Here is a 115,343-nt window from a genome sequence, read left to right as displayed (position 1 = left end):
GGCAAATATATTGGTCCTCGTGTGTTTGAGTTAAACTCACGTTTTATCAATAAACAACATCTCGTAAAAACACAACAATTTTTTGAGCGTCACGGTGGAAAAACTATTATCTTCGCACGCTTTATTCCATTCGCACGTACATTCGCCCCATTTGTTGCTGGCGCAAGTAGCATGAATTATAAATACTTCATTAGTTACAATGTGGTTGGTGGTTTATGTTGGGTAAGTTCATTTATTATTTTAGGTTATTGGTTTGGCAATATGCCGATTGTTAAAGATAATTTCACCTATCTTATTTTCGGTATCATCATCTTCAGCATATTGCCGGCAGTTTTTGAATTCGTCCGCCATAAGTTTTTAAAAAATAAAAACACATCCTCTACACATTAATTTTTACTAAAAAAACCAAAAAACACAGGTAACATACCAAACATTAATAACAGCGCTGATCCTTTATAATAATGATTAGCGCTAATACCTCTAATTTTTCCTGACAATAAGTTCCGTCCAAAATACATCCAAAATAAGCTGCAAAAAATCCAACAAACACAAAATACAATTAAGACCCAGATGTAATTTTCAAAAGAGTCCCAAGTTTTAAATGGAAAAATTCCAATCGAAAATAAAATAGTTTTTGGATTCTTTAAAATTGTCAAAAATATATGTTTTGATTTTAATTCTAGGAACTTTAAATGATGCTCTTCTAATTGCGAAATTTTCCATAAATGACAAGCTAAGCAAATCACATACAAGCCACTACACACATGCAAAATATGCAGTAATACTGGCCAAACTGGCAATCCCAAATGAACAATCAAAGCCCAAAGACTAATACCGTAAAAGTAACTCAAAATTCCAATGGGTAAAAATTTTAAGGTTTTTAAAATACCATGTTGATGTGCAGAGTTCGCCAATATTGCATTGCTAGAATCAGGAACCAATAGCACCATGACTACAGCAAAAATAAAGAACCAACTCTCAATCACCCAGACTCCTCCGTTGTTTGAAAAGGTTGCACACCTTAAACATGAGCCTGACAATGAAACAAGAGTATTTCCTTGTCTGAACCACAACCAAGTGGCTCTTTAATGTAAATCAGATATGAAAATAGCTAGCTTTTTAGTAAGTTAAGAATATACATATTGCAACAAATTCAGAAATAAAAATGGAACAACAAACTTCGCCTATTGCCCCACTTAGTCACGAATTATGCTTTACGTTTCGGAACAAAAGCACAGTTTTTAAATTGTGCCGCTTGGGAAAGAGCATCTTGTTGACCATATAAACGTGAAAGTTCAGTATTCTTAGTATTTGAGGACTGCCCCATATTGACTGAAATTGTTGGTCCGATACCCCAACCACCACGTCCATAACCACCGCCAACACCTAAACCCACGCCCATACCTGTACGCTTGGCTGGTTGTACACCGTTATTGATATAAGTTTGGATGCGGTTAAACTCCTCACTCAACTGCGCACATGTTAAAGATTGGTATTGCGTAGGCGACACATAAGTTGGCTTAACTGTTGTTGCACAGGCACTCAATAGCACTACACCGCCGGCCACTAGGGCTAGATTAATTGCTTTCATACTTTACTCGACCATTACTTTTTTTCAATTTCATTGAACAATGATTTAAATGCCTGCGTCAACTTATGATCTTTAGCTAAATAAATTAAAGGCATATTTTTATGATGTGACTCTTTCATCAGTACTGAAGAGGGCAACATATTTTCAAATACGGGTAAGGATTCTTCTTTAAGCTGTTGTACCACTTCACGTGGCAATTTTGCTTGCGACTGATACTGATTGACAATAATGCCCTCTATTTCCAAATGCTCATTATGATCATCCTGAGTCTCGAGGACATTTTCAATTAAGCTATACAGTGCACGTTTTGAAAAGACATCACAATCAAAGGGTATAAGTACACCATCTGAGGCGATTAAAGCGGATAAGGTAAAAAAATTAAATGCTGGTGGTGTATCAATATAAATCCGATCGTATTGTCCTATTAATGACTGAATCGCATCTCGTAATTTATATATTTTATGTTTAGCCTCAAGTGCTGAAGCTAAACTGGTCAAATCTGGACTCGAAGGTAATACTGCTAAATTTTGGTAAGGTGACTGATGAATATAGTCGCTAAACTCTGGTTTTCGACCTTTTAATAATGAACCAATCGCTTGGCCTATTAAGCCTTTACTTTGTTGTTGACCCAGTACTTCATTAAAAAAATCTTGGATATTTGGCGACAGCGCAGGTTTATCCGCACTATAGGTTGCATCATCACCCAAAAGATATTGGCTTGAATTGGCTTGTGGATCTAAATCAATCAATAAAGTTTTAAAGCCTTGCTCAGCACTTATTGCAGCCAAATTGACTGCAATACTCGACTTCCCCACACCGCCTTTTTGATTAAACACAACACGTGTACGCATAAATACCCTCGTTATTTTTGATCATCCCTACAGCAAAGATAACTCATACAATCACTTTGAGTTTTGCATCTGGACTGAATTCACTTATATATACGACAAACATCGTTTTCAGCCCAGATTGTTGTATGACAATATTGCAAAATTTAAAATGTTGGTTTAATCATCACCAAAACTAAAATTGCCAGAAACACCAGTGCCCCAATCCCAACACCAGCGTGACGCTGTTGTAGCGTAATCGATTCATCACGTTTATAGGCTTTAATTTGAGTCGACAATAACACTAAAAATAAGATAATTTTGGCATAGAACCAAGGCTGTACTTGAAAATCTTTCATCACTAAAAGTACCACACCAGTAAGTACCAATACGGTATAACTCAAGTGTTGTAATGCAACAAAAGCAACACGCCCTTTAGGATTCGGCTGTTGATTTACAGTGCCCACAAAAAGAGTTGTTGCACGTAAAACAAAAATCAGCATTGCTAAAGCAACACTGCTCATATGAACAATTTTAATTAAAAGTTGCGTTTCCATAGTGCCTACCTAGTTAATCTTTCGGTGCATGTGCGCAAAGTGGACTTGCTGGAGCTTGACCCTGCCATTCACTTGGCTCATAGGCATGAATTGCTAAAGCATGAATTTGCCCTGGTGCGACTAATCCCGTAGCAGCGGCATAGACTTTCTGATGACGTTGTACCAAACGTAGTCCAGCAAAAATGCTGCTGACAATAATTACTTTAAAATGGGATTCTTTACCTGGGAAATAACCACCATGTCCTGCCGACTCATTAATGATTTCTAAATATTCTGGCTGCAAACCCTGTAACTGCTGCTGCAATTGCTGTTCGAGACTCATGTTAGACCGATCCTAAGCACCTAAATAAATGCTTTCGAGTATAACTGTTAACGCTTGATTTAGATAATACTTCACCAACAATGTAGAGGATTAAGCTACAACTGCTCTCTGTTTTAATGCCAGATCTTGTTTAAATAACCACTCAAACAGCCAAATATGGATGCAAAACATCCAATCGGAACAATATTTTAAAAAAATAACTTGACCCATATCATACATATTGTATTATACGCGGCATGCGGGAATAGCTCAGTTGGTAGAGCATAACCTTGCCAAGGTTGGGGTCGGGAGTTCGAGTCTCCTTTCCCGCTCCAGATTTAAGAAAAAACCTCAAGTTTTATACTTGAGGTTTTTTTCATTTTCAGCTTGACCTAAAGGTCGGTTATAAATCCCGTCTCACTCTCTCTCAATTCGCTCAACAACCCGTTAAAAACCATTTAACTGGGCATATTTTTACAACCTTATTTTAGAGTGTCCACTGAAGTTGTTATACATTTCAGCCCCCATTTATATATAAAAAATTAATATGTTTACAAAAAATATTGAAAAATAAGCTATTGAAATTCATGCAGTTTGTTAAAAAATGTATATAAATGTAGCAAAAATGATCGAAATGAGCCAAAAAACGCACTATAATACAAGAAAATGTGATGACTTCACATATTTTCAATAACTTGTCTTAATGAATCACATTTAATGCAAGTTTTCCCCCCAAAGATTTTTATGTACTAAGGCGCTTTTATGAAATTAGCTCTTACCGTTCTAGCGAGTGCAGCTGCGATTACACTGTCTACTCAAGCATCTGCTGCTGGACAAGTTAACTTTACTGGTCAAATTATTAATGCTGCATGTGAAATTACCGTTGACGGTAAACAAAATGGTCAAATTGACTTAGGTAAATGGCCAACTTCTACGTTTCAGGCTGTAGGTGACAAATCAAGTCCTAAACCTTTTGTCCTAAAAGTATCAGACTGCATCGAAGGCAGCTATAACCTTCATTTTGAAGGTGATGCTGATCTAACAAATCCAAAGTTATTAAAAGCATCTGAAGCAACTGGCGTAGGTATCGCGATTGCCAATATGAATTCAATGACAAACTTGGTCAACATCAATACTGGCGCAACGGGTAATCCAAATGCGGAAGTGATCGTCGCTGCTGGCCAAAAAGATGGAACACTTAATTTGCAATCTTTCTATCAATCTACGACCGCCACAGTTACAGCGGGTAAAGCAGATGCTACTGCTCGTATCACACTTGAACAGAAATAAGCACTAATTAAGGACTTATCATGTATTTGAGAACAATTGCTGCCAATGTATTCCTGATCACGACATGTTTTATGTCTCAAAGCAATGCCGCCATTCAAGCACAAGCGAGTCGCGTCATTTATGATGCTTCAGCAAAGGCTGCGACACTGTCACTCAAAAACAATGCAGATAAACCCTATATGGTGCAAAGTTGGTTAGAAGCCGGCAAAACGACAAATGGTGATACGAAAGTACCCTTTGTCGTTACTCCTCCTCTGGTCAAAATCGAACCACAAAAAGAATCGACATTACGATTTATTTATTCAGGTACTGGTTTAGCGACTGATCGTGAAAGCCAATTCTGGATCAATATTCAAGAGATTCCACCAAAGCCAGAAGAAGAAAATATCTTACAGCTGGCTGTGCGCACTAAAATAAAACTGTTTTATCGTCCAAAACAAGTCAATGTGCAACTCGAAGATGCCATCAAGAAAGTACGCTGGTCTGTTCAAGGTAATAGTTTAAAGCTTGAAAATAACAGTCCGCTATTTATCACAATCGGTGACTTAAGACTAGGAAGTCAAACTGGGCCTATTACCCAGATGCAAGTGGATATGGTTGCACCCTATGAGTCGATTACCGTACTGAGTAATTTACCAGCAAACACTAAAACCATTGCATACACCTACCTTAATGAATATGGAGGAAATATTGAAATGCCTCCTGTCCAATTGGATTAGTTGATCACTCAATATGTACTCTTCACGCTTATTATTAACAGCGGTACTGAAGTATTCAGTGCTCTCGATCTGTATCGCCAATACATTGTCAGTTTCTCATGCAGAGAACACTGCGTTTAATACTGACTTTTTAAAAGATAAGACTGATCTCGTCGCTGTTGATGCATTAAACTATGGTTATACAATTGAACCAGGTACATATGAGTTCGCTGTTTCTATTAATAATCAATATATTGGTAAACGTCCTATTCATTTTTCAAAAAATCAAGACAATCAAGTTGAGCCTTGTCTTGACCAAGCTTTTATAGATGAATACAAAATTTTATTTTCTTCAGCAGAACAGAAAAAAATCAATGCTCAAGGTTGTTATGATCTCAGTGTCATTCCTAATGCCCAAGTCAATCCACAGATTGGCGAACAAAAATTAAATATTACCCTGCCCCAAGTCAACGTATCACAAAATCCACGCGGTTTCGTTTCACCTGTTGAATTTGACCAAGGTATTCACGCAGTAATTTTAAACTACTCAGCCAACACCAGTTATTTTCAAAACCGTAATGAGAGTGATCGCTACAATAACTCATTGTTTTTAAATGGTGGTTTTAATATTGGTCCTTGGCGCTATCGTAATAACACCAATTTTACTCAATATTCAGGACAAAATAGTCACTGGCAAAGTGTATCGAATAAACTTGAGCGTGATTTCCAGACCAAACTTCCAACGCGTTTAGAAATTGGTGACAGTTTTAGCAACAGTGATGTATTTGATAGTTTTAACTTTAGAGGGATCCAGCTCAGTAGCGATAGCATGCAGCTCCCGAGCAGTTTACAAAACTATGCACCGACCATTCATGGTACTGCTCAAAGTAATGCTACTGTCGAAATTCGACAAAATGGTTATATCGTCTATAGCACCAATGTTGCAGCTGGTCATTTCACTATTCGTGATTTATATGCCGCAAATGATAGCGGTGACTTAGAAGTTAGTGTGATTGAAAGTGATGGTCGCGTTCGAAAGTTCATTCAACCGTACTCTTCTGTACCGAATATGGTTCGCCCACAGCAATCTAAGTTCCAATTTACTGCAGGACAATACCGTAGTGGTAACGACCAAAATTATCATCCATATTTTGGTCAGCTCACCTATGCATATGGTGTTAATAACTTTGTGACACCTTATACTGGAATCATCGCGGCAGAAGATTACTATTCAGGTGCAGCAGGACTCGCATTTTCACTGGGTAGTTTTGGTGCCTTATCTACTGATCTCACCTATGCAAATAATAAAACTGCTCAAGGAGACAGTAAAGATGGGGTCAGTGTTCGCTTTCTTTATGCGAAATCACTTAACTCAATCGGAACTAACTTTCGTTTAGTGGGTTATCGTTATTCGAGTAAAGACTATTATAGCTTTAGTGATGCAATGCAAGAACGTGCACAATACAAAGATGGTCTTTATCAATATGACTATCAAGCAGACAACCTCAATAATGAAGCGCAATTAAGTGAAGAACAACGTCGTCGTTATTTCTACTCACCAACCTATTACAACAAACGTAATCAATTTAGCGTTTCGATTAATCAGGAATTAGGTGACTACGGACAGTTATATTTAACTTTAGCCAAAACTGACTTTTGGCAAGCAGAGTTTAATCAAGAAAACTGGCAAGTAGGTTATAACAAGAGTTTTAGACGTTTTAGTTATGGTATGTATTATCAGCATAGCAAGTCGATGCTACACAATGACGAAAACATCTTCGGTGTAAATTTCACTTTTAATTTAGATCGTGTTGCAGCCTTGAAAAAGTATGATCTCATGAGCAATACCAATTATCAGCATTCTGATCGCTTTGGTGAGAACATGAATAGTGCTTTATCGGGTAGCTTCCTTGAAGATAAAAACCTAAGTGCGCAAATTCAAGTCAGTCACCAAGAACAAGGTAATAACAATCAAATTGCGTTGAATACTAACTATCGTGGTACAAAATTCAACTCATCTTTAGGTTATACCTATGCAGACCAATACCAACAAGCATCAGCGTCTATCGATGGGGGTATTTTGATCCATTCCGATGGCGTTGTTTTCGGTCAACAGATGTATGGTAATCCAATCTTGGTTGAAGCAAAGGGTGCGCAGGGTGTTCGTCTTGAAAACCAAACTGGTCTTAAAGTCGATCGTTCTGGCTACGCAGTCATCAGTAGCAGTAGTGCCTATAATCGTAATCGTGTCGCTTTACGAGCAGAAGATTTCGGTCAGAATATGAATATTGATAGCCCAGTCGCCAACGATGTTGTACCAACCAAAAATGCGGTTGTTAAAGTTAAATTTGATGTAAAAACAGGTCATAGTGTATTAGCAAACTTAAGCTATCAAGATAAATTTGTTGCTACCGCTGCTTCTATTTTGGACCCTGAAACGCAAAAAAGTGTCGGCCTCGTCGGTTTAGACGGACAGGCTTATTTAACAGGTGTGCAATCTGAACAAGTATTGATTGCAAAATGGGGCGATGAATCATTTGAGCAATGTCAATTTACATTACCCAAATTGAGTAATCGTGAAATGGGCTACGACGAAATCAATAGCAGCTGCCATGCTGTAGAGGAACATTAATATGTCCGCAGTAAAGTTTTTACTTCTACAATCTTGTTTACTCTTGGCTTTAAGTCTAGTTGGAATACAAAGTAGCTGGGCGCTACGTTGCCTTCAAGGTGGGCTCTCTAGCACAAATTTTGATATCGACAAAGCACAGAATACTTCAAATACCACCAATGTTGGTACCATTCGCGTCACCAACTCCAACCAAGCTGCGGGCACGATGTTATGGCAATCACCCACTTACAACACTACATTTACCTGTTACGACGACTATAAAACCAACGCAACTGAACAAGCCTATTTGTACCCTGATGATAATGCCAGCACATTAAGTAATGCCTTCAAAGGTACCAACCTTGTCGTGGGTATTTTATATAATGGCAGAGAAAATCCGATTGAAAATAACTCGACCAAAATCGCCACAGGCCAAACTGCTTTAGATAGTGCTGATCGATCTACAGCCATCGAAAACTGTCGAAAAATAAATAAGCAGAATTTACTGGCAACAAATCGCTGTGCGACGCCTAAAACCATTAATGTGAGTTATTCTCTTTATATTAAATCGCGTGGTACGGGCAGCAATTACACTAGCGCGAGCAAAAGCTTTACAGCCTTTCAGCTCGATGGTGCAGGCGGTCGAAACAGTAATGGTAACTTCCAAGAAAAATTATCCAATGTTCAAGTCAACTACGTAGATTGTGTTCCAACGTTCACTACTCAAAATGTTGATTTAGGCAAATACTATTCTTATCAAGAGATCAACAAAGTCTTAAGACGTACCCCATTTACCCTTGACGTCAAAATTGCAGGTAAGGATTGCGCTTCATCAGGTTTTGCAGGGCGATTTACCTCAAATCAAGCGATTGATAATACAACCTTGACTGCTTCTGAAAGTAATATGAAAAATAACGTTGGGATTCGTATCTATGAAGAGAATCAAACTACACCTATCGAGTTAGGTAAGACCATTGATTTTGGAATACAACGCAACAACATAGTGAGCAAACGCCTTGAAGCTGGCGTACTGTTCTTAAAAAAACCACAAGCGGGTGCTTTTAGTTCAACATTAAATTATGAGGTCTGGTTGAAGTAATACAGCTGAGTAAGCCAGTTATTTTTAATGCAGCACCTTATGTATATCGTTGGGTACTTGATATGACTATGGGCAAGATTTGGCTTTTAAAAACTAAATGAATTCGACTCACGATCCTTTTTCATTACAAAAAAGCCCTGATCTTTTGATCAAGGCTTTATCATTAAAACATGGCTCAGTTGTTACAGCAGCTATAACTTAAACATGTCCAGCTTCAGAAAGTGTTTTGTCTTTGGTTTCAGGCGCCCAAAGGATTGAAACGACTAAACCTATGACCAATATCGCCACCAAACATAATAAGGTGTTGGTTGTACCTATATTTAACAGTGCGACAGGCAATAAGAAAGTACTCATCGCTGATGCAATTCGACTAAATGCGATGGCTAAACCCACCCCCGTTGCGCGTATCTCAGTTGGAAAACTTTCAGCGGGAAAGACCCCTACTAAATTACTCACGGCTGATAGGGTCAATGTGAATATAGAAAATGCCAAGATTGAAATAGCCACCATCGAACTTGGAAACAACGCTAAAGCCAACAGACTGAGCGCCAATACTGCAAAAGAACTAATTAAAAATCCTCGACGTGTGGCTTTATGGGTTAAATAGATTCCCACCACAGCACCCACGATCAGAAAAACATTCAGCATCAGATCCGTTGTCGAATTTTGACTTAATCCCATGGCTTGGAGTATTTGCGGTAAGAATGTATAGATTGCAAAATACGGCATTACAATACAAGCAAAGAATACACAGTTGAAAATCGTTCTCTTAATATATTCTTTACCAAATAGTGTCAAAAACGATGCTTTTTTCTCTGTGCTCTGTACATCATCAATATAAACATTTTCTCCAAAATGTTTTTTCAAAATCTGATCTGCTTCAGCTTTACGTCCTTTAAGCATTAACCACCGTGCAGACTCTGGTGTACCGATACGAGCAATCATAATCATCGCTGCCGGTATAGCAGATGAAGCTAACATCCATTTCCAAGCAATATCTGCTGGCATAATCTTAGAAAGCCAATATCCTACAAATGTTGCTGCGACATATCCAACAGTCCAAACAACACTAAACGATGACAATAAAACACCACGATGTTTTTTAGGAGAATACTCTGATAAAAGAGCATGCCCCACGCTAAAATCACCTCCGAGCCCAATCCCAATAATAATACGTAAGATAAATAAGCTCAGTGCAGTTTCTACAAATAACTGTAAGGCACTTGCTACGGTAATTACGATAAAACTTATGGTAAAGACTAATTTTCTGCCAATAATATCGGCCAGCCAACCAAAAAACATACTTCCAAAGAACAAGCCCAATAATGCAGAGCTGCCAATCAGCCCTTGCCAAAATGGTGTTAAACCAAGTTGGGGTGCCAATAATGTGAGTGCAAATCCAATAATACCTATGGCATAACCATCGGTAAAATGTGCGCCTAAAGTGATTCCAGCAAACTTAATATGAAATTTATTTAAAGGCACATCATCTAAAACAATTCTTGGGGTATTACTCATCTACCTACTCCCTTCATACTGTATATTCTTATTATTTTTTCCATTAAAAAGGAGAGTTTAGGACTCTCCTCACTCATGCTATAGCAACTGATCTATCGTGATCGAGCTTCACGAGGAATTCGTTTCCCCGCTGTATAGTCATTAATCAAATCACAAGGCGTATAATTACGTTCCAGTTCAAAAATTTCATCGCTACTGAGCTGCATATTTAAAGCCTGCAATGCACTATCAAACTGTTCCTTAGTATCTGCACCGACCAACATTGAACTTACTTCGGGTTTGTTCAGCACCCAAGCTTGTGCAATTTGAGCTGAAGAACAATTTCTCAGCTGAGCAATACTCGATACCGAATGTGCGATCTCTAATGAAGTTTTGTCGCTGTACATTTCAGCTGTAAAAAAATCAGTCTTATTACGCGTAGATTGGAAATCATTGGCCAACAAGCCTCGTGCTAAAGGACTAAATACAGAGATCCCTAAGCCTTGATCCATACAAAATGGAATCATTTCTCGTTCTTCTTCACGATAAGCACAGTTGAGTTGAAGCTGCATGTTAATCGGTTTAACCAGATTATATCGCTCACAGACTTGCAATATTTTTGCAAGCTGCCAAGTGTACATGGTTGATACTCCGATATATCTTGCTTTTCCTGCTTTAACAATGTCATGCATCGCTAACATCGTTTCTTCAATTGGCGTATGAACATCATAAAAATGCAGCATATAAATATCGACATAATCCATATTCATACGGGTCAGCGAGGCATCGATTGATTTCATGATGTGCTTACGCGAATGACCGGTGTCATTAATATTGTCACTCATGGCATAGCCAACTTTAGTGGTAATCACTAAGTCATCACGCTTGCCAATACGATTAAGCACATTGCAGACCACACGCTCACCTTCACCTTGTGAATAGAAGTCTGCCAAATCAATAAAGTTCACCCCATGATCTAATGCATGCGCAATAATCGGCTCACTTTCTTTTTCATCAAAAATCCATGGTTTCCATTGCTTCGAACCCATATTCATCGTGCCGAGGCATAGACGAGAAACTTTAAGACCTGATTGGCCTAATTGAACATATTGCATGTATAAAATCCCTTTTAAATTTTAGTATTCGCCAAAGCTAACCCAAACGGATTTCACTTTTGTATAAGATGCCAACGAGTGGTTTGCCATTTCTTTGCCCCACCCACTTTGTTTAAATCCACCGAATGGACTGCTCAATCCATAACAACCGTAGCGGTTGATAAACAGCATGCCAGCATCAATTTTTTCTGCGACTTGATGGGCCAGTGATATATTTGAGGTATAAATTCCAGCAGCTAATCCATAGGCAGTGTCATTTGCGATATCAACTGCTTCTTCAACTGTAGAAAAGGCAATACAACAAAGAACAGGCCCAAAGATTTCTTCCTGAGCGATGCGAGCTTTAGGATCGACTTTAGAAAAAATTGTTGGTCGAATGAAAAAGCCTTGGGCATTATCCCCTTCAATATCACGATAACCACCAGCAACTAACTCAGCTTCTTGTTTACCAATTTCAATGTATTGCATGATTTTATTGAATTGAGCTTCGTTACACTGCGGACCTTGTTGAGCATTGAGATCGAAAGGTGAACCACACTGCACTGCATTGGCCTTTTCAACTAAACGCGCGACAACATAATCGTAAATAGAATCATGAATAATAAAACGAGTTGGTTCTGAACATTTCTCGCCCTTGCAAGAGAACATCACCTCAAAAGCTCGATCAATCGAGGCATCGAGGGCGGGTGTATCTTCAAAGAAGACACAGGGAGATTTCCCGCCCAACTCCAAAGTTGTCGTTTTTAAATTTGATTGCCCAGCATTGGCAATAATTTTACGACCTACATCTGTACTTCCAGTAAATGAAACTTTATGTACGTTTTCACTTAAAGTGAGTTGATTTGCATGTATACCATTGGTCAACAGTAGGTTAATTAAACCTTCAGGCAAATTTAAATGCTCATCAATTAACTCCATCAAAAATATCGCTGTTAAAGGCGTATATTCAGAAGGTTTTAAAATCACAGGATTTCCCATAGCCAATGCTGGAGCGATTTTGAGGCTAGCTTGATATAAAGGGAAGTTCCAAGGCGCAATTAATCCACAAACACCAATAGGTTCTCTAGTGGTAAAGTTTAAGAAACCATCTTCAACAGGACAGTTTTCGCCATAAAACTTATCAACCCATCCAGCATAATAATCAAAGATATCGGCACAAGTTGGGATATCACCATCATAGGATTCGCTATACAACTTGCCATTGGGTAATGATTCTAAAACTGCGAGTTTCTCTTGATTATCGCGAATTAACTGAGCAATCGCTTTGAGAATATTTGCTCTTTCAGTGCGGGAGGTTTTGGCCCAGAGCTTAGTTTCGTGAAGATGATTTGCATGGATTGCCATCTGTTCAATCTGAGCGGCACTTGCCATTTCAAACTGGCAAAGAACCTGATTATTTGCAGGGTTATTCACCTTCCAAGAATCACCGCTATCGCCTTGCACCCAACTTCCGTTCATATATTGCAGCTTTGGCATTGCCAACCAATCCGTTGCCCACTGCAAAGTTTTTTCTAAATTATGTGCCATGACGGCGACTCCCTAGACGCATTTTCCAATAAATATCTGAGTTCAGATTAATTCTTAGGATTATTTTTGCAAACGACAAAAACTCCATGTCACTAAACATTAATTCCCTTGTGAGCTTCGAATAAACGCTCTAATCTGATCTAAATTTCCATTATATTTTTTATAGATATTTGAGGCTTCGGCATAACCGAGCTGTTTAGAAAGTTGAACCATCGTGGGGATTATGGACTCAAGATTTTTAAGATTTTGTGCTGTATTTGGTTGCAAACCAATAATGCAATGTTCTGAGAATGTTTGTATTGCATCCATGATTAAATGCATAGCATCGAATAACTGAGTGGCAACGAATGTTTGCCAAGGTGAATAATCTAACTCATCGTGCATTTGGGTGATTTGAATACTGTGACAAAGTCCAATGACGTGAAAAGCTGTTTGAATGACGTATTCTGGTATATTGGGATTTATTTTACCTGGCATTGCCGATGATCCCTGCTGAACAGCAGGAAGTATTAATTCTTTAAAACCAGTTTCAGGACCTGATGACATGAGTCGTAAGTCTTTCGCGATTTTAATTAAGGTCGATGAAAACTGACTTAAACCACTTGCAAACCTAATCAAAACATCATTATTTTGTGATGCTTCAAATAAATTATCTACTCTAAATAATTGCGTATTTTGAGTAACACCCGATAACTGGTACAAAATATTTTCATAAAATTCAGCAGAACAATCCCCTGGTCTACCGATAATATTTCCACCTAGATTAATACCATGTAATTCATTTACATTATGCTGTAGCTCTTTTAAATGACGAGAAATAGAATATAAATAGCCTTCAAACATCTGACCAAAACTAATCTCAACAGCATCTTGCAAGCATGTTCTAGATATTTTCTTTTCAGTACCGTATTGCAAAATAAAACCATTAATCGATTGTTCTAAATGATGAATAGATTGCTTTAATTTTTCCCACATTTTAATCACAGTGATATGAATCGATGTTTTGATGACATCACTTGTAGAATTATTAAGATTGATATGATTATTTGGATGAATCGGAGAGTACGTTCCATAAGGGCGATCAAAATATAATTGATTGGCGAGGTTCGCAATTACCTCATTGAGATTCATATTGATTCCCACACCGCCACCACCATGGTAAGCATGAATACGGAAATAATGCTGTGCAGAAGTAGTAAGTTCATCGAGCAAGTTGTCGATCACTGCAGTGATTGCTTCTGCATTAGATGGACTTAATTCATTGTTTTTAAAGTTTGTTAAGGCACATGCTTTTTTTAACTGCAACAAGGACTGTAAAAATAAAGGGTAATCTCCTAATGTCTTAACATGTGCTGTCGGATAAGTATTTAAAGTTCGCTGTGTTTGACTTCCATATGCAGCTTCAGTTTCTATTTCAACATAACCCAGTAAATCCTGTTCTTTTCTCATTTTCCAACTCAATAACATAAACTTAAACTGATATATGCTATAGCGGTGGTATTTGAGCAAATGATTTTAATTCTGATGTCATGGACAAAGTTTCAGCATAGCCAACTCATGAACATCACATACTATTTGTATCTCTAACAGCATACTTGTGTGGTAATCTGCGCAAATAACATTACTCTTTGGGATATCTAAATAAAATTATTCTATAAGGTGGTTAAAATTTGGATGTGATTACCCTAAGGAGGGGATATGAGTTTTCCATCACTGAATTCGCTACGTGCATTCTATATTGTAGGAAAGCACCTAAGTTTTAATAAAGCAGCACAACATCTTAATGTGACCAGCAGTGCAATAAGCAAACAAGTAAAAAGATTAGAAGATATACTCGGTGCCCCTTTATTACTCAGAGACCAACAAAGTATTCAGTTAACTCCCAAGGGTGTTCTGCTTTATCATCAATTAGATGAGTCTTTTAAGATTATTGAAAATGCAGTTGAGAGTTTTAACCACTCTAATATCAACACCAAACTCAATATACTTTGTGCACCCACCTATGCGAATCGTTGGCTGATCCCTCAATTACTTTCTTTTCAGCAAAAAAACCCAAGGTTACATTTAACGATACATTCACATGCTGAACCTGAATTTATTTATGATGCTGAAATTAGGTTTGGAATCAAAGAAAAATCACGCTTTGAAAGCCAACTTCTGACCAAAGAAAGTTTTATTGCCGTGTGTGCGCCTGAATTGCTACAGCGAGCAAAAAATCTTGCAGATGAAACCAAAAATTTTCTTCATATTGCTTACCAAGGGGGCCGTTTATCCATTTGGGAAAAATGGTTAGAAGGTAGTCATATTCAAATCGATCTCAAACACATTAAGCAATCAGGCATTGAGCTTTATACATTAGATCAGGTAATTACTGCCGCAAAAGCAGGAATGGGATTTGCAGTAGTCGATCAAAGAATGATTTTAAAAGAACTTAAAAATGGTTCATTACTGCAATTTCACCCTCACCAAGTCGAAAGTGATTACGGCTACTGGCTCGACATACACCCTGAAAAAGTAGGTTTATCGAAATTAATCGACTTAACAAAATGGTTGCAAGAGATCCATGTTGCTAAACCAAGTGAATAAGACCGTCATCTATATGAGTATGATTCATCTTTTTTATATTCGTCAGCTGCTTATTGTTAATTTTTAACTTGAAGAGATCATACACAATCGTCAAACGATCAAAACCTGTCGATTGTGCATGATGTCATTTAATCGCGTTTTTAAATCACAACCCTATGACTTTTCACTTCGATCACACTCAACTTAAAAGTTATAGATAAATGCTAGATTCAGCATTTTATTCCACCGATTGTCATCACCTGCCGCAAGTGAACTCGATGTACCTCCTATAAATGGGTCATTTTTACTGAGGATATATTCAGTATACATAGAGAGGTTTTTATAATCCCAAGCCACACCTGCAATATGACGTTCAGAGTCTTGCTGAGTGTTTTTATTTTTATCATATTTACTGTAAACCAAATAAGGTGAAATATTTAAACCCTCTTTAACCTGCTTAAACGTATAACGTGCATCTGCTGTATAAAAATTACCTTTGTTGGCTAACTCGTACTCTGTATCAAATGCGCCGATGGTCGAATGATCAGGATGATCTGGATCTTTATTATCAATCGATAAATTACCTCCAGTGAGCATGAGGCTTGCATTTTTATATTGCATCTGACTAAACAGTGCCCATGCTTTGCGTGAACCTTGCTGATGACTGGTTTTATTATCAATCTCTGAATACCAGTAGCTTCCACCTAAAGATGCTTTAAAGTCATCGAATGTTAAAAAATTAAGATCTTGATGAACACGTATGAACCACATATTTTTTTCATCTAAATCTGTTTTCGTAGCATCGGAACTGCTTATAAAGTTTGCAGTATATCGTGCAGCATCTGAACTTTTACCTTTATAGTGACCACCATCTTGAGCAAAATATGCTAAATCAACCTTTGTTGCTTCAGCAAATTCAACGTGATAGTTAATCCCTAAATTTAAAGCATCCTGTAAACCGATGGTGTTATTAATACTGGCATAAAAACTACTGTCCCAAAATCGTCCCGGACCAAATGGAATCGGCTGTAATCCCACTGTAAGCTGATCTGTACTGTTTAGTTTATAGCCTGCATAGCCATACACTAAGGTAGAGAAATCACACAAAGTATCATACTGATAACAACGATATTCAGCTTTAGCAAACCATTCTGGAGATTCATAGCCTATACGAAAAATACCTGCATCAAATTTTAGCTTTCGATTATTAGAGACTGATTCTCCAAAGTGTTTATCCTGATAATTACCGCGTAAAGTTCCCGAAAATGTTACAGCGCCTGCAGTACTTTGTGCATCGCCAATTTGAATCTCTGCAAATGTAGAATAGGACAAACTACTAATTACAAACCCCAAACACAATTTAAAACATCTAGTTTTCATTTTATATCCCTATCGAAATAGCTTAAAGCAAATCACCTTAAGGTGAGTAATGGCCAGATCTTCCTTATTTGCCTTTGCTATAGACTTTAATTACATGATGCTCTTTCAATTTATTTTTTATTTAAAATAAATTCTCTGAGAACACGTATCGAAAAGCAGAGTCTCATAAATATTTATTTGTTAGAAGGGAAATAAAATACCAACTCACAGACTTTTTTTCTTCTCTATTAAAGATCTTTATCCTTTGATTCTAATAAGTTGATTAGAACTTAAATATTAAAACAACAGTGAATATGCACTAGTGTATGAAAACATACAGCACGCACTCAAACAAAAATAATAATTTTGTTAATTTTCAGTTAGTTAAATATGGCACAAATTCTGCTATCCAATAACCTCTTTATATTATTACGGGCTATATTCATGTTTGCTAGAACTAAAGCAAAACAACTCATATTTAAATCAGGGGCTGCTTTTTTATTATCTTTATACAGTATTTATACGCATGCTGAACTTACAGGTAATGTGGGTGTCGTAAGTGATTATTATGCGCGTGGTCTCGATCAGACTGGTGGCGTAAGTGTTCAAGGAAGTATTGATTATCGACATAGCTCTGGGTTTTATCTGGGAAGTTTTGCTTCTAATGTCAAATGGTATGATAAAACTGGTGATGGTCAATTTGACAGTGATGTGGAATGGGATTTCTATAGTGGCTATGCAAATAAACTCAGTGAAAATCTAGGCTATGATGTTGGGGTGTATTTTTTAAATTATCCAAATCAAACTAAATTTAATACCGTAGAGTTTTATGCATCAAGCCAATATAAAATCGATAGCAAACTGCCTACAAATCTAAGTGCCAAAATCAACTACACAAATGATCGTAATGCCTATCTTCCAGATCCTAAAAATCAGGATGAATCGGCATGGTATATCACCACTCAGGCAGATATTCAGTTAAAACCTGATCTAATACTCACACCACAAATCGGTTTCGCTTTTGGTGATACTTTTGATCAACAACGTGTTGGTGGCATGAAAGAGTTTGTCAATTATTCACTTGCATTGACCAAGTCCTTTGACCACGGTTTCTCAGCTAAATTTTCTTATGTGGGTACAAATTTGGATGGTCATGATCAGAAAGTCATCTTAGGTTTAAATAAATCGTTCTCCTTTTAATGATCATAGCCCAAAAGTAGCTCACTCCCTGTGAGCTACTCGGTTTTTTAATTTTTATAACCATGCATGACGTTCAGGTTGAGCATCATTTAAATAATAATTACCCACTATATAATATTTCCAGCGTACAGGATCGTGTAGGGTATGCGTACGTGCATTTCGCCAATGACGATCCAGATTATGCTCTGCGAGTGTCGAGCGAGTTCCAGCTAGTTCAAATAATTTATTGCTGGCCAATATCGCGATTTCAGTGGTCAAAATTTTAGCTTGTGCAACTAAAATAGATGCCTTAGCCGAATTTTCTTCGGATTGTTCTTTAATCGCGATATCAACCTGATCCGCTGCCAAATCTAATACAGCCTCAGCCGCTTGCAAACGTGTTTTTAAATCACCTATCGCTGCGATGGTGAAGTGGTCTTCTGTTGCTTTATCTTGTTTAGCATCAATCCAAGGACGCGTATATTGCTGCACATAACGAATGGTTTCTTCGATTGCACCACGTGCCAGACCAGCATCAATAGCTGCTTGTAAAATTTGTGAAATAGCCCCTGTTGGCGTTGGGTTTTCAAAAGATTTAACAGGAACAACGTACTGCGCAGGAATACGTAGATTTTCAATCGTAATCGTACCACTCGCTGTGGTTTTTTGCCCAAAACTAGACCAGTCATTAATCACGGTTAGACCTTGTGTTTCACGAGGTGTAATCGCTAAATACGCATTCCCCTCATCATCAACCGTTACAATCGGCACCCAGTGTGCAAGCAATGCTCCGGTAGAAAAGAACTTTTTCCCATTCACGATATAATCATCGCCATCTTTTTTGATTTTTGTTTGAAAGTCAGCAACATTCTTATTGCCAATTTCTGAGAACGCATTGCCAAAACGAATGCCCTTAAGTGCCAAATCATAAAAGAATTTTTTCTGTAACTCCGATGCATCAAAGATTAGGGTATCTAAAATAGCAACATGATTTTGTGGAATCTGTCCTAACGATCCATCTACAGAGGAGATGATTTTAAAAACTTCAACTACCGTCCGATATGAAGCTTCAATACCGTTATATGCTTTAGGTACTCGAATTGCCCATAAACCACTTTGAGAATATTCATTTAACTCACTCACAGGCAGTAGACGTTTTTGATCTCTCTCTGAAGCGCCTGCTTTAAATTTTTCTGCTAACTGCTTTGCAATCTCTATGGCTTCCTGTTCACTTTGAATTTTATATGCTGCATCAGTTGGCGGTTGCTGTATGAATGGATCAAGATTTAAATTACTCATGGAAATTTCCTCCGATATTTTATAAAAGGTATGGCTTTTGGATTTAATGAATAGTTAAATCCATCAACTGAATAGACTTAGTCAGATGGATTGCATAAGCCATGCCAATTTCAACCATTTGATTTAATTATATTTATTATTAAACAATATACTTATAATGCTTTTTTTCTGATAAAAATGGTGATTTGGTGTTGGTGGGCAAACATCCCGAGAAAAACTTTAATATTTCTAATTATTTAAAATAATACAGTTCCTTTAAAAACATAACTGCAATGCAAAGTGTTGATATGACAACACCTGATAAACATCAAAAAGCCATATTAAAACATTACACCTCATGCTTTAAAAACTTAAGTCACTGAATTTTAACATTTATTTTTATGGCATGAATTATGCTCTAAGTATTCTATCTTTCGAAATTCAGAATGCTGAAAAGAATAGCCGATACCCATGTTGAAAATTGAACACCTTTATAAAAGCTATGCACATACAACCGCAGAATCTATCCCGATCCTTAAGGATATCAACCTTTGTGTGCCTAAAAAATCTATAGCTGCTGTACTGGGTCCAAGTGGTTCGGGTAAATCCACTTTATCCAAATGCGTCAATTTATTAGAGCGTCCAAGCTCAGGCAATATTAAAATAGATGACCTCGATTTAACGCATTTATCAGAACAGGATTTAAGAGTTCATCGCCGAAATATCGGTACAATTTTTCAGTCCTCCTCGTTGTTAAGCCTTAGAACTGTTGCTGAAAATGTCGCATTACCGTTACGTTATCTTGGCGTAACTGATCAAAATATTAAGACCCGTGTTAGTGAGTTACTTGATAATGTTGGCTTACTCGATCGTGCAAACCATTATCCTGACCAGCTTTCAGGTGGACAGAAACAACGGGTAGGTATTGCTCGGGCACTGGCATTGAAGCCTAAAATATTACTTGCAGATGAAGCAACATCTGGTCTTGATCCCGAATCAACAACCGCAATTTTAAATCTTATTCATCGTTTAAAAAACGAACTTGAACTCTCTGTCGTACTGATTACCCATGAAATGGATGTGGTTCGTCAAATTGCTGATCAGGTTTATGTATTAAATACAGGTGAAATTGTTGAGCAAGGCTCTCTACACGATTTAATCCTTAACCCGCAGTCGATTATTGGCAAACAATTATTGCCTCTCAATCGACCTCAAAATATTCCTACAGGATTATCTTTACTTGAGGTTCGATATCAACATCATCCTGATCAACATAACTACTGGATGAGCAATTTATCTGAACATTTGCAACATGGAGTTCAGCTCATTTCTGCAAATATTGAAGAAATTTCTGGATTAACAATCGCTCGGGCCTTAATCGGCATCCCCGCCATTAAAACAAATAATGCTATAAATTTTCTGAATAATAACAAAATCTTATCCATGCAAGAACCTCATATTCCCTGTTAATCAACAGCGCGCATTATCGATATCCAAAGTTTTTAAAACGGGATTTATCCATCACCCAATCTAATATGCAATGTGAATTCCATGAGTGAAAATCGTTTACCAGAAATTAAGTTTGATCAAAACACACCTTGGTCTGATGTCCCTGAAATGCCATTGCCTGCATATATGGAAACATGGGCAATGGTCGGTATTGTCATGTTTTTTGTATTAATTATCGGTGGCATCCTTGGGGTTTTACTCTTTAATACTTCAGAAAAAGGTTTATTTCCCAATAGACCCTTACAACACGGTTTAAACACCGTAGTGAATATTGGGCGCTCATTACCCTTTTTGGTTTTAATGGCCGCGATTATTCCTTTTACCAAATGGCTCATGGGCACAACGATTGGTATTGCAGCGGCAATTGTTCCGATGACCATAGCAGGAATCCCCTTTTTTGCTCGCTTAGTTGAAAATTCGATTCGTGAGCTTCCTGAAGACGTTATTGCCGTGGGCCGTGTTTCAGGGGGATCAAATCTGCAAATTATTCAAAGCATACAACTCTCAGAAGCCCTTCCTAGCCTGATTTCTGCGGCAACACTGAACACGATTGCCATGATCGAATACTCAGCCATCGCAGGAACAATCGGTGCAGGTGGGATTGGTTATTTAGCTGTCGTTTACGGCTATCAACGATTTGATCATCACATCATGATCGCCACCATTATTACCTTAATTATCACCATTCAAGTTGTTCAATTTATTGGAAATAAATTTAGTTTATGGGTCAGTAGACCGTAATCATAAACAACAAGAGAGTTATATATGAGTTATTCATCTCCCGATTTTGAAATCAAAAAATCACGTCAAGGCCCACTGTTGATTGGTGGGTTAGTGGTCATTGCCATTGTTGTTATTGCACTGTTTATCTTTAAAAAAGATGAAAAGGTTGTCACATCCAATGATGTACTGAAAGTTCACTTTGAACCAGCCATGGCAGGTGAAGAACGGATCATCAATTTTGTCAAAGAGCATATTGCACCAGATTACGGTTTAAAAATTGAAGCCGTGGGTTTACAAGATCCTGTTCAGGCGGATCGAGCCGTACAAGATGGTCAATATGCGGCAACGATTTATCAGCATCAGTGGTGGTTAAAGCAAGTTGTGGATGCCAATGATTTTCAACTTACTCCCACGGTTGAAGTATTCCAATGGGCTTTTGGTATTTACTCAGATCGTTATCAGAAGTTTGAAGACCTCCCTCAAGGGGCCACCATTATTATCCCCAATGATGGAGCAAATCAGGGACAAGCACTCTGGCTCTTACAACGCCTAGGGGTGATTGGCTTAAATCCCGATATTGAACCGCGTGTTGCCAAACTTCGCGATATTACGGACAACCCGAAGCAGTTTAAATTCAAAGAACTTGATTTACTTTCATTACCAAGAGTGCTGGATTCTGTCGATGCTGCAATTGGTTACGTCTCTCAATTTGATGCAGGAAAAATATCACGCAGCAAAGGCATTCTATTTCCACCCGCACCTAAAACCTTTGCCTCACGCTTGGTGGTTTCAACCCAGAAATTGAATGACCCACAAATCATCAAACTACAACAAGCTTTTGCCGATCCACGTCTAAACGAGTACCTACGTACTACAAATGATCCGCAAGTAAAAGATGTTTTAACACCAGTTTCAGCTGAATAATTTTTTGAAATAGGAAATAACCATGACCAAGCAAATTCGCTTTAATGCTTTTGAAATGAACTGTGTTGCACACCAATCACCTGGCTTATGGCGTCACCCACGGGATCGTTCATGGCAATATAAAGATATCGAATACTGGACAGATTTAGCACAAATTCTTGAGAAAGGTATTTTTGATGGTATCTTCATCGCCGATGTTCTCGGTACTTATGATGTGTTCCATCAAAATAATACGCATGCCTTACAAGGTGCGGTACAAGTTCCTGTAAATGACCCACTCCAACTCGCGCCCGCAATGGCAGCCGTTACCAAACACCTAGGTTTTGGTATCACAACCTCTATTTCTTTTGAGCATCCTTATCCTTTTGCACGGCGTATCTCTACCCTCGATCATTTAACCAAGGGCCGTGCAGGCTGGAATATTGTGACGTCATACTTATCAAGTGGTGCTAAAAATCTTGGGCAGACCGATCAGCTCTTACATGATGACCGTTATGAAGTTGCAGATGAATATCTGCAAGTCCTTTATAAGCTTTGGCAAGGAAGCTGGGCAGATGATGCTGTTGTCCGTGATCGTCAATCCGGCATATTTACTCACCCTGAAAAAGTCCATCCAATTGAACATGATGGCAAGTACTTCCAAGTGCCTGGGATTCATGTGTGTGAACCATCACCACAGCGCACACCTGTACTTTACCAAGCAGGTGCATCTACTCGCGGCAAACAATTTGCCGCGAAGCATGCTGAATGTATCTTTATTTCTGTCCCATCCAAAGCTTTATTAAAACGTTTTGTCGATGATATCCGTCAACGGCTCATTTCTGAGGGTCGAGATCCAAATAGCGTTTATATCTATACGCTGGTCACCATCGTTACAGGTGCAACTGATCTTGAAGCACAGCGTAAGTTTCAAGAATATCGTCAATATGCCAGTCATGATGGTGCATTAACACTTGTGTCAGGTTGGAGTGGTGTTGACTTTGCACAGTTTGGTAAAGACGATCGGATTCAATATATTAAAACCAATGCGATTCAGTCCTTGCTTGAGTCCTACAGTAGTGCTGACCCAACCCGCTCATGGACTGTAGATGAAGTTGCAGAATGGACCAGTATTGGTGGTAATGGCCCTGTCTTTGTTGGCTCAGCTCAAACTATTGCCAATATTTTGCAGGAGTGGACAGAAGAAACTGGTGTAGACGGTTTTAATCTTGCATATGCAGTAGCACATGAAACTTTTAGTGATGTTGTAGAATACGTCGTTCCCGAACTACAAAAGCGTGGAATCTATCCTAAAGAATATGTAGAAGGTACTTTACGTCATAAGCTGTTCGGACAGGGTGATTATGTCCCAGCATCGCATAATGCAGCCAGCTATCATCGTAAATAAAAATTCACTTACTCCCCCTTTACCAACATAGGGATCTACACATCTTTGTGTAGATCCCTATGGCTTTTAAGTCAGAGAGGATTCAACAATGCAACACTTGTCATTAAGCACGTACATTGGGTTCAAGAAAACCATGCTTGATTAAGCGTGCTCGAATGATATTACGGCTGACACCCAATAGCTTTGCTGTATGTAGCTGGTTTTTATGGCAATATTCATAAGCAGCTTCAGTGATTTCAGCTTCTAAACGTTCATCTAAATCATCAACGCCCTGCTCAAACCAACGCAGTAAAATCTGCTTCAAAGAGTGCCCGTTATCTCCTTGATAAATAGATAAGTCATAATCATTGGACAACAATTTATGTTTAAAGCCCGAAAGCTGAAAATCATAACTTTGAATCACCCCAGTTTTACAGATCAACAATGCATGATGTATGGCATTTTCCAACTCACGAATATTGCCAGGCCAATGATAATCGATTAATAACTGCTGAGCCTCAGCAGATAATCGGGGTGATGGGCGTTTTAAACTTTGCGAGTAATCATCAATAAAATGCTGTGCCAACGGTAAAATATCATCTGTACGTAAACGCAGAGGCAATATACTCAGTGAAGCCACCTTCAAGCGAAAATATAAATCTTCTCGAAAATTGCCTGCGTACACAGCTTCTTCCAAACGAATATTTGTTGCAGCAATAACACGTACATCTATTTTTTTAGTTTGTCTTGAGCCAACTCGAACCACTTCATTTTCTTGTAAAATTCGCAGTAACTTGACCTGAATATTTGGTGAAAGATCACCAATTTCATCGAGAAAAATAGTGCCTCCCTCTGCGGCCTCGAACCAACCGATTTGATTGTTAATTGCGCCAGTAAAAGCGCCTTTTTCATGACCAAATAACTCTGTTTCTGCCAAAGTATCAGATAAAGCACCACAGTTTACCGCGATAAAGGGTTTCTTACTGCGGTGGCTATGTTGATGTATTTGACGTGCAACCAACTCCTTTCCTGTCCCTGTTTCACCAATAATAAGGACACTTGCCTCGCTTGGAGCGATTTGTGCAATATAGGACATGAGACGCTTGGAATTCTGATCTTCGAATACATAAGCACTGGCTTTTACCGTGCGGGCCAATTGACGTGATTCGGGATGTTTAACGATATCCATGACGGTCTCCAATGTCTTACAGGATTGGATAAATGTAATTTGAAGTCTAAAACTTACATTTAATCTCTACAGAAAAATTAAAATTCAGGATGCTTTAGACTGATTTAAGCGAACTAAAAATCAAAAAACATGATGAACAACAAGCTAAATCTAAGTTTTTACGGTAAAAAAAACCAATAACATAAACTGCTATTGTTATTCGCTTTGAGTATTAATTTGCTCAAATCTGTCAAAATTAGCTTTTTATATAACGCCTTGCCAACAAGTGTTGAATCAGCAACAGCAGATCAACATTTCATTGGTTGACACTAAAAATACCAGCAGAGCAAAAAACATATCTTATTGATAATAAACAAAATAATAGTTGGCATATCACTTGCAATATATTCGGCATTAATTTTGAAAGACTAATTTTTATGAATATTTTTTGGTTTCTACCGACCCACGGCGATGGTCACTTTTTAGGAACGAGCGAGAATGCTCGTCCAGTATCATTACAATATCTACGTCAAATTGCACAAGCTGCGGATTATCTTGGCTACTACGGTGTACTTATTCCTACGGGTCGCTCTTGTGAAGACTCATGGGTCGTTGCTTCTGCCTTAGCCCCTTTAACTGAAAAATTACGTTTTCTGGTGGCAATTCGCCCAGGGATCATTTCGCCTACCGTTTCAGCACGTCAAGCAGCAACATTGGATCGTTTATCCAATGGCCGTTTATTAATTAACGTGGTTTCAGGGGGTGATCCCGATGAAAACTATGGTGATGGTTTATTTCTAGATCATACCGAACGTTATGAAGCAGCTGATGAGTTCTTACAGATTTGGCGTGGCGTACTACAGGGAGAAACGGTTAATTTTGAAGGCAAACATTTAAATGTAAAAAATGCCAAAGCCTTATATCCACCTGTACAAAAACCTTATCCCCCGCTGTATTTTGGCGGATCTTCTACTGTCGCCCAAGACTTGGCTGCCAAACAAGTTGATGTCTATTTAACATGGGGTGAGCCACCGGCTGCTGTGGCAGAAAAAATAGCGCAAATTAGAGCGAAAGCAGCACAACAAGGCCGCGAAGTTAAATTTGGTATTCGCTTACATGTCATCGTACGTCGTACCAATGAAGAAGCATGGACTGCTGCGAACCAACTGATTGAACATATCTCAGATGAAACGATTGCCAAGGCGCAACAATCATTTGCACGTTTTGACTCTGTTGGCCAAAAGAGAATGGCTGCATTGCATGGTGGTAAACGAGACCATTTAGAGGTTTCTCCAAACTTGTGGGCTGGAGTAGGTTTAGTCCGTGGTGGTGCAGGTACCGCATTGGTTGGAGATCCTGAAACAGTCGTTGCACGCATCAAGGAATATGCAGATTTAGGGATTGAGAGTTTTATCTTCTCAGGTTATCCACATTTAGAAGAAGCCTATCGCTTTGCTGAATTGGTGTTCCCATTACTGCCTGAACCTTATGCAAGTTATGCACAATTTGGTCAAACCAACTTAACAGGGCCTTTTGGTGAAATGATTGCAAATGATGTTGTTCCACAAAAACTTGCTGGTCAATCTTAATCATCCTAAAACAAAGCTTGCGGTAAGCATGCCGCAAGCAAATGTTTTTCTTTTATCCACTGAGCTCGTTTGAGATACATAGTTTAAAGCGCATCCAAAGCTCATGAGTAGATTTTAAAAATTGAAAATTATAGGACAACATTGTTATGAATGTTTTAAAACAAAGTCATCACATTCGTAGCCTTTCCGATGCGACTACAGTTGCACAGTTGCTCTCACAACAATTTGCCCTGACCGCAATTGAACGTGATCGTGCAGGTGGTACGCCCAAGTATGAACGAGACCTGATTCGTCAAAGTGGCCTATTGTCTCTATCTATCCCAGCTGAATTGGGTGGTTTTTCTGGCCGTTGGCAAGATGTGCTCGATGTCGTCAGAATTTTTGCTCAGGCAGACAGTTCACTTGCTCATGTATTTGCATTTCATCACTTACATCTCGCCACCATTCGCCTTTTTGGCAGCCCGACACAGTGGCACAACTGGTTTAAACTCACTGCAGAAAAATCGTGGTTTTGGGGCAATGCATTGAACCCTCTAGACAAAAGAACCACGGTCAAATACCAAGACCAAGGTTGGTATGAGTTTTCAGGTAAGAAAAGTTTTTGTTCAGGTGCTATTGATTCAGAAATGCTTATCGCATCTGCGGTCGATGAACCCAGTGGGAAGTTACTGATCGCTGCGATACCCACCGCACGATCAGGCATTACGCTCTATCATGACTGGGACAATATTGGACAGCGTCAGACAGATAGTGGCAGCGCGATATTTGAGCGCGTGCGTGTTGAAGAAAAGGATATGCTGCTCAACCCCGGCCCACTGAGTACACCTTTTGCATCACTTCGTCCTCTGATTGCACAGCTTATTTTTATCAATATGTTCTTAGGTATCGCAGAAGGTGCATTTGCAGAAGCAAAACACTATACCCAAAATGAAACTCGGGCTTGGTTTCTATCGGATGTCGAACATGCCAATGAAGATCCCTATACTTTACGTCATTATGGCGAATTTTGGTTACAGCTCGAATCACTGCGATTACTCAATCAACATGCCATTGCGAAATTACAAGCCGCATGGGATATTGGCGAAAGCCTGACAGCAGATCAACGTGGTGAAGTTTCTCTCGCAGTAGCAACAGCAAAAGTGGCAGCAACCCGTACCAGTCTCGATATTACCAGCCGCATTTTTGAAGTCACCGGTGCGCGTGCAACTCATGCTGCTTTACGTTTAGACCGTTTTTGGCGTAATGTTCGAACACAAACTTTACATGATCCAGTGGAATATAAACTTAAAGACTTAGGAGATTGGGCATTAAATGATCGCTATCCCAAGGCATCTTTTTATTCCTAATTCGTCTTGAGGATAGTCATGAATCCTCAAATATTTACCCTCGTTAAACTCAAGATAAATCACCTATTTTGCAAATTAACCAGCTATATTCAGCGTATATCACATCATTTTTTGCGATGGATGATCTCTAGGTGAAGGACCAAATTTAATGCGACACGATATTATTACTCTGCCTGAAATCACCCAACGTAGTCACTCTCATAAAGCGACTGCACAAGTATTTCATGATCCAGAATCTCAAAGGCTACTTGAATATATTCAACAAATCGCACCAAGTGAAGCCAGTGTTTTGATTCATGGTGAAACTGGTACGGGAAAGGAATTAATCGCACGACAAATACATGAGCATAGCCATCGTCGTGACAAACCATTTATTGCCGTAAACTGTGGTGCTTTTTCAGAGACACTTGTTGAAAGTGAGCTTTTTGGTCATGAAAAAGGCGCTTTTACTGGTGCACTTTCAAGCAGTGTAGGGTGGTTTGAAGCTGCAAATGGTGGGACTTTATTACTCGATGAAATTGGTGATTTATCTAAACGAATTCAAGTCAAACTATTACGCGTATTACAAGAGCGTGAAATTGTACGTTTAGGTTCACGTAAAAGTATTTCTGTTGATGTTCGTGTTCTAGCTGCAACTAATGTCAATCTCGAACAGGCCATTTTAGCGGATCAATTTCGTGAAGATTTATATTACCGCTTAAACGTGGTGACATTAAATATTAAGCCACTACGTGAACGTCAAGGCGATATTATACCTTTGGCTCAACACTTCATTGATAAATACCACCAGCAACTGGGCTATGACAAAGCAAAGTTCTCAGCTGCCGCTGAAAAGAAACTGATTGAGTACTGGTGGCCGGGTAATATCCGTGAACTGGAAAATATGATTCACCATGCCCTACTCATTTGCCAAAACAATGTGATAGAGCCTGAAGATTTATCTTTATTAAAATCGCCGACTCAGAGCCAACAGATTGAAAAAATAGCAGCAGAGCCAGTGATTGATCCAAAACTCAAAGAAGTATTTCATGCTTTGTTTCAACAAAATGAGGGTGCGGTTCATGCAAAATTTGAAGAGCAGCTTTTACGTATCGCCTATAATTATTGCCATCAAAATCAAGTGAAAACAGCACGGCTTCTCGGTTTAAGTCGCAATATTGTTCGTGCAAGATTAATAGAGTTGGGTGAACTGGTAGTCAGTAAACGCGGCGAGTAATGTACTTTTTAAGAGTTAAAATAAAATGCCTATTCAACGAATAGGCATTTTCAAGCAGCGTTCTAAAAATTCAGTTTTAATTCATCCTTTCTCTTTCACACCAGCACCGATTTGCCAAACAAAAATCGGTTCTTTTGCATTTACTTCCCAATCACCAATGATTTTTTCTTTATAAATTATTGGGTTATGCGATGAAATGACCCGTGCATTTCGCCAGAAACGATCAAGTGATTTTTTGCTGCTCGCAGCAGAAGCACCCAGTGTATCAAAGAGTTTGCTGGTCAACTCAAGGACTAAGTCAGATATAACCACTTGGCCTTGTGCTGACTCAATTTCTGCCACAATATTGGCTTGTTTTTCCCGTTCTTCATCTTGAGCAAAATGTGCCTGATACGCTTGCTGTGAAGCTCGAGCAGCCTGAAGTGTAATTGCTTCTGCAGCATAGGCCTGTGCTGATGCTTTCCCAATCACTTGTAAGACTTGTACATCCTGATCGGTTCGCTCTCCATTACCATGACTAAATACACGAGTACGTTGACGTACTTGTTGTTTAAACTCATCAACGGCTGCATAAGCAATGCCAGACAACGCAGCTAAATGAAATAACTGATAAAAAGCAGTTTGGTATTTGAAACGACTATCGAATGGAATTAACTCATCGACTTCGGCATTGACTAATGTGGTTGTACCACTGCCGGTCATACGCTGTCCAAAACCATCCCAGTCATCATCAATTTTAACACCGTCCTGTGCAGTACGCGTGGCAGCAATAACAGACTCACCTGTTTTTGTAACTTGTGCATAAAGATCTAACCATTCGGCAAAAATACTTCCTGTCGTATAGTATTTTTTGCCATCTACTCGCCACTGACCTTCTCGCCCTGTGACCTGAGTGATGACCTCACCGATTTTCACCGCACCAATTTCAGTCCAAGCATTTCCAACGATTTCTCCAGCAACAAAACGTTTAAACCAGTGACTTTGATCACTATCACGATGTGCATTCAAACGATCTTCAACAAATGCAAAATGCCCGCGCAATGCTTGTGTCAAATTTGAGTCTGCTTTGGATAACTCAATAAGTAATTGAAAAAGTTGTGTTAAAGATGCTCCATCCCCACCCTGCTCAACAGGGACACGTACTGCGGTAAAACCGACTTGTTTTAACCATTGAATCTGTTCAAATGGCAAAATACGTTGTTGTTCACGCTGCAGTGTACCTGCTGCTATTTTTTCAAAGACTGGACGATATTTGTTGATCAGGACCTTATCGTCTGCACTCTGCGTTGCAGTTGAAATATCATGTAAACTACCCATTTTTCATTTCCTTTTTACCATCATGTAGGCTAAAAATCGCCTTAATCGAGATGATGATGTGATTGCGATGCTGATCAGCCTGCCCGAAGTTCTATTGTTTTTTGCGTTTCTAACTCACGCACCAATGGCACTACTTTTTCACCGAAATATTCAACCTCTTCAATGAAGTGTAGGAAACCCGCCAATATCAGATCGACACCGACCTGTTTCAATGCCACGATGCGTTCTGCAACTTGTTGTGGAGTACCAATTAAATTCGTTTTAAAGCCATCGTTGTATTGCACTAAATCTTCAAATGTTGATTTTGCCCAATTTCCTTCACCCTCAGGACTTGCAGCACCTGCTTGACGGGTTGCATCGCCAAAGGCATTTACAGCTTCAGGATTGGCATGATCAATAATTTCTTGTAAAACTGCCTGAGCCTCCTCTTCAGTATCTCGGACAATGACAAAGGCATTTACTCCAATCTTGACTTGATGATTATTGGCCTTAGCTTTTTCACGAATATCAATAACTTGCTCTTTGATCCCCTCAAGATTATTGCCATTGGTTAAGTACCAGTCAGAAACACGAGATGCCATATCACGAGCAGCACGAGAACTCCCCCCTTGGAAAACCTCAATATGTGGCTGTTGTAATGGCTTCGGTTTTAAGGTGTAATCTTTAAATTGATAATATTTACCATCAAAATTGAAATGATCTTGCGACCAGATCCCTTTTAGGCTTCGAATAAACTCTTCAGAACGTACATAACGCTCATCATGCTCAGGCCATGCTTCACCAATCGCATCGAACTCACCTTTAAACCAGCCACTCACAATATTCACTGCAACGCGGCCATTGGTCAGTTGATCAATAGTGGCCAATTGTTTGGCGGCCAAAGCAGGTTTCCAAGGTCCGGGTAAAATTGCTGCAATAACTTTCAATTTCTCAGTGGCTGCTAAAATGGCGTGACTAAAAGACACCGACTCATGTTGATACTCGGCCCCATAACCTGCGGTAAAACGAATTTGCGACAACGCATAATCAAAGCCATTTTTTTCAGCTGCCTGAGCCAAACGGCGGTTATAATCAATCCCCCAATCTGTGCGCTGCTCAATATTGCTCACCACGAGACCACCACTGACATTGGGGACCCAATACGCAAAGCGGATCTCTTCAGTATTGCTGTTATTGTTTTCTGGCATGATAAAACTCCATATTTCTAAATGTAGGGATCTAGATGGAACAACTGTGTGAATTCAGCACAATAGGGACATTGATCGCTTTATCCTGCTTGGGCGAGTAGAGCCAAACTTTCAACATGTTTAAAAAAAACTTGCTGTGATGGCGTCGCAATGATTTGGTTAATCTTGATCTCTTTCTCAATCAGTTCTGTTGCACCGCTTTGCAATTTACTGGCAAACAAAAACTGTGGTACGGCACGAGTTGCAGCTAAGTGAATACGTTCAAGTAGTAATTCATTGGTCACGCGATAGTTTTCAAAATCTTTGTCAGTTGCAAATACGCCAATAGGTAAAGTTTGTGCTTGGAAAAAACTAAACAATGGACGGAATTGATGATCAATTGCCAAAGCATGGCGCTCACTACCACCTGTTGCCGCAAGCAAAACAGGTTTATCAACCAATGCAAACTGATCGATATAATCGAATAAATGCTTAAATAAACCTGTATAAGAAGCGCGATAAATTGGACTTGCTACAAGTAATGCATCTGCTGCTTCAATTTGATTTAAGGCATGCTGTACTTCAGGTGCAAGTAAATCACGGCGTGCTGCACCATTGAGTAAATGCCCGATTTCACTTAATTTCACATATTCCACTTCAAGCTGAATGTGTTGTTGTAGCCCAGACACAATGGCATCGATTAAGCTTTCAGTTTTAGAAGGTGTATTCGGGGCACCAGATACTGCAACAAGTTTTAAAGGGCGAATCGTAGATGTAGAACTCATAATAAATAACCTTTTTTTAAATAGCCTCGCTTTTCAATTCACTGACTATTTCTGTTTATGTGTATCTCTCTATACGCTAAAACCATGCCAACTTTTTTATTTATAATTTTCAATAACTTATATTTTTACAATAATTTTATTTTCTCAGAATTGCGACCGTGTTGTTGATATAGTGTTGCTTAAACAACACTAAAATTTTAAATATCATTGAAGCTGTGGCATCGATATGTTGAAGAAAAAACTATGTGCACTGTTTAAAGTGTTCGTGGTGGCATACATGAATAAAATTGATTGAATATCCAGAATCAGCCCTATCTCAAGAAAACAATCATTGTACTATTATGAGTAAATACAGCGTTTTTTAGCATCCATTTCTAAGTAGTTCTCGTCATATTCATTCCAATGTCCGAATGCTAATTTTAAATTGCCACTTTGGAGGCGAGAGTAAGCTGAATGGTATTGATCAGTCTGACCGTAAAAATAACAATCGTTGGCTTGCTACAGCATCTACTTGGGTCGCACCAAGACTAAATATTCAGCTACAGTATGGCCAAGATATAGAGACCCAAAATGGCTTTAAACAAGGTGATCGTATCAATCTTCGATTAGCCAAAGTGTTCTAATCTATATCGCTTGAACACTCCACTGTTCAAGCACCCACTTAAGTTAAGAAGGCTTTTCAAATGACAAAAGATCTGATTTTAAAATCAGATCTTTTGCTCAATCAGTTTATCTACTTTTTTCTAAAGCTGTAGCAACTTCAGTCAAAGGCTGGGCCCGATCCCCTCGGGTAATCAGTGCACCAAAGATCACTGCAAATACATACATAAATATCGAATATACCGCAGCAGGTATGGCGATAGTAGCATTGGCCATAATTGTTAATGCGATGGTCATGGCCAAGGTACTATTATGAATTCCAATCTCAAAAGCACAGGCTCGTGCTTGAAAAGAGTTAATCCCAACCATACGCGGTACAAAATACCCAACCAGCAAACTTAATGCGCAGAACAATGCCGTCGCTAAACCAATTTGTGCAAAATATGCAATAAGGTCATGGCGTGCTTTAAAGATAGCAGCAAAAATAATTACCACTAAAAACACCAAAGCAAAAATACGTACTGGCCGATCTAATTTATCTGCAAGACTAGATTTATAATGACGTATTAACATCCCTACTGCTACGGGGATTAATATAATCACAAATAACTGTAAAATTTTCGCAAACTGCATGCCCAACTGCTGGCCATTATCCATAAAATAGACCAAAGCGAAGTTGACGACAAAAGGTAAAAAGAATGCAGCAATTACGGCATTGATTGCCGTCAAGGTGATGTTTAAGGCGATATCGCCTTTATATAAATAACTAAATAAACTTGCAGTCGCTCCGCCTGGTGAAGCAGCGAGCAACATCAAACCAACAGCAAGTAAGGGCGGGAGCTTGAGTACTTTACAGATCACAAAAGCGATACCCACCAAAAGCACCAATTGGCAAAATAAAGCAACCAGCACTGCTTTGGGATGTTTACTGACTCGCGCAAAATCTTGTACTGTTAATTTCAATCCCATCCCTGCCATAACAACAGCCAAAGCAATGGGCAACAAAATTGTGATTATCCCTGAATCCATGATTATTCCTTTAGGTGGTTTATTTTATTATTGTCGGATATACCAACGACTACTTTTTAATCACCCTTACTTTGGCATTAGTTGAACTGAAGCAAAAGTAAATTCATTGGACTGCATCGTTCAAAATCAATAACTTCTATTTATTTTTTATAATTAAAACTGAACTTTCACAACCAAGACAGGGGTCATAGCAATTTATTGGTCAGTACGTTCAAACACAAACTTATAATGTACTAAAAATATTCTTTAAAATACGACAAAACCATTTGCGTGCTTCAACATCATCTCTGTGTTTATACCAATTTACACTGACATGAAAAGGTTGTACCTCGAAGGGTAATTTAAAAATATTCACATCTGTATTATGTTGATAAACCTTAGCTGCACGTGAAGGTAGGGTCACGAGCAGGTCAGTATTCTTCACAATATTTTCTAAAACACTAAAATGAGGAACCTCTAACATCACCTCACGGTGATATCCTAGTTCTTTAACTTTCTGATCAATTTCAACATGCCCTGTCGATGATTTAATCGCGATATGCTTTTCACCCAAATACTGCGCCAAGGTTAAATCACCTTGAATCCGTGCATGATTTTTATTTGCAATACAAACATAATGCTCTTCAAATAAATTACGCGATTCGATTTTAGGCATAATCGTATAAGTACTATTAAAAACAGCCACATCAATAAAGCCTTCGACCAACCACTCTTCTACTTTGTCGCATTGAATTTCTTCAATCTCTAATTTTATATTTGGTGCATATGCAATTAAATACTGCATTAATGAAGGTAATAAACAGATTTCTCCTAAATCAGATACACCCAATCTAAATGTCTTATTTGATGTTTTTGGATCAAAATTCTTTGCAGCATCGATCGCTAAATCAATTTTAACAATGGCATCATAAAAATCTGGATACAAGTCTTGAGCAAGCTTTGTCGGCTTTACTCCAAATTTATCACGCTCAAAAAGAGGATCATTGAGAATTTTGCGTAATCGATTTAAGTTATATGTCACTGATGGCTGACTCAGATTTAAACGCTCTGCTGCATGGCTGATATTTTTAGTTTGATAAATAATAATAAAGACTTTAATTAAACTTAGATCGATCATTTTCTTCCTTGAAAATTACTGAGAGAAAGAGATATTTTTCTTTCTCTCTATTCTACTTAATTAATAGCTGGCTTTATTGTCTTTAAATACCTTAATCGTTTGACGTTGATTTCGTACATGAATCGCGATCACACAAACCACAGCAATCGCACAAGGAATGGATAAAGCAATAAAATTATACTGTACAGGGAGTTTCAAACTCAGTAACCAACCGCATAAGATAGGACCGAGTATTGCACCTAAACGCCCTACCCCCAAAGCCATCCCTAAACCTGTTGCACGAATATTAGAAGCATAATATTGAGACATATAAGCCAATAATAAAATCTGTCCACCAATCGAGGCGGCTCCCGCGACTGCAACACATAAGTATAAGATAAAGGTCGGTAGACTATAACTCAGTAGGAATAAAGAAATAGCACCACTGATAAATAAAATACCCAAGATCTTTGGCAAACTAAATTTATCTGCAAAGAATCCTCCAAAAATTGCCCCAAGCATACCACCGATATTGAGTGCAAATAAGAAGACTAAACTTGTCGATAAATCATAACCCGCCTCAATCATCAGTTTAGGTAACCAATTACCTAAAGCGTAGACTAAAACAAGTGCCATAAATACACTTGCCCAGAAGAGTAATGTGGTTAGCCCTCGATTTTCTGAAAATAAATCTTTTAAGGGTGATTGAGAAGCCTGCTGATTTTCCTGATGTAAATGTACTTGAGTGTTTGCCTGAATTTCAATTGTAGAATCAATTTGCTTCAAAATATTTAAGGCTTGATCGTGTTTGTTTTGACGAACTAAATAGTCAATCGACTCAGGAAGTAATTTCCAAATTACAGGCAGCAGTAATAATGGAATCCCTCCTAAAATGAACATAATTTTCCACCCATACAATGGTACCAACCACATACCGAGTAAGGCAGAACACATCCCTCCTACAGCATAACCACTGAACATTAAGGAGACTAATGTAGATCGCAACTTCTTTGGCGCATACTCTGTCATTAGAGTAATGACATTCGGCATTACACCGCCTAAGCCTAAACCTGCAATAAATCGCAAGACACCAAACTCTTGTGGTGAATTTGCATAACCACATAGCACCGTGCCACCACTAAAAATTACGATACATACTGCGATAATTTTTTTTCGGCTAAAACCGTACTTTTCTAATTTATCGCTCAAGCTACCAAAAATAATGGCGCCAAACATCATGCCAAATAACGCCAAACTCCCCAACAAACCTGCTGTCATTGGATCAATTTGCCACTCTTGCATAAGTTTAGGTAAAGCTACGCCATAGATAACTAAATCATATCCATCAAAGATGATAATCAACGCACTTAATAATATGACTCGCCAATGAATACCTTTTAATTTGGCATGGTCGATAATTTCATTTGCATTTAATGTGTTCATAAAGACTTCCCTAGTCAATGAAACATGAAATATAGAGGCATACAGATGACTGAGTTCAACTCAGCAATCTGCAAACTCCTCCTTAATCACTTGAGTTAATAAGGTCTTCGCAGTTTGAACATCCTGTTCTAATTGATGCTGCCATAACCAGTCAAAACGATGCGTTAAATGCTCCCCAATTTCTGAGAAGTGAGTGTACTGCTTAGAATACAACTCATAAATTTCACCTGATTCACGTGAGGTATTTTGAGTTTTAATCGCCCGTTCTTTTCTGAGTTTTTCATAGATTTCTGAAATATGTGGTAACTGCTCCGAAGAAAGACCAGCAACTGTAAACAGTTGTGCCAAGATCAAAGCATCTTCCAAACCTTGTCCTGCACCAGCGCCTTGATGCGGTAACATCGCATGTGCGGCATCTCCAATGAGGACAACATTTTTAAATCTGTTCTGATAAGTTTCTAAAGGTTCAATCTCATGCAATGCCCAAATCGTTGGCTCATCAATCAGATTTAATAAAGCTTGCGTACTCTCGCTCCAATCAGAAAAATCAGCCAGCATTTCAGCTTTGGTTGTTGGCATCGTCCAAGGTGTATTTTCCTCAAGCACCGTTTGATTACGATCAGATTTAAACGCAACAATATTAATTTCTTCACCCTTGCGAATTGGGAAGGTTAAAATATGTTTGTCTTTTCCCAAAAGCATTTGAGGTACATCAGCCAGTTCTGAGTCATGGCCTAACGCTGTAATGGCATGTTTGAAATCTGCATATTTAATTATGCCACGATAAGCCCAAGTACCAGAAAATTGGGGTTTTACTGCTGCTAAATCATGAGATGCTAATACATGATTACGTACTTTAGAGTGAATACCATCTGCGCCAATAACATAATCACATTCAAAGATCTCAGCATCCTCAAATACTATTTTGACTTGTCCATGCGTTGCTGTAACTTGCTGAACGCGTTTATTAAAATAAACATGTCTGTGATCTACCAAAGGGATTAAAGCATCTAAAAAATCAGCACGGTGTACAGAAGACTGTCCGACCGACTCAGCAAGTGAAGCAGAAAGATATTCATCAGTATAACCATTACGCCATTGGAACCAGATATCTTGATAAGGTGCTTTTACCGTATCTGCGATTTCTTCATATTGCTGACCTAGCCCTAATAAATGAATGGCTTTCACAGCATTGGCACCAAAAGAAATCCCTGCTCCAATTTCTGAAAACTGTGGTGCAGACTCAAATAAATATAAATCTATATTTTTATTTTTAGCCAAATTGGTGGCCAAGGCTAAACCTGCAATCCCACCACCAACAATCGCAACTTTAATTTTTCGATCCATGATTCTATCCTGAGTTAAATCCTATGGATTACATCATTCATGATCTCTAGGAATTAATCCAATTTATATTTTTTGCAATAAACCATCTAAAAAATTGATAGTTAAACGATCCAAATAACCCGCTTGCTTTTATTTATCCCTGACATTGATTTAAATTTATTCAATCAAATCATCTCACTATAAAAAAATCTTGACCGTTAATTTTGATACTGTATTATAGGCCGCATGCGGGAATAGCTCAGTTGGTAGAGCATAACCTTGCCAAGGTTGGGGTCGGGAGTTCGAGTCTCCTTTCCCGCTCCAGATTCAAAAAAAGCCTCAAGTGAAAACTTGGGGCTTTTTTATGTTGAATATAAAATTCATTATGCAAGACTCAAATTATTTCATTGATTATTTTTAAGATTTTATCGCAATAAAAACAATAAACTGAAGCCCATGACACTCCATCAGCCTCAGTTGAAGCACAGCTAAAATTAAAATTTAAACTCTAAACCAGCCTGAAAAGTTCGCCCACGCCCCAAAGTACTGCTTTGGATATCGCCATAATTGACCACATATGCACGATCTGCAAGATTCTCAATTGAACCACGTAAGGTAAACTGATCATTTATCTTATAATTTGCATAGACATCATAAAGTGTATATTTTGGCCAATCTGCCAAATAGGGGAAATTACTTGGTGTTGAATAATCTTGATAACCTGGATTAAAGCGAACGATTACCCCTGCATCCAATTGATGATCAAAGGCACGACCACCTAATGTGAGTGACCCTCGATCACCTGGTAAAAAGGCAGAGGCATTAAAAATAGTGCCATCGTTACAACGTCTAGAGCTATTCCAATCATCTGCTGGCACTTGATAATAATTACCACTGGTTCCGCCCACATAGGTCACATCGCCTAACCAAGCACTATTGGTACAATAGTCATTTTTACCAATCATTCGGGTATAAGTCATATCGACATAAAACCAGTCCGCATCATAATTGAGTTGATATTCGATCCCTCGAAATTTACTTTTGGATTGGTTATTGACGTAAGCAGCATTACCAATACTCGGTGAGAAAATACCTGGCTTTACACGTGCAATATGCAGGTTAATATAATCATCTACTTGAGTATCAAAATAAGCGACTTTGGCAAAGAAACGGTCGTTATCAAAAATAAAATCAGTTTGTTGAATATTAAAACCAGCCTCCCATGCCTTGGTTGATTCAGGTTTTAAAAAGGGATTGGGATATTGTGTTGAAGTGCTATGTGCACTGCCATAAGTTAATGTTTCAGTAATCGCAGGTGGACGCCATGCCTGACCATAATTGGCAAAGAGTTCTAGCCATTCAAGCCCAGGTTTAACCGCAATCGCGAAAGTTGGAGATAGCTTGCCCGCCTCATCATTAACATGCCACTCTTGATATTCTCGAATTGTTCCATTACACCCCCGTATACGTGCCGCTGTACAGGGATTTTCTTTGGTATAAGGGAAATGTACGACATCAAAACCAGTACTCCCTCGTAACCGATAACGGTCATAACGTACACCGCCCTGTAGTTTTAACCAATCATCATAATCCCATGTGAAATTACCAAATAAGCTCGATAAACTTCGGTTTCCAGCTGGGGTTACACCCACCATGACCTCACGATCGGAACGACTGGTGCCTTTGTCATAAAATATATCTACACCATAGTTCAGCCTAAGATTACTGCGATCACCTGTATTAAAATCGGTATTATTTTCAGCTTGCAAGCCATAGGTTCGCATACGGGTCGTGGCCCAATATCCATTGGTTTTTAAAGTATTGGTTGGATAGGTATCGGTATAGTCTTCTGTATCGACATAATACAGTTTAGTTTTCAGATCAATCCAAGAGAGATTTTCTGGCTTAAATTGATAATCGATTGCCATACTTTGTGAATCAATTTGACTAAACCCTGTGCGCGTCCAGCCCAAATAATAATCGCTATAATCATTTGGATTATGAATATCTTTTAAGGCGCTTGCATTGGGTGTGGAAGTTTCATTTTTGATATAACTCAGCTTCAAGCGCTGTGCATCATCTATATGCCAATCGATCTTGCCTAAATAGGAACGCATTTTATAATTGGTATCAGTCACTTTACTTTGCTTGATCTGATCAAGAAATTGATCATAGTGACCAGTATCATTATTAACTCGGATATTACCAAACTCTCCTTTGGTCCCTGGACTGTAGTCACCCAGTTGCCGATCACTCATCGCAAAAAGTACATCCACATCTTGATAACGACCAGCCAATATTGCACTTCCAATAAATTTAGTCGCATTACTCCCCGCACTTAAATGTAACTTACCCCCAAAGTTTTTATCATCAGTTAAATAATCTTCAGGACTTACCGTATTAAACGTTGAAATCCCACCGAAAGCACCCGCTCCCCCTATGCCGCTGGTTGCACCTTTATCAATACGAACACTCGATATTAACTCAGAGTCAATATACATTTGGCCATTACGTTGACCATGACCACTCTTTTGAAAATTCTGCCGCATCCCATCGATATTCATATTTACTCGGCCATAATCCTGAATACCACGAATGTTGACTGATAATGCAGGGTCTTGTTGACTCACTGTTGAATATACCCCTGAGGTCTGCTCTAACATGTCGGCAGCATGTCGTGTTGGTCGATTTTCCAACTGAGCCTTAGAAATAATACTCACCGATCTCGGTTGATCATAAACAGAGGGGTCAGCCTCTGCATAGGCAACAATTGGTGCCAGTTGCAAGCGATTTGACGTCTGCATTGGCTCGATCACCGTCGCTTGATTTAAATGCCCTGTATCGTTCGCTGGTACAGTTGCTGTTTTATTTTCATTGTGATTTTTTTTTCGAATAATATAAATATCACCATGTTGTTCTACCTGTAAGTCAGTACCCTTTAATAATTGTTTTAATCCTGATGTTAAGCTCAGTTTCCCTGTGAGTGCTGCTGCATTTTTATTTTCGAGCAATTCACTTGCATATAGAATTTGCACATTGGCTTGATGAGCCAATTGCTCAACGGACAGATGCAAAGGCTGCGCAGCCAAATTAAAGTTCAATACCTTATCGTCAGCATATAAAACATGTGAATATAAAAGCGTTGCTAACACTACGCTAAGCTTTCTTAACTTCCACATTTTTTGGGTGTTTTTTTCACCCCGTTGTGCTGAATAATGACGCATACCTTGGCTCCTACATCGGAATATTTAAGCTGTATACCTAAGTAGCCGTAGTTAAAGTCCAAAATGTATACCTGCAAATAAGAATTATTTTCAATTAAGTTTCACTCTTACTTTCCACTTTGTATAATCAGCCAATCGTGCTTAGCTTTCTGCACAGTTTTGACATCTATCAGCTGCGGTAATATCTGCATAAATGCATCATAGTTGTGTAATTGGAAGCGGCCAGAAATTAAAATATTTTGCGTATCTGGATGTGAATAAGAAACTTCAAATTTTTGATAGGGTTTAAATGCAGCAATCGCTTGTTTTAGTGGCGTATGATCAAAAACAACATAACCCTGCTGCCATGCGGTCTCTGTATTGAGCTTAATTTGATTTAAACGATAGAGCTGATTGTGTTTATTTTCATAAAAATCATTTTCTTTTAAAATCAAATCTTGCTGATTTGAATCTGTTAACAGACGAACTTTTACGCTACCCTGCAAAACTCCAACACGATTATGATCAGCAGTATAACGGCGCACATTAAATACAGTGCCAATATCCTCGACTTGCAGCATGCCACTATTAACGATAAAACGACGTTCAAAAAATTCTAAACGTTTCCAGTTCGAATGATCCACATTGAAAATTGCCTCACCCTGCTCAAGCTGAATTCGTTTTGAGAACAGATGATAGTTGACCGTTATTTTTGAGTGACTATTTAAGTGAACCGTGCTGCGGTCTAACAACTGAATCTGCTGCGACTCTCCTACTTGGGTCTGCCACTGTTGAGTTTGATAGGCTGGATCAAGCCAATACAAACCACCACCGAAAGCAATAAACCATGCCAAAGCTGCATATGAAATTTTTTTCTTATGTTGACGTTTCTTCGCACGTTGCAATATCTCTTCTTTACTTGGTAAACGCTTTAACAAGCGATCCTCAAACGGTGATATCGCTAACTTCACATCACTTAAACTATATTTTTTAGGCTCATCGCTATGATCATCTCTCGGTGACTGTGACATTATTCGTGCTCATCAAATAAAAAAGGAATAAGCACTTTTAATGCTCGAGCTAAATGCTTCACAACCATGCCTCTAGAGATTCCCATTTGCTCTGCTATCTCGACCTGAGACATATGATAAAACTGCATTAAAATAAAGACATCCTGACATACAGGTGGTAGAGCCTGAATCGCTGCCATAATTTTTTCTTCAAACTGATCTTGAGCAATTAATAATTCAGGCCCTGTCAGTCGTTGATCATCATCAACCCAATCCAATACATCAGTGTCTATATTAAGATGTTCATCTATACGTTTACTGCGACGATATAAATCAATTGCCAAATGCAAACTAATCGTTTTGAGTAAGGCCAAAGGAGAATTCACCTGATCGAGCGATACATGTTTTTTTTCTAAAACATGCAAACATGTTTCTTGCATAACTTCTTGTGCAAATTGCTTGTCACCAAAACGAGCACGAATAAAGCTCAGTAACTCAGCATAATTTGACATAAGAACTTGCAGAAGCTGATTGTCAGAGCGCTCCATATCACAACAAACCCAATGCGAATGATTATTGTTTATTATTATACATTATTTGTATTTGAAACTGACTGTGTTACATAAACATTTAAGCTAAAGCGAAAGCTTTAATCACTCAATTATTTGTGGACACAACTGAAGCCATAGGCCTATTTAACTCAATAAGCCTATCGTTAAAAATTTATCTAATATTACTAGGCTTAATTTAAAGCCTGACTGACCTCAGCCACCATTTTTTGCATACCCAGTAAACTGTCGTTCATTAAGTACCAAGTTGCTGAGTCTAAGTAGATAATATGGCCGTCTTGAGCGACTTTGCTTTTGTTTACCAATGGATTATCAAGGACTTTCTTTGCTGCATCTTTTTGATCAGTAATTGCAGCACCACGATCGATAACAAATAAGTAATCAGGATTCTTTTCTGCAATAAATTCAGGTGAAATCGCCATACCATGCAGACCAACTTTAATACTGGCATCAGCAGGTTTAAAGCCATATAAATCATGAATAACACCAAAGCGAGAGCCTGGCCCATAGGCAGCTAATTTATTGTTATTGACCATAACGATCAGTGCGGATTTGCCTGCACTTTTTTCTTTTACTGCTGCAATATCTTGCTCAAGTTTGGCAAGTTTTTGCTCTGCCACATCAGTTTTATTCACCATTTTCGCAATGTTCAAGGTTTGTTGCTTAAAGGCTGGGAATTGGTTGTTATAGTCAACTTCCATAAAATAGGTCGGTGCTATTTCCTTGAGCGCCTGCATTTGGTTTTCCATGCGGCCATTGATTAATATTACTTCAGGTTGGCTCGATGCGACACGCTCAAGATTTGCCTCTTTAGCACTACCCGCGTCAATAAAACGAGCATCAGAGAATTGCTTTAATGCTTGTGGTAATGCAGTACCTTTGGCGACCGCAACGACCTGATTTTCAGCTCCTAATGCTGTAATGGTTCCTAAAGCATTACCATCCAATGCGACAATTTTAGTTAAATGACGCGGGATACTAATTTCACCAGCTTTGCTGCTAAAGCTCTGTTGTTGATCGGTTGTTGTGCTTGCGGTTTTTTCTTGCTGATCAGCAGGTTTGTTGGATTGCCCACAACCTGTAACAAATACAGCCATAAACCCGATTGCCCATAAACTTTTGCTCAAACTTTTTTGCTTAAATAGCCTCATGATGTGCTCCTAACTAATAAAATAAAGTCCAAATCTGTGTTGATTAACCTGTTGAATTGGAATATGAAAATCAAAAATATCTTCTAAAGTTTTTTCATTCATTAATTGATCAGGATGACCTTGATAAACCAGTCGACCATTTTTCATGGCAATAATTTCATCGGCATATACCGATGCAAAGTTGATATCGTGTATTACAACAACAATGGTCTTACCGTGTTGCTCACATAACTGTTTTAAGAGCTGCATCATCTGGGCTGCATGTTTCATGTCTAGATTATTCAGTGGCTCATCTAAAAGGATATAATCGGTATCCTGAGCTAAAATCATGGCAATATATGCCCTCTGGCGCTGTCCACCTGATAGCTCAGTGAGTTGCTTATGCTTTAGATCACCCAAATCCATGTATTCAATCGACTGAGTAATTTTTTCATGGTCTTCTTGATTGAGGCGTCCCTTAGAATGTGGAAAACGACCAAAAGTCACTAAATCAATTACACTTAATCTCAGTTCGGTATGATTGGATTGTTTGAGTATCGCGAGTTTTTTGGCAATCTCACCATTTTGCATCTGCTGCATATCCAGACCATCTAAGAATACTTGTCCTTGATCTGCTGCTAACAAACGACTCATCAATGCCAATACAGTACTTTTTCCTGCACCATTAGGCCCAATAAATGCAGTGAACTGTCCTTTATTAATCTGTAGTGATACATCATCCACCACAGTATTGTGTTGATAGGACTTGCTCAGATTTTTTAAGACAATTGCCACTTTTTATTCTCCTTCAATAGTATCCAGAAGAAATAGATTCCACCCACAAAATTAATAATCACACTGAGCGTGGTTTTTAAATTGAGTAAGTGCAACACCACAAACTGCCCAATTAACAACACCAATAAGCTGACTAAAATAATGCCCGGTAATAAAATACGGTGTTGATGGGTTTTGAAAATCTGCAGACTAATATTTAATACCAACAAACCTAAAAACATCATCGGTCCAGCAAGTGCGGTGGCAGATGCCAAAGCCAATACCACCACAATCAGCAATTTAAGACAGATTTGATCGTAATTAAGTCCAAGATTAAGTGCATGATCACGCCCGAGAGCCATGACATCTAATTGGCGGTAACGAAAACAGACATAAATCAAGATTGGAAAAATAGTCAGTGCAGATAAATACAGTGCAGGCCATTTCACTGCATTAAAACTGGCAAAACCTGCATAAGCTGCGATCTGAAACTCATCTGGATTGAGTAATACTTGTAAAAAGGTGGTTAAACTATCAAATAAAGTGGCACAAATCAGACCAATGAGCAGTAAAAAATACATCTGCGTCTGGGCAACGCGTTTAAAGATCAATTGATAAAGCATCAATGCAAATAACAGCATTACACCTACACTGGACAAATAGTCCATCACTGGATGCATCGATAAAAGTGTACTGGCACCCCAAAAATAAATAATCAGCGTTTTAGATAACTCATAAAGTTTATCTAAACCTAGTGCCTGAGGGGTGACGACTCGATTGTTAACAATACTATGAAAGACCAAGGTTCCTGTGCCAATCGCAACAGCAGATACAACAATTGCAAGAATGGTTTTTAGACGCAGCTTAATTGCATACTGCCAGATATGGCTAAGATCCCAACTGAGGTAAGCTGTACTTATAGATAAAACAAGTATCGTCAGGATCATCAATTTCGTTGAATGATTACTCAGCTTAGGCATGTTGATACCTCCGGAGCAATAACCATAAGAACATCATGCTCCCGAGTACCCCCATAATTAAACTAATCGGGATCTCATAAGGAAAGATAATCAAACGACCAAATATATCGCACAATAAAACCAACAAAGCACCAAGCAAAGCGGTATGAGATAAGGTGAGACGAATATTGTCTCCCAAATAAAGACTGACAATATTCGGGACAATCAACCCCAGGAAAGGAATCGCTCCAACTGTCACAACAACGATTGCCGTCATGATTGAAATAAGCAGCAGTCCAATAAATAACGTTGGCTTATAAGCAAGTCCCAAATTGGTGGCAAAGTCCTCCCCAAGCCCAATTAAAATAAAACGATTTGCAAAAAAATAAATCAGCGCCAGTACAGGTAGACTCAAATAAATCAGCTCATAATGACCATTTAAAATGCTGGAAAAATCACCTTGCATCCAGCCCATAATGTTTTGGAGCAAATCTAGCTGTAAAGCAATAAAAGTCGTGACAGCAGAAACAATGCCGCCAAAAATCATTCCGACTAAGGGCACAAAAACAGGATCACGATGTTTGAGGGTTGCTAAAATACTCATAAACACCATGCTACCGGCTAAGGTAACCAACATCGCAAAACCAGCTTTGAGCAAGATCGAAGCGGCAGGCACCACAATAATCGCCAGTAATACGCCCAAACGAGCACAATCAAAAAGCCCTGCAGTTGTTGGTGAGACAAAACGGTTACGACTCAAGGTTTGCATGATCAAACCACACACGCTTAGACCTGCACCCGCCATCAGTATCGCCATTAAACGTGGTAAACGACTGGTCCAAAATAATTCCCAAGCATGACTCTGCCCAGACAGAAGTGCTTGTACTGTCATATCTGCCACGCCAACAAATAAAGAAAACAAGGCCAGTGGAAGCAACAACAAGAAAATATAGCGGCGTTTTAGCATATTCAAATCGTGACTCAGTTCAGGGCTTTGGCATCATTATTGAGTTCAATAATTTTCCAGTTCATCTTGATAAAATATGAGCAATTCACAACCATACCTCATATGTAATTAAAAATCATTCTCATTTAGTGTGCTTGAGTTTAAGTCCGCTGTTTTAATTCAACTTTTAGTTAAAATTTTAATTCAAAAAAAATTTAGATATATCTTTTATGTAAAGGAGAATCATTCTCTATTGCAAATTACAAATAAAAGATATATCTTTTTCACATGAGATCAGGAGGTAAAGGCAATGCAAAGTCGAAAAACACAGCGACAGCGTGGTTTTGGGCATGGAGGCTTACGTTTGGTTGTGTTGCATTTTTTATCGCAACAACCTAGACATGGCTATGAATTAATTAAAGTTATTGGTGAGTTAACCAAAGATCTTTATCGGCCTAGCCCTGGTGTTTTATACCCATTACTCGCTGAATTAGAGCAAAAACAACTGATCAAACAGTGTCCAGCAGAGGGCGATGGTCGTAAACAGTGCTATCAGCTGACAGCAGCAGGTCGGCAACGTTATCAAGAAGAAGAACTGCAGATTGAACAGCTCTTGCAGCATGTTTTGAGATGGACCAAGTACCCCAAGCTTGTGGTACAGGCGATTGAAGATTTCCGTTATGAGCTACATGACCATCTCTCACAGCACGCTCTAGATGATGAACAAGCACAAAAGTTTGTACTCATACTTAAACAGACCTTGGAACAGGTCAAACAGTTATAGGATGTTTTCATGAATTTAGCACAAGATAAAAAACCGTACCGCGTTAAACATGCGTTGAAATTTCGTCAGATTGAAGTGCAACAGATACAACAACTCACTCCTTCATTGTTGCAGATTGTACTCACTGGTGATGACCTCGCTGACTTTGTCAGCAGTGCTTTTGATGACCATGTAAAGTTGTTTATTCCTCATCCTGATACAGGTGAAATCATCCTGCCCACTGTGAGCGAACAAGGTCTAAAATTCCCTGAGGGGAAAGCGCCTGTCATGCGAGACTACACACCGCGTGCCTATGATACTGTAGCAAAAACAATTACTTTGGAGTTCGCTATTCATGAGGCTGGTCCTGCCACTCAATGGGCGCTAAAAGCTAAGGTGGGTGACAAAATTGCGATTGCTGGTCCCCGTGGCTCAATGGTTATTCCTGACAGTTATCAACATCATGTGTTATTTGGTGATGAAACGGCTTTACCTGCTATCGCCCGACGTTTAGCAGAATTACCCGCAACTGCTCATGCCTTAGTGATCGTCGAAGTCGACAGTGCAGCTGATCAATTACAGTGGCAAACTCAAGCACAGGTCACTACGCATTGGTTGCATCGTAATGGTCAGTCTGCTGCACATATAGATTTTTTTGATCAAGCATTGACACAGCTACAACTCCCTAAAGAAGACTATTATATTTGGATCGCAGCTGAGCTTAAGGTTGCGCGTCATTTAAGAAAACGTCTGGTCAATGACTTTGCTGTAGATAAAGCATTTATTAAAGCAGCTTCATATTGGCAAAAAGGCACCCAAAACAGTGGCCAAACCTTAGCTGATGATGAAGATTGATTGACATAGTCAAATGATAAGACGGTAATTTTATCTGAAGTTCACATGGGTGAAACAACAAAAGACTCGGATTATAAAATCCGAGTCTTTTGATTAATAAGTTAAAACATTTAACTTCTTTTCAACTGTGTTTACCCTTAGTCTGACTGAGTTTTCTTGAGCTCATCTTTAGGCATAAATGAGCTACAGACTATGGCAAGTAAGGCCATTGATAAAATATAAATCGAAATTAGATGTGGACTCCCTTGTCCGACACTTAATAACTTGGTTGCAATCAACGGCGCGATCCCACCGCCTAAAACACCCGCAAGCTGTACTGAGATCGAAATCCCACTGTAGCGGATTTCTGCAGGGAACTGACGAGCAAATAGCTGTGACTGCGGCGCATACATAATTGGGAAAACCACGCCTAATGCCAGTACGATGGCAGTCCAGATCCAAAATGGATCTTGTGTATTGAGCATGCTAAAAAATGGGAAACTGTATAAAGCCAAAACTGCAAGTCCAAACATAAACATATTTCGCTGACCGACTTTATCGGATAAATGTCCACATAATGGTGTGGTAAATAAAATCAGTCCTGCACCACATACAGTGGCAAATAAAATTTCTTGCCGCGCAATTCCCAATTGAGTCGTGGTATAGGCAAGCGCAAAAGTGGATGCAATATAAAACCATGCATTTTCTGCTGCTCGGGCAATAATAATCGTGATCAAGGGCTTAGAATGATTTTTAAAGACTTGAACTGCAGGGACTTTAATTTCTTCTGCTTGTTCTTTTACCTTTTCAAAATCAGGGGATTCAGGTACTTTCACCCGTATATACCATCCCACAAATAACAGTAGAACACTGGCAAGGAAAGGTATACGCCATCCCCAGCTCAGTAACTCTTGCTCAGGTAACAACGACACAAACCATAACGCAACTGAGGCGAGCATTAAGCCACCACCGGCACTTGCTTGCGGCAGACTCCCCCAAAAACCTTTGCCACCTTCAGGTGCATGTTCAACAGCCATGAGTACCGCGCCACCCCACTCTCCCCCCATGGCCATGCCTTGAACAAAGCGTAAAATCACCAAACATGCGGCCGCCCAATAACCAATACTCTCATATGTTGGGAGTAAGCCAATCAGTACCGTTGGTACACCCATAAGAAATAATGTTAGTAATAACATCGATTTACGGCCAATTTTATCACCAAAATGGCCAAATACGATGCCCCCCAAAGGTCGACCAATAAAGCCAACCGCATAGGTCGCAAAGGCTGCAAATACACCACTGAGTGGATCTAATTGAGGAAAAAACAATTTATTAAAAATAAGCGCTGCCGCAGCACCATAAATAAAGAAGTCATACCATTCGATGGTTGTCCCGACCATACTGGAAATACCAGCTAACCGATGTGACGATTTTTTTTGTTGCGCATGAACATTACGGTCTAAAGTCATATTGCTCCCTTTCCTTAAAATTATTGTGTCCGATATGAATCCTTCGGTTAAATCTGTCATTCTGCTGTGACTAGACTTTGCATTGGCCTCTAAGGCTTTAAATATTAAGCAATATTTTAAAATGAATTTAGCTTATATTTTTTAATTTGAAGCAGACATTAGCTCAAGTCAATCATCCTAATTACTTAAGTAATTTGAAACATTAAATCATGAAAACAAACACTATAAACACAACCATTTTTAAGTAATTTAAAGTTAATCAACACATGATAATTTCACCTCAATAATTATGCATAAATAAAAGATATTAAGGAAAAACACAGGCAAAATTACAATATAATTTTTTGTTACATTACAACAATTCAACACATATTAAGTACTCAAACATACCGATTAATTCTCAAAAACAAAACCATTAATTCGACTCAAAAAATTATGCAAAATTAACTCACATTGTATTGATTTATATACAATATTAAAAAATATCCATTTGTTTAGTTTTAACAATTAATTCAGCACATAATCACAAAATATGATGCATTAAAATAGGTATGATATTTTTAAAAAAATTAATTCATTTTAAAAATAAACCTGACACTATTTAAAAAAACCGCTAGTATCATTTTTATTTTTTACGATGAACCCAGTAACAATAGCCCTGTGAAGTGCCTGAATAATGCAGCTTGGAGCCTAGATATTCACATTGATATTGTTATGCCTTCGGAGAATTTAATGAAACGTATTGCAATTATTGGAGCAGGCCCGAGTGGTTTAGCACAACTCAGAGCATTTCAGGCACTTAAAGAACAAAATATAGATATTCCTGAAATTGTCTGCTTTGAAAAACAACAAGACTGGGGAGGTTTATGGAATTACACCTGGCGCACTGGAGTCGATCAAAATGGAGAACCTGTACATGGCAGTATGTACCGTTATTTGTGGAGTAATGGCCCCAAAGAGGCATTAGAATTTGCAGATTATTCTTTTGATGAACATTTTGGTCGCGCGATCCCCTCTTACCCTCCGCGTGAAGTGCTTTGGGACTATATCAAAGGTCGCGTTGAAAAAGCCGATGTACGCCAATATGTTCGTTTTCAACATGCTGTACGCTATGTCACTTTTGATGAAGACAGCAAACAATTTAACGTCACTGTACAAGATTACCAACACAACCAAATCTATGATGAAGCTTTTGACTATGTGATCGTGGCCTCTGGACATTTTTCCACACCCCGTGTCCCAGAATATCCAGGCTTTGAACACTTCACAGGTCGTCTCATTCACGCACATGATTTTCGTGATGCAGTAGAGTTCCAAGATCAAACCTTACTCATCGTGGGCAGTAGTTACTCAGCTGAAGATATTGGTTCACAGTGTTATAAATACGGTGCGAAAGAAATTATCAGCTGTTACCGCTCTAAACCGATGGGTTTTAAATGGCCTGATAACTGGTCTGAACGTCCATGTCTAAAATATGTTGATCATGACACTGCTTATTTTGAAGATGGTAGCTCAGCCAAAGTCGATGCCATTATTTTATGTACTGGGTATTTGCATCACTTCCCATTTATGCAAGATCAATTACGCTTAAAAACACACAACTGCTTATATCCGCTTAATCTTTATGAAGGTGTCGTGTGGGAAAATAACCACCAATTGTTTTATCTCGGTATGCAAGACCAGTGGTATACCTTCAATATGTTTGATGCACAGGCATGGTATGTGCGTGATGTGATTCTTGGACGTATCGAGCTACCTGCCGTTGAACAAATGCAACAAGAGGGTCAACAGCTCCATGAACAAGAACAACAACTCGATGATGTTGCTGAATTGATTGAGTTCCAAGGACAATATGTTGAGCGTTTGATTCAGCAGACGGACTATCCAACGTTTGACATTGAGCAGGTCAATCAAATTTTCTTAACATGGCATCAACACAAATTTGATGACATCATGACTTTTCGTGACAAGACCTATCGTTCAGTCATGACTGGCACCATGGCAGCTAAACACCATACACGTTGGCTTAAAGCTTATGATGACTCATTAAAAGCGTATTTAGCGAAAAAAACCGTGAAGAAAGAAGCTTCTTTTAGCTAACTTTTTAAAGTGAACTCTAGCCATAGTTGAATGTGGCTAGAGTGAAATCATCCTCTCTTGTACTGGCTATAGCCCTCATCTGTTACAAAGAGCAAAGCTCCTCATAATTCATCTGTATGTATTTGAAAATATTTCAGTCACATTCATTGGATGACTCAGAGGATTAGAGCTTATCAGTTCACCTGGATACAGGTGAAAAGTACCACTTACAAGAGAGATTTCTCGACCTACGATTAATCGTTGACCGATACAGTCACGATACTACGATAGCTTCGTGGTGCGAGTTTCTGCTGATCTTGTTGCTCAGGTGTGGTGACTGTAATCAAATACTGCCCAGCTGCTGGAAAAATGACTTTAACATCACCTTTGGCATCACTCTGTAGTTTGATTGGTGCTGGTTGTTGTCCAACTTGAGTAAACTGTTTGTCTACTTGCACAGCTAAACCTTGTACGGGCTTAGAATTTAAACTCATATTCAGAGTTAATGGGGTCTTTGTAGAGAGTTGATTTGGGTGTGTAGCGTAGTTCAACACTAAATGCGTTGGATCTGTTGAGACGTGTACAGGGCTGGTTTTATTTTTGGAGAAGAAACTAGTGACTTCTTCGATTCGTTCTACATTCTGCTGTTTATTTTTCGCAGTAATTTCACTTGGTAAAACAAAACTACGCTGTTCGAGCGCGGGTAAGTCTGTTGACTTGATATCCATCACTCTCAGCCAGCGTTTACCAACCTGTGCATACTTAAGTTCACTCTTACGCTGTCCTAAGACTTGATAAGTCCCATCCACTGTGGTTTCAACCGTTGCAACACTCAAGGCTTTTGCATCCGTTAAGCTTAACTTTTGTGGCTGACCTTTAGGGGTTAATACACTAAAATCAAACCCTGAAATTGCAAATTCTGCATCAAATGGTTCTTCGGCAAAGGCTGATAAAATCGCAGTTTGTTCGCCTTGAACCCAATAACTATTCGGTGCAACATACGGCGAATGAGCAAAGCTTTGTGTGCAAAGCGCAAGCAGTGCAAATGAGGCAAGATACTGTTTCATATTCATACAATCTAGATTAAATGAAAATGATTATCAATCAAAAATCTAACTGGGTCTAGCCCTAACATCACAAATATCATGTTGTTTTTTTTCGACTTCTTATTAGATCACCTGCTTTAGCATGCAACATGGATGACATTTACAGTAAAGTTCAGTTATATTCAATAAAAGGACAAATTTCAGCAGGAACACTGGATATGGATTATCAACAGCTGGCTTTTGAACATGCGCCAGCAGCAATCGTGGTACTCAGCCAACGACGCATGATGGCGATGAACCAAGCCTTTGCACAATTATTTGGCTACAGTAAACAAGAGTTATTAGAACAGTCGATTGCCAAACTCTTTCCCAGTCAGGAAGACTTTGAAAAAATTGGCCATGATGCCCTACAAGGTTTATTAGAACAGCGTGGTCTTGGCTACTCAGACCAGCGTTTTATGCAGCACCATAACGGACAGCTTTTCTGGACTCAGACGCATGGACATACGCTCACGCCAGAAGATCCTTTTCGCCTAGCTGTTTGGCACTTTGAACGTAAAGACCAACTCATGCCTAAATTACAGCTGAGTAAGCGTGAAACTGAAATCACCCAGTACATCGTAAATGGATTGACCTGTAAGGAGATTGCTAAATTACTCGGCTTGTCACATCGAACCGTTGAAGTACATAAAGCAAACTTAATGAAAAAACTTGGGGTACGAAATAAGAACCAACTGAGTTCTAAAATCATCACCTCTATTACACCCAAACTTGCCTCTATATAAGGTTAGACCTTTAGCTTATTCGGATTGTTTTTGTACTTCATCGCAGATGTGGTGATTTTCGGATATTCAGATTTCATCCAAGGTGACATGCCATAAAATGAGCCATTTAACTGTGAATACGCAATAAGGTTATGGCGGAATTGCAAGAAATACTCGTGATCAACGACACCCGGAGTTTTCCAGAATTGGTCCAAGCGATGTTGATTGGTCAAACGAGGTAAATTATAAAGTGCGTTACCGAGTACTTTAACTGGAATTTTATGGTACAACGCCTGAATCACAGTTGTACTATTTACTGTTACCATACCTAAGCTATGTTTCAATAACGTTGGCAGATGAATATCACAAAAATAATGAATACGTCCAGTTACAGCAAAACGCTGAGCGAGTTCCTGTAATAAAGCACCATAATGACGATAACCACGATCCATTGGGTGGTGTTTAAAGACTAAATGCTGCTGTGGGTCTGCATACTGACTAAAATTTTCTACAACCTGTTCTATATATTTTTCCATGCAGCCAAGATCACTATGAACACGTATCTGTGAATCATTATGAACCTGTAAGGCGAATATATAATACTGTTTGTCATAATCTTGAATAAACCGCTTAAAGCGTCGTGGTTCCACTAGTGCATTTTTTTGTCGACGCCATATCGACACCAGACTATAAGCTAATTCTTGTCGGGTACTCAAACCACGGTGATGTTGATATAGGGGATAATGTGCCCGAGATAATGCACCAAAAAGATAATATAAAATTGCGCTGCACACCATTTTTCCATACTGATTATGTACGGGTATACATGGCTGCTTTTCAGTCTGCGGATATTGTTGCTGAGAAAAGCTCGAAAAGGAATTTACCCCACCCTTTTCAAAAGTAATATAGTCTGGGCGGATATAACCTTCTTCAAAGGCAAAAAATTGGATTGAGCTTTGCTCAGTAATTTGCTTGGCAATACGGTGATATTTACGACAATCACCAAAGCATACGATAGCTTCAATATTTTGTTGTTCTAAAAATTTTTTTAACCAAGTTGCAAAATCTTCTAGCCCACCTGTGTAGTCAAAAACACCAGACTTATTGGGATAAAAAAAACGATCACCGCCGTTAAAATTTATTTTTAACACATCAATCTGATGCCCTTCAAGCCACTTGGCTAAAAGACTAAAGAAACTCCCCATCGGACCTTGTAATAACAAGACCCGTCGAGCACTCAGTAGTTCACTGATATGTTGTGTCATGAAATACCTAAATTGAAATTTTCAAAACTTCTGGACTTGAATAAATATGTCAAAAGAATGTTTAAAAAAATCACCGTTATGGAAAAATAATCCACTTAAAATAACCAACAATCCAAATTTGTCGATCTCACTACTATCTGTATAGTTACTATAGCGGACACATTATAGGTTGGATATTAAATAAGTAAAATAAAAACTGACAAGCACATAGACATTTAAGTTAGATGAATATATGTCAAAGATTGAACACATGCTGTTGCAATTTATGTCTAAACTATATGGCTCAATCGCTAAGACCAAGAATCTAGATAAAATTATCCCTAAAAAAAACTCACATTTTTCAATGTGTATTTTTTATTTAATTGAAGAACCGATACCTGCTTTCATTTCGTACTGGTTTTTTACCTGTGAAAAGCGTAGCATACGTGCTTTACGGTTCAATATTTGACGCAATTAACATAAAACTAATCTTAGTTTACTTTTGAGAAAGCCAAGCAACGTCTATGCCTCCGTTTACGCCATCTCCGCAAAAATATACACTTGACATACTATGTGTATTGGATGACTTTACCAGAAAGACTCTGGCGCTCGAGCCATATGTGAATCTAGATTTTGCCCATCCTAAAAATCTGCCTTTATTTTATAAGAAGTATGATTTTCTTTTGGTCGAATCTACTTGGCTAGGCAATCAAACTCAATGGAAACACAAAGTTGCAAATTATCCGGAGCATCCAGAACGGAACAATCTTCAACTGGTAAAATTAGTCAATTGGGCTAAAAATCGTAATATTCCAACGATCTTTTGGAATAAAGAAGATCCTTTTCATTTTGAGCAATTTATTCAATCTGCTCAGCTATTTGATTATATTTTTACTACAGATATGAATCTGATAGGACAATATCAAGCACGCTGCCCGCATTCTAAAATTGCGGTGTTGCCCTTCCCCTTTCAGCCCAAAATTCATTATCCAGCACCATTCGAGCAAATCCAGACCCGCTCAAGTATTTTTATTGGAAGCTATATACGACACATGCATCATGAACGTCGTGAGTGGCAAGATCTCTGTTTTGAAGCCGCTGCACCCTTTGGCTTAACCATTGTCGATCGGCATGCAAAACTTGCTAAGACAAACAAAGACTATCAGTTTCCGAAGCTTGATCAGCTTGTCTATAAAACTGCAGTCGATTATAGAAAAACAGCAAGCTTGAATCATGAGTATCAACAATCAATCAATGTAAATACCATCACCAATTCGCCAACCATGTTTTCAAGACGCTTGATCGAAATTATGGCCTGTAATCGACTGGTGATTAGTAATCCAAGTAATGCAATTGATCATTTATTTCCAGAACTATGTGAAACTATAGAAACTAGTGAACAAGCCACCGCTTTATTTGAACAATTACAATATGGTTATAGTCCAGCACAAATTGAAAAAGTAAATGCAGCACGAGAACATGTTTTTCAACACTACACCTTAAGATCTTGGCTCAAATATCTGTTAATCAGCTGTAAAATAGATCATGCTTATAGCGAATTGCCCAAGCAAGATTATTTATTCAACATTTAGGATATCTTAGATTGATCGGTAGCCCACTCAGCGATCTTAGTATTGTCGTCCCACTAGACTTCAGCCGACGCAGCAAAGACATTTTTCAACGTGCTATAGATATAGCAAAGAGCTTAGCACCTACAGGATTGCACATCATCTTCGGCTGTGCAGCGACACCTGAAGCATGGGTCAGTAAACTTAAAAGCAAGCTCCAACATTTAACTGGTGTGAGCATAATCACTAGTCCTAACAGTCAAAATCAACTGTCTAAATTGCGTAATATAGCACTGGCACAAGTCACAACACCTTATGTGCTTTTTTTAGATGTCGATATCGTTGCAGATGTGGAGCAAATACAGCAAGCCTTAACGGCAGTAAGACAAAGCCCTAAACAAATTTGTATGTATCCGTGTTTATACTTGAGTGCTAAAGGTAACCGACAACTTTCTAAACATCCTGTATCGGTATTTAGACAATATTATTATCAATTCAAACGAGAGTGGATCTTACACCTTGCCTTTCCATCATCCATCATTATTTGTGATCTAAAGTCTGTACACGCTATACAAGGCTTCGATGAAAGCTATAAAGGTCACGGTTATGAAGATTTTGACTTTATGCTCAGACTCTTTAAACACAAAGAGTTGATTGAATATACGGAGCAAATCTTAATTGATGAGCCCTATATGGCTCCGATGATGGCCACTGGTTTTCGTGCTCTACTCAGTAAAGCCCAACTCGAACAGCTATTACAACCTATATATTTTGTGCATCTTTACCATAGTAAGAACAAACAAGAAAATTACTATCAATTACGTCTACAAAACCAAAATATATTTCATCAGAAGTTTAGTGCTTTAACAGCGCATACAATCGAACAAAGCCCTTGTACGCTATTATTGATAAACCATTTTTTTGAATTATTAGCGATGCAGAATAAAAAGCCCAGTGAATTTACTGCACTTTGGGCAGAAATTCCTGGGCATATGTTTAGAAAAATTAAATTAATCTGATTAACAATATATTTCCCTTTAATAGATATAGTATAGTCAGTAGGTTAAAACTCAATTCTCTTATCCATTTATTACTAGTATCTAATCTTTGTCTATCCAAACAAAATCATAATCAACACTCAACTCTTCAGATTCAAATGTTAACTCCAAGCTAAATGCTTTAAGCTTTTTATTAAAAACCTTTGAAATATTACACTCATTAACAACAGCATCATAAAAAATTTTAGTTTTATGCTTTACATTAACAAACATTCTAAGATGTGCATTAACCCCTATAATATCAACATAATCTTTAAATATAACTATTTTCTTATCAGCAGAAATTATAAAAATAGTTTTAAACAACTGACTACTTCTATAAATATCAGATACCACATAATCACTAACCGTAAAAGAATTTCCCTCATTTATGGTTATATTTCGAGTAGAAATATAATCTTTAAAAATAGTTGTACTCATAGAAACAGAAAATATTTTACTATTAAGTTTTGTTAACTCAGGTCTTTTAAATTCTCCATATTTATTAATATCACGGATAGGAACAACATCAACCGGAAAACTCATATTATGAGCATAATGTGACCTTACATATCTTCTAAATAAATCATCTTCCTGATAATTATACAAACCTGAATCCAAGAACCATTCTTCTCCCATATAATACAAGACAAATGAGGTATCATCATCTTGACGATGATAATTACTATTAAAACCACATTTCATTGAAATATGAAAATCATCAATGCCATCCCACTTGTCACGATAAAATGCCCACCCAGACTTTGGTAGAACTAATGATTTTTCAAGAGGAGGCTCACCCTCGACTCCTAAGCTAGTAGAAAATTTTAAATATTTAAGACCATTAGGTTTGGCACTTTTTGGTAAAATGTTTTTTGGTTGAATACATTCAGTATCACCAAAAGGTATATATTCACCCAAAGGAGATATCATAAATGAAAAAGCATATAAAGAATTATTTATTAAATCATGATCAACTATTAACTCAGATAATAGAATATCTTTATTTTTAAATAAAAGATTATTTATCATATTGAGCTGATTAATACCAAGCCCTTGATAATGAGTACTATTTTCAAAGTGACCACCATCCGAATCAAACATTTTTGAAACTTCGTATTTTAACCTAGATCTACAAACCTCAATTAATCTATCGAAATAAGTTTTATCATTATTCTCACATATTGCTATTATCAAAGTAATTGTTTGATCTAAACCATGATTAGTTCCTTTAGAATAAAACTTATCTTCTGCCAAAAAATCAATATGCTTTTCTATTAGCATATCAAAAAAAATAATATCTTTTTCTAATAAAAAATTATTTTCAAATAATATTTTTTTAATTTCAATAATACGTCTTAATCTTAAAGCCGAACCATGATCATGCCATACCATATTATTTGTATAAGGGGTGTTTTTATGTGTATACCACCAACTTTCAACAATAGACTTAATAAAAATAAGAATCTCTTTATTATTACATTCGAAATAATAACTTAATATATCCTTTACAAAATACCATTGTTGTAATAACCAAACCCAGCTTCTATTATTAAATGGATTAATTTCCCAATCCACACCAAATCTCGGGCCAAGAGTTACGCAGCCAAATTTAGGAGCAAACCATACATTATTTTCTATGATATTAGCACCAACAGATAACTTTGAATTATAAAAGTCTTCTGAATTAATTTCAGTCTCTTGTATAATAATATTATCTAGTGAAATAACTCGTTGAACTTTATTACCCAAAAAGTCGAGTGCAAACAAATGCACAGTATCAAAATCAATGTCAGACATATCAAAAAATGGAATCTTCTGATACCATAAAACCTTTATACGCTCATTATTTTTTATAAAATAAATAGCAAATTGTATTTGTGATAAATTAATTAAACTATCAGGAACAATCTTAATAAATTTCTTACTATTAATTTTAAAAAACTCATATGATAATGCAATAGGAGAAACTCCTTGATTAATTGTAAATTTTCTCAAGCAACTAAAATCATTAATCAAGGTTAGTCGTGGCTCTTCAATATTACCCCCATTAATTAGACTAAGAATAATTTTTATTAATATATCCTTTTTAACTGGAGAATGGCCATCTCCCCATGAGCCAAATTCAATATAAACCCCATTATTACTAGTTAGAGAATTATTATTCTGCACCCACTCTCCACTCTTCAGGAGGGGTAACATATGGTTTTCAATGTGAAAATCATCGAAAATATTTTGCAGATATAATACTTTTGATCTACTATTAAATTTATTAATATCAACTTCAAAAATTAATTCATTGAGTTCGATAGTTTTATTAATAAATTCAAATTCTGAAAAATTATTATAAGAATAATCAGAATCAAAACAATCAAATAAATATTTCAACACATGTTTTGAATGATATTTCTTAATATTTGTTTGTGGATTCCAAATTATTGTTTTTAAAGAAGTTTTAATCAATGAAGTCTGAATTAACGCTGCAAAACCACCACCTGAACCACCAATTAATATTGGTTTCAATTTATTGTTTAAAAATATAGAGTCTAATATTTTAGATATTTTAATCGGTAAATCAGGCTCTTTTTTATTTCCCGCATACCATGACAACATTATATCATCTGAGAAATAAAGTGATGGGTCTGAAATAGTTATTAACGGGATATTTAACTCTTCAGCTAATGAAATACCTGAAAAAAAAGGAGGTCGACCTCTATTACTTAAAGCACCACTAAAAACAACTAAACAATCTTGTTCAGAATCTAGTAAATTTAATCTATTAAATCCCTTCATGAGAATATGAAGATTAATATTACCTAAATCACATACATATAAACCATCATCAAATCTAGAATTAGAATTTATAATATCCTTAAAATTCACATATATAACTTCAGAATTCCAAGAATCATAATTAAAAAAATTTGTATTTAACTCATTCACATTATTCAATTTATTTTCCACTTATACAATTGATGATAATTCTAAAAAAATCTTAGAAACAAAACTATCAACAGAATAATTTAAATTAATATATTCCCGACCCTTTTTTGAAATTTCTATAAATTTATTTTTATCATTCATCAAAGATACAATAGAATCAACAATCTCATCTAATGAATCTTTAATCATGTAATTGGGAAATATATATTCGCAGCCAGGCCATCTATTGATTAAGCTTATACCACCTCCTGCAAATCCATCAGCTACAGCTAAATGAAAACTCTCAAACCCTGGAAAATCATAATTATTGGATTCACTCAGTGATAAAATATATCCAATTTTATGTTCAGTTAATGCAACCTTTAGATTACTATGACCTTTAAATTCAACTGCATCTAACAATTTATTATTTACAATATATTCATCACAGGAATCAAAATAAGCCATTTCTTCTTTATTCCTCATTAACCATGGTAGGTCACTCGGACGTTTACTATAAATTGACAATTTAAATCTAGGATCAACATCTCTTAATTTTTTTAAAATTTCTAAGCTAGATTTAAACCCTTTTTTTGATGGTAAGATACCAATCATTGCCAAATTAAATATACGATCATCATTCCAATCATTTTTATATTCATTAATATCAATATAATTTGGAATTAATCTAACTTTATCTCTTGGAATATTGGGGAAACGCTCTAAAAGTCTTTCAAAAAACAATACAGATACGGGCATAACTAAATCGACTTTAGAAAAATTTATTTTTTCAGCATAATTTGTTAATAGTTCTTGACGATGTACTCTAATGACCAATTTTTGATTATTTTTTTTATTTTCTGAGTACCATAAACTATTACCCAACATCCATTCACACCAAATTATTTCTGCCCACTCTAATAACTCTAAACTAGATTTTTCATCATGTTCAGTATGGCTTATCCATTGATCATATTTAATATCAAAAAATTGAGACAGCTTCTCTTCAGCTGGTTTAATAAACTTAAGGTCATGGCCTGCAATCAAGACTCTTGGTCTACAGAGCTTTCTAAATTCATTATAATCTTGTTTAAATAGAATATTTATTATTTCAGTAAATCGAGTATTAAGTTTAAATGATCTGATTATTTCTATATTTTGATTAATAAAATTTGAAAAATATAGAAAAGCATCCCGATCAATATCACCTCTATTTTTAAATATTAATGAAGATAAGGCTGCTTGCAATCCAACAGTCAATCTAATTTTGTAGAAATCAACACCTTGTTTTAATAAATTTTCCTGCACTCTTTCCCAAACAGAAAGATGATTCATTAACTCTAATTTCCCATATGTTTGTGTTGTAGATAATGAGAAAGTAGGCATTTTATTATATATAAATGTATCATGATCAATATATTCAATCTGTTTTGCGTGGGCCAATACATTTGTTAAAAATATTGTATCTTCACCCATTTTGATATCTTCTGGCCATATAATATTATTATCTAATAACAACTTTCTTTTTATTAATTGTGGAGATGTAGTACTTTGTTTTGCTATAATTTTTTCAATTCGTTCTTTTCTGGATAATTTCTCAGACCAGTCTTGCACAATATTTAATCTATATTTTCGTTTACCATTATCAACCAATAATGCCCCACGTACAATACACGCGTTTTTATTTTCTGCATGTTCATAATGTAGTTTGATTGTATCTGATAAAATCTCATCATCACAATCAAAATAAAATATGTATTCACCTTTGGCTAGTTGAACACCTACATTTCTGGGTTTAGAGGGTGACCCACTATTTTTTTCTAATTTTATTACAGACCAATTAGAGTGTTTTAAACATTCATTCAGCAATAGCTCATATGTTTGATCTGTTGAGCAATCATCAACAAACAATACTTCAAAGTTTGAAATAGGAAAATCTATATTGCGTAATGAAGCAAGACATTTACCAATTTTAGATACAGCATTATAACAAGGCACAATTATTGAAACAGCGATCATTTTACACATCCTAAACCGAATAGCTAAAACTAGTTTTACTTGTATAAGCTTTTACTAACTCTATAAAGTTTTCTTTCTTAGAAAAAAAATAGTTACATTTAGAGTTTTCTACATATCTATAGAGTATAGAGTCATGATGAGTAATACTTGAGCCCTCTACATACTGCGAATGTAATTTAGCTTTTTTAACCCAGTCAAATTTTGGTAAATTGTTAGGGCTACATATTATAAAATAGTCGGTTGTAATTGGATTGTATTTATCACTTATGGAGTATGTTTCAATATACTTCATAGATGTAACCATCACGCCAGCTTTATTAAACTGCTGATAAAATTTAGCTACTTCCAGTGAACCTACTTTTTCATCAACTAATAATAACAACTTATTTTCAATTTGATTTGCATAATTACTTTGGAAATAACTAATTGACCTTTCCACGTCACTTTTACAACTTACTTTGCTTACAATTGTTACACTTTCAGTATCTGGTATCCAAGGCATACCTATCTTAGTTAATATTTGTTTCCATCGATTTGTATAAGTATGGTTTCTTAATACATTATCTAGAGCTTTTTCACTTAGTAATTCAATGTCTCTAGTACTTAACTTCTTCAAACGCTCAGGATCTCTGTCAGCAAATACCACCAATTCCCCAAACATCTTATCAATACCTAATGAATAATTACTTATTACAAGTGACTTAGATGACATGAGTTCAAAAACTCGTCTTGCAAACATAGTCTCTGAATTAACTACAGTATTAAAATTTAATCCTAATGTACTAGAACGATATACCTCAGGCATCTTATCATGAGGCATCCCAGGTTTTAAAAATTTACTATATTTTTCAGGCCATTTGTGCAGTTCATCACTTCCACCATAATAACGATCAACAATTTCCAACTCATAGCCAGTTTTTATTAAATTATCTAGTATTTGTTCCATTACAATGGAACGTTGTTCATGATTTGCATACCAACTTCCTGCAAACACAACCTTATTTTCTGCATTGACGCGGTTTATTGGGTTAAATAATTTTGGATTTGTTGCAAAAGGCAGAGAAAAAACATTTTTTACACCATAGTCTGATTTGTATGATTCGCAACACTCCTCAGCTGTTGTGAATACATAATCAAACTTTGATGCTGTACCAATAAAATCATGAACTCTATCTGTAAAATGAGTTGGGTCCTCTTTATTCCAAAAAATGGTAGGTATATTATTATCACGACAATAATCTAAAATTTTAAAGAGTATTGTTCTATTTTCTTTTTTCCAATTTATACTCGAATAAATTTTTCCCTGCCAAGGTCTTCGGACAGAATCTACACCAGACCATGCAGACTCACAGAAAAATATATCAGGCTGTTGTTCCTTGAATAGTTTTTCCCAATTATCTGGTTCTATAACAATTGCCTGAAATTCATCTTTAAAACTATTATAGGTAAACTCATCGGCAATAAATGCAACCTTATAATCAGAAGCTTTCTTCTTAAGCAATCTTTCTGTATTTATACTTGGATAGGCGTGAATTATATTTTTCTCTAATTCACTAATTTTTTCTTGAATTCTAGCAGCACAAATTTCCCAAGTACGTTCCGTAACAGCCCAATTTCGTGCAGCGGCACCTAAACTAATACGTAATGAACTATTAACCAATGTACTTAAAAGCTTATTTGCTAAATCCTCTACATTTCCCTTTTCATAAACAAGCCCTGTTTCACCATCTTTAACCATTTCTCCAAGTGCACCAACTGAAGATACAACTAGTGCTTTCCCCATTGCCATAGCTTCAAGTGGTTTTAATGGAGAAACTAATTCTGTTATTGGTAATGGCTTGCGAGTAAAAGGGGCAACATCAATGATTGAATAATAGCTTTTCACTGCATCATGAGGTATTCGCCCTGGCATAATGAGCCACTTATCAAAACCATACTGCTTAGCTATATTGAGTAATTCCAACGCATATTGCCCCTGAGCACTATCCGTTGATGGTGTTGCACCAACCAATATTATTCTAAAGTTGATTCCCTCATTATATAGAGCACCACAAGCATGTAAAAGATCATCTAAACCTTCATAACTATTAAATGTTCCTATGTAACCAATGGTTGGGGTGTTTTCTGGAATATTAAGTTGTTCAAGTAAATTGTAATCTTTTGGATTTTCTAATGGATTAAATTTACTTACATCACAAGAGTTCGGTAATAGAGCAACCTTATTTGCTTCTAGTCCTCTTGAGATTAAAAGTGTTCGCATTGCTTCTGTTAAGGTAAAAACATAATCTGCATGTAATGCAAGCTCGGTTTCAAGATACTGCGTTAGATGATAATTTGCAGTCTGAACAACTGTAGGCTGCTTGGATTCATGTGTAATTTCCCAGAATCCACGTACTTCATAAATAAATGGAATACCTAACCGTTTCGCAGCCAAAAGTGCAGGAAGTGCATTTTTAAAATCGGAAGCAGCCATAACACATGAGGGCCTCAATTCCTTAAATTTTCTTTCTAGCTCATTTGAAGCCTTAGTAATATAATTTTCTGTCCCTTTCCATCCCTTTGGTTCTTTAAGTCTTTGATAATGAATTCCATCAATATCATCTGTTAATGAGGTATTTTTCTCTTTATAATCTTTTAGGAAACTCTCTGGATATCCTGGTCGACTTAGACAAACAATATCTAACCCTTGGTTTTTCATCGCACTTGCTAAAGCATGTGAACGTGTTGCATACCCCTCAGACTGATAAGGTAAGCTTTGATTAAGCACATAGCAAACTTTACTTTTATTCACTGAAAGTGGATGCTTAACCACCGGATTATTTAACTCAGATAAAATACCAGCATAATTCTTCCTCAAGACTTGTAATATCGATGGTTTGCGCTTGACTATAACTTCATTTAGGATGCTAAACTCATCAATTTTCCATTTTGAACAGCTTATTTCAATATAAGCTACACCTTGTGGTTTTATGAGATTAACTTCAACTAATGTTGTTTTTATGTTCTTAGTACCATTTAAATAAAAATACCAGCAATTCAAATGATCAGACCAACTCAAATTAGTTAATCCTGGAGCTAATATTTCCTCTCCATTATTATTAAAAAAATTAAATTTAATAATACCTAGACTATTTACCACATCAAAATGACCACTTTGTACAAGTGACAAACCAATACTTATATCTTCCGCATCATCAATCCAACTTTTTAGTTGAAATTTATAATCCTTTTTAGTCATATCTAAAGGTATTTTTCCAGATATATTTTCTTCTATTTTAATTTTCTCAATAAAGAATGGATCAACAGATTTAAATGTATTTACAGGAGTATTCTTTAAAAATATTTTTTTTAGATTAAAAGAATTTTTATGATTATTTTTATTTTTTTCTGTTTTTATACGAATATCACATAAGCTAATATTAGCTTCAAAATATTTACAACCATATTCTTTTGAAGCTAATTCAAAATAAATTTTAGCCTGTTCATATCTACCATCATTAAAATGCTTGACAGCTTGTTCTATAATACTCATAACACTTTCACTCTTAACTCAACTTATTTAGGCTTTACTTTGTTTTTTCTGAAAACCTTTTACTACACGATGAACTTCAATAGGCATTTTGATAAAATTTTTCAATGATTTAGTTCCATCAACCATAACAACACCCAGCTTATATGATAAGTGTTTTTTTACACGTTCCGCTTCAGAAGCATCACTATAAAATTCAAGTTCTTGAGGAGCTGACTCTTGGCTTTCTCTTTTTTTCACAGCAATAGTTTCAGTAAGTAAAGCATAAGGTAGTTTAAGTAACCCATTCAAATCACGAGAATGCTCAATTGCTGTAGCACCTAATCGATAGTGTAATTGCTGCTTTATAAGATCTGCTGCACCTAAATATACTTCAGTATTTATGTCATCTTTTTTATTATCTAAAGAACCGATATTTCTATTTTTTAAAATAACATTCTCAAATTCTTGCTGGACAACATGCAGTTGATTTAATAACAATACATTTTCTTTTTTGATCTGCGAACTACTTTCCATATAAAGCAATTTATTCAGACTATCATCCAAAGCCACTACTATTCTATTTAAAGAGTTATAATGCTCGTCATTAACCATTTTTTTACTAATCAGATCAATAGATTCAATTAAACGTTCATTCTGATCTAATAATTTATTAATAAGTAACTCGTATTTATTCAATCGTTCAGGAAGCTCAGTCAATATATTATTCTTTACTAAAATATTCTCCCCCATTACGAGCTTATTAATAGCTTTCTCATACTTATCCAACTGATCTTTAACCACATCCTTTACTAATTGTATTTGTATTAAGACTTCTTCATTAAATATTTTTTTAGACTCAGTCACGTCAAATAAAACTTCCTGCACACTTGAGGCTTTTGTCGAAGGCTCCTGATTAGACACAGCATTACCGTTAATACTAGATGAGTCATTTGATTCCAGCTCTACAGTATTTGTAGAGCTGGAATCAACAGCTTCATCTACCACTTTTACTAAATTTTTTTTTTGGCGTCTCGTTGAAACTGGCTTTCTCATTTTAACTTAACCCACAAAACTTAATTGATTGATTTCGAGATTGGTAAATTCATTATGCTTTACAAGCTCAGCAACTACATCCGCTTGGGCTATCGCATTCTCTAAAGAAACTAAAGTACCTGAGCTTAATTTACTTGGGAGTTCATGAATATTCGGCTCAACCAAGAGCAACTCAATTGCGCTGTTTTCACCTAGTTTTTGTGCTATTTGTACTGCTGGACTTTCACGTAAGTCATCGATATTTGGTTTAAACGCCAAACCTAATAAAGCCACTTTAGGCTTACGTCCTAAGTCACCCAAAGCTGCAACTTGCTGCTCGATTTTTTCTACCACCCACTCTGGTTTATGGTCATTTACTTCACGCGCTGTACGTACCATACGTGCAAGATCAGGTGTCTTGTTGACGATAAACCAAGGGTCAACAGCGATACAGTGTCCACCCACACCAGCACCTGGACGCAAGATATCTACACGTGGATGACGATTTGCAAGTCCAATCAATTCCCAAACATTGATATTTAAACGATCACAAATCAGTGAAAGCTCATTGGCAAATGCAATGTTGACATCGCGAAAAGCATTTTCAGTAAGTTTTGTCATCTCTGCTGTACGGGCATTGGTTATGACCAATTCACCTTGAACAAAAATTTGGTAAACCTCTGCTGCTTTTTCAGCACAACGCGGTGTTAGACCACCAATGGTACGGTCATTTTCAACTAACTCGCGTACAACCTGACCCGGTAAAACACGTTCAGGGCAATAAGCTACAAATATATCGTTGTTAGTATCTTGCTCTTGTTGTGGGAACTTTAGATCAGGACGCAGTTCAGAGAGCCACTCAACCATTTGCTCTGTTGCACCTACTGGTGAAGTTGACTCCAATATAACCACGTTGCCTTTTTCTAATACTGGTGCAATAGTTTTTGCAGCAGCTTCGATATAAGTCAGATCAGGCGTATAATCTTCACCTTTAAATGGCGTAGGTACAGCGATTAAAAAAGCATCTGCTTTTTCTGCGGTTTTAGATGCTTTAAGGTGGCCCGAGGCAACCACGTTTTTCACAATCTCTTCTAAACCAGGCTCAACGATATGAATACGCCCTTGGTTAATGGTGTCAATTGCATGTTGGTTGACATCTAAACCGATGACTTCTGCTCCAGCATGGGCAAACATCGTTGCTGTTGGTAAACCGATATAGCCCAAACCACTTACAGAAACTTTCTTAATCGCCATTATCTAAACAATCCTATAACTTTTACTATTAAATCAATTTTATAAATATGCTTGTTTTAACACGCTTGCAATTTGCTCACATGCAGTTCCGTCACCATATGGGTTATGGGCACGGCTCATCTTGCTATGCAAAACTTCGTTATCGAGTAACTCAGCCACATTTGCAACAATTGAGTCTTCAGTTGCACCAACCAAACGTACCGTACCCGCCTCTACTGCTTCAGGACGTTCTGTGGTATCGCGCATCACCAGTACAGGAATGCCTAAAGAAGGTGCTTCTTCTTGAATACCACCTGAGTCCGTTAAGATCAGATAACTTTGCTGCATCAGCCAAACAAAAGGTAAGTACTCTTGTGGTTCGATTAATTTGATGTTGTTTAAACCATCAAGATGTTCATAAACTGGTTTTTGTACATTTGGATTCATATGTACAGGATAAACAAACTCAATCTCAGGATACTGTTGTGCCAGACGTTTTAAAGCACGACAAATATTTTCAAAACCCTCACCAAAGTTTTCGCGGCGGTGCCCAGTCACCAATACACGTTTTTTATCGAGATCTAACATACTAAAATGCTCTCGCATTTGTGTTTGTAAGGCAGGATTAGTTTCGATTTTATTTTTAATATAATGCAAAGCATCAATCACGGTATTACCCGTCACAAAAATATTATGCTCAGGTACACACTCTTGCTTTAAAAAGCCTGCTGCTGTATTGGTCGGGGAAAAGTGCCAGCGACTCAGTACGCTGGTCAATTGGCGGTTGGACTCTTCTGGCCAAGGTGAATAAATATTATAGGTTCTTAAACCAGCCTCAATGTGACCAATATCGATTTTTTGATAAAATGCAGAAAGTGAAGCGCTTAGTGTTGTACTGGTATCACCATGGACCAAGACCACATCTGGAGAAAACTGCTGCAACACACCTTCAAGCCCAGTCATCATTCTTGAAGTTAACATGGTGAGACTTTGCCCAGATTTCATAATATTTAAATCATAATCTGGAGTAATATCAAATAGTTCCAAGACAGAATCTAACATTTCACGATGTTGTGCCGTCACACAAACTTTTGCCTCAATCTGGTCCTGTTTTTGTAACACATGGACCAACGGTGCCATTTTTATGGCTTCAGGCCGTGTTCCAAAGACCAATAGAATTTTTAGCATAAATATTACCAGTTGATTTATTTAATAAAGTAACCAAAAAAATTTTTCCAACTGTATAACATACGCTACAAAATATCCATTAAATTTTAAAATAAAATATAGCAGATATAAGAATAAAGATAACTAAATTATGAACATAAAATTAACACTACAGCGTAATTTTCAAGTAATAAGTTTGAATAGGTTAAACAAGATTGAGCATTATAGAATGAAAATTACGTTATTTTATGCTAAGTTAACTGTATTAATGCATACATTATACAGGATACCCAATTGTGTGATTGACTATTATCCACACTCTGAACTTACTATAAATATAGCTTACAGATATGACAAATATATAACATATAATTCATATATATGAATGCCAAAGATTTACCAAGCATAGATGACTCATAAATATTCCACTAGTTGATTAATACACTAAGCGGCACAAGCTAAATGTGAGCAATGATATTTAGGATCTGCTAACCCTACTTTACATCTAAGCTCAACTCAATCGAGCTAAGACTCTATGTTTCAAAGCCATGTTAACCAAACCATAAAAATCTATGAGTAAAAATTATTTTAAATATATAAAAATCTACTAAGAAAAAACTCAATACAAAAAGTAAACCAGCTACAAATAAGCATTTTTTGAAAAAAACACAGAATACTGCACAAAGATTCTTTAATCACCCAGAAGTAACATAAGTATTTCCCTACAGTCAGCTTTAAATTTTTATAAAAAATGATGAGATAATATTCTAGATAATTTAAAAAAAGGGGCATCATTTCCCATAAAATCAATTAGACAGCGTATTAAAAACATTATGTTATACATAATATAACTAAGACTATCGACTCATTTTCTTTACAAATAAAATATGATCCTTATTTTATTTTTTTAATTTCAAATAGTTTAATTTTGAAAGAATATTAATCCAAGTATTTGAACTTTTTTTACTACTTTCTTGAGTCTGTTGCTCTAGGTAGTCGAGCACAGACTCAATACTGGTCAATGCAATTTTAGATGAAGCCAAGTTATAAACAGCATACTGCACCAATACAACATAGAGCAGTTCATCAACAGTCAACTGACGGGTGCGACGAGAGTTTGTATGACGATCTTCAGTAAGTCCCCAACCCGCATAAAATGGCATACCATAACACACCACTTTTATACCGCGAATTAATGCTTCAAATCCTGTCAATGAGGTCAGTGTATGAACCTCATCGATAACTGCAAAACATTCGATAATCGAACGACGTGTCTCAATTTGATTGGCATATTTTAATAATATTTGTTGCTCTATCTTACCTGGTCTTAAACCTGCTTCCACATCAGGATGAGGTTTATAAATAATATAAGCTTCAGGGTTTAATTCCTTAACTTGTTTTAACAGTGCTATGTTGGTTTTGATATCAACTCCACCGAGTTGCACAGACATATCATCTTCAACTTGACCCACGACCAAGATTACTTTGCCAGTAAAGTTGATTTCTAACCTTTCTCGTTCGCCGACATTATATTTGGAAATATTGAGTGCAATTATTCGCTCTCTTAATAAGCGCGCACGTTGATACTCTGCGGTACTGAGTTTGCAGTGGCTCAGCAAACTTTCTACATAAGAGGGAGCTGTTGCATCATAGTAAATGCCGACTGGATCAAATACCAGTGAACAAGGTCTTGTCAATGCTGCACCCAACCCTACAGAGCGAACGAAACCATCTTCAACTGTACATAACGACTGAATACCACTTTGCTTAAATTGATACGCTTTTTTGCCCCAAGCCACAATATACTCGGATGACTTCGGCTTAAGCCAATTTTTAAAAGATAGTTTCGTCTGTGGAAAGCCCAAATAAGAGCGTAAAAACCGCTTTTTCCAACGACTGAACCCAGATAAAACTAAGGAAGGGGGCAATACCTGTTGCATCGCAATGTTTGGCTGCAAGATCGCAATAAGTTCTTCCAATTCACAGCGCTGACCAGTCACAGGTGAGACATAGCGTGCATAGCGAAAATACGCACACGCAAATAAGTGAGTTAATGATCTTCTTGTTTGACGACGCTCTTGTAATATCGCTAATGGTGTATGCTGATCATGCGTTAACCCCCATGCCGCATACCAAGGTAAACCAAAACAATGTACTGTTTTACCACAAAGTAATGCCTCAAAACCCATCTGTGAGCTGACCACATAAACCTCATGCATCATTTGCAATAATTCTATGGGATTATAATTATCACTTAATACCAGAGCGCCTACTTGTGCAAAATCTTGAGCACTAAAATGCCCTTTTGCTTTACCCGCCAGTACATCCGGATGAGTCTTCACCCACAGCTTTGCATCAGGATGATCTACGCGCGCCTGTTTAAGCATGTGTAGAAAACTATGATTACTTGCACCGGCACAATGAATCGATTGATCACCAACGGTCTGATCCACCACCAATATATTTTTCTGTGCTTGAAAACGACTGGTGTCTATGGGTGTATATTTTTGATTATACTTACTGATTTGATATCGCACGATTTGGTCAATTGCCAACTGTGCTCGCCGATTGGCTTCATGACATTCATCTCGCTCAATGAGCCTTTCTAAATCTGACTGCTGTCTTGCATCAAAGTAAATACCGCTCTGATCCACCACGAGTGATAAGGGTGGATAACCTTGTTTACCTAGGCCCAATGAGCGGACAAATCCATCTTCAACACATAAACATACTGCTGCATTTTTCTGAGCCAAAAACTGAGCATGATCAAAACTCGCTTTGCGCCCCCATCCCACATAGACAGGGCCACTCAGACAGGACTCTTCAGTTAAAAAACGCTGGATATCAGGAATGCTTTGAATCTTACGATTACTAAAAACAAAATTCACTGCGACCCTCGTATATGCTCAGTATTAAACTACATCAAACTATAAACTGCTCAATTAAAGATCTAAAGCCACTTTAGTCATAATTGCAATCTGATACAGAATCGCGGTAATACCACGAGCCACTTCGATCGATTTACTTGATGCTTTAGGCAAAACCATAATTTCATCGCCCATTTGGATTTTGCTGCCCTTCGCAACCAATTCAGCCTCACCATTTTGGTGAATCACGATGACTTTAGACTTGTTTGATTTTTGGCTAAAACCACCCACTTGTTCAATATAACTCAGCGCACTACGGTTCGGTTGATACTCTACACCATTGGCAAATGCGACTTCACCATGAACCATGATCACAGAAGTCATTTCAGGGATTTTTAAAATATCACCTTGTTCTAAGATGACGTCTTGGTACGTCCTTGGGTCCAATACCACTTGACCCAACGGTTGAGCTTGACGTGCTTTGGTCACGAACTGCTTAACTAGTTCAGCATCTTTACTGCGTAAGTTTGCCTCTTCTTGGGTACTCGAACGCGCATTGAAAGTTGCATCTTCGAGTTTATCCAAAGCGATATTGAGCATCTCTTTTTGACGCTTAGCAACAGAAGGTCTAAACAGCTGTAAAGCCTGCATATTGGCCAAAGCGTTTGGCTTGATCCGTGGCAATACTTCAGACAGTTTTGCACCATAAGGGAGTACGATGGCATGCTCGCCATTGTTGGCACCTTCGACCCGTACCTGAATGGTCCCGGCATAACGATCTGCTGTAACACTGAGTACATCGCCATTTTGCACTTGAATATCTTGCGCTTGGCTTATTGGATAATATTCACTGCGGTATTCATTGCCCTGACGACGCATAATACTGACATTGGTTGCCCCTGGTTTGGCTTTGGCCACACCTAAGGCTTGCCCCACGGTCAGATAAGGCACATTAAACTCAAAGTCGTAAGCGTTAAAGACTTCACCACTAATACTAAAAGTCTGAGTACGCGGACCAACCACAACCACGTCCCCATCTCTAAAGCTAAAAGGCTGTAAACGACCAGAAATCAAAAAGTCATAAAGGTCAACTTGTTGTAGTACTTGACCGCTGCGCATAATTTTAATGTCGATATAACTACCACGCTCAGGGTCGACACCACCGGCACGGTCTAAATAGGCCACCACGCTGTCATTGGCCAAACCGCCATAATTACCCGGCTGGTTGACTACCCCAGTAACTAAAACTTTTACAGGTTGAGCCTCAACCAGTGAGGCATAAACACCAACGTTAGACACATAGACTTTACGCACATGTGACTCAACTAGAGACTGTAACTGTCCGTTACTCACGCCCTGTACTTGGATCGGGCCAATGTTTGGAAGAAATAGATTACCTTTAGGGTCTACCGTCTGCGTACCCGCATACTGATAAGCTCCCCACATCCGCACATTGACTTGATCACCAGGATTGAGCTTATAACTGTTATTAAAGGTACTGCCCGCAGTCCCTGAAAATGCACCTTTAAATAACTGCGAACCAAATACATTGCTATTGTTCGGATACTTAGGCGCACTACTTGGAGTCAGGTTAACTACCGATTGATTGGGTAAAATCGTAGGGTCTTGCTCACGCGCTTGCTGGTTAGTATCTAAACCGGCAATAAGAGGATTATTTGGCATCATGCTGTTGGCATAAACCAATGTCGTGCTATAACTCAACAGCGCAAGCGCTGAACATAATAATTTTTTATTCATCACTTATTCCCGATGCTCACGGATGATGGAACTAATCAGCAGTCCAATACCGAAAAGAATATTTAAAATAATAAAAGTGGTTGCGCTTATATAAATACGACGTGGATACAAAGCGTCTTCAGCCAAACGCGGCTCAGCAATGATCACCAATTTCTTAAGTTTCTTTGATGCCTCTAAACGGGCTTTTTCCAGTGATGCCAATGAGATCTTATAAAGATCTGTGGCAAAAGTTACTTGAGCCTTAAGTTCTTCAAAGTCTGCAACCGCCTTATTAAGCTTAGCATTGCTTGGTGAGGTGAGTTTGCCGTTTTCATCGTCGATTTGCTTTTTCACTGATTCGATTTGGCTACGAATCGCTACGACTTGAGCTGACTCAGGGTTAAGATAGGCCAAAAGGGTGCGTTCTTCGGTATGTAACTGGGCCAAATTGGCCTGTAAGCCTGCAACTAAAGTGCCTACAGCCTGCGCTTGGGCCTGAGGATCAAAGGTACTATTTTCGTTTTGATAGGTCAGTAGATTATGCCGTGCAGTATTGAGCTGAGCGGTTGCTTCATCAAGCTGTTGCTGTGCGTACTTTTGCTGCTCCAACGCGATGCTATTCGAGATCCCGTTAATAAAACCTTCGCTTTGCTGCAGGATCGCTTGATTAAGCTTTAAAGAAAATGCTGGAGTAAAGCCTTGTGAAGAAACGTTGAGCATCATGGTTTTTTCATCGAGATTAACTTTTACCACTTTTTTAAAATGTTCAACCAAATCCTCAATAGTTGCATCACTGGCTAACGAAAAAACTGGGTCACCATCTTGTCGAAAGGCCTTACGCAGATCTAACTGTTTATCTAGTTTCTCCACCATATCGCGTGAGGTAATATACTCTTTTAAAATATTCGTATCTTCACCGCTGGTATTGGCGACCCCTAGTAGTGCAGTTAACCCCCCAGTTTCTGAAACTGCGGTATCGCCTACCTGCTTGACCAAGAGTACAGATGCAGACTGATATCGATCATGTGCAAATGCATTTAAATAAGTCACTGTCACGGCCAAAGGTAAAAGTACAGCCCCTGTATAGGCCAGCAGTAACTTTTGTTTTTTCTTAATGCGCATACGCTTTATATACCTCTACTGCATCTTGCATATTGTCAAAATATTCAGCCTGACCATCTCTAACCAAAAAAGCCACATCACAATTACGTGTTAAATCATTCAGATCATGTGAAACCATGATCAAATTTGAACTGGCTTTAAGTTCATCCAACAAAGCCTGACTTTTTTTACGGAAAGAAGCATCACCCACCGCCCCTGCTTCATCAAGTAAGTAATAGTCAAAGTTAAAGGCCATGCTTAATCCAAAACCAATCCGACTACGCATACCGCTGGAGTAACTTTTAATCGGCATATCAAAGTATTTGCCAATCTCGGCAAAGTCCTCAACAAAGCGCACCACGTACTCAACTTCTTCTTCACTTTGTACATAAAGCCGTGCCACAAAACGGACGTTTTGCCGAGCAGTTAAACTGCCTTGAAAGCCACCAGCCAAAGCCACTGGCCAAGAAATTGACTTGTTGGTGATTACTTCACCTGAGTCGGCAAAGTCAATCCCGCCAATAATCCGAAGTAAGGTACTTTTACCTGCACCATTTTTACCCAAGAGGGCTACACTTTTATTTTCAGGCAAAATCACACTAAGGTCCTTAAAGACCACATGGCGGCCCTTAGGGGTAATATAGGACTTACTCAGATTTCGAAGTTCAATCATTTAGACTTGATCATCCGTCGTTCAAAACGTTTGTAGAGCAGTAGGCCAATAAACATGGATACCAAAATCCACGTCAGGACATAATTTAAGCTAATGCCATCCACTAGAGGATACATAGGTGCGACTGCATGACGCATGGGTTCAAAAATGTGGATCAAAGGATTATAAAGTAAGTATTCACGGTATTGCACAGGTATAATTCCAATTGGATACAGGATACCTGATATAAAATACAAAATTAGGAAAAGTACACTAACAAATTTATTTAGTTCTTTGGAGAAATCACCGAGTACCATAAAAATTAAGCTTATTGAAAACATCAAAATAAATAAAAGCAACCAATAGGCCATTAAAGTGGGGATCTGGTCAAAACTGATGGTATAACCAAGCCAAAGTAACACTACACTAAAAAATACATAAGTACTAAAGCCTAAAAATAACTCAAGTAGGTTACGTGCAATCAAAGCATCAACTGGTTTAACAGGTCGATAGCTAAACAACCCCTTATTAGCTTGCGCTGCCCCTAATGCTTGACCAATCCCTGAGCGAAACATAAAAAATGGGACAATTCCATTCAATAAGAATATCTCAAAGGAAATATTAGGTAAGGTACGCTGCATAATTGTCCCAAACAGCAGCATTAAAATCCCAATAGTGAATAAAGGCTCGATTAAAATCCAAAGATAACCAAGACGATATTCACCAAAACGCGTTTGTAACTCACGTAAAAATAGCGCTCGGATAGCAACCAGCATCACCCGTGCGCCACCTCGTGGTTTTAACCGAGGCAGTTTTTTTAAGGCGCTGTTCGTTGATGACTGTTCCATTGGCAATTATTAAAGTGTTTTATCTATTAAAAAGTGTGAAACATGATAGCGTTGAATATACCAATAATAAAGTCTTTTAAGTATCAATTGGGTGAGTACAGGCTGTTGAACAATGTAGGATATGTACTTTTAGTGCATACTCAGAGACTGCCACATATAAGTCATTCAAAAATATTTATTATTTAATCTCTTGGTTAAATTAAAACACTTATATAGTGTTATGAATGATTAAATATTTTGAGATCTAACCACTTTCAAGCCATACATTTTTACTAAACTTCTCGGTGATTTTTAGTTCTTCTCAATCACATTTTTATTTGATTTTTAAGATATTATCTTTAATACGACCCCATTAAAGGTTGCCGTAGTATACCAAACACATAAAAACATCAAAAAATAGGATGTGTCACTAGTTGGTGAGTAGATCTAACACACCAATCAGGTCATGTAGTGTGCATTAACACAAGATTAATGTTCATTTTTTGCTTTACAAACAAGCGCTAAAGACAGATAAAAATACGATATCAAAACTAAGCGACTAAAGAACAGTTTGTCGCTCAGAGCATCTCATAAAAAATAGTTTAACACTTCAAATCTTATATTAACTTTAAGAAACAAATCATGCGTTCAAATCCTCTACTCGATCAGAATTAAACAGGTTATTTATGTGATACCTGCTGACTGGGCTGCTGAACAAAGCAGATGCAAGCCAACTTTTAAGCTCACTCGTCTACACCGCATTGATAACCGAATCGTTATAGGATCAAAACTCTCTCATGTATTTGTTTAGGCCATCACGAAATACTTGCATGCTCAATATTCTATGCATATTGGATGACTTTACAAGGAAGAGTCTGGCTTTGGAGCCAAATACACAATTAAGCTTTGCCACACCTAAGCACTTACCACTTTTGTTTAAAAAATATGATTTTCTTCTGGTTGAATCAACTTGGCTGGGCAATCAAACGCAATGGAAATATAAGGTTGCTAGCTATCCTGATCATCCTGAGCGTAATCAACAACAATTGGCATATTTAGTACAATGGGCAAAAAATCAAAAAATCCCCACAATATTTTGGAATAAAGAAGATCCTTTTCACTATGATCAGTTTATTTCCACAGCCAAACTCTTTGACTTTATCTTTACCACCGATGCTAATCTTATTCAGCAATATCAAGTCCAATGCCCAGACTCAAAAATTGCATCATTACCCTTTCCATTTCAACCCAAAATTCATTATCCATCGCCGTTCAGCCAAATCAGAACACGATCCAGTATATTTATTGGCAGTTATATGCGTCATATGCATTCAAAAAGGCGACTATGGCAAGATCTTTGTTTTCATGCCGCAGCACCATTTGGTCTCACGCTGATCAATCGTCATGCCAAACTGGCAAAAAAAAATAGTCAATATCAATTCCCCGATATTGAGCATGTCCGCTATCGAGAGACAGTGTCCTATACCAAAACGGCTCACTTAAATCATCAGTTTCAACAATCCATCAACGTAAATACGATTACCAATTCACCAACCATGTTTTCACGGCGTTTAATTGAGATTATGGCATGTAATCGACTCGTGGTGAGTAATCCTAGCTTAGCCATAAATCAAAACCTTACCGAGTTGAAAGGACAAAGTACGTTCAATATCCTGATCTTGTTTTTGATTAGATATAATATTGAAAAGCGTGCTGTAGTCATCTCGACTGCTATTTTTCAGAGCCTTAACTTCGTTATATAACTCAGGTAGAACGGTCAAAGCACTCAGTTTACTTGACAGTGTTTGTATTTGCGCTAAAACCGCAGACTGGTTCTGCTGTAAAGCACTCAGTGAAGTGTTCAAAGTAAGGAGTTGCTGCTGCAATGTAAGCTGTCTTTTTTCAAGTGCCACCAATATGCTTTGACTTGACTGCTGCTCTAGCTGCAAAAACTTTACTTTTTCCAATAGCACAGTATGCTGCTTCGACTCAAAAGTTACGTCGCGATTGAAATGAGCATGCACCGCTTGTGTAGCAAGATCCAAGTCTGATGCTGACTGCGATGCCCTATCTTGTGATAATTCATTTCCAGTAGCCGGGTTTAAGGACATGCTGAATCCTCTGGTCCGTTTTTGACGTCTTACTGAAATGTTTTTTTTCATTTTATTATTCACCCACAAAACTCAATTGATTGGCATCTAAATTGGCAAACTCCTGATGTTGAACCAGTTCAGCAATGACATCCGCTTGTGCGATGGCTTCTTGTAAAGATACTAAAGACGCTTGGCTCAGTTGTGCTAGTAGCTGATGAATATTGGGTTCAACCACTAGCACCTCAAACCGTGAATCTGCGATGAGTTGTTCTGCAATAAATACAGCAGGGCTCTCACGTAAGTCATCAATATTGGGTTTAAACGCTAAACCGAGTAGGGCAATTTTAGGCTTACGTCCCAATTGACCCAGTGCTGCTACACGTTGCCCAATTTTTTTAATTACCCAACGTGGTTTGTGATCGTTTACTTCGCGAGCAGTACGCACGATATGCGCAATATCGGGGGTTTTATTGACGATAAACCAAGGGTCTACAGCGATACAGTGCCCACCCACCCCTGCACCTGGCCGTAAAATATCTACACGGGGATGACGGTTGGCCAGTGCAATTAATTCCCACACATTAATATTGAGTTGATCACAAATCAGAGAAAGCTCATTGGCAAAAGCGATATTGACATCACGAAAAGCATTTTCCGTCAACTTGGTCATTTCGGCAGTACGTGCATTAGTGATCACCAACTGACCTTGCACAAAAATCCGATAAACTTCTGCCGCTTTTTCTGCACAACGAGCTGTTAATCCACCAATTGTGCGGTCATTTTGTACCAGCTCACGAATCACCTGACCAGGTAAAACACGTTCCGGACAATAGGCGACAAACACATCATTTTCTGTGTCTTGTTCATGGGCTGGAAATTTCAAATCAGGACGTATTTCTGCTAACCACTCGACCATTTGCTCGGTTGCGCCCACAGGTGAAGTTGACTCTAAAATTACGATATTGCCTTTTTCGAGTACCGGTGCGATGGTTTTTGCTGCAGCCTCAATATAAGACAAATCAGGGGTATAATCCTCGCCCTTGAACGGGGTGGGCACTGCAATTAAAAATGCATCCGCTTTTGCTGCGATCGAAGCTGCTTTTAAATGTCCTGAAGCAACGACCTCTTTGACGATATCTGCTAAACCTGGCTCAACAATGTGAATCCGACCTTGATTAATCGTATCAATCGCTTGTTGATTGACATCCAAACCAATCACCTGTGCACCTGCATGAGCAAACATCGTTGCTGTAGGTAAACCGATATAACCTAAACCACTGACAGAAACTGTATTAATTGTCATTTTTATTTAATCCTGTACTACTCAGATCTGATCGAATATTTAATGCTGTAAATATGCTTGCTTTAACACACGTGCAATTTGCTCACAGGCTGTGCCATCGCCATAAGGATTGTGTGCGTGACTCATTCTGTCATGTAGCACATCATTATCGAGTAACTCAGAAACGTTACGTACAATAGAGCTTTCCGTCGCACCAACCAAACGTACTGTACCTGCTTCGACAGCTTCAGGACGTTCCGTGGTGTCTCGCATAACCAATACCGGAACCCCCAACGAAGGTGCTTCTTCTTGAATACCACCAGAGTCGGTTAAAATCAGATAGCTTTGCTGCATGAGCCAAACAAAAGGTAAATACTCTTGTGGTTCAATTAATTTGACATTGTCTAAACCATTTAAATATTGATATACAGGCTGTTGCACATTTGGATTGAGATGTACTGGGTAAACAAACTCAATATCTGCATATTGCTCTGCAAGGGTCTGTAAGGCACGGCAAATATTTTCAAATCCTTGGCCAAAATTTTCACGACGATGCCCTGTAATTAATACACGCCTTTTATTGAGATCAAGCATGCTAAAGTGCTTGCTCATTTGACTCTGTAATTCGGGACTATGCTCAATCTTATCTTTGATGTAATACAACGCATCGATGACAGTATTTCCTGTCACAAAAATTGTATTTTCAGGAACACATTCTTGTTTTAAATAACTTGCAGCTGTCAATGTGGGAGAAAAATGCCATTTGCTGAGTACACTGGTCAACTGACGATTTGACTCTTCAGGCCACGGTGAATACAGATTATAAGTTCTAAGTCCTGCCTCGATATGACCGATATCAATTTTTTGATAAAAAGCAGAAAGTGAAGCACTCAACGTTGTGCTGGTATCACCATGAACCAAAACAACATCGGGGTGAAAGTGCTGTAAGACTCCTTCTAAACCTGTGAGCATTCGAGAAGTCAGTGCTGTAAGACTTTGCCCAGATTTCATAATATCCAGATCATAGTCAGGAATGATATCAAATAGATTCAAAACTGAATCTAACATTTCACGATGTTGAGCGGTCACACAGACCTTAACCTCAACCTCGTTTTGTCGTTGTAATACATGGACCAAGGGCGCCATTTTAATTGCTTCTGGGCGTGTCCCAAAGACCAATAAAATTTTTAGCATGCAGAATACCTGTAGGTTTATTGAAGATGTACTCTGGCTTATTCAGCCATAATATCGCCACCTACCCTAAAATATAAAACCTCGGTCTTATTTAATTTAGAGCAACCCCAAAATTCAACATGACATATTACAAAGAATATTAAATATGAATAAACTATAAGAATTAAATTTGACTCATTCATCACAAAAATATAAAAACAAAGTTAAATAATATATTTATCTAAACCATTACCATACTCAGTTAAAAATCACATAATCTAAAATAGCACTGAAAGACGTTAAGCCAAGACTAACTACAATAGATAAAACATAACCAATTAATTCATAAGCTGTAAATACAAAAAAATTCAACTAAAATATAAAATAGATTCCTCTCCTTTTATGTAACTTAATTATTAAGGATCATTCGATTATAACCAAACAATTTGATTTTAAAATATCCCGACTTGCATATTTAACATTCCTTTGCAGTTAAACTATACAACCATCGAATAACTAATAGAAAAAGACCATAAAACAAAAGGGAAGTTAATTGTTTTAAAAATAATTATTTTTAAAAAACACACCAGAAAAATCTTTTATAATAAATTGTGCTAAAAAGCTGAAATATTAAAATAAAAGTGGGATATTAATTGAGTAAAACCATGTGATTCTGCATCAAATAACAGGGCTAAACTGAGTTAACTGAACTGTAATGTGATCTGATCAAGATTTTTAATTTGAGAAAATAATATTATTTTCAACACTCAAGAAAAATATCTAACTTGAGCTCGTCAAATCAGCCAAGTTAAATATTCTGAGTATTGTTTTTTTTTTCGATCGCTATGACTAAAATCGGGAAATGGAATGCTGAGGTGGGTTCGTTTATAAATCTAATGCAATCTTCGTCATCACTGCAATTTGATACAGCACCGAACTGATCCCCCGCGCAATTTCGATGGATTTACTATTGGCCTTTGGCAAGACCATAATTTCATCACCTTGCAAGATCTTAGTACTTTTACTGACTAATTCTGCCTCGCCATTTTGATGAATCACAATCACCTTGGACTTATTTGATTTTTGGCTAAAGCCACCAACCTGTTCAATATAGCTCAGTGCACTGCGGTTTGGCTGATACTCGACACCATTGGCAAAGGCCACCTCTCCATGCACCATGACCACAGAAGTCATCTCCGGAATTTTTAAAATATCCCCTTGCTCCAAAATCACATCTTGAGCACTCTCGGCATGCAATATAACTTGGCCCAGCGGTTGAGCTTGACGAGCTTTAACAACAAACTGTTTCACTAATTCAGCATCTTTACTACGTAAATTAGCCTCTTCTTGGGTACTTGAACGAGTATTAAATGTGGCATCTTCAAGTTTATCTAGAGCTACATTGAGCATCTCTTTTTGTCTTTTGGCCACAGAAGGTCTAAACAGTTGCAAAGCTTTTATATTGGCCAAAGCATTCGGTTTAATTTGACTGAGTACATCTGATAATTTGGCACCATAAGCTAATACTATGGCGTGCTCCCCATTATGCGCCCCCTCTATACGTACTTGAATCGTCCCAGCATAACGATCTGCAGTCACAGTTAAAATGTCACCATCTTGAACCTGAATATCTTGTGCCTGATCTAATGCATAGTATTCACTGCGATACTCAGTGCCCTGTCGCCGCATGATACTCACATTGGTCGCGCCGGGTTTCAGCTTAGCTACGGCTAGCGCCTCAGCCACAGTTAAATATGATCGGTTGAACTCAAAGTCATAAGCATTAAAAACCTCACCTGAAATATTAAAAGTATAAGTGCGAGGACCAACCAGAACCACATCTCCATCTCTAAAACTAAAAGGTTGAAGCTGTCCAGAAATTAGAAATTCATATAGATCAATCTGTTGTAATAATTGACCACTTCGCATGATTTTAATATCAATATAACTACCGCGCTCAGGATCGACTCCTCCGGCACGATCTAAATAAGCCACCACACTATCATTGGCTAAGCCACCATAATTCCCCGGCTGACTCACTACACCAGTAACCATCACGCGTACAGGCTGAGCTTCAACCAATGATGCATAAACGCCAACATTAGAGACATAAACTTTTCGTACATGTTTTTCTATCAAAGGCTGTAACTGACTGTTGCTCACTCCTTGTACTGCAATCGGACCGATATGGGGTAAAAATAAATTACCTTTGGGGTCAACAGATTGTGTTCCTGAATATTGATAAGCTCCCCACATCCGGATATTGACTTGATCACCAGGATTCAATTTATAGCTGCCATTAAAATTACTGCTGGCTGTACCAGAAAATGCACCTTTAAATAACTGCGAGCCGAACATTTTGCTATTTTTAATATATTCGACAGAAGGGTTTATTGCTCGATCAATTGCTTGGCTGGGTAAAATACTGGGATCTTGCTCTACGATCTGTTGTCTTGGGTCGACACGATGGGATGTAGGCTGATTTTGTTGCTGTTGTATATTGGGTAACATGGTATTGGCATACAATGTTGTTGAATTATATGCACACAATGCAAATGTTGAATATATCATTGTTTTATTCATAGTTTATTCTCGATGTTCTCGGATAATCGAATGGATCAACAGCCCAATACCAAATAAAATATTTAATAAAATAAAGGCCGTTACACTGATATATGTCCGACGAGGATATAAAGCATCTTCAGCCAAACGCGGCGTTGCAATGACCACTAACTTTTTCAGTTTTTTTGAGGCTTCTAAACGTGATTTCTCTAAGGAAGCCAAAGAAATCTTATATAAATCAGTTGAGAAGTTCACTTGAGCTTTTAGGGCTTCAAAATCCGCAACCTCTTTATTGAGCTTGGCATTACTTGATGAAGTTAATTTGGCATTCTCATCATTAATCTGTTTTTTTACAGCTTCAATTTGACTACGCAGCGCAATCACCTGCGCAGATTGTGGGTTTAAATAAGCCAATAATGTGCGTTCTTCAGTCGTGAGCTGTGCCAAATTGCTTTGTAAGGCGGCCACCAAAGTGGCTACAGCTTTCGCCTGTGTCTCAGGATCAAATGTACGATGTTCATTTTGATATTTAAGTAAATTATCACGTGCCTGATGCAACTGAACGGTGGCTTCAGTTAACTGATGTTGGGCAAATTTTTGCTGTTCCAGCGCAATACTATTTGAAATCCCGTTAATAAAGCGATCGCTTTGTGCCAAGATTGCTTGATTAAGCTTCAGTGAAAATGCTGGACTAAAACCCTGTGAAGACACATTGAGCATCATGGTTTTTTCATCAAGATAAACTTTGACACGTTGATTATAATATTCAACCAACTCTTCAACTGTCGCATCTTTAGCTAGAGAAAAAATTGGATCATCTTTTTGAATAAACGCTGCACGTAGGTTTAACTGTTGATCGAGTTTTTCGACCATGTCACGAGAACTAATGTATTCTTTAAGAATATTACTATCCTCACTGCTGGTATTAGCCACACCTAACAAGGCACTTAATCCACTTGCTTCTGTCACTGCAGTGTCTGCAACCTTTTTAACCAATAGCACTGAAACTGATTGATAACGATCACGTGCAGCAGTCATTAAATAGCTCATGATCAATAACAAAGGCAGTAGGACAAAAGCACTATAACTCAGCAGTATTTTTTGTTTTCCGTTATTGCGCATGTGCTTTATAAACCTCTACAGCATCTTGCATGTTGTCAAAATATTCTGCATGACCGGCTCTAACCAAAAAGGCCACATCACAATTGCGTGTTAGGTCATTCAGATCATGTGAAACCATGATTAAATTTGAGCTGGCTTTTAATTCATCCAATAAAGCCTGACTTTTTTTTCGAAATGATGCATCCCCCACAGCTCCAGCCTCATCAAGTAAATAATAATCAAAATTAAAGGCCATACTGAGTCCAAAACCAATACGACTACGCATACCGCTAGAATAGTTTTTTATAGGCATATCGAAGTAACGACCAATTTCGGCAAAGTCCTCAACAAAATCTACAATCTGTTGAACTTGTTGTTCACTTTGCATATACAACCTCGCCACAAAACGGATATTTTGTCTTGCAGTTAAGCTGCCTTGGAAACCACCAGACAATGCGACTGGCCATGAAATAGATTTATTGGTGATTACCTGTCCAGAATCAGCAAAATCAATCCCACCGATGATGCGTAACAAAGTGCTTTTACCTGCACCATTTTTACCCAGTAATGCTACGCTTTTGTTTTCTGGCAAAATGACATTCAGATTTTTAAATACCACATGCCGCCCCTTGGGAGTGATATACGATTTGCTCAGATTTCTAAGTTCAATCATTTTGACTTAATCATCCTACGTTCAAAGCGACGATATAGCATTAATCCGATGAATAATGAGACGACAAGCCAAATCACCACATAAGTTAAATCAATGCCTTCGACCAATGGATAACTTGGCACAACAGCATGACGCATCAATTCAAATATATGAATTAATGGGTTATAGAGTAGATATTCACGATATTGTGTTGGAATAATTTGTATTGGATATAAAATCCCTGAAAGAAAATAAAGAACTAAAAATAAAATTTGAACAAACTTATTGATCTCGGTAGAGAAATCACCAAGCACCATAAATAAAACACTCAAGGAGAGCATCAATAAAAATAATATTAACCAATAAGATAATAAACTGGGTATATGCTCTAGACTAATTTCATATTCAAACCAAAATAAGACTAAGCTGAAAAATATGTAGGTGCTCAACCCAAGAAACAACTCAAGTAAATTACGCGCCAGCAGTGCATCAATCGGTTTTACTGGCCGATAACTAAACAAGCCTTTATTGGCTTGCGCTGCACCAAGCGCCTGTATAATCCCTGAACGAAACATAAAAAAGGGAACAATGCCATTAAGCAAAAACACTTCAAAATCAATATTAGACAAAGTACGATGCATAATCGAACCAAATAATAACAACATGATGCCAATTGAAAATAGAGGTTCAATAAAGATCCATAAATAGCCCAATCGATATTGGCCAAAACGTGTTTGTAACTCACGTAAAAATAAAGCACGTATCGCAACAGCCATGACATGTGCGCCACCTCTGGGCTTAAGCCTCGGTATTTTTTGAGTTCCTGTGAAACCATTTGCTATTTTTTTCATAGGCATTTATATAAATAATCATCGTCGCCTTTTTAATACAAGAAATATAATCGATTTAAAAATATCGTAAATATGTCATTTAATTGTTTTATTGTTAAGTGACTATTAATTCAATAAAAAATAAATTTATTCACAAATCAATGTCACATATTTTTTAAATACCGTATTTTAAAAAACATTTTACTTAAATATCTAATGAGGATTGGCATTATAAATAATCTATCTAATTTATTCTAAAATAAGGATTAAAATAAGGCCAAATAAAAACAAAATAAAAATTTTGTGTTAAATCTAATTTTCTAATGGATTGATGTTGGTTTGTGTTAAGTTGAAAATAACTTTTATTACATATGGGAGAGCATACAGCCCAACTTGCCTTGCTCGCCCATTATTTTTTAGTCATTAAAAGATCAGTCTGGTGTCTATATCACAGCACAAGTACTGATTAGCTCAGTGATACCTACAAAGAAAAAAGCTTCACTGCTTTTTTATTAATCTTGTGCATAAAGATAGACTTATCCACAGGCTGCTCATTTTTAAACAATGTTTGCTCTATTATTATACTCAAAGCCACAGTTATGCTGCGGGTAACTCTACAGCAATTGCTCTCCCATAATCATTAATATAGCTCAGCTGCAATGTCGTTGCCTGCGCAGGTTGCTTTAACTTTTGGCTAAACTCTCCATAAGGTTCAATATAATTCGGCGTTTCAATAACTTGCCCTGCAATTTTTAGCTCTGCTAAATGAATAAAATAAGGTGTTGGATTTTTAAGACTAAACTGACCTTCTTGTGTTTTCCAAGTCAGCTTTTCGACTTCTTTAGCCATGACAACATTAGATAATGCGTTCGGACGATGAATTACTTTTATCCGATGCGTCATCGCGTATTTCAAAGTGTTATCTGCATTTCTTTGGTTTGGTGCTATGAACTTAACATTTAACCAATACATACTTTCCTGATTGGCATTTAAATCCGCACTTTTCATGATCTGCACGGTATTTTTCTGATCAGGACGTACCTTTAACAACGGTGTCATCACAACAAAGTCAGATGACTGTTTTTCTTGCTGATTTTCAATCCATGACTGTGCTAGATAACTCACTTTTTTGTCTGTATTAAAAGCAACGATCCCTTGATTTTTATCACTTTCATTGAAAATGACACGAGTAGTCTCCAAACCAACTCCAGCATAAAGAGACTGCATCGTTAGCGAAAAACCAATCACACAACATAAATTTTTAACGAACATACAGTAACCCTCATGCTAAATTTGGCGAATATCTACCGTAACAAATGATGAATATCATCACTTGTATAATTGATCAGATCGATTTAATAAAAATGATCAGTAAAAGCTGTAACTCTGCTGCTACACATCAAATGACACGAATTATTTATAGGTTACTCGAAAGTTAAGTGTTGCATTCGCTTCACCTGATTCAACCGTTTCTGCAGTACTGACATAACGCGCAACAAAACCTTCCTCATGCTCTGCACTATTTGTTACCGTGGTTTTAATCGCTTGTGAACCATCTAAATTTAATGGCTTGCTTAGGTCGTTGTCGGAATAAATATGTACACCAAGACCTTGTGCAGTATCACCTGTTGCCGCTTGATCTAAGGATAATATTTCGTTATTTCCCGCAACAGTTGAACCATTAAAGCTAACCGCTAAATCACCTGTAGCAGGACAGTTTTTTAATGAGACTTTGATATCACCAAAGCCTCCTTCACCGCCCACTTCATCACCGATTTTACTGAATGAACTTGTTGGATAACGACCCATATTTACACCAACATCTTTTGGACCTTGATTGTTGATATCTAGTTCACAAGTCGCTGAATAAATATAACCGCTTAAGTGAATAACACCTTCTTGATCGATCATGGCAAAAGTACTTGTGCTGCTCAGCAACAATAAGCCAAAAAGAAATTTATTTTTCATAATGAATAACCTAAAAATATAAAAACAAAAAAACGTCTAAAACTTAGACAGCAACGAAAAAGAGCGGCAATCTTAACCAGATAATTTTTTCTAAGTATGTGGTTTTTGTATCTCAAAAAAATTGATAAAAATCTATTTCTAATATTGAAAGGGCTAAAATTAGCAATATTTTATTTATTAATCATTAAGTTAATCATAACAAAGTTTTTTGCTCGGATTTTTAATTTGATTCTATTTATTAATTACAGAAAATCTACATTACAGAAATTTTCAGCTTACTTTTTAATCTAAAAATAGTATAGTAAAACACTATACTATTGATTTATGAGATAAATTTAACATTTTAAATGATAATTATTTCACATAAAAATTCCTAATGGAGAGGTAAAACACTCCATTAGGAAGCATCAGTTAAAGTGCCATTCGATACTCAATAATCCCGGGTTTTTCTGCAACCCAATTATATAGTCGTTGTGCAGTATGATTGCTTTCTTGGGTATGCCAATATAACCGTGCACATTGTCGTGATTTTGCCTGAACTTGTACATATTCAATTAAGTGTTTACCTACAAGTTTTCCGCGTGCATCAGTAGAAACAAATAAATCTTCAAGATAGCAATAATCAGCTTCTGCCCATGTTGAAGCATGAAATACATAGTGTACAAAACCTAAAATTTTGTCACCTTGACGTGCCACAGCGCAGTATACAGGGCTATTTTCATCTAAAAAACGGGCCCATGTCGTAGCAGTAACTTGCTCAGATAATTGCACTTGATAAAATTGTTGATAGTTCAACCAATACGGTAACCATTGTACAAAATCTTGTTCTACGACTGGACTAACAATGAGCTGTTGCATGTTCTCTTCCTCAGTGTGCTTAACGATTTAAATTTGTTATAGCTTAGTCACAATATTGGCTCTATTTAAGGTACACTTTTTATATATTTATCAGTACCACTTTTAATTTTTCCAAGATATATCACATAGGGCAGAGTGCAACATGTCGAACAATAACACAGTGAAAAACAAGCAAACTAAGGCCAAAAAAAATCAAACCCTAGTCGAGTTTCCACATCTGTTATTGCAGCACGGCAAAATTCATCAACAGTTTTATCAAGCACTAAAACAACAGATTCTCAGTGGAAATGTACGGCCAGGCAGTAAACTCCCCTCCAGTCGTAGTCTTGCTGAAATGATGTCAATCTCCCGCAATTCGGTCTTGGCAGGTTTTGAACGTTTGATTGATGAAGGCTACTTGGTCAGTCGTGCTGGATCTGGAACCTATGTTGCACAGAACATTCCTGATGAGTTAATCGATAGCGTACAGACTCAAGAGTTATCCGCACAAACAATTGCGAATAATCCATTGCCGCTGAACCCACAAATGCAGCATCTCGATACTTTATGGAACAAAGTATTACCACGACCTAGTAGCCATAAAGTTTTTAGTATCGGTGTCGGGTGTAATGATTTATTCCCCGAACAACTTTGGGGTCGTTTATTGGGCCGTGCTTGGCGTCACTATCGCCACTGGTCACACCTCGCCCAAGATGCTTTTGGCTTCGAACCACTTCGTCAAAGTATTGCTCAATATGTGAGTACGACACGTGGCTTAAACTGTGATGCCTCACAAATATTAATCGTGAATGGAACACAACAAGCGATGAATTTGGCGGCCAAAGTTTTGCTTCAAGCGGGTGATGAGGTCTGTTTAGATGAACCTGGATACGATGGAGCCTTAGGTGTTTTTCAGTCTGCGGGTGCTGTGGTTCATCCAGTGATGGGAGATCAGCATGGTATGCATATTGAATCTGCCATGCAGCAATATCCCAACACCAAATTGCTCTTTACCGCACCCTCACATCAATACCCACTTGGTGGTACTTTAAGCTTGCAACGACGCCTGTTGTTACTGGACTGGGCAGCTAAAAAACAGCTGTGGATATTTGAAGATGACTATAATAGCGAATTTCGCTACAACGCCCGCCCGATCCAAGCCTTACAAGGTTTAGATCAGCAACAGCGTGTAATCTATGCCGGTACTTTTTCTAAAATGATGTATCCCGAATTTCGTTTAGGCTTTTTAGTCGTTCCACCTCAACTTATTCACGCCTTTAAACTGGCTAAGTACTATGCCGATACGCGGACTGGGTATTTGGAACAAGCCACTTTACATCTATTTATCACTGAGGGGCATTATGCACGTCATGTACGTCGTGTCCGTAAGGCCTGTTACCAGCGTCAACAGACTTTGATTGCTGCTTTAAAGCAATATCTCCCTCAATTTAAAGTACAAGTCGATGACTCCGCAATTCATCTAATCTGCTATTTGCCTGAGGGCTTAACTGAACAAAACATCATTGAACGCTGTCAAGAATACAACCTTGGACTCCAGTCATTATCACGTTATCGCCAACAGCCAAGTACAGACCAAGCATTACTGTTGGGCTTTGCAGCACATAATGAAGAGCAGTTAATTGATGGCGTGAAACGTTTAAAGCAGCTGGTTGAGCGTATTAAAAACTCATAAACGCTTCAAACAAAAGCCTAGTGTGATGCTCAATCTAGGGATGAAAATTGACTAGATTGAATTCAACTCTGTAAGCAACTGAGTGAATTCAGTATTTTTGATGGGCTGCCCACTGCTATACATAACAACAGATATATATTGCTTAATTAGCGCTTTGACGATGTAGATCCTTCGCTCCCCCTGACCAGTTTGACCTTGGATATACTCGATTCCATCGATGGTCTTTTTCTCAAACTGACCTTGATTTTTATTTATATCTGCAAAAAATCTTTAACAAATGGTTGAATACCTTGATCAAAAAAGATCTCTTGTCTAATCCTACGACTATGATCGACTGTGGCAAAGTGACTTGCGATATATCCACCATTGGGTTTAGTTTCACGCTGACCACTCAAAGCATCGGTTTTACCTAAAATTTGATAAAGTCACTTGAGGTTTTTTCTCATGGTCAGGATAGCATTTTAAGTATTGTTGATAACGCGGATTGACGATGGGTTTTCGTGTTTCAAGATCAATGACCAATTTGCCCTGATCCCTGCGGTATTTTGCAGGTACTTCTTTAAAATTACATGAACCACCCAGATCTAAAGTTGCACAACTGACTAGGCCAAAAGGTATCAAAAGCAATAATATTTTTTTCATATTTTGACTAAAAAGAGAATCTGAATCATCTTGTCATAAGTCAGTTTGACATTCCACTGTTCAGCGTAGAATTTAAAATATACCAACATAAAGCCATCTACTGGTTCAGCAGAAGGCTAAAAGTTGAATCTATCTCCAATGTTTGAGTTTGGAGGTTTGGCCAATACCCACATTAAAACAATTACATGGGTCAAGTTTTTGATAATGTTGTTTCAAAGCAGGTTTGGCTAAATATAAATGTCCAACATTATGCTCTGCTGGATATTCTGCTCCACGCTGATCCAGAAGTTTCCACATCGCATGTTCCATCGCCATTGGGTCTACACCCTTTTTCACGATATAGTCCTGATGGAAAACATGGCATAAAAAGTGACCATAATACAGTTTATGAATTATTGCTTCTTCAAGTTCTGCTGGCAGACTTTCTAACCAGTCACGATCATTACGTGCTAAAGCGATATCCAAGGCCACAATATCTTCAACTTCACTTTTATGCGTATCGCGGTAACGAATAGCCGCACCCGCTATGGCAAAACGATGCAAAAAGGCTTTCCGCCCTTCTTCAGCTGTACAGTGGAAATAATCGCCAAGTTGTCTTGACTGTGAAATGGTCGTTGTCTCAGGCTTAAAATAATCTGATAAAAATGCTTCAACCTGAGCCGCATCTTGATCTTCAACTCTTAAAATTAAATGGTGTTCATAACGATCACGAAATTGATTCATTCGTTTCGGTAAATGCATGGGCATTAATTTACTGACCATCTGTAAGACCTTGTCACTAAGTCCTGCCATACCCCATTTACTTAGCACACCATCAACTTTATCTTTAAAGGCAAATGCTGCTGGCACTTTGGCTGTGCCAAACTTTTCAATAAATAAAAAAGTGTCTTTGCCGTATTCAGCGCCGATATCATAAGCGGTGCGATGAACGTATTCACCCGCGATTGGCAAACGGGCTAACTCTGTCAATAAAAAACGGCGAATAGCTGTTAAATCATCTTGTTGGTTACTACCAATATAAAACACTTGGCTGGCTAGTTTTTCAAAACTATCTAAACGCACGGCAAAGACACAGACTTTACCAGCTGAACCTGAGGCTTCAAATAAACGACTCGGATCAGCATTAAAACGTGCCGGTGTATCTGCATCGACTTGAGTAACATCATGAGCATAACGTTGGTCTGAGGCATGACGTGAAGCATCATTGATAATTTGGTTGGGTGTGAAATTTTTATGCTCTAAATTATTGAGAATATCTTCAGGGCACTCTCCCAACTCGATCCCCAAGTGATTCACTAACTGCAGCTGTCCTTGCTCATCTACTTGGGCATATAAAGCAAGCTCGGTATAAGCAGGACCACGGCGAACCAATGCCCCACCTGAGTTATTACATACTCCACCAAGAACCGAAGCACCAATACAGGATGAGCCAATCACCGAATGTGGCTCACGATTATAAGGTGCGAGTTGTTTCTCCAAGGCGTCTAGAGTTGCCCCCGCCAAGCACAGCACCTGCTCACCCTCATTAATCACATGAATGACCTGTAATCGTCGGGTGCTCATCAAGATAATTGGACGATCATAATCATCGCCAAAAGGTGTAGAACCACCTGTCAATCCAGTATTCGCAGCTTGCATCAATACAATACAGTCCGCTGCAATAGCGACTTGTAAAACCTGCCATTGCTCCCATAAACTTCCGGGACTCACTACAGCAAAGACTTTACCTTCACCAAAGCGTCGTCCTTGTCGATACAGACGAGTGTCCTGATCTTTGGTTAAGACATGACGTGAACCGACGATCTCTTGCAACTGTGCTAAGGTCTGTGTTGGATTAAATACTGCCGACATCGAATTGACTCCTTGTTTGACGCGTACCTTAAGCTCCAGTGATTAAACTGCGCTCTAATTTCACTAAACAATCAGAATTGATATCAGCAATGGTATTTGCGCCAGTTAATGTCATCGCAACACGCATTTCTTTATCAATCAGTTCAAGTAGATTGCTCACACCTGCACCGCCTGCACCTGCCAAGGCATAAACAAAAGCACGCCCCAACATACAAACATCAGCGCCCATTGCCAACATACGCACTACATCTAAACCACTACGAATCCCAGAATCGACTAAGATTTTTAAGTCACCTTTCACTGCATCAGCAATCGGTGGTAAAGCGCGCGCAGTAGACAAAACACCATCCAACTGACGACCACCGTGGTTCGATACCACAATACCATCCGCACCAAAAGCAACAGCATCTTTGGCATCTTGTGGATCAAGTATGCCTTTAATCACCATTGGGCCATCCCAAGCGTCACGAATCCACTCAAGATCTTTCCATGAAATCGATGGATCAAAGTTATTTCCTAACCAACCGATATAGTCTTCTAAACCAATTTCTTTGCCTAAGTACTTTGAAATATTACCTAAATCATGCGGGCGACCCAGTAAACCGACGTTCCATGCCCAATGTGGGTGCATCACCGATTGCATATAACGACGCATTGCGGCATTTGGACCACTCATACCCGAATGAGCATCGCGATAACGTGCTCCAGGTACAGGCATATCTACAGTAAAGACCAAGGTTGAACAGCCCGCAGCTTTAGCACGCTCCAAAGCATTACGCATAAAACCACGATCACGTAGTACATAGAGCTGGAACCACATTGGTCGAGTGATTGCAGCGGTGACTTCTTCGATTGAGCACACTGAAACGGTTGAAAGGGTAAATGGAATACCTTTTTGCTCTGCTGCAACCGCAGCTTGAACCTCACCACGGCGTGCATACATCCCTGTTAAACCTACAGGGGATAAAGCAACAGGCATTGAAAGTTGTTCGTCAAATAATTGCGTGCTTAAATCTAGGCTCGACATATCATTTAACACACGTTGTCTCAGTGCAATTTGTGCCAGATCTTCAACATTGCGTTTTAGAGTTTGTTCGGCATAAGCGCCGCCATCGATATAATGAAATAAAAATGGAGGCAAGCGACGACGAGCTGCCTCGCGGTAATCTAATGCAGATGAGATAATCATTCGTCTATCCTCGTTAAACGACTGGCGCGTTGCTGACGTGCAACGGCTTCATCGATGTTGCGTACTTGTTGAATAATAAATTCGATATGCCCACATACCGCCTGACGTGCGGCCTCAGGATCACCACGTTCAATCGCCTGCATCACCACCCAGTGCTGGTCTTGTAACTGACCAAAATGTTTAGCCTCGCTATAGATCTTACGTCGAGCTAACGCAACATTGTGCTGCAACAAATCAAAAAGGCTGCGCATCATTTGAATCAGCACCACGTTGTGTGAAGCTTCTGCAATCGCCAAATGAAAAGCGGCATCAGCACGCGCCGCCTCGGCATCATTGCCTTGGCTTTGACTCGATGCAATACGCGCATAACATGCACGTATTTTGCGTAAATCTTCAGGTGTGGCACGTTGTGCCGCATACCATGCTGTACCGCCTTCTAAAGTGCCGCGAGCCTCTTGTACATCAAAGCGATAGTTAGGATCAGCTTCAAGTAACAGGCTAATCGGTTGCACAATGCCTTGCTCAGACCAATGTGTAGGCAGTTTTTGCAAATAGCTCCCTGCCCCAACCCTTGCCGTCAAAATTCCCTGACTGATCAAATGTTGCATGGCTTCACGCAAACTCGCACGTGATACCCCAAGGGTTTCACACAGTTTGCGCTCCGCAGGTAATCGATCACCTACTTGTAATTGTTGGTTCTCAATTAACTCACGCAGGTTATGCAACACTTTTTCAGAAACTTTCATGATCTTTCTATCTCAATATCAGTAGCTTCTTGATTTTAAGGGATCATCCACGGAAGTACATAGGCTTGTAGCGTAACGATGATGCCAATCATCACAGTAAAGATCAGGCTATGCTTTACAGTAAATCGGAACAAATCTGACTCTTTACCGACTAGGCCAACCGCTGCACAGGCAATGGCAATGGACTGTGGTGAAATCATTTTTCCAGTGACACCACCACTGGTATTGGCTGCAACCAAAAGCACTTCAGGCACACCGATCTGCTGTGCTGTAGTTGCCTGTAAAGCAGAGAACAAAGCATTGGCAGAGGTATCTGAACCTGTCAGGAATACGCCGAGCCAGCCTAAAAATGGTGAGAAAAATGTAAAGGCATCGCCACTATGTGCCAAAGCTAAAGCCAAGGTTGCTGACATACCTGAGTAATTGGCAATAAAGGCAAAAGATAACACCATCCCAATCGAATACACTGGTACGCGTAGCTCTTTAGCTGTTTCAACAAATGTCTTAACTGCTTCGCGGGGCTGCATTTTTAAATAAATAATCGTGATCACTGCAGCCAAAATAATCGCAGTACCTGTTGCAGAGAACCAATCAAACTTATAAATCGCATCGTAGTCTTTAATTTGGTTGACCACAGGTGGCATTTTTTGAATCATTTGATGTAAAAATGGCACTTCAATTGAGATGACCCAATCTTGTAATGCACCGCCTTTAGCAAAGAGATCCTTAAAAGGTTTAATACTCCAAATGGTCACCATTACCGTTAAAATAGCGAATGGAGACCATGCTTTAGCGATCTGAGCAATCGTATATTTTTTATTACTTGTTTCAGCTTCTGCATTCACAGCAGCTTCTGTTTGATCAAAACGGAAAATATGTTTAGGCTGCCAAAATTTCAATAAAATACTTAAACAAATAATCGAAGCAATCGCAGCAGTAATATCAGGTAATTCTGGGCCTAAAAAGTTCGATGTTAAATACTGTGCAATCGCAAATGAACCACCAGCTACAACCACAGCTGGCCAAGTTTCTTTTACACCACGCCAGCCATCCATAATCGCCATGATCCAGAACAGTACGATTGGCACCATAAAGGGTAGCTGACGCCCAACCATCTGGCTGATTTCCATCGTATCGACACCAGACACCTGCCCTGCAACGATAATCGGAATTCCCATCGCACCAAAAGCAACGGGCGCGGTATTGGCGATCAAACATAGACCTGCTGCATAAAGCGGTTTAAAGCCCAGCCCCACCAAGAGTGCAGCAGTAATGGCTACTGGTGCACCAAAACCTGCAGCACCTTCTAAGAAAGTACCAAAAGCAAAGCCCACCAATAACATTTGTAAGCGTTGGTCATGCGTAAGCGATAAAATTGATGCGCGAATAATTTCAAATTGACCGGTTTTAACCGAAACTTTATAAAGAAATAATGCGCCTAAAATAATCCAAGCAATTGGCCATAGTCCATAAAAGAAACCATAAGCCAGTGATGAAAAGGCCATACTGGTTGGCATGCCATAGGCAAATAATGCCACCAATAAAGCCAAGAGAACCGTAATACTTCCTGCCACACTGCCTTTCATACGAAAGACGGCTAAAGCCAAAAAGAAAAATACGATTGGAATAAGTGAGATCAGACTCGAAAACCAAATATTGTCCATCGGGTCATAAATTTGTTGCCATTGTTGCAGCATTTTCATCTCCTTGAAATGCTAAAAGCAGTGACAGGTTAAATGCAATAACCACAAACATTGGTAATACCAATTTTACTTAAAACAAAATTAACCCGCATTTTTCAATCATATTATTTATATAAACCCTATTTATCAAGAATGAATTGCATTTATTTTTAATATTGGTATGACCAGTTTTAAGAAGTGTTTTTCTCTATATAAGAAAAAACCGAGTCCAGATCAACTGAACTCGGTGATATAACTGAGTTAAGATAAAGCGCTAGAGCTCATTTAAAATTTCACTAAATCGCCTTTTAAAGCCACGCTGGTAATGGCTGTACCTTTGAAGCATTGGTACGTGGTGGTACTTTTACTTTCATTGGCCTTAAAGTAACTGACAATATTGGTGACAGCATTTGCACCTTGGGCTTTCGCACTTTCTTGTAACTGTATCAAGTTAGAGCGTAAAACGTGATCGCACGAACCTTCAGCCGACTTAGCAAAACCATTGGTTTTTTTATTGGTCACTACGCCAGGTTTTAAAAGTTTTCCACCAGTGTGTGTACCTGCTAAATAAAACTTCACAGAACCATCTAAAAAACCGTCTGCAACAGCACGATCTACAGCACTCTTAAAATCATAATCATAGGCTTTATCTGCAGCATGCGCAGAAAGCATTGTGCCCAAACCTAGCGCTAAAGCGAGTGTTATTTTCTTCATTGACATCAATTGTCTCCCCGATATAAAAATCAACTACGTTTAAATACGTCTAAAAATTAATGAAGTGTTAATTCCACCAAAAGCAAAATTGTTAGAGATCATGGTATCTACATCCATATTTCTTGCTTTTTCAACGATATAATCTAAATCACCACATTCAGGATCAATGTGATCTAAATTAAGTGTTGGCATAAATGCATTACGCTGCATCATTTCTATACTTAGCCATGCTTCAATCGCACCACATGCTCCAAGCGTATGACCAAAATAGCTCTTCAATGAACTAATCGGTTTTCTGCCTAAAATTTTTGCAGTCGCCAGTGTTTCAGCAACATCACCTTGGTCTGTTGATGTGCCATGTGCACTAACATAACCAATTTGATCTGCTGTGATGTTGGCATCTTTCAGAGCCAAAGCCATGCAACGCCCCATCATCTGGGTATCAGGTCGTGTCACATGTTGACCATCAGTATTGCTCCCATAACCAATGATCTCAGCATAGATTTTGGCTCCACGAGCTTGCGCGTGTTCATATTCTTCTAAAATCAGACAGCCTGCACCTTCACCGACCACCAAACCATCACGAGCAGCATCAAATGGTCGAGGAGCACGTTCAGGCTGTTGATTCATACCACTGGTCGCCAGTAGCACATCAAAGACTGCTGCTCCTGCTGCACTGAGCTCATCAGCTCCCCCTGCAAACATTAAGGTTTGTTTACCATACTTGATTGCTTCATAAGCTTGGCCAATCGCCATAGAACCAGAGGTACAAGCACTTGAGGTTGGCAGCGTTAAACCTTTTAAACCAAAGTAGACACTCATATTGACAGCACTGGTATGTGCCATCATACGAATATAAGTGGTGGCGTTGAGCTTACTCATGTCTTGCTCGATCAACATGCTACCAAATTCTCGCACTGCATCAACACTACCTGCCGAAGCACCAAAAGCTACACCAGCCTCGCCACTTGTTAACAGGTCGTGTCCTTGTAAACCTGCATCAATCAACGCATTTTCCGCACAAATCACCGACATCAAGGCCACACGGCCCATCCCTCGTGTCACTTTACGATTGAAGTGTTTGGGAATATTAAACTGAGTCACTGGGCCTGCAATTTTACAGCGTAGATCGGTGTAAATTTCCCATTCGGGCATATAGCGAATGCCATTTTTACCTGCCAACATGGCAGCAAAAATTTGTTCAGCATCTTCACCGAGTGAGGTAATACCTGCCATTCCTGTTACGACAACACGCTTCATTAGATCAAGCCTCCATTGACTGAGATCACTTGACGAGTGATGTAACTGGCATCGTCACTACACAAAAACCGCACAACTTTAGCAACTTCATCTGCTTGGCCCATGCGTTGTAAAGGAATCATTTTTAATGCATGTTCTTTGACTTCTTCAGAGACCATTTCTGTTTCAATCAGACCTGGTGCAACACAGTTCACGGTAATTTTACGTTTGGCTAATTCAAGTGCTAATGCCTTGGTTGCACCAATCAGCCCTGCTTTTGCGGCACTGTAGTTGACCTGCCCCCGATTACCCATGATTCCAGAGACTGAAGATAAAGTCACAATCCGCCCGCCTTGTTTAAGCCGAATCATTGGCATAACCAGTGGTTTTAATACATTGTAAAAACCATCCAACGAAGTTGAAATCACTTCATCCCAATCTTGATCTGTCAAAGCAGGAAAGGCTCCATCATGACTGAGCCCAGCATTGAGCACTACAGCATAGTAAGCCCCATATTGCTCGATATCTTGCTCTAAACATTGCTGTACAGTTTGTCGCTCAGTCACATCAAATAACAAGGCATGACTCTCTTGGCCCATGGCCTGAATCTGACTGACCACCTCTAGTGCATCCGCCTGACGAGAACGGGCATGCACCGTGACATCAAAACCTGCCGCTGCCAATTGCAAGGCAATCGCCTTACCTATACCTCGGCTCGACCCCGTAACTAAAACTCTTTTGTTCACATCTATTCCTTGTTGTTATTGCGCTACATCTGGCTGAGCTGATGTAGGTTCAAATACATTTAATGTTGCTGTAATTTTTTGTCCAGCATAATCAATTTCACAATCAAATTGAGCGAGGCCATCATGTAAATAGTTCTGTTCAGCTCGAATACGTAATCGCTGGCCCAAAGCAAAATGAGACACAGGTAAATGTAACTTACGGGTCCCCAATAAAAATCCAATTTGTGGCGCTCGACCGTGTAAGTGCCCTTTGTAACCCGCAAAGGCACTAATACTTTGTGCCATGATTTCTATACTGGTCCATGAAGGTAAGCCTGTCTCATCACAAAACATCAGCTCAGGTCTAATACAGAGCTCTGTAATAATATATTGCTCGCCCACTTCAACAATATGGTCAACAAATACCATAGGCTCAGCATGCGGGATAAAATCTATGGCATTGAACATGGCACTTGAGTTCCAAAAATTAAACTAATATTACTACCACCAAAGGCAAAAGAATTGCTCATTGCATAAGTCACTGTTTGTTCAAGCTGTGCGTGTCGTACATAATTGAGCCCCGCAAGTTCTGGATCAATCTGTGTATCCATATGCATTGGCAACCAAGTTTGATCTTTTAATAGCTGCACACAGATGTGTGCCTCAATGGCGCCTGCTGCCCCAAGACAATGCCCAGTTTGATGTTTAGTCGAACTCAGCGGAACAGGATAGTCTTGGAAAACATGAGCTACCGCTTTAGCTTCCATTGCATCATTTTGACGTGTCGCCGTGCCATGTAAGTTCAGATAACCTATTTGATCCGCTGATAAACCCGCCATGTCCAATGCAGCTTGCATCGCTTGAGCAGCCCCCACGCCTTCAGGATGTGGTGCTGAAATATGCCAAGCATCCATTGATTCACCCGCAGCCAATAGCATCACCGCTGCAGATTCTTTACTAAGTAGAAATAGACCTGCGGCTTCGCCAATATTAATACCATCACGAGCGATACCGCAGGGCTGACAAATAGCAGCAGACAAACTCTCTAAACTTGAAAAACCATTCAAGGTAAGGCGACATAAACTATCGACACCACCAACCAACACCGCATCTGCAAGACCTGCATTGAGTAAGCGTTGCCCTGCTGCCATCGCCTTAGCACTCGAAGCACATGCTGTAGAGACACTATAAGCTATACCTTGCCAACCCAAGTACTGTTTTAAAGCTTTGGCCAAACAGCCCATTTCCTGTTTTTGATGTGAAACTTGAGCTGACTGCTGTTCAAAGTGCTGTTGGATCAACGGCTCATTATCAGCAATACCTGAAGTTGAAGTACCAATAATCACGGCTAAACGTCGTGAATCAAACTGTGCCACATAAGTCCGTAGTGGTTGCTCTATTTGCTGTAATGCTGTTAAGGCGAAGCGTAAATTACGTGAATCATAATCGTGTAAATCTGCGGGTACATGTGTACATAGCGCTTGAGTATAAGCACCAACCCAATGCTGTTGACCTGAAATATAACCGGTCACCGAACTCAAGCAACTTGCCGATGAACTCAAATGCTGTTGCAGCTGCTGTGGCGTTTCCCCAACTGCTGATAAGCCAGCATGAAACTGTATGCCTACTGCCGGCGCACAGATATTTTTGATCATGATATTTTACTCTGCTGCTTCCAATGTATTTTCCAGTGCACTGATCGTCATGTGATAAGGAACTTGAACATTATCTAAACGAATATGATCCGTCTCTTGACTGATTTTCAATACAGGTTTTTGCTGTATATAAACGTCTTGTCCCGTTTCAGTCATAAGTACCTGTACCTGCTCATGTGGTAACTGAGCAAATTGTGGATCTGTAGCAAACAAAATATCACGAACCAAAAAATCAAAAGGTAGTAATCGCATTTGTTCAATACGTTGTTCAACTTTGACCTGTTTTCCATCAAAGTACAGCTTAAACAACGGCTGTCCAGTTAGACTTAAGGCCAACATTTGCAGTTGCTCACCGATTTGTTCTTGATACAGTAAAAAACTAAAACTTTGTGTTTTCCACTGCACCTCAACCTGATCTTGTCGTTGATACTCCCGAGCTTGCCACGCTGTCGTGGCTAAACCTTGCGCCTTCGGTAATAAGCTTTGACAGCCACTCAGCGCAAATACACTGATCAGCAGTAAAGTAACACCATTAAGTCCCTTCATACACCATCTCGATACTTGGTCCCTGATTTACCCCTTCACGACAAAGCTCAGCCAAAGTCGCTAATCGTTTTTTCGCATTTTTATGCATGGGGTTGGTTTCATCCCATGCATAACCTGCCAATAGCGAGGCGATCATGCGTCGAATCTGAGCGTTTTGTTGACTCGAAAATACCACATCTTGGAACTCACCCGAATACCAAGCCTCAACATAAGCTCTAAACACTTCAATGCCCTTACGCAGTGGTATTTCATATTGCTGCTGCCAATCTACAGCATGACCTTGTAATACTTGGTCAACCAAAGGTACTGCAAGACTAGATGACTTCAAGGCAATGGTCACACCAGAGGAAAAAACTGGATCGAGAAACTCACCCGCATTGCCCAGTAATGCATAATTGTCTTGGGCCAAATGTTTAACATCAGCGGAATAACCGACCAAAGTACGCATTGGTGTATCAAACTTGGCATTGGCCATCAAGGCTGACAAACTTGGATCATCGGCTAAAATCCGTTGAAATAAGGCTGCTAACTGATCTGCTTCATAAGTGTCTTTAGACTGACCATCAGGGTCTTTTAGCGCATATTGATCAAAAAAATCTTGTTCAGCAACAACGCCAAAAGAGGCGCGACCATCTGCAAAAGGGATCAACCAATACCATGCACGATGATCTTTTTCATGTACAGTAATTAAAATTTTATTGCGATCAAATTCAGGATGACTGGCTTGATGGTGAGTTATCCCATCTTCAACATGACTAAAAATAGCACGGCGTACAGGGAAATCTGACGGGCGCTCTAAGTCTAATAACTTAGGTAAAACACGACCAAAACCACTTGCATCAAGTAAAAATTTAGCCTGAATCTGATAGCTATTTTGTTGTTCATCCTGCACAGTCAAAATAGGTTGTTTAAGCGTGACATCAACTGCTGTAACTGTATGCCCATAACGAATCTCAGTGCCATAGTGCTCTGCCTGTTGTGCCAACAAATGGTCAAACTGAGCACGGCGCACCTGCCATGTCGTCCCAGGCCCTTCAGCACTTTTCTGGGTAAAGTCGTAAAAACTCCGCTGCTGGCCTCGTAAAAATGCAGCACCATCTTTAAATTGAAAAGCATATTGTTCTACATGCTCACGCACACACTCTAATAGCCCCGCCTCTTCAAGAAAAACCATAGACTGTGGCAGTAAAGATTCACCAATCGAAAAGCGCGGAAAATACTGTCTCTCAAGCACCGTCACTTGGTAACCCTTCTGACGTAACAATGCCGCAGCAGAGCTACCAGAAGGACCTGCACCAATAATCACAACATCTGTATTTTGCATTTTTAATCATTACCTCAAGTTCAGTGCTCTGACTGAATCTTCTTCATCACAACATGTTTTGCATCAGATGATGTAAATAATGTTGCGTATATAAAAGCGAAAACCACCCCAAGTAAAACCGTTAAACCAAAACAATGAATCGCATAGGTCTGACTAAAAGCCAATAAACCAAAACCAAAGAAGGTCGACATCATGCATAAAAATAACGCCATTCCTACGACTTGAGCATGATCATGTCCATGTCGATAGAAAATTGCATAATCCACCCCAATGCCAATGATTAAAAAAGTGCCCATAAGACTAAACAAATTGATTTCTACCCCTAACCAAGCCTGCACAGCAAAAGTACTGATCAAGGCCAACGTCACAGGGAGAACCAAAGGTAAAATCGCAGCACGGCCATATACCCAGCCGAGTCCTAAGGCCAAAGTGATCATCGCGGCGACAAGTAACCACTGTGCCTGTATACGATGTTGTTTAAATAAATCTGAAAGACTTTGCACAGGTTGTAGTAATTGGACATTCGGACTGTTTAACGCTTTTAGCGCATCAAGCTGTTCAATGCCCTGCAACATCACTAAACGTTCGGTGGGTGTACGTTGTAAAAAAGCCAGAGGATGTTGTTTCATTTGATCTAAAGTTAAGATCGGTTGAGTTGCCAATTGTGCTTGCCAAGCCAAAACGTCATGAGCATCCAATTGCATACTGGCTGCATACTCGCGTAGCACATCTTTAGGAATATTCTGTAACAACGAAATATGTTGGCGTTGTTCCACAGCACTTGGAATCCACTGCCCCAATGCCTGAAAACCTTGTAGCTTCGCTTGCGTTTTAAGCTGATTTAACTGCGCAATCAACTGCTGTTCATGCTGCTCAAGTTCAGCTGTTGTCTCCCCCCGCACTACAAAATAGTCACTACTTTGCTGCTGTGAAAAACGTTCACGAATATATTGGTCTTCTTGTTTTAACTGTTGATCCATACTCTGTAAATTCTGGATCTGATCATTGGGTTTTAACCAAAATAAACTGGTCACCCCTAAGACTAAAATTGTGGCAATACTGCCCCATCTTAAAGATTTATGCGTTTGAAAATACTCACGTGCATGACCAATAAAACGTAGTGTTCTAATCGCTAGTGCAGCATTTAAAGCAGGCAATCGGGGTAGTAATAAAATACTGGTGATCCAAGCCGAAACCAATCCGACCATTGAAAAAACCGCAATTTGTTTAAAACCAGGAAATGGACTAATACTTAAAAACACGTAGGCCACTAAGGTCGTAAGCAATCCCATAAATAAACTAGGTAATAACGGTTTTAAAATCAGAAAACCATTATGTCCCCGATGCTGCGATTGAATAGCCATAAAGTAATAGGAGAAATCGACACATACACCAATCAAACTGGCACCAAAAACCAATGTGACCAAATGAATTTCGCCAAAGACCAAATGCGTAACGGTAAAGGCCACTAAAGAACCTGTCGTAACGGCGATAAACTCCGTCAGCATTGGACGCAATGAACGAAAACCAAACCACACTAAGAGCAGTATTCCAAGGCTTGATCCTAAACCAATCGTGGAAATTTCCTGTTGCGCAGAGTGCGTACCATAGCTTGCAAACCTTAAAGTTCCAGTCCAATGCAACTTCACATCCAAAGCAGCCAGCTTCTGCTCAACGGTTTGCATCCAATCACTGCTTTGTTCTTGATAGTCGATATTGTAGGGACTTTGTTTTAGCTCAAGAACAAATAGCCGTGACCAACCACGCTCATCATGAACCGTGGCAAACCCCTCCTGCATTTCAACCGCACTATGCTGTTGCTGTGATAAATTCAGCACATAACGAGGAAATAACAACAGTGGGTCTTGGCGTAAGAAATCTGCTGTAATTGGTAAACCAGGACTCATAATTTGTAATAAGCCCTGCTCAGTTAATGCTGCATAGTCTTGGTTTGTTAAAGCCTGTACATCATCAGCACGCAATAACCCTGCTCGGTGTTCAAACAACACCTTGCCTATCGCAGCTGTATCAACTTGCGCCTGTAAAGGCTGCCAGAGCTGGCTTTTTTGCACTTGCTGTTTAAATTGGACTGTTGCCTGATTGAGCTGTGTTTCATCTTTGGCATCAAGCAAAACAAATACTTTATTGTTGAGTTGCTCACTCACATAATGTTGTGTCTGCTCTAGCTGTTGGTCTTGGCTCAATTCTGGCAGCAAGGCAAAAATATTGGTCTGTATATGAATCGATTTACTGAACCACATACTCAGCAATACGATGCCAACCAAAGATAAGACTGCTAGCCATAGCGCAGTAAGCTTATTTGGCCAATTGGAAAAGCGCATTTTCACTTGCCGATAATGTTTGTGGTTGAGAACTATGTTGGCTAAAACGAATCGTGGTCATATTGTTAGCTTGTTCAGTGATGATGATCCGCTCTACATAGCGTTGACCTTGTGCCTCAACACGCACAAAGAGCTTCTTAAACAGATTACTTTTTGGCGTCAGCACAATGTTCCACTGTGCTTGAGTATATTGCGCAGAAACAATATTAAAATGTTGATTTAATGCAGCTTGATCACCCGCCATCAACTGTAAAAACATGGTCGAAACAGAGCCATACGGTGACTGCGCCACATTCACTTCGCTTTGTGTACGCTGAGTCTTTTGAATCAACTTCGTGGCTGTCACCACCAGATCTGCCTGTACGGGATTGCGAATTTGCCACAATACCCCTTGGGACTTGGAAAAGACGATGTTACCCGTTGAGTTAAAAACTTTATTGACTGAAGCGATCTTTTTTTGCTGATCAAACTTGGCACGAACCAATGGCGTCACAGCCAATTGATTAAAAATTTGAGTGACTTGTGAGTTATTGGCTTGAGCTGTTGGACTACAACTCAACATCACCCAAAACAATATACTCACCAAAACAGTCCAAATACCTTGCAACCGTAAACGATAAAATCGACCTGATACTGGTTGAAGTAATGTCATTATATTCATCTATTTTCACTTTTGTTTTGTTTGAAAAGCAGGCCATGCATATAAACGCTCTAGAAAAACCTGCGGTGACTGAAAACACATTTCTCGTGTCTCAATACATACGGCAACCTGACAACTAAAACCTTTGGTCAGTCGTTTGCCACTTTTCACATCAAAAACCTGATACTCAATTTTTAATCTATTTTCCCACTCTTTAAGGGTGGCTCTTACACGGATTTGCTGATCAAAAACAATGCCATGTGCATAGCGCACATAGCTTTCAATAATTGGCCAAGCATAACCCGACTCGCGCATTTCATTGTAGTTATACTCAAACTGCTCCAATAACTTACAACGCGCAATTTCAAAATATTTTAAATAATGCCCATGCCATACCACAAACATACTGTCTACATCATGAAATGGCACATCAATAATTACATCTGCATACATCCGCCGACTCTCCTATTGCTCTCTAGGGGTGAATACCCTGCCAAATTCAAAGTTTTCAAACCGTTGTGTTATCGCCTGCAAGGTCACTTGCAATGGACGGTCTTCAATTAACATTTCAAAATCTTGTTCATTCCAGCGCATAAACTGTTGTAGTGCTGGAGTTAAGTGCTGCTGCATTGCTTTGAGTTTAATGGCTTGCACACTCGCACAGCATAGTGCAGCCATCACTTGTTCTGTAAGTTGCAACACTCGTGTGGCATCACGTGCTGCAATGGTGCCCATACTGACTTTATCTTGGTTATGACATTCAGTTGATCTAGAGAAAATTGAAGCAGATAGGGTCTGTTTCAATGCTTCAGCAGTCCACGCCGATACTGCAATTTGTACAGCTTTAAAACCATGATTGAGAGGCAAACGCTCACGACTAGCTCCCGTTAAATTGCGTGGTAAACCATGATTCATCTTATGATCAACCAACTGTGCCAATTGACGATCCATCAGATCAGCAATATTGGCTATCATGATTTTCAGACTATCCATTGCCTGTGCAATATGCCCACCATAAAAGTGTCCACCATGCAATACACGCAGATTTACAGGATCAATCAGGGGATTGTCATTACTTGAATTCAGCTCATTTTCAATAAACTGACGTAACCAAACTTGTGAATCGGCAAATACCCCAATGACATGCGGCGCACAGCGTAAAGAATAACGGTCTTGTAGGCGTGGACTTTGCTGTTCAGTTTGCATTGGACGATCAAGTAAATAGCGCAGTTCGGTTGCAATGCCTTGTTGTCCTGGGTGAGGTTTCTGCGCAAATAGTACTTCATCAAAATGACTCGGGTTACCTTCAAGCGATAGTACATTCAAGGCGGTAATATAAGTACTGGCCAGACTGATTTGTTCAGCTCGTTTATAATTCAAGCACGCTATGGCGGTCATCACTGCCGTACCGTTCATCAAAGCTAAGCCTTCTTTAGGGCGTAAACGTAAAGGCTGCATCTGCTTGGCTTGATACACGTCTGCCATCGCTTTGACTTGTCCATCGACATAGACATCACGCTCACCGACCAAAGCCCCGGCAATATAAGACAATGGTGTCAAATCACCACTGGCCCCCACTGAACCTTCCGCAGGAATCACAGGAATAATATTTTCATTGAGCATCCAAACTAAACGCTCAAGTAATGCCATCGACACACCTGAATATCCTCGTGCCAAAGAACACAAGCGTGTAACCACAATGGCTCGAGCCGTCACAAGGTCAAAATTTTCTCCCATGCCGCAGCCATGAAAACGAGATAATTGTAGTGGTAACTCATCAACTTGATGTGCAGGGACAGCAACCAAACATGAGTCACCATAACCCGTGGTTACCCCATAGATAACACCATCTTCTTTTAATAACTGGTCTAAGAAATCAGCACCACGTTGAATCAGTTCACGCCATGCGGGTGTACTGCTCAGTTGTACCTGACGTTGCTGCGTGGCAACGGCAAGAACATCTTCGATACAAAGCGGTTGTTCGCCAATAATTAAAGCCTGCATGTGTTATTTATTCCAAAAATTATAAAAATTGAACCATTGATAAGGTGCGCGTATACAGTGTTGTTCAAGTAGTTCAACATAACGACGCATGATGTTTTGCATTGCCTCACACCGTGTTTGGCGAGGAAAACTTAATTGTTCTGCAAGCTGATGAACATAAACATGCAAAGCACGATCAAACTGATAACTAAAAATCGCCAATACTGGCACTTTCAATAAGCTTGCCAAAATCCAAGCACCTTGGGGCCAGTTGGCATCACATCCTAAAAATGGGATTGCTTGTACACGTCCAGACTGAACAGGGATTCGATCGGCAGCGATAATAATCCACTCACCTTGATCGAGTTTTTCTTGTAAATAGATTGCAGTCTCTATACCAAGCTCATCTACAGGGAGTAAGCTAATATCAGCATGACTATTGAGCTGTTTAAGAAACTGATTAAATTTTGCAGCGTGTTTTTGGTAGACCAATACATTAATCTTTTGCACATGTTCTGATTTTAATGCACGTAACAATTCAATATTTCCAAAGTGCGAGACCAAGATAACCGCGCCTTTTTGATATTGGGCACGTAATTGCTCATGTCCATGTAACTCTAATTGTTGTTCAGAAATACGTCCGAGCCAACCTTCAATTTTATCGAGTATACATAGACCGAATTGCAATAAATGCTGAAAGCTATTTTTCCAATTTGGTTGTTTTTCAAAAGGAGAATGTTCTCCAGCAAAGCGATGTAACTTTTGTAGGTATAGCTGTGAAGCTTGTCGAGCGCTACTGGCAAAAATCCAATACCAGAAGATCACAACATACAATATAAGCTGACAGAGTTTGCGCCCACCCAAACGATAAAATAGCAACATCAAATTGAGTGGCAATAAGCCCCCACGTTCTTTGAGCTGACTCCAACGTGGTGAGGATGAACTAGTCATGCCGATCGCCTTGAGTCTTATGCCACAACAACTTTGGCAATCGCACCAACATTCCAGCAAATAACTTGGCATGTGTTTGGCTCAGACCCAAATTGTCACGCCACATTTGAAAATGTGATATGCCTTGCTCAGGATAGACCACATGAGTGGGTACATTTATGAAGGGAACTTTATTCCATTTCAAACGCACCAAAATCTCACTATCAAAACCCATCCGTGGCTGTAAATCTGCAGTTTGAATTATAGATATTGTGCTGGCCAGTGGATAAACTCGAAACCCACACATGCTGTCCTGAATCTCAAAAGATAGACTATTAATCCATACCCAAACATGTGTGATATAACGACCATAAAGGCGCTTTTTAGGAACACTTTCATCAAAAATAGGTTTGCCAATAATCATGGCCTTGGGATTAGCTGCTGATTGTTGCCAAAAAGTCGGAATATCAGCCCAACAATGCTGACCGTCGGCATCAATTTGTAAGGCATGGTGCATCCCCAAATGGTGTGCATGTAACAAGCCCGTCATTACTGCTTGGCCTTTGCCCAAGTTTACCGCATGACTTAACAGCTCAACTCGCTCATATTGCTCTGCCAAGTCCGTGAGGACTTGGGTACACTCGACATCACTTCCATCGTTGACCACGATAATAGGTAAATCAAATTGATGTAAATGTTCAATCAAAGGTGCAAGATAATTGGGGTGATTATATACAGGAATCACAAAACAATTAGACATGCATCACCCCCTCTTGATCTTGGTCAGGCTGTGCAATAACAAAAGCTAAACGACCTGTCGCCAATACCTCAGTATCACTGGTTAACCTAAAACTAATTTTGTCATTTTTACGGCTTAATTCGAGTTTTGCCACAGTATAGGGGCGAATCAATTGCTGGAATTTCATTTGCTCCATTGCACTACAGTAATTTAAGTCAGCCCACGTCTGCTGTGCCAATACATGTATGAACGCAATTTGCCCTACACCAGGATAAATCGGATTGTTAGGAAAGTGTCCAGCAAAGCATTTTAATTCAGCAATAAATTCTAACTGGTAGCTCGCAGTCTGTGCATCACGTTGCTGTTGTAGCACGACAGGAATTTGCATCGGTGAAAATAGCGACTGCATCAGTTTTTTATCGAGTTTTGCTTGGCTATTCATTGGAAGTTGACTTAAAAAACGCCACTGCCTTGGAATTGCAATACCTTCGAGGTGATCACCCAAACTGGTTTTTAATTGTTTTACAAAACTTGCTTTACCAAGCTGCTGCAATTCAGCTTTGGCTTGAGCACTAAGAACAGCAACACAGGCCAAAATTTGTCGATGACCATGTTGTATTAGCAAGACATGGCTTTGCGTGACTGCCTCTAGTTGTCCAATCTCATGTTCAATCTGATCTAGGCTTAGACGCTTTTCTTCAAGTTTAACAATACGATCTAAACGCCCCATTAACTGAAAAGGGCTTTGTGATTGATCAATTTGCTGTAATAACACTTGATCACCTGTCAAAATCCAGTCTTGTTGATAGGCATGTTGTGTTTTGACCGCCAAAGCACCATCGGCCTCACTACGCACTTGCACATCAGCAAAAGGACGCCAAAGTGCATGATCCTCTTGCCGATATGCAATACCACCAGTCTCTGAGCTGCCAAAGATTTCAGTAATCGTATGGTTTACCACAGCTCGAACGCCTTCATCTAAACGACCACCTGAACTAAATAGCATCGTAGCGTCATTTAAGATGACATCAGAGCTCCAACGCTTTAATAAAGCTGGACTTGAAATAACATAAAATTCAATTGGATGGCTAACAGATAGCTGCTTTTGGACTTCTACGACATCCTCAGGAAAGGCCAATTGCTCTAGGTAAAAACTGTGCCCTGCCGCGAGAGGCCAAAGCAACTTAAAAAGTAAACCATAAATATGCTGATGACTGACTGTAGAGATCGCAATACGATTGCTCAGCATTGGAAATGCTTGGGCAAGCCCTTGTACTTCAAATAATAACTGTTGCAGTGTACGGGGAATTTTTTTCGGCTGGCCTGTAGAACCTGAGGTGTAAAAATAAAGCTGTGCCTGCGCTAAAAAATCATCATCTAGCTGTAACGTATTTAAATCAGCTCGTGGGGTATTTATTGAACTAGGTTGCCGTTGTAAAAAATAAATCTGTTGTTGTTCGAGCTCTAACTCTAATGCTCTTACCCGATTTGGAGGCAATAATAGCTCTTTTTTTGCCAATAACCCTGCAAATAACAACACTAAGAAATCATAGCTATTGGCTTCCCAAAGTGCCCATGTTCGTTCTTTATGCTGTGCAATAAGCTGCCGCTGCTGCAGAACATCTTGCCAAAAATATTGAAAACTCACTGCATTTTCTTGTGCAGACATACACAAAGTGGCAGATGACAAGATATGCTGTTGAAAATGATGCTGCACCATTTTTATGTTTTACTCTGCTGATCTATGCGCATTTGTCGCTTACGTAATATATATTCACCCAGCAACAGTAGCCCCATAAGGACATAAGATAGAAAACCGTTATACCAAACCCAAACCTGAGTACTTGTTAGATAAACGGTAGTTAAAGAAATTAAACCGTTTAGTGCAAAGAAATAACACCAGACTTTAGTCACTTTTCGAGTCCAGCGCACACCTGTCTCAGGTAAGTCTGGCTCAATCAATCGTGCAAAACGCTCAATCATTGATGGTGGTCTAAATAAGGTGGACGCAAAAATAACTAAACCACCAATACTCATCATGACTGGATACAATTTTAACCATATGCCGCTGTTTAAGAAGAGGCTCAAGCTACCGCATAAAATTGCAAACAATGTTAGGGGCCAAAGTAATTGTTGTTTCTTACTCAGTAAACGGATAACCCCTAATCCGATCAGTATCATACTGACCCAGAAAAAATGACCTTGCGCTAGACCCCACCCCACAAGGAATGGGTACGCAATCAATAAAACAACGACGACAGCGTGTAAAAGTTTTTTCATTGTTCCGACATGGCTTGAATAACTTTGACCACATCTTCGACTGTTCTTACATTTTTAAAGTCTTCAGGTTTAACTTGCTTACCTGTTAATGCCTTAATCTTAACCACCAAATCAATCGCATCAATACTGTCCACATCGAGATCAGTATATAGATTTGAATCAAGTTGAATATCATCTGGTTCGATTTCAAACAACTCTTCCATCCAGTCACGTAGATGCTGTAATACTTGTTCTTGTGTAAGCATAATAACCTCTATACCTGTTGCGCTTCAACGAGTGCTACCAAACTACGCACTGACTGAAAATGCTGTTTGGTTTCATCTGATTCTGCATTTAGATGAATGTTATAGCGTTTTTTAAGTGCTAACCCCAACTCTAACGCATCAATAGAATCTAGCCCTAAACCGTCACCAAAAAGTGCTGCCTCAGTTTCAATATCATCAATAGTAATATCCTCAAGTGCGAGAACATCAATTATCATTTGTTTTAGTTCATCAGCGAGACTGCTCATTATCCACTAAACTCACGGTTAAAAATTTGTTGAAGTTGATGATTTAACTGGCGTACTTGCTTCGGCCCAATTGTTACATCGTTTAAAAGATCCGTGATTTGTACAGCATCCATCACGGTAATTTTGATATGAAATGGTTGTTTTGGTATATGGTACCATTTCTCATTTTTCGTCAGTGTCGATGGGGTACAACGAATAAATACTGGACGAATCGGCACACCTGCTCTCAACGCTATATTGGCTGCACCACGTTGAAAATTATTGAGTTGCTCACCTTTTTCCGTCCGAGTACCTTCTGGAAAAATAAGCAAAGAGGCCGCATCTGCTTGCTGCAATCTATCCACACAATCTTGGATAAACTGTTCAGAACCCGCATTTAAAATATAACCTGCACTTTGTACTGGACCTTTGGTGAAAGGATTAGACCAAAGCGATTGTTTAACCACACAGTTTGCACGTGACATCAGACCAATTAACATCACGACATCAATCAATGTTGGATGATTGGCAATCACTAACTCGCCTTTACTATGGGCTAGCTTTTCAAACCCCTCAACCTCAAGACTCATGATACCGAGTTTAATCATCATTTGAGTAAAGCCATCGAAGCTATAGCGAATGACCTGTTGTGCACGATGTTGCTGCAGCTCTCGATCCTGAGTTGTTAGTTTAACTAAAGGTGCGACTACAGCACCAATGACTACACCGCCAACACCAAAACTGGCAAAACTTAAACCTGTTGCAGCGACTCGCCAAGCATAATTTAACTGCTTCGCCAATTTTTTTCTTTTCAGCATTTTTGCCATGCACCTTGTTGCTTATTTGCAGCATCACACCAAAAGTCATAAAAATGTTGTGCTTCATGATGATAAGTTATTGTTGAATCTATCTGAGATGGATCAAGCACGAGCCCTGTTTGATCTGTATTTTGTTCTGCAACCAAGCTGACAATAGCAGCTAAAGAAAAACCATCAAATGCCTGATACTCGGCATAAATTTCAGGTAATGCTTCATCATAATAAAGCACCAAAACTCTTTTTGCTGTGGTATGTGTTTTTAAATAGCTATATGCCTCTAACAATGCTTCAGACCACGATGCAGCTAAGCTTGTCGCAGTCGTCGCATCAGCACACAAAATTGAATAAAGACCAGAAACAGCATTATGCACAGAAGTTGCAAACAGCGTAGGTGAACAACCTTGATCTTGTAAAATATCAGCTAAAATTTTTAATGTTTTTTGCTCATCGCCATATTGTGAAGTCCACACGATATAATCTACAGCCCAATCGGCTTTACATTGCAGCGCATTATTTAAGGCGAGTTTCGCAATTGAAGACAGACGTCTTCGTTGCATCGCTGGAATTTGCTCCAACTGATCCAAACGGTCTGTTGAACAACACTTAGACAATTGAGCAATATGGAGCTTGATCATACCTGTTGATTCTTAAAGGATTATATGGCAACAATATGTAACTTATTGTAACAAACAACGAAATTAAGTTCAATTATTTGGCGAGTGATTGTATCGGAAGTTTTTTAATTTTTCCTTAATTTACCTTATGCTTTTTCTATAGCTCAATGTAACTTATAGCAGAAAATATGTATATTTACGCTTAACAAAGCCAAGGCATTATATAAATAGCCATTACTTTTTAGTCATCAATATAGTTAAAATATCAACTTGATGTTTATTACTTTTTTAATTCTTAGCCAATTCAATCTATCATCATTCGCAACATATAATTTGATATAGCTACTCTTTTTATTCTACGAAAGAAATTTCTGGCCTCTAAGTTTTGAATGTCCCACTTTAGAATTCGACCCTAAACCAGCCGAGAACGATATGAGCAAGACAGCAAAATTCTCTATATTTACCGTCATCGTCATTTTGATTGCAATATTGGCTTACTTATATGCCTCTCCATACTTAGCACTCAAAAACATGAAGACCGCTGCCCAGCAAAATGACCTTGAAACCATAAATCAATATATTGATTATCCCAGTGTGCGCCAGAGTCTTAAAGAACAACTCAACGCTTACATGCTTAAAGAACTACGGCAAGAAAGCGACAATGAATTTGCTAAGTTTGGCACAATGCTCGCCTCATCCATGACAGACTCCCTACTCGATGCTGTCATCACACCAAGCGGTGTTGGCCTGATGTTACAGGGTAAAAACCTCAACCCATCTCACATGCCGTTGCAAACCACAACGACAAGCCATAGCGATGCTGTAGAAAAGGATAAAGAAAAAGTTGAATACAAAATGTATTACAGTTCATTTAACCGCTTTGTCATCAATATAAAAAATACCGAACGCCATGACCAGCGTGTACAAGTCATTATGCTACGTGACGGCCTCAACTGGCAGATTAAGCAATTGATTATTCCCATTGATCACTATTGATGAAATTAAAAAGCCCTGATTAGAAAATTAGGGCTTTTTAATCAAGATAAACAAGGATTTTTGTTTATTAAAACCCTTGTTTATCAGTTTAATTAAATCAGAGCAGTATTTTGAGTGATTAAATCATCGTATATATTGGGCTGAGTATTCATCAATATCTCAACATTGGTATAAGACTGAGTATGCTTATCAGCACCAGTGTTTGTAAACTGTTCCATGCCATCACCCAAGTCCAGCACAATTAAACTCGTATCTATTGATGAATGAGATAATAGAGTCGCTAAATCTATTTGATCTTGCTCGTTAGACGATTGCGTAGTTGGATCAAATACTAGGTCTTCTACTCGATCCAGTACGGATAATAGTGAATCTTCTACATTTTCAGAAGTCTTCATCGCTGCACTATTAGTCGATAACTGATCTTTAATCGCCTCTTTATCCCAAATC

At 38.6% G+C, this 115,343-nt stretch carries 98 protein-coding genes and 2 tRNA genes (1 of these 100 running past the window's edge); 26 read left to right on the top strand and 74 right to left on the bottom strand.

What is annotated here, in order from left to right; genetic code table 11:
• On the top strand, nucleotides 1-390 hold the 3' portion of the coding sequence (locus tag Aru01_RS04975; protein ID WP_040331426.1) for a DedA family protein. 261 nt of this gene lie to the left of the window's left edge; the window shows 390 of its 651 coding nt (coding positions 262-651); its start codon lies beyond the left edge, outside the window; the stop codon is at nucleotides 388-390.
• Here Aru01_RS04975 and Aru01_RS04970 read toward each other — a convergent pair.
• The 5 genes from Aru01_RS04970 to Aru01_RS04950 all read right to left on the bottom strand — a co-directional run bounded on the left by Aru01_RS04970 (nucleotide 387) and on the right by Aru01_RS04950 (nucleotide 3,297).
• Nucleotides 387-986 carry a hypothetical protein gene (locus tag Aru01_RS04970; protein WP_016657849.1) on the bottom strand — a complete coding sequence of 200 codons (600 nt, stop codon included), beginning with the start codon at nucleotides 984-986 and terminating at the stop codon, nucleotides 387-389. The two genes, Aru01_RS04975 and Aru01_RS04970, sit on opposite strands and share 4 nt — an antisense overlap.
• A gap of 221 nt (nucleotides 987-1,207) precedes the next feature.
• Nucleotides 1,208-1,591 (bottom strand): hypothetical protein, encoded by a 384-nt coding sequence (locus Aru01_RS04965; RefSeq protein WP_016657850.1) that lies wholly within the window; start codon nucleotides 1,589-1,591, stop codon nucleotides 1,208-1,210.
• A gap of 14 nt (nucleotides 1,592-1,605) precedes the next feature.
• Nucleotides 1,606-2,442, bottom strand: a complete 837-nt coding sequence (locus Aru01_RS04960; RefSeq protein ID WP_016657851.1) for a ParA family protein — start codon at nucleotides 2,440-2,442, stop codon at nucleotides 1,606-1,608.
• 143 nt (nucleotides 2,443-2,585) lie between these two features.
• On the bottom strand, nucleotides 2,586-2,975 hold the full coding sequence (locus Aru01_RS04955; RefSeq protein ID WP_016657852.1) for a SirB2 family protein: 390 nt from the start codon (nucleotides 2,973-2,975) through the stop codon (nucleotides 2,586-2,588).
• Nucleotides 2,976-2,988: 13 nt separating this feature from the next.
• Complete coding sequence (locus Aru01_RS04950) at nucleotides 2,989-3,297, bottom strand: BolA family protein (RefSeq protein ID WP_016657853.1); 309 nt, start codon at nucleotides 3,295-3,297, stop codon at nucleotides 2,989-2,991.
• A gap of 238 nt (nucleotides 3,298-3,535) precedes the next feature.
• Between Aru01_RS04950 and Aru01_RS04945 the strand changes: the two genes are divergently transcribed.
• The 5 genes from Aru01_RS04945 (at nucleotide 3,536) to Aru01_RS04925 (ending at nucleotide 8,974) form a co-directional block, all read left to right on the top strand.
• Nucleotides 3,536-3,611: transfer RNA gene (locus Aru01_RS04945), tRNA-Gly, on the top strand.
• Nucleotides 3,612-4,038: 427 nt separating this feature from the next.
• Entirely contained in the window at nucleotides 4,039-4,566 is a 528-nt protein-coding gene (locus tag Aru01_RS04940; protein WP_016657854.1) for a fimbrial protein, read from the top strand.
• 20 nt (nucleotides 4,567-4,586) lie between these two features.
• A complete protein-coding gene (locus Aru01_RS04935) occupies nucleotides 4,587-5,285 on the top strand; it encodes a fimbrial biogenesis chaperone (RefSeq protein ID WP_016657855.1) in 699 nt (232 codons plus the stop codon).
• A 13-nt stretch (nucleotides 5,286-5,298) separates the two neighbouring features.
• Entirely contained in the window at nucleotides 5,299-7,896 is a 2,598-nt protein-coding gene (locus tag Aru01_RS04930; protein ID WP_016657856.1) for a fimbria/pilus outer membrane usher protein, read from the top strand.
• 1 nt (nucleotide 7,897) lies between these two features.
• Nucleotides 7,898-8,974, top strand: coding sequence for a fimbrial protein (locus Aru01_RS04925; protein ID WP_016657857.1), 1,077 nt, complete (start codon nucleotides 7,898-7,900; stop codon nucleotides 8,972-8,974).
• A gap of 198 nt (nucleotides 8,975-9,172) precedes the next feature.
• Here the strand turns inward: Aru01_RS04925 and Aru01_RS04920 are convergent, their stop codons facing one another.
• The 4 genes from Aru01_RS04920 to Aru01_RS04905 all read right to left on the bottom strand — a co-directional run bounded on the left by Aru01_RS04920 (nucleotide 9,173) and on the right by Aru01_RS04905 (nucleotide 14,562).
• Nucleotides 9,173-10,492, bottom strand: coding sequence for an MFS transporter (locus Aru01_RS04920; RefSeq protein ID WP_016657858.1), 1,320 nt, complete (start codon nucleotides 10,490-10,492; stop codon nucleotides 9,173-9,175).
• 92 nt (nucleotides 10,493-10,584) lie between these two features.
• The gene (locus Aru01_RS04915) at nucleotides 10,585-11,586 is read right to left on the bottom strand and encodes an aldo/keto reductase (RefSeq protein ID WP_016657859.1); all 1,002 of its coding nucleotides are present in this window, start codon (nucleotides 11,584-11,586) and stop codon (nucleotides 10,585-10,587) included.
• A 21-nt stretch (nucleotides 11,587-11,607) separates the two neighbouring features.
• Entirely contained in the window at nucleotides 11,608-13,113 is a 1,506-nt protein-coding gene (locus Aru01_RS04910; RefSeq protein ID WP_016657860.1) for an aldehyde dehydrogenase family protein, read from the bottom strand.
• 99 nt (nucleotides 13,114-13,212) lie between these two features.
• Entirely contained in the window at nucleotides 13,213-14,562 is a 1,350-nt protein-coding gene (locus Aru01_RS04905) for a lyase family protein (protein WP_016657862.1), read from the bottom strand.
• Nucleotides 14,563-14,811: 249 nt separating this feature from the next.
• On the opposite strand from Aru01_RS04905, the gene Aru01_RS04900 reads away from it, so the two are divergent.
• On the top strand, nucleotides 14,812-15,699 hold the full coding sequence (locus tag Aru01_RS04900) for a LysR family transcriptional regulator (RefSeq protein WP_016657863.1): 888 nt from the start codon (nucleotides 14,812-14,814) through the stop codon (nucleotides 15,697-15,699).
• 183 nt (nucleotides 15,700-15,882) lie between these two features.
• On the opposite strand, the gene Aru01_RS04895 is transcribed toward Aru01_RS04900, so the two are convergent.
• The gene (locus Aru01_RS04895) at nucleotides 15,883-17,058 is read right to left on the bottom strand and encodes a hypothetical protein (protein ID WP_016657864.1); all 1,176 of its coding nucleotides are present in this window, start codon (nucleotides 17,056-17,058) and stop codon (nucleotides 15,883-15,885) included.
• Nucleotides 17,059-17,481: 423 nt separating this feature from the next.
• Here Aru01_RS04895 and Aru01_RS04890 point away from each other — a divergent pair, with 423 nt between their 5' ends.
• Complete coding sequence (locus Aru01_RS04890; protein ID WP_155758003.1) at nucleotides 17,482-18,237, top strand: TorF family putative porin; 756 nt, start codon at nucleotides 17,482-17,484, stop codon at nucleotides 18,235-18,237.
• Nucleotides 18,238-18,291: 54 nt separating this feature from the next.
• Here Aru01_RS04890 and Aru01_RS04885 read toward each other — a convergent pair whose 3' ends face one another.
• Nucleotides 18,292-19,515 (bottom strand): SfnB family sulfur acquisition oxidoreductase, encoded by a 1,224-nt coding sequence (locus Aru01_RS04885; RefSeq protein ID WP_016657866.1) that lies wholly within the window; start codon nucleotides 19,513-19,515, stop codon nucleotides 18,292-18,294.
• 450 nt (nucleotides 19,516-19,965) lie between these two features.
• On the opposite strand from Aru01_RS04885, the gene Aru01_RS04880 reads away from it, so the two are divergent.
• The 4 genes from Aru01_RS04880 to Aru01_RS04865 all read left to right on the top strand — a co-directional run bounded on the left by Aru01_RS04880 (nucleotide 19,966) and on the right by Aru01_RS04865 (nucleotide 24,037).
• On the top strand, nucleotides 19,966-20,964 hold the full coding sequence (locus Aru01_RS04880) for a methionine ABC transporter ATP-binding protein (RefSeq protein WP_016657867.1): 999 nt from the start codon (nucleotides 19,966-19,968) through the stop codon (nucleotides 20,962-20,964).
• An 81-nt stretch (nucleotides 20,965-21,045) separates the two neighbouring features.
• On the top strand, nucleotides 21,046-21,744 hold the full coding sequence (locus Aru01_RS04875) for a methionine ABC transporter permease (protein WP_016657868.1): 699 nt from the start codon (nucleotides 21,046-21,048) through the stop codon (nucleotides 21,742-21,744).
• A gap of 24 nt (nucleotides 21,745-21,768) precedes the next feature.
• A complete protein-coding gene (locus Aru01_RS04870) occupies nucleotides 21,769-22,650 on the top strand; it encodes a MetQ/NlpA family ABC transporter substrate-binding protein (RefSeq protein ID WP_016657869.1) in 882 nt (293 codons plus the stop codon).
• Nucleotides 22,651-22,672: 22 nt separating this feature from the next.
• Complete coding sequence (locus tag Aru01_RS04865; protein ID WP_016657870.1) at nucleotides 22,673-24,037, top strand: LLM class flavin-dependent oxidoreductase; 1,365 nt, start codon at nucleotides 22,673-22,675, stop codon at nucleotides 24,035-24,037.
• A gap of 103 nt (nucleotides 24,038-24,140) precedes the next feature.
• On the opposite strand, the gene Aru01_RS04860 is transcribed toward Aru01_RS04865, so the two are convergent.
• Nucleotides 24,141-25,205 carry a sigma-54 interaction domain-containing protein gene (locus Aru01_RS04860; RefSeq protein ID WP_016657871.1) on the bottom strand — a complete coding sequence of 355 codons (1,065 nt, stop codon included), beginning with the start codon at nucleotides 25,203-25,205 and terminating at the stop codon, nucleotides 24,141-24,143.
• A 416-nt stretch (nucleotides 25,206-25,621) separates the two neighbouring features.
• Between Aru01_RS04860 and ssuD the strand changes: the two genes are divergently transcribed.
• The 3 genes from ssuD (at nucleotide 25,622) to Aru01_RS04845 (ending at nucleotide 29,335) form a co-directional block, all read left to right on the top strand.
• Nucleotides 25,622-26,773: an FMNH2-dependent alkanesulfonate monooxygenase gene (gene ssuD / locus Aru01_RS04855; RefSeq protein ID WP_016657872.1), complete on the top strand. Its 1,152-nt coding sequence runs from the start codon at nucleotides 25,622-25,624 to the stop codon at nucleotides 26,771-26,773.
• A 146-nt stretch (nucleotides 26,774-26,919) separates the two neighbouring features.
• Entirely contained in the window at nucleotides 26,920-28,119 is a 1,200-nt protein-coding gene (locus Aru01_RS04850; RefSeq protein WP_016657873.1) for an acyl-CoA dehydrogenase family protein, read from the top strand.
• A 148-nt stretch (nucleotides 28,120-28,267) separates the two neighbouring features.
• Nucleotides 28,268-29,335: a sigma-54 interaction domain-containing protein gene (locus Aru01_RS04845; protein ID WP_016657874.1), complete on the top strand. Its 1,068-nt coding sequence runs from the start codon at nucleotides 28,268-28,270 to the stop codon at nucleotides 29,333-29,335.
• An 81-nt stretch (nucleotides 29,336-29,416) separates the two neighbouring features.
• Here the strand turns inward: Aru01_RS04845 and Aru01_RS04840 are convergent, their stop codons facing one another.
• The 3 genes from Aru01_RS04840 to msuE form a co-directional block, all read right to left on the bottom strand.
• Complete coding sequence (locus tag Aru01_RS04840; protein WP_016657875.1) at nucleotides 29,417-30,652, bottom strand: acyl-CoA dehydrogenase family protein; 1,236 nt, start codon at nucleotides 30,650-30,652, stop codon at nucleotides 29,417-29,419.
• A gap of 74 nt (nucleotides 30,653-30,726) precedes the next feature.
• On the bottom strand, nucleotides 30,727-31,839 hold the full coding sequence (sfnG, locus tag Aru01_RS04835) for a dimethylsulfone monooxygenase SfnG (RefSeq protein ID WP_016657876.1): 1,113 nt from the start codon (nucleotides 31,837-31,839) through the stop codon (nucleotides 30,727-30,729).
• An 80-nt stretch (nucleotides 31,840-31,919) separates the two neighbouring features.
• Nucleotides 31,920-32,603, bottom strand: coding sequence for an FMN reductase (gene msuE, locus Aru01_RS04830; RefSeq protein ID WP_016657877.1), 684 nt, complete (start codon nucleotides 32,601-32,603; stop codon nucleotides 31,920-31,922).
• 410 nt (nucleotides 32,604-33,013) lie between these two features.
• Here msuE and Aru01_RS04825 point away from each other — a divergent pair, with 410 nt between their 5' ends.
• Entirely contained in the window at nucleotides 33,014-33,226 is a 213-nt protein-coding gene (locus Aru01_RS04825; RefSeq protein WP_016657878.1) for a hypothetical protein, read from the top strand.
• 106 nt (nucleotides 33,227-33,332) lie between these two features.
• On the opposite strand, the gene Aru01_RS04820 is transcribed toward Aru01_RS04825, so the two are convergent.
• The 4 genes from Aru01_RS04820 to salA form a co-directional block, all read right to left on the bottom strand.
• On the bottom strand, nucleotides 33,333-34,232 hold the full coding sequence (locus tag Aru01_RS04820) for a bile acid:sodium symporter family protein (RefSeq protein WP_016657879.1): 900 nt from the start codon (nucleotides 34,230-34,232) through the stop codon (nucleotides 33,333-33,335).
• A gap of 223 nt (nucleotides 34,233-34,455) precedes the next feature.
• Nucleotides 34,456-35,349 carry a LysR family transcriptional regulator gene (locus Aru01_RS04815; protein WP_016657880.1) on the bottom strand — a complete coding sequence of 298 codons (894 nt, stop codon included), beginning with the start codon at nucleotides 35,347-35,349 and terminating at the stop codon, nucleotides 34,456-34,458.
• Nucleotides 35,350-35,409: 60 nt separating this feature from the next.
• Complete coding sequence (locus tag Aru01_RS04810; RefSeq protein ID WP_016657881.1) at nucleotides 35,410-36,771, bottom strand: MFS transporter; 1,362 nt, start codon at nucleotides 36,769-36,771, stop codon at nucleotides 35,410-35,412.
• A gap of 60 nt (nucleotides 36,772-36,831) precedes the next feature.
• Nucleotides 36,832-38,118, bottom strand: coding sequence for a salicylate 1-monooxygenase (gene salA / locus Aru01_RS04805; protein ID WP_016657882.1), 1,287 nt, complete (start codon nucleotides 38,116-38,118; stop codon nucleotides 36,832-36,834).
• A gap of 227 nt (nucleotides 38,119-38,345) precedes the next feature.
• On the opposite strand from salA, the gene Aru01_RS04800 reads away from it, so the two are divergent.
• Nucleotides 38,346-38,421, top strand: a tRNA-Gly gene (locus Aru01_RS04800).
• Nucleotides 38,422-38,591: 170 nt separating this feature from the next.
• On the opposite strand, the gene Aru01_RS04795 is transcribed toward Aru01_RS04800, so the two are convergent.
• The 7 genes from Aru01_RS04795 to Aru01_RS04765 all read right to left on the bottom strand — a co-directional run bounded on the left by Aru01_RS04795 (nucleotide 38,592) and on the right by Aru01_RS04765 (nucleotide 46,709).
• Nucleotides 38,592-41,321 (bottom strand): TonB-dependent receptor, encoded by a 2,730-nt coding sequence (locus Aru01_RS04795; protein WP_016657883.1) that lies wholly within the window; start codon nucleotides 41,319-41,321, stop codon nucleotides 38,592-38,594.
• A gap of 107 nt (nucleotides 41,322-41,428) precedes the next feature.
• Nucleotides 41,429-42,331 (bottom strand): FecR family protein, encoded by a 903-nt coding sequence (locus Aru01_RS04790; protein ID WP_016657884.1) that lies wholly within the window; start codon nucleotides 42,329-42,331, stop codon nucleotides 41,429-41,431.
• Nucleotides 42,331-42,822, bottom strand: coding sequence for an RNA polymerase sigma factor (locus tag Aru01_RS04785; protein WP_162183598.1), 492 nt, complete (start codon nucleotides 42,820-42,822; stop codon nucleotides 42,331-42,333). The genes Aru01_RS04790 and Aru01_RS04785 overlap by 1 nt, the downstream gene beginning before the upstream one ends.
• Before the next feature lie 230 nt (nucleotides 42,823-43,052).
• Nucleotides 43,053-44,030: a siderophore ABC transporter substrate-binding protein gene (locus Aru01_RS04780; RefSeq protein WP_016657886.1), complete on the bottom strand. Its 978-nt coding sequence runs from the start codon at nucleotides 44,028-44,030 to the stop codon at nucleotides 43,053-43,055.
• A gap of 9 nt (nucleotides 44,031-44,039) precedes the next feature.
• Nucleotides 44,040-44,804 carry an iron ABC transporter ATP-binding protein gene (locus Aru01_RS04775; protein ID WP_016657887.1) on the bottom strand — a complete coding sequence of 255 codons (765 nt, stop codon included), beginning with the start codon at nucleotides 44,802-44,804 and terminating at the stop codon, nucleotides 44,040-44,042.
• The gene (locus tag Aru01_RS04770; protein ID WP_016657888.1) at nucleotides 44,789-45,763 is read right to left on the bottom strand and encodes an iron chelate uptake ABC transporter family permease subunit; all 975 of its coding nucleotides are present in this window, start codon (nucleotides 45,761-45,763) and stop codon (nucleotides 44,789-44,791) included. Before Aru01_RS04770 ends, Aru01_RS04775 begins: the two co-directional genes overlap by 16 nt.
• Nucleotides 45,756-46,709, bottom strand: coding sequence for an ABC transporter permease (locus tag Aru01_RS04765; RefSeq protein WP_016657889.1), 954 nt, complete (start codon nucleotides 46,707-46,709; stop codon nucleotides 45,756-45,758). The genes Aru01_RS04770 and Aru01_RS04765 overlap by 8 nt, the downstream gene beginning before the upstream one ends.
• Nucleotides 46,710-46,998: 289 nt before the next feature.
• Here Aru01_RS04765 and Aru01_RS18610 point away from each other — a divergent pair, with 289 nt between their 5' ends.
• Nucleotides 46,999-47,472: a PadR family transcriptional regulator gene (locus tag Aru01_RS18610; protein WP_016657890.1), complete on the top strand. Its 474-nt coding sequence runs from the start codon at nucleotides 46,999-47,001 to the stop codon at nucleotides 47,470-47,472.
• A gap of 9 nt (nucleotides 47,473-47,481) precedes the next feature.
• Nucleotides 47,482-48,306 carry a siderophore-interacting protein gene (locus Aru01_RS18605; protein ID WP_016657891.1) on the top strand — a complete coding sequence of 275 codons (825 nt, stop codon included), beginning with the start codon at nucleotides 47,482-47,484 and terminating at the stop codon, nucleotides 48,304-48,306.
• Between the two features lie 137 nt (nucleotides 48,307-48,443).
• On the opposite strand, the gene Aru01_RS04755 is transcribed toward Aru01_RS18605, so the two are convergent.
• Nucleotides 48,444-49,754 (bottom strand): MFS transporter, encoded by a 1,311-nt coding sequence (locus Aru01_RS04755; protein ID WP_016657892.1) that lies wholly within the window; start codon nucleotides 49,752-49,754, stop codon nucleotides 48,444-48,446.
• A 732-nt stretch (nucleotides 49,755-50,486) separates the two neighbouring features.
• Here Aru01_RS04755 and Aru01_RS04750 point away from each other — a divergent pair.
• Entirely contained in the window at nucleotides 50,487-51,854 is a 1,368-nt protein-coding gene (locus tag Aru01_RS04750) for a trimethylamine monooxygenase (protein WP_016657893.1), read from the top strand.
• A 233-nt stretch (nucleotides 51,855-52,087) separates the two neighbouring features.
• On the opposite strand, the gene Aru01_RS04745 is transcribed toward Aru01_RS04750, so the two are convergent.
• Nucleotides 52,088-52,900: a DUF4198 domain-containing protein gene (locus tag Aru01_RS04745; RefSeq protein WP_016657894.1), complete on the bottom strand. Its 813-nt coding sequence runs from the start codon at nucleotides 52,898-52,900 to the stop codon at nucleotides 52,088-52,090.
• A gap of 128 nt (nucleotides 52,901-53,028) precedes the next feature.
• On the opposite strand from Aru01_RS04745, the gene Aru01_RS04740 reads away from it, so the two are divergent.
• A complete protein-coding gene (locus tag Aru01_RS04740; protein ID WP_228128760.1) occupies nucleotides 53,029-53,664 on the top strand; it encodes a LuxR C-terminal-related transcriptional regulator in 636 nt (211 codons plus the stop codon).
• Between the two features lie 2 nt (nucleotides 53,665-53,666).
• On the opposite strand, the gene Aru01_RS04735 is transcribed toward Aru01_RS04740, so the two are convergent.
• Nucleotides 53,667-54,908, bottom strand: coding sequence for a capsule polysaccharide biogenesis protein (locus Aru01_RS04735; RefSeq protein ID WP_016657896.1), 1,242 nt, complete (start codon nucleotides 54,906-54,908; stop codon nucleotides 53,667-53,669).
• A 599-nt stretch (nucleotides 54,909-55,507) separates the two neighbouring features.
• Between Aru01_RS04735 and Aru01_RS04730 the strand changes: the two genes are divergently transcribed.
• Together Aru01_RS04730 and Aru01_RS04725 are read left to right on the top strand one after the other, a co-directional pair.
• Entirely contained in the window at nucleotides 55,508-56,479 is a 972-nt protein-coding gene (locus tag Aru01_RS04730; RefSeq protein WP_228128761.1) for a CgeB family protein, read from the top strand.
• 11 nt (nucleotides 56,480-56,490) lie between these two features.
• Nucleotides 56,491-57,474: a glycosyltransferase gene (locus Aru01_RS04725; RefSeq protein ID WP_016657898.1), complete on the top strand. Its 984-nt coding sequence runs from the start codon at nucleotides 56,491-56,493 to the stop codon at nucleotides 57,472-57,474.
• 81 nt (nucleotides 57,475-57,555) lie between these two features.
• On the opposite strand, the gene Aru01_RS04720 is transcribed toward Aru01_RS04725, so the two are convergent.
• The 11 genes from Aru01_RS04720 to Aru01_RS04670 all read right to left on the bottom strand — a co-directional run bounded on the left by Aru01_RS04720 (nucleotide 57,556) and on the right by Aru01_RS04670 (nucleotide 76,509).
• On the bottom strand, nucleotides 57,556-60,435 hold the full coding sequence (locus tag Aru01_RS04720) for a heparinase II/III domain-containing protein (RefSeq protein WP_228128765.1): 2,880 nt from the start codon (nucleotides 60,433-60,435) through the stop codon (nucleotides 57,556-57,558).
• Between the two features lie 21 nt (nucleotides 60,436-60,456).
• Nucleotides 60,457-62,433 carry a glycosyltransferase gene (locus tag Aru01_RS04715; protein WP_016657900.1) on the bottom strand — a complete coding sequence of 659 codons (1,977 nt, stop codon included), beginning with the start codon at nucleotides 62,431-62,433 and terminating at the stop codon, nucleotides 60,457-60,459.
• Nucleotides 62,434-62,443: 10 nt separating this feature from the next.
• Complete coding sequence (locus Aru01_RS04710) at nucleotides 62,444-65,965, bottom strand: glycosyltransferase (RefSeq protein ID WP_016657901.1); 3,522 nt, start codon at nucleotides 65,963-65,965, stop codon at nucleotides 62,444-62,446.
• Between the two features lie 27 nt (nucleotides 65,966-65,992).
• A complete protein-coding gene (locus Aru01_RS04705) occupies nucleotides 65,993-66,997 on the bottom strand; it encodes a DUF8374 domain-containing protein (protein WP_016657902.1) in 1,005 nt (334 codons plus the stop codon).
• Nucleotides 66,998-67,003: 6 nt separating this feature from the next.
• Complete coding sequence (gene wecC, locus Aru01_RS04700; protein WP_016657903.1) at nucleotides 67,004-68,230, bottom strand: UDP-N-acetyl-D-mannosamine dehydrogenase; 1,227 nt, start codon at nucleotides 68,228-68,230, stop codon at nucleotides 67,004-67,006.
• 39 nt (nucleotides 68,231-68,269) lie between these two features.
• Nucleotides 68,270-69,397, bottom strand: a complete 1,128-nt coding sequence (wecB, locus tag Aru01_RS04695; protein ID WP_016657904.1) for a non-hydrolyzing UDP-N-acetylglucosamine 2-epimerase — start codon at nucleotides 69,395-69,397, stop codon at nucleotides 68,270-68,272.
• An 878-nt stretch (nucleotides 69,398-70,275) separates the two neighbouring features.
• Nucleotides 70,276-72,264 (bottom strand): capsule polysaccharide biogenesis protein, encoded by a 1,989-nt coding sequence (locus Aru01_RS04690; protein WP_016657905.1) that lies wholly within the window; start codon nucleotides 72,262-72,264, stop codon nucleotides 70,276-70,278.
• A 54-nt stretch (nucleotides 72,265-72,318) separates the two neighbouring features.
• A complete protein-coding gene (locus tag Aru01_RS04685) occupies nucleotides 72,319-74,001 on the bottom strand; it encodes a polysaccharide biosynthesis/export family protein (RefSeq protein WP_016657906.1) in 1,683 nt (560 codons plus the stop codon).
• A 3-nt stretch (nucleotides 74,002-74,004) separates the two neighbouring features.
• Entirely contained in the window at nucleotides 74,005-75,102 is a 1,098-nt protein-coding gene (locus tag Aru01_RS04680; protein ID WP_016657907.1) for a KpsE/RkpR family capsule polysaccharide export protein, read from the bottom strand.
• Nucleotides 75,092-75,754 carry an ABC transporter ATP-binding protein gene (locus Aru01_RS04675; protein ID WP_016657908.1) on the bottom strand — a complete coding sequence of 221 codons (663 nt, stop codon included), beginning with the start codon at nucleotides 75,752-75,754 and terminating at the stop codon, nucleotides 75,092-75,094. Before Aru01_RS04675 ends, Aru01_RS04680 begins: the two co-directional genes overlap by 11 nt.
• Entirely contained in the window at nucleotides 75,751-76,509 is a 759-nt protein-coding gene (locus tag Aru01_RS04670) for an ABC transporter permease (protein WP_016657909.1), read from the bottom strand. The genes Aru01_RS04675 and Aru01_RS04670 overlap by 4 nt, the downstream gene beginning before the upstream one ends.
• A gap of 932 nt (nucleotides 76,510-77,441) precedes the next feature.
• Here Aru01_RS04670 and Aru01_RS04665 point away from each other — a divergent pair.
• Entirely contained in the window at nucleotides 77,442-78,323 is an 882-nt protein-coding gene (locus Aru01_RS04665; RefSeq protein WP_016657911.1) for a CgeB family protein, read from the top strand.
• Nucleotides 78,324-78,726: 403 nt separating this feature from the next.
• On the opposite strand, the gene wecC (Aru01_RS04660) is transcribed toward Aru01_RS04665, so the two are convergent.
• From wecC (Aru01_RS04660) to Aru01_RS04620, 9 genes are all read right to left on the bottom strand, one after another.
• Complete coding sequence (gene wecC / locus Aru01_RS04660) at nucleotides 78,727-79,956, bottom strand: UDP-N-acetyl-D-mannosamine dehydrogenase (protein ID WP_016657913.1); 1,230 nt, start codon at nucleotides 79,954-79,956, stop codon at nucleotides 78,727-78,729.
• 39 nt (nucleotides 79,957-79,995) lie between these two features.
• The gene (wecB, locus tag Aru01_RS04655; protein ID WP_016657914.1) at nucleotides 79,996-81,129 is read right to left on the bottom strand and encodes a non-hydrolyzing UDP-N-acetylglucosamine 2-epimerase; all 1,134 of its coding nucleotides are present in this window, start codon (nucleotides 81,127-81,129) and stop codon (nucleotides 79,996-79,998) included.
• Nucleotides 81,130-81,993: 864 nt separating this feature from the next.
• Nucleotides 81,994-83,691: a polysaccharide biosynthesis/export family protein gene (locus Aru01_RS04650; RefSeq protein ID WP_016657915.1), complete on the bottom strand. Its 1,698-nt coding sequence runs from the start codon at nucleotides 83,689-83,691 to the stop codon at nucleotides 81,994-81,996.
• Between the two features lie 3 nt (nucleotides 83,692-83,694).
• Entirely contained in the window at nucleotides 83,695-84,792 is a 1,098-nt protein-coding gene (locus Aru01_RS04645; RefSeq protein ID WP_016657916.1) for a KpsE/RkpR family capsule polysaccharide export protein, read from the bottom strand.
• Nucleotides 84,782-85,444 carry an ABC transporter ATP-binding protein gene (locus Aru01_RS04640; protein WP_040331432.1) on the bottom strand — a complete coding sequence of 221 codons (663 nt, stop codon included), beginning with the start codon at nucleotides 85,442-85,444 and terminating at the stop codon, nucleotides 84,782-84,784. Before Aru01_RS04640 ends, Aru01_RS04645 begins: the two co-directional genes overlap by 11 nt.
• The gene (locus Aru01_RS04635) at nucleotides 85,441-86,199 is read right to left on the bottom strand and encodes an ABC transporter permease (protein WP_016657918.1); all 759 of its coding nucleotides are present in this window, start codon (nucleotides 86,197-86,199) and stop codon (nucleotides 85,441-85,443) included. The genes Aru01_RS04640 and Aru01_RS04635 overlap by 4 nt, the downstream gene beginning before the upstream one ends.
• A 651-nt stretch (nucleotides 86,200-86,850) precedes the next feature.
• Complete coding sequence (locus Aru01_RS04630; protein ID WP_016657919.1) at nucleotides 86,851-87,525, bottom strand: fimbrial biogenesis chaperone; 675 nt, start codon at nucleotides 87,523-87,525, stop codon at nucleotides 86,851-86,853.
• Between the two features lie 141 nt (nucleotides 87,526-87,666).
• Entirely contained in the window at nucleotides 87,667-88,221 is a 555-nt protein-coding gene (locus Aru01_RS04625; protein WP_016657920.1) for a fimbrial protein, read from the bottom strand.
• Between the two features lie 411 nt (nucleotides 88,222-88,632).
• The gene (locus Aru01_RS04620) at nucleotides 88,633-89,079 is read right to left on the bottom strand and encodes a GNAT family N-acetyltransferase (protein ID WP_016657921.1); all 447 of its coding nucleotides are present in this window, start codon (nucleotides 89,077-89,079) and stop codon (nucleotides 88,633-88,635) included.
• 142 nt (nucleotides 89,080-89,221) lie between these two features.
• Between Aru01_RS04620 and pdxR the strand changes: the two genes are divergently transcribed.
• Nucleotides 89,222-90,751 carry a MocR-like pyridoxine biosynthesis transcription factor PdxR gene (gene pdxR, locus Aru01_RS04615; RefSeq protein ID WP_016657922.1) on the top strand — a complete coding sequence of 510 codons (1,530 nt, stop codon included), beginning with the start codon at nucleotides 89,222-89,224 and terminating at the stop codon, nucleotides 90,749-90,751.
• Nucleotides 90,752-91,156: 405 nt separating this feature from the next.
• On the opposite strand, the gene Aru01_RS04610 is transcribed toward pdxR, so the two are convergent.
• From Aru01_RS04610 to Aru01_RS04495, 24 genes are all read right to left on the bottom strand, one after another.
• Nucleotides 91,157-91,393 carry a hypothetical protein gene (locus tag Aru01_RS04610; protein ID WP_016657923.1) on the bottom strand — a complete coding sequence of 79 codons (237 nt, stop codon included), beginning with the start codon at nucleotides 91,391-91,393 and terminating at the stop codon, nucleotides 91,157-91,159.
• A 129-nt stretch (nucleotides 91,394-91,522) separates the two neighbouring features.
• Nucleotides 91,523-93,244, bottom strand: a complete 1,722-nt coding sequence (gene dld, locus Aru01_RS04605) for a D-lactate dehydrogenase (RefSeq protein ID WP_016657924.1) — start codon at nucleotides 93,242-93,244, stop codon at nucleotides 91,523-91,525.
• 28 nt (nucleotides 93,245-93,272) lie between these two features.
• Nucleotides 93,273-94,433 carry an FMN-dependent L-lactate dehydrogenase LldD gene (lldD, locus tag Aru01_RS04600; protein ID WP_016657925.1) on the bottom strand — a complete coding sequence of 387 codons (1,161 nt, stop codon included), beginning with the start codon at nucleotides 94,431-94,433 and terminating at the stop codon, nucleotides 93,273-93,275.
• Nucleotides 94,430-95,179: a transcriptional regulator LldR gene (gene lldR, locus Aru01_RS04595; RefSeq protein ID WP_016657926.1), complete on the bottom strand. Its 750-nt coding sequence runs from the start codon at nucleotides 95,177-95,179 to the stop codon at nucleotides 94,430-94,432. Before lldR ends, lldD begins: the two co-directional genes overlap by 4 nt.
• Nucleotides 95,180-95,214: 35 nt before the next feature.
• Nucleotides 95,215-96,882, bottom strand: a complete 1,668-nt coding sequence (gene lldP, locus Aru01_RS04590) for an L-lactate permease (RefSeq protein ID WP_171068180.1) — start codon at nucleotides 96,880-96,882, stop codon at nucleotides 95,215-95,217.
• A gap of 264 nt (nucleotides 96,883-97,146) precedes the next feature.
• Complete coding sequence (locus Aru01_RS04585) at nucleotides 97,147-97,581, bottom strand: hypothetical protein (protein ID WP_016657928.1); 435 nt, start codon at nucleotides 97,579-97,581, stop codon at nucleotides 97,147-97,149.
• A 33-nt stretch (nucleotides 97,582-97,614) separates the two neighbouring features.
• Nucleotides 97,615-98,835: a beta-ketoacyl-ACP synthase gene (locus Aru01_RS04580; protein WP_016657929.1), complete on the bottom strand. Its 1,221-nt coding sequence runs from the start codon at nucleotides 98,833-98,835 to the stop codon at nucleotides 97,615-97,617.
• A complete protein-coding gene (locus Aru01_RS04575; RefSeq protein WP_016657930.1) occupies nucleotides 98,835-99,560 on the bottom strand; it encodes a 3-ketoacyl-ACP reductase FabG2 in 726 nt (241 codons plus the stop codon). The genes Aru01_RS04580 and Aru01_RS04575 overlap by 1 nt, the downstream gene beginning before the upstream one ends.
• 15 nt (nucleotides 99,561-99,575) lie before the next feature.
• Entirely contained in the window at nucleotides 99,576-100,007 is a 432-nt protein-coding gene (locus Aru01_RS04570; RefSeq protein WP_016657931.1) for a hotdog family protein, read from the bottom strand.
• Nucleotides 99,992-101,194 (bottom strand): beta-ketoacyl-ACP synthase, encoded by a 1,203-nt coding sequence (locus Aru01_RS04565; protein ID WP_016657932.1) that lies wholly within the window; start codon nucleotides 101,192-101,194, stop codon nucleotides 99,992-99,994. Before Aru01_RS04565 ends, Aru01_RS04570 begins: the two co-directional genes overlap by 16 nt.
• 6 nt (nucleotides 101,195-101,200) lie before the next feature.
• On the bottom strand, nucleotides 101,201-101,740 hold the full coding sequence (locus Aru01_RS04560; RefSeq protein WP_016657933.1) for a DUF3261 domain-containing protein: 540 nt from the start codon (nucleotides 101,738-101,740) through the stop codon (nucleotides 101,201-101,203).
• Nucleotides 101,727-103,064, bottom strand: coding sequence for an NAD(P)/FAD-dependent oxidoreductase (locus tag Aru01_RS04555; protein WP_016657934.1), 1,338 nt, complete (start codon nucleotides 103,062-103,064; stop codon nucleotides 101,727-101,729). Before Aru01_RS04555 ends, Aru01_RS04560 begins: the two co-directional genes overlap by 14 nt.
• Nucleotides 103,065-103,084: 20 nt before the next feature.
• Nucleotides 103,085-105,406 (bottom strand): MMPL family transporter, encoded by a 2,322-nt coding sequence (locus tag Aru01_RS04550; RefSeq protein WP_016657935.1) that lies wholly within the window; start codon nucleotides 105,404-105,406, stop codon nucleotides 103,085-103,087.
• A complete protein-coding gene (locus tag Aru01_RS04545) occupies nucleotides 105,381-105,968 on the bottom strand; it encodes a LolA family protein (protein WP_042111184.1) in 588 nt (195 codons plus the stop codon). Before Aru01_RS04545 ends, Aru01_RS04550 begins: the two co-directional genes overlap by 26 nt.
• Nucleotides 105,969-106,073: 105 nt before the next feature.
• A complete protein-coding gene (locus tag Aru01_RS04540) occupies nucleotides 106,074-106,499 on the bottom strand; it encodes an acyl-CoA thioesterase (RefSeq protein WP_016657937.1) in 426 nt (141 codons plus the stop codon).
• A gap of 12 nt (nucleotides 106,500-106,511) precedes the next feature.
• Nucleotides 106,512-108,050, bottom strand: a complete 1,539-nt coding sequence (locus Aru01_RS04535; RefSeq protein WP_016657938.1) for an HAL/PAL/TAL family ammonia-lyase — start codon at nucleotides 108,048-108,050, stop codon at nucleotides 106,512-106,514.
• Nucleotides 108,051-108,053: 3 nt separating this feature from the next.
• Entirely contained in the window at nucleotides 108,054-108,980 is a 927-nt protein-coding gene (locus Aru01_RS04530) for a lysophospholipid acyltransferase family protein (protein WP_016657939.1), read from the bottom strand.
• On the bottom strand, nucleotides 108,973-109,719 hold the full coding sequence (locus Aru01_RS04525) for a glycosyltransferase family 2 protein (protein ID WP_016657940.1): 747 nt from the start codon (nucleotides 109,717-109,719) through the stop codon (nucleotides 108,973-108,975). Before Aru01_RS04525 ends, Aru01_RS04530 begins: the two co-directional genes overlap by 8 nt.
• The gene (locus Aru01_RS04520; RefSeq protein WP_016657941.1) at nucleotides 109,712-111,418 is read right to left on the bottom strand and encodes an ApeI family dehydratase; all 1,707 of its coding nucleotides are present in this window, start codon (nucleotides 111,416-111,418) and stop codon (nucleotides 109,712-109,714) included. The genes Aru01_RS04525 and Aru01_RS04520 overlap by 8 nt, the downstream gene beginning before the upstream one ends.
• 2 nt (nucleotides 111,419-111,420) lie before the next feature.
• On the bottom strand, nucleotides 111,421-111,978 hold the full coding sequence (locus tag Aru01_RS04515) for a COG4648 family protein (protein ID WP_016657942.1): 558 nt from the start codon (nucleotides 111,976-111,978) through the stop codon (nucleotides 111,421-111,423).
• Entirely contained in the window at nucleotides 111,975-112,223 is a 249-nt protein-coding gene (locus Aru01_RS04510; protein WP_016657943.1) for an acyl carrier protein, read from the bottom strand. The genes Aru01_RS04515 and Aru01_RS04510 overlap by 4 nt, the downstream gene beginning before the upstream one ends.
• An 8-nt stretch (nucleotides 112,224-112,231) precedes the next feature.
• Nucleotides 112,232-112,489, bottom strand: a complete 258-nt coding sequence (locus Aru01_RS04505; RefSeq protein ID WP_016657944.1) for a phosphopantetheine-binding protein — start codon at nucleotides 112,487-112,489, stop codon at nucleotides 112,232-112,234.
• Complete coding sequence (locus Aru01_RS04500) at nucleotides 112,489-113,286, bottom strand: lysophospholipid acyltransferase family protein (RefSeq protein ID WP_016657945.1); 798 nt, start codon at nucleotides 113,284-113,286, stop codon at nucleotides 112,489-112,491. The genes Aru01_RS04505 and Aru01_RS04500 overlap by 1 nt, the downstream gene beginning before the upstream one ends.
• Complete coding sequence (locus Aru01_RS04495) at nucleotides 113,280-113,921, bottom strand: beta-ketoacyl synthase chain length factor (RefSeq protein ID WP_016657946.1); 642 nt, start codon at nucleotides 113,919-113,921, stop codon at nucleotides 113,280-113,282. Before Aru01_RS04495 ends, Aru01_RS04500 begins: the two co-directional genes overlap by 7 nt.
• A gap of 411 nt (nucleotides 113,922-114,332) precedes the next feature.
• Here Aru01_RS04495 and Aru01_RS04490 point away from each other — a divergent pair, with 411 nt between their 5' ends.
• On the top strand, nucleotides 114,333-114,896 hold the full coding sequence (locus Aru01_RS04490; protein WP_016657947.1) for a DUF2939 domain-containing protein: 564 nt from the start codon (nucleotides 114,333-114,335) through the stop codon (nucleotides 114,894-114,896).
• A gap of 92 nt (nucleotides 114,897-114,988) precedes the next feature.
• Here Aru01_RS04490 and Aru01_RS18320 read toward each other — a convergent pair.
• A partial coding sequence (locus Aru01_RS18320) for a hypothetical protein (RefSeq protein WP_042111176.1) occupies nucleotides 114,989-115,343 on the bottom strand: 355 nt, incomplete at its 5' end.

This window comes from Acinetobacter rudis, from assembly GCF_000829675.1.
GTDB classification, from domain to species: domain Bacteria; phylum Pseudomonadota; class Gammaproteobacteria; order Pseudomonadales; family Moraxellaceae; genus Acinetobacter; species Acinetobacter rudis.
The sequence above is the reverse complement of the archived record's forward strand: the minus strand, read 5'-3'. Positions and strand labels throughout refer to the sequence as shown.

Bases quoted from the DNA above. Each gene is read 5' to 3' on its own strand.
- Aru01_RS04965 (WP_016657850.1), bottom strand. From the start codon at position 1,591: ATGAAAGCAATTAATCTAGCCCTAGTGGCCGGCGGTGTAGTGCTATTG.
- Aru01_RS04960 (WP_016657851.1), bottom strand. From the start codon at position 2,442: ATGCGTACACGTGTTGTGTTTAATCAAAAAGGCGGTGTGGGGAAGTCG.
- Aru01_RS04955 (WP_016657852.1), bottom strand. From the start codon at position 2,975: ATGGAAACGCAACTTTTAATTAAAATTGTTCATATGAGCAGTGTTGCT.
- Aru01_RS04950 (WP_016657853.1), bottom strand. From the start codon at position 3,297: ATGAGTCTCGAACAGCAATTGCAGCAGCAGTTACAGGGTTTGCAGCCA.
- Aru01_RS04940 (WP_016657854.1), top strand. From the start codon at position 4,039: ATGAAATTAGCTCTTACCGTTCTAGCGAGTGCAGCTGCGATTACACTG.
- Aru01_RS04935 (WP_016657855.1), top strand. From the start codon at position 4,587: ATGTATTTGAGAACAATTGCTGCCAATGTATTCCTGATCACGACATGT.
- Aru01_RS04930 (WP_016657856.1), top strand. From the start codon at position 5,299: ATGTACTCTTCACGCTTATTATTAACAGCGGTACTGAAGTATTCAGTG.
- Aru01_RS04925 (WP_016657857.1), top strand. From the start codon at position 7,898: ATGTCCGCAGTAAAGTTTTTACTTCTACAATCTTGTTTACTCTTGGCT.
- Aru01_RS04920 (WP_016657858.1), bottom strand. From the start codon at position 10,492: ATGAGTAATACCCCAAGAATTGTTTTAGATGATGTGCCTTTAAATAAA.
- Aru01_RS04915 (WP_016657859.1), bottom strand. From the start codon at position 11,586: ATGCAATATGTTCAATTAGGCCAATCAGGTCTTAAAGTTTCTCGTCTA.
- Aru01_RS04910 (WP_016657860.1), bottom strand. From the start codon at position 13,113: ATGGCACATAATTTAGAAAAAACTTTGCAGTGGGCAACGGATTGGTTG.
- Aru01_RS04905 (WP_016657862.1), bottom strand. From the start codon at position 14,562: ATGAGAAAAGAACAGGATTTACTGGGTTATGTTGAAATAGAAACTGAA.
- Aru01_RS04900 (WP_016657863.1), top strand. From the start codon at position 14,812: ATGAGTTTTCCATCACTGAATTCGCTACGTGCATTCTATATTGTAGGA.
- Aru01_RS04895 (WP_016657864.1), bottom strand. From the start codon at position 17,058: ATGAAAACTAGATGTTTTAAATTGTGTTTGGGGTTTGTAATTAGTAGT.
- Aru01_RS04890 (WP_155758003.1), top strand. From the start codon at position 17,482: ATGTTTGCTAGAACTAAAGCAAAACAACTCATATTTAAATCAGGGGCT.
- Aru01_RS04885 (WP_016657866.1), bottom strand. From the start codon at position 19,515: ATGAGTAATTTAAATCTTGATCCATTCATACAGCAACCGCCAACTGAT.
- Aru01_RS04880 (WP_016657867.1), top strand. From the start codon at position 19,966: ATGTTGAAAATTGAACACCTTTATAAAAGCTATGCACATACAACCGCA.
- Aru01_RS04875 (WP_016657868.1), top strand. From the start codon at position 21,046: ATGAGTGAAAATCGTTTACCAGAAATTAAGTTTGATCAAAACACACCT.
- Aru01_RS04870 (WP_016657869.1), top strand. From the start codon at position 21,769: ATGAGTTATTCATCTCCCGATTTTGAAATCAAAAAATCACGTCAAGGC.
- Aru01_RS04865 (WP_016657870.1), top strand. From the start codon at position 22,673: ATGACCAAGCAAATTCGCTTTAATGCTTTTGAAATGAACTGTGTTGCA.
- Aru01_RS04860 (WP_016657871.1), bottom strand. From the start codon at position 25,205: ATGGATATCGTTAAACATCCCGAATCACGTCAATTGGCCCGCACGGTA.
- ssuD (WP_016657872.1), top strand. From the start codon at position 25,622: ATGAATATTTTTTGGTTTCTACCGACCCACGGCGATGGTCACTTTTTA.
- Aru01_RS04850 (WP_016657873.1), top strand. From the start codon at position 26,920: ATGAATGTTTTAAAACAAAGTCATCACATTCGTAGCCTTTCCGATGCG.
- Aru01_RS04845 (WP_016657874.1), top strand. From the start codon at position 28,268: ATGCGACACGATATTATTACTCTGCCTGAAATCACCCAACGTAGTCAC.
- Aru01_RS04840 (WP_016657875.1), bottom strand. From the start codon at position 30,652: ATGGGTAGTTTACATGATATTTCAACTGCAACGCAGAGTGCAGACGAT.
- sfnG (WP_016657876.1), bottom strand. From the start codon at position 31,839: ATGCCAGAAAACAATAACAGCAATACTGAAGAGATCCGCTTTGCGTAT.
- msuE (WP_016657877.1), bottom strand. From the start codon at position 32,603: ATGAGTTCTACATCTACGATTCGCCCTTTAAAACTTGTTGCAGTATCT.
- Aru01_RS04825 (WP_016657878.1), top strand. From the start codon at position 33,014: ATGCTAATTTTAAATTGCCACTTTGGAGGCGAGAGTAAGCTGAATGGT.
- Aru01_RS04820 (WP_016657879.1), bottom strand. From the start codon at position 34,232: ATGGATTCAGGGATAATCACAATTTTGTTGCCCATTGCTTTGGCTGTT.
- Aru01_RS04815 (WP_016657880.1), bottom strand. From the start codon at position 35,349: ATGATCGATCTAAGTTTAATTAAAGTCTTTATTATTATTTATCAAACT.
- Aru01_RS04810 (WP_016657881.1), bottom strand. From the start codon at position 36,771: ATGAACACATTAAATGCAAATGAAATTATCGACCATGCCAAATTAAAA.
- salA (WP_016657882.1), bottom strand. From the start codon at position 38,118: ATGGATCGAAAAATTAAAGTTGCGATTGTTGGTGGTGGGATTGCAGGT.
- Aru01_RS04795 (WP_016657883.1), bottom strand. From the start codon at position 41,321: ATGCGTCATTATTCAGCACAACGGGGTGAAAAAAACACCCAAAAAATG.
- Aru01_RS04790 (WP_016657884.1), bottom strand. From the start codon at position 42,331: ATGTCACAGTCACCGAGAGATGATCATAGCGATGAGCCTAAAAAATAT.
- Aru01_RS04785 (WP_162183598.1), bottom strand. From the start codon at position 42,822: ATGTCAAATTATGCTGAGTTACTGAGCTTTATTCGTGCTCGTTTTGGT.
- Aru01_RS04780 (WP_016657886.1), bottom strand. From the start codon at position 44,030: ATGAGGCTATTTAAGCAAAAAAGTTTGAGCAAAAGTTTATGGGCAATC.
- Aru01_RS04770 (WP_016657888.1), bottom strand. From the start codon at position 45,763: ATGCCTAAGCTGAGTAATCATTCAACGAAATTGATGATCCTGACGATA.
- Aru01_RS04765 (WP_016657889.1), bottom strand. From the start codon at position 46,709: ATGCTAAAACGCCGCTATATTTTCTTGTTGTTGCTTCCACTGGCCTTG.
- Aru01_RS18610 (WP_016657890.1), top strand. From the start codon at position 46,999: ATGCAAAGTCGAAAAACACAGCGACAGCGTGGTTTTGGGCATGGAGGC.
- Aru01_RS18605 (WP_016657891.1), top strand. From the start codon at position 47,482: ATGAATTTAGCACAAGATAAAAAACCGTACCGCGTTAAACATGCGTTG.
- Aru01_RS04755 (WP_016657892.1), bottom strand. From the start codon at position 49,754: ATGACTTTAGACCGTAATGTTCATGCGCAACAAAAAAAATCGTCACAT.
- Aru01_RS04750 (WP_016657893.1), top strand. From the start codon at position 50,487: ATGAAACGTATTGCAATTATTGGAGCAGGCCCGAGTGGTTTAGCACAA.
- Aru01_RS04745 (WP_016657894.1), bottom strand. From the start codon at position 52,900: ATGAAACAGTATCTTGCCTCATTTGCACTGCTTGCGCTTTGCACACAA.
- Aru01_RS04740 (WP_228128760.1), top strand. From the start codon at position 53,029: ATGGATGACATTTACAGTAAAGTTCAGTTATATTCAATAAAAGGACAA.
- Aru01_RS04735 (WP_016657896.1), bottom strand. From the start codon at position 54,908: ATGACACAACATATCAGTGAACTACTGAGTGCTCGACGGGTCTTGTTA.
- Aru01_RS04715 (WP_016657900.1), bottom strand. From the start codon at position 62,433: ATGATCGCTGTTTCAATAATTGTGCCTTGTTATAATGCTGTATCTAAA.
- Aru01_RS04710 (WP_016657901.1), bottom strand. From the start codon at position 65,965: ATGAGTATTATAGAACAAGCTGTCAAGCATTTTAATGATGGTAGATAT.
- Aru01_RS04705 (WP_016657902.1), bottom strand. From the start codon at position 66,997: ATGAGAAAGCCAGTTTCAACGAGACGCCAAAAAAAAAATTTAGTAAAA.
- wecC (WP_016657903.1), bottom strand. From the start codon at position 68,230: ATGGCGATTAAGAAAGTTTCTGTAAGTGGTTTGGGCTATATCGGTTTA.
- wecB (WP_016657904.1), bottom strand. From the start codon at position 69,397: ATGCTAAAAATTCTATTGGTCTTTGGAACACGGCCTGAAGCCATAAAA.
- Aru01_RS04685 (WP_016657906.1), bottom strand. From the start codon at position 74,001: ATGAATAAAAAATTATTATGTTCAGCGCTTGCGCTGTTGAGTTATAGC.
- Aru01_RS04680 (WP_016657907.1), bottom strand. From the start codon at position 75,102: ATGCGCATTAAGAAAAAACAAAAGTTACTGCTGGCCTATACAGGGGCT.
- Aru01_RS04675 (WP_016657908.1), bottom strand. From the start codon at position 75,754: ATGATTGAACTTCGAAATCTGAGTAAGTCCTATATTACCCCTAAGGGC.
- Aru01_RS04670 (WP_016657909.1), bottom strand. From the start codon at position 76,509: ATGCTGGTTGCTATCCGAGCGCTATTTTTACGTGAGTTACAAACGCGT.
- wecC (WP_016657913.1), bottom strand. From the start codon at position 79,956: ATGACAATTAATACAGTTTCTGTCAGTGGTTTAGGTTATATCGGTTTA.
- wecB (WP_016657914.1), bottom strand. From the start codon at position 81,129: ATGCTAAAAATTTTATTGGTCTTTGGGACACGCCCAGAAGCAATTAAA.
- Aru01_RS04650 (WP_016657915.1), bottom strand. From the start codon at position 83,691: ATGAATAAAACAATGATATATTCAACATTTGCATTGTGTGCATATAAT.
- Aru01_RS04645 (WP_016657916.1), bottom strand. From the start codon at position 84,792: ATGCGCAATAACGGAAAACAAAAAATACTGCTGAGTTATAGTGCTTTT.
- Aru01_RS04640 (WP_040331432.1), bottom strand. From the start codon at position 85,444: ATGATTGAACTTAGAAATCTGAGCAAATCGTATATCACTCCCAAGGGG.
- Aru01_RS04635 (WP_016657918.1), bottom strand. From the start codon at position 86,199: ATGGCTGTTGCGATACGTGCTTTATTTTTACGTGAGTTACAAACACGT.
- Aru01_RS04630 (WP_016657919.1), bottom strand. From the start codon at position 87,525: ATGTTCGTTAAAAATTTATGTTGTGTGATTGGTTTTTCGCTAACGATG.
- Aru01_RS04625 (WP_016657920.1), bottom strand. From the start codon at position 88,221: ATGAAAAATAAATTTCTTTTTGGCTTATTGTTGCTGAGCAGCACAAGT.
- Aru01_RS04620 (WP_016657921.1), bottom strand. From the start codon at position 89,079: ATGCAACAGCTCATTGTTAGTCCAGTCGTAGAACAAGATTTTGTACAA.
- pdxR (WP_016657922.1), top strand. From the start codon at position 89,222: ATGTCGAACAATAACACAGTGAAAAACAAGCAAACTAAGGCCAAAAAA.
- Aru01_RS04610 (WP_016657923.1), bottom strand. From the start codon at position 91,393: ATGAAAAAAATATTATTGCTTTTGATACCTTTTGGCCTAGTCAGTTGT.
- dld (WP_016657924.1), bottom strand. From the start codon at position 93,244: ATGTCGGCAGTATTTAATCCAACACAGACCTTAGCACAGTTGCAAGAG.
- lldD (WP_016657925.1), bottom strand. From the start codon at position 94,433: ATGATTATCTCATCTGCATTAGATTACCGCGAGGCAGCTCGTCGTCGC.
- lldR (WP_016657926.1), bottom strand. From the start codon at position 95,179: ATGAAAGTTTCTGAAAAAGTGTTGCATAACCTGCGTGAGTTAATTGAG.
- lldP (WP_171068180.1), bottom strand. From the start codon at position 96,882: ATGAAAATGCTGCAACAATGGCAACAAATTTATGACCCGATGGACAAT.
- Aru01_RS04585 (WP_016657928.1), bottom strand. From the start codon at position 97,581: ATGTCAATGAAGAAAATAACACTCGCTTTAGCGCTAGGTTTGGGCACA.
- Aru01_RS04580 (WP_016657929.1), bottom strand. From the start codon at position 98,835: ATGAAGCGTGTTGTCGTAACAGGAATGGCAGGTATTACCTCACTCGGT.
- Aru01_RS04570 (WP_016657931.1), bottom strand. From the start codon at position 100,007: ATGTTCAATGCCATAGATTTTATCCCGCATGCTGAGCCTATGGTATTT.
- Aru01_RS04565 (WP_016657932.1), bottom strand. From the start codon at position 101,194: ATGATCAAAAATATCTGTGCGCCGGCAGTAGGCATACAGTTTCATGCT.
- Aru01_RS04560 (WP_016657933.1), bottom strand. From the start codon at position 101,740: ATGAAGGGACTTAATGGTGTTACTTTACTGCTGATCAGTGTATTTGCG.
- Aru01_RS04555 (WP_016657934.1), bottom strand. From the start codon at position 103,064: ATGCAAAATACAGATGTTGTGATTATTGGTGCAGGTCCTTCTGGTAGC.
- Aru01_RS04550 (WP_016657935.1), bottom strand. From the start codon at position 105,406: ATGCGCTTTTCCAATTGGCCAAATAAGCTTACTGCGCTATGGCTAGCA.
- Aru01_RS04545 (WP_042111184.1), bottom strand. From the start codon at position 105,968: ATGTTGAGTTGTAGTCCAACAGCTCAAGCCAATAACTCACAAGTCACT.
- Aru01_RS04540 (WP_016657937.1), bottom strand. From the start codon at position 106,499: ATGTATGCAGATGTAATTATTGATGTGCCATTTCATGATGTAGACAGT.
- Aru01_RS04535 (WP_016657938.1), bottom strand. From the start codon at position 108,050: ATGCAGGCTTTAATTATTGGCGAACAACCGCTTTGTATCGAAGATGTT.
- Aru01_RS04530 (WP_016657939.1), bottom strand. From the start codon at position 108,980: ATGACTAGTTCATCCTCACCACGTTGGAGTCAGCTCAAAGAACGTGGG.
- Aru01_RS04525 (WP_016657940.1), bottom strand. From the start codon at position 109,719: ATGTCTAATTGTTTTGTGATTCCTGTATATAATCACCCCAATTATCTT.
- Aru01_RS04520 (WP_016657941.1), bottom strand. From the start codon at position 111,418: ATGGTGCAGCATCATTTTCAACAGCATATCTTGTCATCTGCCACTTTG.
- Aru01_RS04515 (WP_016657942.1), bottom strand. From the start codon at position 111,978: ATGAAAAAACTTTTACACGCTGTCGTCGTTGTTTTATTGATTGCGTAC.
- Aru01_RS04510 (WP_016657943.1), bottom strand. From the start codon at position 112,223: ATGCTTACACAAGAACAAGTATTACAGCATCTACGTGACTGGATGGAA.
- Aru01_RS04505 (WP_016657944.1), bottom strand. From the start codon at position 112,489: ATGAGCAGTCTCGCTGATGAACTAAAACAAATGATAATTGATGTTCTC.
- Aru01_RS04500 (WP_016657945.1), bottom strand. From the start codon at position 113,286: ATGCTGAAAAGAAAAAAATTGGCGAAGCAGTTAAATTATGCTTGGCGA.
- Aru01_RS04495 (WP_016657946.1), bottom strand. From the start codon at position 113,921: ATGATCAAGCTCCATATTGCTCAATTGTCTAAGTGTTGTTCAACAGAC.
- Aru01_RS04490 (WP_016657947.1), top strand. From the start codon at position 114,333: ATGAGCAAGACAGCAAAATTCTCTATATTTACCGTCATCGTCATTTTG.